This window comes from Mesorhizobium sp. M0991 (assembly GCF_040318915.1).
Taxonomy (GTDB): Bacteria; Pseudomonadota; Alphaproteobacteria; order Rhizobiales; family Rhizobiaceae; genus Mesorhizobium.
The window spans coordinates 228,951-335,886 of record NZ_JAMYNE010000005.1 but is presented as its reverse complement, the minus strand read 5'-3'; the positions used below and the strand labels follow the sequence as shown (position 1 = coordinate 335,886).

Genomic DNA, 106,936 nt, shown 5'->3' with positions numbered 1-106,936 from the left:
GAGCGAAGCCGCCCGAGCGCCTCCGCCGGATGCGCTCGACCGCCAGCGGCCCGAGCTCGTGGCCGAGATCGAAAAGCTGCGGCAGGACGCGACCGCCGACCGTGCGGCCGTGGCGCAGCTGCGGACGCAGGTAAGAGAAGCCGCCCGGGCACCGCCACCGGATGCGGTTACGCTCGATCGCCAGCGGGCAGAGCTCGTGGCTCAGATCGAGAAGCTGCGGCAGGCGGCGACCGCCGACCGCACGGAGCTGGCGCAGTTGCGAGCGCAGGTGAGCGACATCGCTCGGGCACCGTCACCGGATGCGGCCGCACTCGATCGCCAGCGGTCCGAGCTCGTGGCTCAGATCGAAAAGCTGCGGCAGGCGGCGACCGCCGACCGTGCGGCCCTGGCGCAGCTGCGGACACAGGTGAGAGAAGCCGCCCGGGCACCGTCACCGGATGCGGTTACGCTCGATCGCCAGCGGGCAGAGCTCGTGGCCGAGATCGAAAAGCTGCGGCAGGACGCGACCGCCGATCGCACGGAGCTGGCGCAGTTGCGAGCGCAGGTGAGCGACGTCGCCCGGGCGCCGTCGCCGGATGCGGCCGCACTCGATCGCCAGCGGTCCGAGCTCGTGGCTCAGATCGAGAAATTGCGGCGGCAGGCGACGGACAATCATGCCGGCATGGATCGCCTTGAAAAGCAGATGGATCGCCTTGAAAAGCAGTTTGCTGAAGCATTTCAGCCTCAAGAGTCGTCTCAGCCTCAGTCTACCGCAACCATCGGCACATCGCCTGATATCGTTCTGCCCCCAGATACAACTCCACGAGTCATTCTGCGCTTTGCGCGTAACCGCGATTCCGCGCGGACACGAGCGGCGACCCTTGAGCGGAGTCTGCGAGCCCAGGGGCTCGACGTCGTAAAATCTGGCAATTCACCCACAAGCTCTCGGGCAAACGAAGTCATGTACTTTTATAATGAAGATCGACCAAGCGCAGAGCGTATAGCGGCTGGGCTTGTGGAAGCTGCACTCATCCAGCGCGCATTTGCGGACGATGGTTCACTCCCCCGCCCCGGAACTATCGAAGTGGCAATTGGGCGGTAACTAGTAAGGTAGCGCAAAACAGGAGTCTGATATGAACCTCAGTTGCTTTGTTCGCCATCTCGCCTTTATTGTCCTGTTGGGAAGCACATCTGCTTTCGCGCAAACAGATCCGCCTTCGCCCGCGACGCCGGAAAGCGCGAAACCACAAAGTGGACCGGCCCCATTGGTCATCCATTTCGGCACCGGCAGCAGCACAATTCTTCCCAAGGACAGAGAAGTCCTCGATCAAGCGTCTCGCGCCTTCAACGAGGGCAAGCCGCAAGTCATGATCGTTACTGGCAGTGCCGATCGTGTCGGAACACCAGCGCGGAACCTCTTGCTTTCTCAGCGCAGGGCGACAGCGGTGCTGAAAGCTTTGCTCGATCGCGGACTTCCGGTCGACCGGTTCCAGGTCCTGGCGAAAGGCGAAACAGAACTCGCGGTTCCGACCGAAGAGGGTATTGCCGAACCTGAAAACCGTCGTGTCGAGATCACCTGGCGCTAACGCCGTGCGCCGCTTCGTGACCGCGGCCAGTCTATTGCTCGCGTTCGCACAGTCGGTGACGCCGGCTAGCGCCGAGGATCCGAGTGCTTTGTTTCGCGAGGCATTGCGACAAGACTTGATGGGCGGGCCGACAGGTGCTCGGCTCGCCTTCGACATGTACCGCCGTGCTGCAGAAGCGGGTCTGCCCGAAGCACAATTCAATGTTGCCATCATGCTTGACAGCGGCCGCGGCGTGTCCCCGGATATGGCGCAAGCCGCCACATGGTACGCGCGTGCGGCCTCTCATGGCATTCGAAGAGCGGCATATAATCTCGGCCAGCTTTACGAGGCAGGGCAAGGCGTTCCGCAAAACGTCGATCTCGCCCGTGCGTGGTTCAAAGCATCCGGTCTCCCGGCTGCTCGCGCGCGCCTGACTGCCATTCGCTCTGATGGCGCAAAGGCCGCGACGCTTTCCGCTCCAATACTCATCGCGCCTACATATGGCGAGTTGATTGGCTCCAGCGCAAATAGTGTCGAGCTCGTGTGGACGGCACGCCAGCAACCAGAGGGAGTGCGCTTCTTCGTGGAGTTGCTCGCACTTGTGCCATCTGGTTCAAGTGAGATCTATTCCGGCTTTGTCGATATTTCGAGCCTGAACGTGGCTCTCTCAAGTCATAAGGGAGCCTTCGCATGGCGCGTGCTCGCCGTGGCACGAAGGGGTGGCCGCTACGCTGCCAGCGATTGGTCTTATATGCGCACCGCTGCCAACTGATGGTGTGATTGGTGGCGATCGCATCAATCAAGGCCACGGGTGGTCCGAAGCTAGCTGCTTCTGGCCTTTCCGGCCCGGACCACCCGCCTCCTTGCGCCTTCCCAAGACAGCGGACACTGTAAGCGCATCGATGCGGCGCACTTTGACCTGGATTCAAATGGCCGGTCAGCTATCGGCTGTGGAAACCCAACCGGCGCGCTATATGGGATATGGCGGCTTGGACTGCGACACCGACCCCGGAGAACCTCAGATGACATTGACAAAGCGCAAACTCGGCAGCCAGGGGCTGCAAGTCTCGGCAATTGGTCTCGGCTGCATGGGCATGAGCCAGTCATACGGTCCGGCCGACGAGGCGGAGTCGATCGCCACGCTGCACCGCGCCATCGAGCTCGGCTGCACGTTTTTCGACACGGCGGAGGTCTATGGGCCGTTCGCCAACGAGGAACTGCTCGGCCGCGCGCTGAAGGGCCGGCGCGACGCGGTGACGATCGCCACAAAGTTCGGCTTCCGCATCGAAAACGGCAAGCAGATCGGCACCGAGCGCGACAGCCGGCCAGAGCATATCCGCGAGGCTGTCGAGGGCTCGCTCAGCCGGCTCGCCACCGACCATATCGACCTTTTGTACCAACACCGCGTCGATCCGGCCGTGCCGATCGAAGACGTCGCCGGTGTGGTCGGCCGACTGATCGCTGAGGGCAAGGTCCGCTTCTTCGGCCTGTCGGAAGCCGGTGCCACCAATATCCGCCTGGCACATGCGGCGCATCCGGTATCGGCGGTGCAGAGCGAATATTCGCTTTGGGAGCGTAATCTGGAGCCGGAAATCATTCCCCTGCTGAAGCAGCTCGGCATCGGCCTGGTGCCGTTCTCGCCGCTCGGCCGCGGCTTTCTCACGGGCGATGTCAGGCGTGCAGAAGACTATTCGGAGGGCGATTACCGGCGCGGCGACCCGCGCTACCAGGGTGCCAACTATGACGCCAACATGCAGGCGGCGGCCACTGTCCTTGAATTTGCCGCGGCGAAGCGCGTCAAGCCAGGTCAGATCGCGCTGGCCTGGCTGCTCCACAAGGGGAGCGGCTTCGGCGTCGACATCGTGCCGATCCCCGGCACCAAGCGCAGAAAATACCTCGAGGAGAACGTCGCCGCGGCTTCGATCAGGCTCGACGCCGCCGAGATGCAGGTGCTCGACGACGCGCTGGCGCCCGGCAAGGTCGCCGGTCCGCGCTACGGCGAGCGCACCATGGTGATGATCGATCGGTAGGTCTTGCCTTCTCCCGTTCTTGCGCAAAGCTCCGGCCTTGGCTAGCATCCGCGTGCCGGCGCCGAGCGGAGGAGAAAACGTCGCGGTGGACCGGGTGGAGCGCCGTTGCGTCCCCTCATTCAAAGCGAGTTGGGCGCTCAAAGGACACTCCATATTTTGGATCGACGCAGGAACTTGCCGGAAACCCATTCCGGTTTTGGGGCTCGTGCGCTTATGTGGAGGAGACTACATTGATCAACAGACGTGAATTCCTGCTGTCGTCCGCGGCGATGGGCGCCTTGGCGCTGGCCGCTCCGCAATTGGCTTTTGCCCAGGACAAGCTGACCATCCTTGGTTCGGTGCCGAGCCTCGGCTTTCCGTTCTTCGTGCACATGCTGAACCAGATCAAGGCTGAGGCGCAGGCGCAAGGCGTCAACCTGGTCGAGAGCGACGGCCAGAATTCGGCGCCCAAGCAGACCGCCGATATCGAAGCGGCACTCGTGCAGAAGGTCAACGCCATCGTCATCTCGCCGCTCGACGTCAACGCGCTGGCCCCAGCTATCGAGGAAGCGGTCAAGGCCGGCGTTCCCGTCGTCACCATCGACCGCCGCGTCGAGGGCGTCGAAGGCATCCTCGCCCATGTCGGCGCCGACAATGTCAAGGGCGGCGAGGCCGAAGCGCAGGCCATGGTGGCGGCGTTCCCGAACGGCGCCAAGATCTTCCATCTGCAGGGTCAGCCCGGCGCCGGCCCGGCGATCGACCGTAACAAGGGTGTCCACAACGTCCTGGATCCCATGAAGGACAAGTACCAGATCATCTTCGAGCAGACCGCAAACTTCGCCCGCGCCGAGGCGCTGTCCGTCACCGAGGCAGGCCTTGCCGCCAACGGCAAGCCCGACGCGATCATCTGCGCCAATGACGACATGGCGCTTGGCGCGGTTGAAGCCTGCGCGGCGCGCAACTTCACCGACGTCAAGATCTATGGCTTCGACGCGCTTCCCGAAGCGCTGGTCGCCGTGCGCGACGGCAAACTGGCCGGCACGGTCGAGCAATTCCCCGGCGAACAATCGCGCACCGCCGTGCAGATCGCGGTCGCGTACGCCAGGGACAAGACCGAGCCGAAGGAAAAGCTCGTGCTTTTGACGCCGATCGTCATCGGCAAGGACAATCTCGACAAGGCGGAAAGGCTGGGCGAGACGAAGTAGGCAAAGCCGGCGGGACAGCACCCCCCTCTGGCCTGCCGGCCATCTCCCCCTCAACGGGGGAGATTGGATGTCACGCCGGCTCTCGCTAATTTTCGATCTTGCAGAAGAAGCGAGGCCAACGAGGCTGCCAATCTCCCCACTTGAGGGGGAGATGGCCGGCAGGCCAGAGGGGGTGCTGTCCCGCCAGCCTTGCGTGACAACCGAATGATCGAGGAGCAAACTTTGCCCAAGGCAGCCGCTATTGCGCCCTCTCCCGCCCTGCTCACCGTCGAGGGTGTGACCAAGCGCTTTGCCGGCGTCACCGCGCTGAACGACGTTTCGCTCGAAGTCCGCCCCGGCGAGATACTCGGCCTGCTCGGCGAGAACGGCGCCGGCAAATCGACGCTGCTCAAGATCCTGTCCGGCGTGATGCCGCCGTCCAGCGGCCGCATCGTTTTCGACGGGGTCGAATTCAGCCCGCACAATCCGCAGGATGCCAAGCGCCACGGCATCGTTACCATCTACCAGGAACTGAGCCTGATCCCGACGCTGACCGTGGCGGAGAATATCTTCATCGGCCGCGCACCGCTCGGCCGGTTCGGGCTGGTCAGCTGGCGGAAGATGGAGGAAGATTCGCGCGCGATCATCGCTCGCGTCGGCCTCGACCTCGACCCGGCGACGCCGGTGTCGGCGCTGTCGGTGGCCGAGCAGCAGCTGGTCGAGATCGCCCGGGCGCTGTCGCTGAAGAGCCGCTTGATCATCATGGACGAGCCGACCTCGGCGCTGACCGAAACCGAAGTGCACAGGCTGATGTCGATCATGGGCCGGCTGCGCAAGGACGGCGTCGCCATCATGTTCGTCACCCACCGGCTGGAAGAGGCATCGGCGATCTGCGACCGCATGACGGTGCTGCGCGACGGCAGGCTGGCCGGCCATCTCGACCGCGAAGGTGGGCCGATCAGACTGCCGAAGATCATCGAGAAGATGGTCGGCCGTGCCGCTTCCGAGCTCTATGCCAGGCCGACCCAGCGCGATGTCGCCGGCGACGTCCGGCTCTCGGTGCGCGGCCTGCGCACGGTGCGCGATCCGCAGGCGCCGCACGCCATCGTGCTCGAAGGCGTCGATCTCGACCTCAAGGCCGGCGAAATCCTCGGCGTCGCCGGGCTCGTCGGCTCCGGCCGCACCGAGCTCGCCCGTGCCATCTTCGGTGCCGACCGCATTGCCGCCGGCACCATCAGGCTCGACGGCAGGCCGATCGCGCCGGCCTCACCCGCCGATGCCATCGAGCTCGGCATCGGCCTGGTGCCGGAGGACCGCAAGCACCAGGCAATCTTCGCCGCACTCGCCATCCTCACCAATTTCTCGATCGCCGCGCTCGACCGCTACTCCAATGTCGGCTTCATGGCCGAGCGGCGCGAGCGCGAGGCGTTGGCGAACTACAGGAAGACGCTGTCGATCCGCATGGCCTCGCCCGAGCAGGCGATCGAGGGACTGTCGGGAGGCAACCAGCAGAAGGTCATCCTTGCCCGCTGGCTGGCACGCGATCCCAAGGTGCTGATCGTCGATGAACCGACGCGTGGTGTCGATGTCGGCGCCAAGGCGGAGGTGCACCAGATCCTGGTGGAGCTCGCGGCGCGCGGCATCGCCATCATGATGATCTCGTCGGAGCTGCCCGAGGTGCTTGCGGTGTCGGACAGGATCGTCACCATGCGGCGCGGGCGCATTACCGGCGAGATGCCCGGCATCGAGGCGACCGAGGAGAAACTGATGGAACTGATGGCGCTCGACCAGAAGCAGGAAGCAACGCAATGACCAGCACGACCGAACGGAGCCAGCGCGGCGGCGTCAATATTGCGCGCCTGCTGATGAGCTTCGGCCCACTGATGTTCCTGGCGTTGCTGATCGTCGTCTTCACCGTGCTGAAGCCGAGCTTCATCGACCCGATCAACCTGTTCAACATCATGCGCCAGATCTCGATCACCGGGCTGATCGCGCTCGGCATGACCTTCGTCATCCTGACCGCCGGTATCGACCTGTCGGTCGGCTCGCTGCTCGCCTTTTGTGGCATGGTCGCGGCCGTGGTAGCCAAAGGCGGCACCGCCAACACGCTGTCGCTGTCGACAACGGGCACGCAAGGCTATGGCTGGTTCGCCGCCCTTCTCGCCGCCGTCGTCGTCGGCGCCGTGGCCGGCGGCGCCCAGGGCTTTGCCATCACCAGGCTGAAAGTGCCGCCCTTCGTCGTCACGCTCGGCGGCCTCACCGTGTTTCGCGGCCTGACGCTGACAATCTCCAATGGCGGTCCGATCTCCGGCTTCGACGCCTCGATGCGCTGGTTCGGTACCGGCCTGATCGGCCCGGTGCCGGTGCCGGCGATCATCTTCGCGATTGCCGCAATCCTGTGCCACATCGTGCTGCGCTACACGCGCTACGGTCGCGCCGTCTACGCCGTCGGCGGCAATGCCGAGGCCGCGCGGCTCTCCGGCCTGCGGGTCGACCGCATCCTGATCTCGGTCTACATCATCGTCGGCTTCTTCGCCGGCCTTGCCGCCTTCGTTTTGTCGGCGCGGCTCAACTCCTCCGAAGCCGTGGCCGGCATCGGCTACGAGCTGACGGTGATCTCGGCGGTCGTCATCGGCGGCACCTCGCTGTTCGGCGGCATCGGCAGCGTCGGCGGCACTGTAGTGGGCGCAGGGCTGATCGGTGTGCTGCAGAACGGCCTGCAGTTCAACAACGTCTCGTCCTACACGCAAAGCATCGTCATCGGCCTGATCCTCATCCTCGCCGTGGCCTTCGACCGCTGGCTGAAATCGCGGGTGAGGCGGTGATGGTGGAGGAGCGGTAGCTATCCAGGTCGGCAGGACAGAGGGGGGTGTTCAAGCGCAGCGTAGAGGGATAGGCAAGTTTCGCGCGAAGGGAATAGAAGTAGTGAACCACTATCCCGTACCTCCCAGTAACCGCGGCAATGCGCGCAAAATGCGCAAGTCGATGACTGATGCCGAGCTGAAGCTCTGGAACGAGGTCCGGGCCCATCGTCTCATGGGACTGCCATTTCGCCGCCAGATGCCCATCGCCGGCTTTATCGTCGATTTTGCCTGTCCGGACAAAAAGCTCATTGTCGAGTTGGACGGCTCTCAGCATGCCGAGGCCGAAGCTTCGGCATCGGATGCTGCAAGAAGCTCGCGCCTTGAAGCGCTCGGCTGGACTATCCTGCGCTTCTGGAACGACGACGTCATTCGCGATATCGATAATGTCTGTCAGCACATCGTAATCGTGGCCGGCGCGGATGTGCGCTGAACTCGGCCGTGCAGGGTCGGTGGGACAGCACCTCTCTGTCCTGCCGAACATCTCCGCTCAAAGGGCAGGTTTCTGAGGCGAGGTGCCAATGACCCAGATAAGGACCATGACCGAACAGGACGTGCCGGCGGTGTCTCGGCTACTTGGAGAGTCCTGGCGATACACCTATTCGCCGATCCTGGGTGCCGAGACTACGGCACGGCTGTCGGATGAGAAGCACGCGCCGGAGCGGCTGGCGGCCGAGCTCAGGGACGACAGCAAGATGTCCTTCGTCACCGAGCGGGCTGACGGCTCGCTCGCCGGCTACGCGATGGCGGCGATGGACGACAAGGGCGAGGTCATGCTCGAGCGGCTCCATATCGACAAAAGCGACTACGGCACCGGCTTTGCCGCCGACCTGCTGCACGCCGTTCTTGCCGCGCATGCGGGTATTCCCAGCATCGCACTGGAAGTGATCGAGGGCAACGACCGCGCAATCGCCTTCTATCGCAAGCACGGCTTCGAGGTCGTCGAGCGCCGGCCGGCTGCACACGGGGTGGGCGGCCACGCCTCGCTGATCATGCGCCGGCTGCTGCCACGGGCTTAAAGCGCTGTCGGTGAAGCTGCCAATCTCCCCACTAGAGCAGGCATTCGCGCATCCGCGCCGCAATCATTGGCGCTCCTCCTTGCCGGCCCCCACGCGTTGAGCCGCCAGAAACATCAGCGTGTAGGCCGCCTTGCGGCGATCCCAGCCGGCCGACTCAGCCATATCCAGCAACCCGTCGACCAAAGGCGCCAGCGCCGCCCTGCAATCGGTTTCATAGTTGAAATCGTTCTTCGGGCGGGTCGGCGCGGCGATCTTTCCAAGACTGTCCGTCATATCCATGGCAACACCTGCTCAGCATCAGTTCCCGGACCGGCAAGACCGTGCCCGCCTTTGGCGGACACGGTCCATCTGCCGTTTCGAAATCGCGCTTGGAAGCCTGACCTTAGAAGTCCATGCCGCCACCGCCGGGCATCGGAGGCATGGGCGTTTCCTTCTTCGGCTTCTCGGCCACCATCGCCTCGGTCGTCACCAGCAGCCCGGCAACAGAGGCCGCACCCTGCAGCGCAGTGCGCACGACCTTAGCCGGATCGATGACGCCCTGCCCGTACAGGTCGCCGAACTCGTTGGTCTGGGCGTTCCAGCCATAGCCGAAGTCGGTCGTCTCGCGCAGCTTGCCGACGATGATCGAACCTTCCGCACCGGCGTTCTCGGCGATCTGGCGCACCGGCGCTTCGATGGCGCGACGCACGATGTCGACACCGGTCTTCTGATCGGGATTGTCGACGACGACGTTATCGAGCGCCTTCGCCGCCCTCAGCAGCGCCACGCCGCCGCCGGGCAGGATACCCTCCTCGACCGCCGCGCGTGTGGCGTGCATGGCGTCGTCGACGCGATCCTTGCGCTCCCTGACCTCGATCTCGGTCGAGCCGCCGACGCGGATGACTGCGACGCCGCCAGCGAGCTTGGCCAACCGCTCCTGCAGCTTCTCGCGGTCGTAGTCGGAGGTGGTTTCCTCGACCTGAGCCTTGATCTGGCTGATGCGCGCCTGGATTTCATCCTTGCGGCCGGCACCGTCGACGATGGTGGTATTCTCCTTCTCGATCAGCACCTTCTTGGCGCGGCCGAGCATCTCCAGTGTGACGTTCTCGAGCTTGATACCGAGGTCTTCCGAGATCGCCCTGCCGCCGGTCAGGATGGCGATGTCTTCGAGCATGGCCTTGCGGCGATCACCGAAGCCCGGCGCCTTGACGGCCGCAACCTTCAGGCCGCCGCGCAGCTTGTTGACGACCAGCGTCGCCAGCGCCTCGCCTTCGACGTCCTCGGCGATGATCAACAGCGGCTTGCCCGATTGCACGGCGGCTTCGAGCACAGGAAGCATGGCCTGCAGGTTGGACAGCTTCTTCTCGTGGATCAGCACATAAGGTTCTTCGGGTTCGACGCGCATCTTATCCTGGTTGGTGATGAAATAGGGCGAGAGGTAGCCACGGTCGAACTGCATGCCTTCGACCACTTCCAACTCAGTCTCAGCGGTCTTGGCTTCCTCGACAGTGATGACACCCTCATTGCCAACCCTTTCCATCGCCTCTGCGAGGAAGCGGCCGATCTCGGCATCGCCATTGGCAGAGATGGCGCCGACCTGAGCGATTTCGTCGTTCCTGGTCACCTTGCGGGCATTGGATTTCAGGTCGGCGACGACGGCGTCGACCGCCTTGTCGATGCCGCGCTTCAAATCCATCGGGTTCATGCCGGCAGCGACCGCCTTGGCCCCTTCCCTGACAATGGCCTGAGCAAGAATCGTCGCGGTCGTGGTGCCATCGCCTGCGGTGTCGCTGGTCTTCGAGGCGACCTCGCGCACCATCTGCGCGCCCATATTCTCGAACTTGTCCTCCAGCTCGATTTCTTTGGCGACAGTCACGCCGTCCTTGGTGATGCGCGGGGCGCCGAACGACCTATCGAAGACGACATTGCGGCCCTTGGGACCGAGCGTTACCTTCACCGCATTGGCGAGAATATCGACGCCGCGCAGCATTTTCTCGCGGGCTTCGGTATGAAATTTCACATCTTTGGCAGCCATTGGATCACTCCTTCGAATAGGCAGCTTTTCGTTGACTGGAATGCTTGTTGAGGCCCCGCTCAGGCGGCCCTCTTCATCTCGCCGGCGCCCTCGATAACGCCCAGCACGTCGCTCTCTTTCATGATGAGCAGATCCTCGCCATTGAGCTTGATCTCGGTGCCGGACCATTTGCCGAACAGGATGCGGTCGCCGACCTTGACGTCGAGCGGCTGCAACTGGCCGCTGTCGTCGCGCGCGCCCGGACCGGCGGCAATGACCTCGCCCTCCTGCGGCTTCTCCTTGGCGGTGTCGGGGATGATGATGCCGCCGGCGGTCTTCTCTTCGACCTCGATACGGCGGACCAGGATGCGGTCGTGCAATGGACGGAACGTCATGTCGTTCTCCTCTCGGGACAAACAGATTTTCGAAGATCCTCCTGACCGGACCGGCAATAATCGGCCCGGCACGGGGTGCACGACCCTTCGTCAGGCATCGCGCGCATACGAACTAGTCGCGCTTTTTTCAGCTTTCAAGAGGATCCCGCAAAAATTTTAGCACTCGACACCTGAGAGTGCCAATACCCTGTAATCGTTCGCACATTAGTCGCCTCAGGTAAAATGCGCCTGAAATTTGGCAGGATTTTTCAAAATCCCGTCCGCCGGGAGCCGCTCGCGGCGGCTGGAACCTATGTGGAAGGCGAGGCGTTTTGCAGGCCGAGATTTCAACAGACCGAGATTTCAACGGAAAGGACGATCGCATGACCAGCAGGGACTTTCAGCTCCAGATGCAAGGGTTTGGCCTCACCACGGCGGAGATCCACTACCGCCTGCCCGATCATCGCAGCCTGCTGCAGCTCTACATCTGGCAGGAGTACGATATTGCCCCCGATTTCCCGACGCTGAAGCATTTCCTCGATTTCTGGGAGCGCGAGATCGAAGGCCCGCTGCATTCGGTGCGCGTCGCCCATCATCACCTGATCCAGCCCTCCGAATGGCGGGCCGTAAACGGCATTATCACCGTCCACTGAGGAGCAAGCCGATCAGCCGCTAGACAGCTGACAAAGTCTCCGAGGTGGGGGAAAGGCAGCTGCCTCTCCCCACTTGTCTTGGATCTCACATTATCGGCGGGGGGGCCGGGCTAGCCGGCGTGGTCGACAGGCTTGCGGGCCGATGCGAGCAATCCGGCCTTGCGCGCCGCCCTGACGAAGGCCTTGCGCGCATCACGCGCGGTACGCCAACCGTCGAGCGCGTCGCGGCAGGTCCGATAGGCGGCGCGCCAACTCCGGCCGCGTGCACGGTCCGCCCACTGCTGGCGCATGCATTCGATGGCTTCCCAACTGCTGGCGACCTTGCGCTCGCTGGATTGGAATTTCAACGTGATCGGCTCGGCAAAGCGGACGTCGTCCATCACTTCCTCCTTGTTTTCTGATCGTCTTCTTGTTTGAGCAAGCAACGTTATGCTGGCAGGCACCGACGGCCGGCCGGCGCCGCCGAAGGTGGTCTTCTCTTTGCGCGGTTCAAGAGCATCGCGGCAACAGCCGGTTATTCCTCCTCGTCCGGCCCTTGCAGCAGTTCGATCAGCATCGCTACTCTTGCCGTCGGCAGCGGTCGGCCCTCGTTCACCAGCGCCTCGTCGGCGGCGATCCAGGCCAGGGCCTCACGCAATTCCTGGACCGTCCCGTCCGTCGCCGCAATGTCGGCGATAACGGCGTCGTCGACCGGGCCCAGCACAGAAATGATCTCGTCGCGTGTCATGGTCAGCTCCATCTGCGAGTGCCGGGAATGGGCCCGGCAACACAAGAATCTGGGTCTTGACCTGCGGCAGACAATAACCGGCCGGGGAAGTCAGCGTTGGCGATTGAAGCCAAACAGGCAATCTCCTGCCGGACATCTCGCCGCAAGCGGGGAAATTGGCAGCCTCGCCGAACCGACCGAAAAACCGGCCCGAAAAACCGGCAACGCGAAAGCCACCGGGTCTTGACTTGCGGCGGACAGTAACCAGATCGAAGGCACCGGTCGCCGAAATGGGGCCGGCGAAACCAGGGAGCGCCAGCTCTTTGGCGCTCCTCGTATCTATGTTGCTCGATGGAGGATGTAGCTATGAGAACCGCATTCGATTTTTCCCCGCTCTATCGGTCGAGCATCGGCTTCGACCGCGTTTTCAACCTGCTGGAAAATGCTCCGCAGGCTTTCGACGCCTGGCCGCCCTATGACATCGCGCGCAGGGGCGAGAACAACTACCGCGTCACCATCGCCGTCGCTGGCTTTTCCGAGGACGACCTCGAGATAACCCACGAGCCGAACCTCCTGATCGTCTCGGGCCGGTACAAGGATCCGGACAACGCGGAATATCTGCATCGTGGCCTCGCCGCGCGGCCCTTCACCCGCCGTTTCGAGCTTGCCGATCACGTCAAGGTCGCAGGCGCCTCGCTCGACAACGGCCTGCTCAGCATCGATCTGGTACGTGAGGTGCCCGAGGAGATGAAGCCTCGGCACATCGCCATCGGGACCGATGTCGCCTCGCCGAAGACCGGGCCGAAGGTCACGCAGGTCGAAGCAAACAAGCAGGCTGCCTGAACGCACCAGTCGAGAAAGGAGACTATGCAATGGCTATTCGTGATCTCATTCCCTGGGGCCGGGAGAACAATCAGGCCCCCAGCCTGTTCCGCCACGGCGATCGCGATCCCTTCCTGACGCTGCATCGCGAAATGAACCGCCTGTTCGACGAGGCGTTCCGCGACCTCGACACGCGGCTGCCGTCGCTCGGTAGCTTCTCCGCTGCCCGCACCAGCTGGCCGAGTGTCGAAATCTCCGATGGCGAAAAGGAGATCCGCGTCACCGCTGAGATTCCCGGCATGGACGAGAAGGACGTCGAGCTACTGCTCGACGATGGCGTGCTGACGCTGCGCGGCGAGAAGCGCGAAGAGACCGAGGACAAGGACAGGCAGTTCTCCGAACGCTTCTATGGCCGTTTCGAGCGGCGGATCCCGCTCGGCTACGAAGTCGACGAAGACAAGGTGAACGCGGCGTTCCGGAACGGCGTGCTCAGCGTGACGCTGCCGAAGCCGGAGCGCGCCCAGGCCAAGGCCAACGGTATCGCCATCAACGACGGCAACGGCAAGTCCTGATGGCTCGCAGCAGGACGACGCCCCTTCTGCCCTGCCGGTTCCGGCGGGCAGAGGGGGGCAAATGTCGATGACCCGTTCTCCCGACACTCCGGTTCCGCCTGACCAGGCGCAGCACGCCCTGCAGTGCCTGACGACCGAGCATTTCGTGCTGCAAAACGCTCGCGCCGCGACCATTCAGGAAGCGAACCAGCGAGCCGATCTGTTCCTGACCTCGGTCTCGAGCGCAACGATTGCCTTGTCCTTCGTCGCGCAGGTCACGGAGATGGGCAGGCCGTTCGTGTTGTTCAGCCTTATCTTGCTGCCTTGCCTTTTCTTCATCGGCCTGGTCACCTTCGTGCGCGCTGTGCAGGTTGCCATCGAGGACATGGTGCATGCCCGCGGCATGGCCAGGATCCGCCACTATTTCGTCGAACTGGCGCCCGTCCTGCAAAGATACCTTGTCAATTCCACGCATGACGACCCCTCGGCGGTGCTGGTCGACAAAGGTCTCAGGCCCTCGCCGCTGCAATATTTCATGACCACCGCGGGGATGGTGGGCACGATCAACGGCGCCATCGCCGGCGTCTTCGCCGGCATCGTTGTTAAGTCCGCTTTCGGCGGAGGCATGTCGCCCGGCGTGATTTGCGGGCTGGCGGCCTTCGCGACATGCATTCTCATCCTGCGGCGCTATCATAGTCGCGCCTGGGCGGCGGCCGAAGAAAGCTTGCCCGCACGGTTCCCAGGCGACAATGGCGACAGCGAAAGCTAGCGCCGACGCAACCGGATGTCGAAAAGTGGCAGGGCGCCGCCCTTGCGTCTTGCGCGCCAATTGACCATCCTCGCCAACATCACTTTGCACCGCGGCCGCGGGGTTCGCATATGCCGACGCTTTATGCGCTGAAACCGGCCTTCCAGGCCAGGCTGCGGCCGCTTGCCGACGGCCTGGCCAGGGCGGGCATCACCGCCAACCAGATCACGCTGCTGGCCTCGGCCCTCTCGCTCGCCACCGGCCTTGTGGTGGCAGCCCTTGCCGGCCACCGCGTGGTCATTCTGCTGATGCCGCTCGTGCTGTTTATGCGAATGGCGCTGAATGCGATCGACGGTATGCTCGCAAGGGAACATGGCCAGGCCTCGAAGCTCGGCATGTATCTCAACGAGCTCTGCGATGTTGTCTCCGATCTCGCTTTGATCCTGGCCTTTGCCGTCATTTTTCCTGCCTGGGGCGTCGTTGCATTTGCTATCGCGGCGATGATCACGGAGTTCGCCGGCGTGCTCGGCATCGCCGCAGGAACCGGGCGCAACTATGCCGGCCCGTTCGGCAAAAGCGACCGGGCGCTGGCGCTTGGCATCCTCGCCGTGCTTATCGCGTCCGGCCTGTGGGTCCCGGCGCTCACGCCGCTCGTGTTTCCGGCCATGGCTACACTCTCGCTGGCGACCGCCATCAACCGGATACGCAGCGGCCTTAACGGGAGCGGCAGCTGAATTCCGGTCTCGCCAGGGAGAACAACATGCTTCACCAAGAGACGGTTGCCGCCGTGGCTCCAGCCAACATCGAGCGGGTGGCGCAGGAGCGCAGCTTCAAGAGCCATGACGGCACTGAGATCTTCTATCGCTATTGGCCGGCACTGTCGGAAAACCGCAAGGGCGCCATCCTGCTGTTCCACCGCGGCCACGAGCATGGCGGCCGCATGGCGCATCTGGTCGACGAGCTCCAGATGCCCGACCACGCCTTCTATGCCTGGGATGCGCGCGGCAATGGCCGCTCCGCCGGCGAGCGCGGCTATGCGCCGTCGTTTGCCGCGCTGGTGCGCGACATCGATTGTTTCGTGCGCGAGATCGGCAGCGACGGCTTTGCCCGGCGCGACATCGCGCTGATCGCGCAATCCTTCGGCGCCGTGCTTGCCGCCGCCTGGGTGCATGACTATGCGCCCGACATTCGCGCCCTGGTGCTGGCCTCGCCGGCCTTCTCGGTCAAGCTCTACGTGCCCTTCGCCAAGCAAGGCATTGCGTTGTGGCAGAAGCTGAAGGGCCGCTTCTTCGTCAATTCCTACGTCAAGGCGAAATTCCTGACGCATGACCCCGAGCGTATCGCCTCCTTCGACGCCGACTCGCTGATCACCCGGCCGATCGCCTCCAACATCCTGGTCGAGCTCTACGACCATGCCGCGCGCATGGTCGCCGACGCCCGCGCCATCACCGTGCCGACACAGCTTCTGATCTCCGGCAGCGACTGGGTGGTGCGGCATGGACCGCAGCACGAGTTTTTCGTCAATCTGGCGAGCCCGGCCAAGGAGCGGCATGTGTTGCCCGGCTTCTTCCACGACACGCTTGGCGAGCGCGACCGCCACAAGGCACTCGACCTGATCACGCCTTTCCTTGAAAAGCAATTCGCGGCGCCGGAAAAGCCGGTCGACCTGACCGAGGCCGACCGCGCCGGCTACACACGCGACGAGGCCGACCGGCTGGCCTCGCCGCTGCCGCTGCTGTCGCTAAGGGGCCTCTACTGGGCGATGAGCCGCGCCTCGATCCGCATGGGCGCCTGGCTGTCGTCGGGCATGAAGACGGGGATTGCCACCGGCTTCGATTCCGGCTCGACGCTCGACTATGTCTACGAGAACGAGGCGCGCGGCATCAGCCCCATCGGCCGCATGATCGACCGCACCTTTCTAGATGCCATCGGCTGGCGCGGCATCCGCCAGCGCAAGCTGCATCTGGAAGAGCTGATCGGCAGCGCCGCCGAGACGCTGAAGGCCGCCGACCGGCCGGTCCATATCGTCGATATCGCCGCTGGCCATGGCCGCTACGTGCTCGATGCCGTGCAGAAATGCGCCGAGCCGCCGGCAAGCGTACGGCTGCAGGATTTCTCCGAGCTCAACGTCTCGCTCGGCCGCAAGCTGATCGCCGAGCGCAGGCTGCCGGCGACTATCTCGTTCCATCAAGGTGACGCATTCGACGCCACCACGCTGACCGGGCTCGACCCGGCGCCGGATCTCGCCGTCGTCTCGGGGCTCTACGAATTGTTTTCCGACAATGCCATGATTGCCCGCTCGCTCGGTGGACTGGCCGGCGCCATGCAGCCCGGAAGCCTGCTCGTCTACACCAATCAGCCTTGGCATCCGCAGCTCGAGATGATCGCGCGCAGCCTGACCTCGCACCGCGGCGGCCAGGCCTGGGTGATGCGCCGCCGCACGCAGGCCGAGATGGACCAGTTGGTGGCGGCCGCCGGCTTCGAGAAGCTCGACCAGCGCATCGACCAGTGGGGCATCTTCACCGTTTCGGTCGCGCGGCGCGTCTGAGCATGAACTTGCCTGCCTCTGCCTTTCCTCACGATGCCCCTGCCCTTCCGGCCTTGCCGCGCGAGCCATATCCCGGGATAGTCCTGCGCGCCGCCCTGTGGCTTGCATTTCTGGCGCCGTTCTTCTACGCCACCTACGGCTTCGCCAATTGGCTGGCGTCGCGGCGCGACGACGTCGGCAGCATCGTCTTCGGCTGGGAGCATGGCGTCCCGTTCCTTGCCTGGACGATCGTGCCCTACTGGTCGATCAACCTGTTCTATGGCTTGTCGCTGCTGTTGAACAATTCGAAGAGCGGCGTCGACCGCCTTGCCGGCCGCTATCTGACGGCGCAGCTCGTCGCCGTCGCCTGCTTCATCCTGTTCCCGCTGACGGCGACCTTCGCGCGCCCGCAGACGAGCGGCCTGCCCGGTTTCATGTTCGCCGTACTCGGCGGCTTCGACAAACCCTTCAACCAGGCGCCGTCGCTGCATATCGCGCTGCTGGTCATCATCTGGGACCATTGGCGTCACAGATTGACCGGCATTGCCGGCGTCGCCTGGCATTTCTGGTGTTTCCTGATCGGCGCCTCGGTGCTGACGACGTGGCAGCACCATTTCATCGACATTCCGACTGGCGCGCTGCTCGGCCTTTTCGCGCTGTGGCTGTTTCCGCGCGACGGCGAGCTGCCGTTCGCCGGCTTCCGCCTGAGCGCTGACCCGAAGGCGCGGCGGCTGGCGCTGTTCTATTCGCTCGGCGCAACCCTTGCGCTGGCCGGCGCGGCTGCCGGCGCGTTGGTCTCGGCGCTGTGGCTCATCCTGTTGTGGCCGGCACTGGCGCTGGCCATAGTCGCTTTCGCCTATGCCGGCGCCGGCGCCAAACTGTTCCAGAAAACAGCCGATGGCCGCGTGTCGCTGGCCAGCCGTCTTCTGCTTTGGCCCTACCGCCTTGGCGCCAAGGCCAATGTGTGGGCGTGGACGCGAAAGTTTCCGGCGCAGATCGTCATCGCCGACGGTGTTTTCCTTGGCCGTTTTCCGACCGCCGCCGAGGCCGACCCCTTCGGCACGGTGGTCGACCTTGCCGGCGAATTGGAAAGACCGCGCGGCGCCTCCGGCCGCTGGGTGAGCGTGGCCATGGTCGATCTATTGCCGCCATCGCCGGAGGCGCGTGCGCAAGCGGTGGCGACGATCGAGGCGGCGCAGAGCCAGGGCACGGTGCTGGTCTGCTGTGCGCTCGGCTTCCAACGCAGCGCCGCCGTCGTCGGCGAATGGCTGGTCGCCAGCGGCCGGGCCGCCACGCCGGATCAGGCGCGAGGCAAGCTCGCCGCCGCGGGCCGGCCGGTGCATCTTGGCGTGGACGCGGCGAACATGACCGCCTATCGTGACAGGGCCGAAGCGTTCGCCGCCGGGCTGATGGTGCAGGTGGCATGGCCGCTGCTGTTGATTGCTGCTGCCTTGCTGGCGGCGCCGGTCATCGGCCTGGCGGCTGCGCCGCAAACATCGTCGCTATCCGCGGCGGCCTGGCTGATCGCCGCCGCGGGTGCCATAGCCACAATTATTCTCTCGGCCCTGCTTTTATTCGACGCGCTGCTGTTCCGGCTGATGGCCAGCCACGCCAGCGAGGCAGGCGGCGGTGCGGCGATCGACGACGTGCTGGCGCGCATGCGGCTGAAACCCACGGCGGCCGGCGGCCGCTCGCTCGACCAGCGGATGGCCGGCACGCGCCGTCTGCTCGCCAAGCAGCGTATCGCCTTCAGCCTGTTCGCGGCGGCCTCGGTCGTCGCGGCATTCTTTTGAGCCCGTCCATGACAAAGCTTCGCGTCAGCACCTATACCCTGCTGCAGACGGTGACCTCGGTCGGCCTGTCGGCACTGGCCTGGGTGGTCACCGGCGTGCGGCCGATCTGGAACGGCAGCCAGCCATCGGACCGGCAGCGTATCTACTTCGCCAACCATGCCAGCCACGGCGATTTCATCCTGCTGTCGGCCTGCCTCAGCGAGAAGGAACGCGCCCGTACCCATGCGGTGGCGGCCGCCGATTATTGGGGCAAGACGCGGCTGCGCCGTTTCATCGCCGAGGACATGCTGTCTTCCGTGCTGATCCACCGGCAATGGACGGATGAAACGCAGCACCCGATCTCGATCATGCTGTCGGTGCTCGACCAAGGCCATTCGCTGATCCTGTTTCCCGAAGGCACGCGCAACATGACCGACGAACCGCTGCTGCCGTTCCGCTCAGGCCTCTACAATCTGTCGATGGCGCGGCCCGATGTCGAGCTTATCCCGTGCTGGATCGAGAACATGTCGCGGGTGCTGCCCAAGGGGCAATTCGTGCCGGTGCCGCTGCTTTGCCGCGTCGTCTTCGGCGCGCCGATCGCCATTCAACCGGGTGAGGAACGCCGCGCCTTTCTCGACCGCGCCCGCGAAACGCTGCTGGCGCTGAACCCCCGGCCGCAGCGAGACGATTGAGGACCAAGGCAAAATGCTGCCGATGATGCACGAAACCCTCATTCTGATTGTCGGCCTCCTGGCGGTGCTGATCAGCGCCAGCGTCGTCGCCGGCGTCTTGTCATGGCGCGCGCCAAAGCCGTTGTCGCCGACGCTGGTCAACCTCACCCAGCGCATCAATGCCTGGTGGGTGATGGTGGTGGCGATCACCGTCGCCTTCTTCTTCGGCCGCCCCGGCATGACCATTCTGTTCGCGCTGATTTCGTTCGCCGCGCTGCGCGAATTCGTGACGCTGACACACAGCCGCCGCAGCGACCACTGGGTGCTGCTCGGCATGTTCGGCATCGTTATCCCGTTCCAGTACTGGCTGGTGTGGACCGCCTGGTACGGGCTCTTCACCATCTTCATCCCGGTCTACTGCTTCCTGCTGATGCCGGCGATCACCGCGCTGCACGGCGACACCGAGCGCTTTCTCGAGCGCGTCTCGGCGCAGCAATGGGCGGTCATGATTTCGGTCTACTGCGTCAGCCACGTGCCGGCGCTGCTGACGCTCGAGGTGCCAGGCTTCGAAGGCCGCAACCTGTTGCTGATCGCTTTCCTGATCATCACCGTGCAAGGCAGCGACGTGCTGCAATATATCTTCGGCAAGCTGTTCGGCCGGCATCTCCTGGCGCCGACGGTCTCGCCGTCGAAGACCTGGGAGGGGCTGGTCGGCGGGCTGGCAGCATCGAGCCTGCTCGGCGCGCTGCTGTCGTTCCTGACGCCGTTTTCGCCGCTGCAGGCAGCCGGCGTCGCCTTCATCGCCTGTCTGATGGGCTTCCTTGGTGGGCTGGTCGCCTCCGCCATCAAGCGCGATCAAGGCGTCAAGGACTGGGGCCATCTGATCGAAGGCCATGGCGGCATGATGGACCGTGCCGACAGCCTGGTCTTCGCCGCCCCGGTCTTCTTCCATACGGTGCGTTATTTCTGGACTGTGTGAAGACTGGCGCCGTTCGTCGCGGTAGCATCCGAACGGTTCAGCGCGACGCTTGCGAAGACACCTGATCCGTTTCGTTATTGCCGTTTTCGCGAAAGCGGTAATAACCCGACCTGCCGCGGTCTTCGCCGCGCTCATTTTGCCGCGGCGAGCGACTCTTTCTTGCGCGCCGGCGCCAGGCGGCGCACGCGGCGTTTGGCGGTGGTCTTCAGCGCCACCGGCGGAGCGCTGGACAACGCACCGAGCACCGCACCGACCATGCCGTGTGCGACGAAATCGGCGTTGATCTCATTGGCCAATCTGGCGTCTGCCTCCTGGTTGTCGCTGTCGGCTTCCGACCACAATACGATGCCCACCCGCAACCTTGGTTTGGCGCGTTTCAGCCGACGGACCAGGAACCGGCCGTGCTTGACGGAATCCCGGTTTAAAAATCCGACGACGACGGTATCGACAGCGTCGAGCTCAAGACGGCGAATGCTCCCCGGTTCCATATCGGCGAAGCTCGCTCTCAACACCGTGGCGCCCTGGATTTCGAGCACCTGCGCCAGCATGGCGGCAGCGGCATCGTCGAGTTCGCCGCGCCCTCCGCCGCACAGCACCGACATGCCCGTGCCATCCGGCAGTTCAGTTTCGTCCTCGCCCTGAACCTCCCCCTGAACCTGCTTGTCCTCGCGTGAGCCGTTGTCCTCGGCCGCGGCCGTATCGTCCTCTTCCGCCTCCTCCTGCGCGCTGTCGTCGAGGTTCGCCACCATCGTCAGCGCGCTGCCCGCGACCTGCTGTCTTTGCTCATCGCTCAACACACCACGCACCCGGTCCTGCTCGCCGAGCAGAAGTGCGGGAATCGCGACCTCGTCATAGAACTCGACCAGATATTTTTCCTCCAGCATCTCCTCGGCATGGTCCGTCGCTTCCTCGGGATCGCCGGCCAGCAGCCGCTGGTAAAGCCGGGCGTGCGGTTCGAGCACGGGTTCGTTGCCGAACAGAACGTCGAGGAATTCGAACTGCGGCACATGGCGGCCGAGCACGACGAGGCAGACCGTGAGCGGCGTCGACAGAACCAGGCCCAATGGCCCCCAGAGCCAGGTCCAGAAGATCGCCGCAACGATGATAGCCAATGGCGACAGCCCGGTGCGCGAGCCGTAGAGCCAGGGTTCGATCACGTTGCCGGTGATCAGTTCCACCACGACGAAAAGCCCGGCGGTCCATAGCACGAGCGACCAGCCGGGCGCCACGGCAAGCGCCAGGAACAGAGGCAACAGCGTCGCTATGACCGGGCCGATATAGGGGACGAAGCGCAGCGCCAGCGCCAGCAAGCCCCACAGCAATGGATTGGGTATGCCCAGCAGCCAAAGTCCGATTGCAATCGGGACGGCATAGACGATGTTCACGACCAATTGCATCAGCAGATACCGGCCGACGCGCTTGCCGGCATCCTGCAACGCCTCGGTGGTTCGATGCAGATCGCCGTAGCCGACGAGGCGTATGAAGCGATCGCGCAGATCCTCCCGCTCGAGCAGCATGAATATGACGACCACAACGATCAGTCCGGCCGATGCCAGCGGGCTCAGCAGCGGGCCGATCAGATTCTGGAGAACCTCGAGCGGTCGTTCGCGCGCGACGATTTCGACCGGGATCGGCTCCCGCGGAGGCTGATCGGCGGCGGGTTGTGCGGGCTCCGGTCTGTCGAGCTCCTGGCCGACGCGTTCGATCACCCGGCTCAATCTGGAAACGATGCCTCCGCCGACGCCGGTTTCCTTGAGCGACCGGACCTTGGTCAGGATATTCGCCTGGTAAAGCGGGATGTTCTGCGCCAGTTCACTGACCTGCGTGGCGACGATGAAGGAGAACAGAGCCAGCACCGTGAATGCGCCGAGCACGCTGGCGATTACGGCAGGAAGACGCGGAATGCCGGCTCGCTTGAGTGCCGATACCATGGGCACGAGCGCAAAGGTAAGCAGCAGCGCGATTGCGATCGGCAGAAAGACCTCGCGCCCGAAATAGAGCGCCGCGACGGCCGTCACGACCGACGCTACGCTGGGCAAGGATGTGCGCGGAAGCGCCCTGGCCGCGGAAACAATGCCCGCCCGCCGGGGCTCCGACAGGTGCGCGCCGTTTCGACGATTTGCCGCCACTTGATACCTCCACCCCGCCACCGCCATGATCGGGCATATTGAGCCGGCGTGCAACTTCGTAGCGTCTCACCCAGCTGGACGCCGATTGCGCTCGTCTGCAGCGCCGCAAATTCAGTCGTGGTAGAATTTTCTGCATTAATGGCGTCACGGGCAATCCTGTTCCATGCCTGCGCCAGAACGTGGAACTTTCGGGTCAAAACGCCGTTCCTTCGTAGATCGCTGATGGACAACCTCAAAGCAGCAGCTCTGGAGGAATGATCATGAACATCAAGATGCTTTGCATGGGCGCGATGGCGCTTTCGATGATGACCGGCGCAGCGCTTGCCGCCGGTGCCACTGGCACTTCGGCGCTCGACGATCCGCAGAAAATGACGCCCTTCTTCACCGACGCCGGCATGAAGAGCATGAAGTCGGAAGCCGAATTCAAGGCGGCATGGATGGCCATGTCCACGAGCGACCGGGCCATGATGTTGAAGGAATGCAGCGACGCAGGCATTGCCAAGATGCATGCCGACTTCTGCAAGATGGCCAACCAGCTCGGTGGCGCCAACAAGTGACCGCCGGCTTCTTGCCGATTGCAATAACGGACCAAGCGAAAGGGCGGGCAGCTCCGCCATTGTGCGACCTTCCTGTCCACACCGGCGGGCGCTCAGCTATTTGAACTCGTGCCGGAATATCTGCGTAATGAAGGCCACGGCTTTTGTTCGATTGCCGTGGCGCCATCGCATGGATGACGGCCTGGTCGGAGCGCATGTCGCGGAGCGGCAATGCCACTATGGGCCCAGGGGGGGTCCCGTCTGCTCGCAACCCGGGTTTTCCGATCGGCCGTCCGCATGGCATTGACAGCCGGCACGCTTGACCCAGTGGGCTTGACCCCCAGCACGCTTGACCTCGCCGCCAACTGTGGAATAGGCCGGGTAATGACCCAACCACCTCCGCACCGGAGCCCCACGAAAGACCCGACATGACTGACGCGATCGTAAGAGACAGCAATGGCACGGCGCTGCACGAGGGCGATTCCGTGACCCTGATCAAGGATCTCAAGGTCAAAGGCACCTCGGAGACGATCAAGCGCGGCACGCTGGTGAAGAATATTCGCCTCACCGGCAATCCCGGCGAGATCGAATGCAGCACCAGGCAGGTGAAGGGCCTGGTGCTGAAGACCGAGTTTTTGAAAAAGGCGTGATCGCCTCGGCACCTTCGCTTCCATATCAATCGCCCTCATGACTGAATCGCTCATGTGAGTGAATCGCCCGCGCGAGGAGCTGGAGGAGCTGCGCCCTCCCCCTATGTTGCACTGCGTTAGATTTGTTGCATTGCAATATCGGCGCATCGGGTCGAGCCTCTGCGAGGTGGGCATTCCTTGCATGAGGTGATTGTGTCGGCATCATTTCGGCCTGACATCGAAGGGCTGCGCGCACTGGCGGTGGCCGGTGTCATCGCCTTCCATTTTGGTCTCTCCGGCCTGCCCGGCGGCTTTGCCGGCGTCGACATCTTCTTCGTCATCTCGGGCTATCTGATCACCCGCCACCTGGTTACGGAAATCACCGAGACCGGGCGGCTGAACCTCTGGCGCTTCTATGCCCGGCGCGCCCGGCGCCTGTTGCCGGCGGCACTGTTCGTCATCCTCGCCACGCTGCTTGCGGGTTATTTCATCCTGTCGCCGGAGGAACAGGCGCTTTATTCGAAAGGCGCTATGTTCGCCTCCGCCTACATGATCAACCTTTGGCTGATCCGGTGGTCGTTCGACTATTTCGCCGCCGACGCCACCAACAACCCTTTCATCCACTTCTGGTCGCTCTCGGTCGAAGAACAGTTCTATTTGGCATGGCCGGCGCTGCTGCTTGCCGCCGCATTGCTGCGCCCCGGCAACCGCACCGCTATCGTCGTCATCGGCGTCGCCGGTGCGGCCTCCTTCGCCGCCTGCGCCTGGCTGACGGAAGTGTCGCAGCCCTGGGCCTTCTATTTCTCGCCGCTCAGGGCCTGGGAATTCGCCGCCGGCGGCCTCGCGACCATGGCACCGGCAAAGATCTGGCGCGACCGGCCGCTGCTGGCCACCCTCCAGGCATGTCTCGGGCTAGCGCTGATCGCGTGGGCCTATCTGATGCTGGACGAAGACTCGCCTTTTCCCGGGGTGAATGCGCTGGCGCCTGTCGCCGGCACCGTGCTGCTGCTGCTCAGCGGCAGCGGCGGCCGCAACCTGCCGAGCGCCGCGCTGGCGCTGCCGCCCTTGCAATGGTTGGGCCGGCTCTCCTATTCGCTCTATCTCTGGCACTGGCCGGTCATCGTCTATGCGGCAATGGTGGTTCCCAACCTGTCCATCCTGGACCGCTTTGCCTGCGCGGCGCTGACGCTGGTTCTGTCGATGTTCACCTATCATTTCATCGAGAACCCGATCCGCCGCAACGGCTGGCTGATGGCCGGAGCAGCGCGGGCGCTGGTGCCCGCCGTCGCGCTGACCGGCGCCGGCGTGGTCGCGGCCTACGGCAATGCGCGCTTTGCCGAGCACAATCTCAGCCCCGAACAGCACGTCATCGCCGACAGCGCTGCCCAGCTCTCCACCGTGCGCGCGACCAATGGCGGCTGCGTGCTCGATTTCGAGACCGTCAAGCCGAAGCCCTGCATGTTCGGCCGCAAGGATGCCCAGCGCTCGGTCGTGCTGTTCGGCGACTCGCATGCCGACCATTGGTCGACGCCGCTGATCAAGGCGGCCGAGAAGAACAACTTTCGCGTCGTCACCTTTCTCAAATCCTCCTGCCGGGCTTCGCGGGTGACGACCTGGAACTGGCGGCTGAAGCGCGACTACACCGAATGCGACCAGTGGCGCGAGCAGTCGGTCAAGGACATCATCGCGCTCCATCCGCAACTGGTGGTGATTTCGGAATTCTCGATCGGCAATGTGATGAAGGAATCGCCCGAGGAGTTGAAGCACGCCGATTGGCAAGCGCAGTGGCGAACGGGCCTCACCTGGACGCTTCAAGCCTTCAGCCAGGCCGGCATCAAGGTCGCGGTCATCAGGGACGTTCCCTACAATGCAAGCTACGCCGACAAATGCGTGGCGCGGGCGCTGTGGCGGGGCCAGACGCCCGCGACATGCGACACGCCGAGGATCATGGCGGCAAACGACGACATCGCCACCATAGAGCGCGACATCGTACGCTCGACACCGAACGCTGCTTACATCGACATGACCGACCGCTTTTGCGACCAGACCACGTGCCATGTCTTCATCGACGGCAAACTAGCCTTCCGCGACCGCCACCACCTGGCGACGCCCTTCGCCGAAACGCTGGAACCGGCGGTGGAACGGGCGCTGTTTTCGGATGTGATGGCGGCGGCTGTAAAGTAACAGTGCCGGATCTTGTCGGATCACGACCCAGCCCCCTCGGCAAGCAACCATACGGGCGTCAGCTGAGGATGAGACCCGCCAGGAAAACCGTAAGGATAAGCGACAGCGGAACTGCAAGAAGGCAGCACAGCTCGAAAGTATTGGCTCGCCAAGAAGTCATTGGTCGCTTTTCCATGTTGGCCTCCTCCCTCAACGGCCAGACCGAGACGGCAGTTCCGCTTAAACGGTGCTCATCCCCACCACTCAATATGCAATTGGCGCAGCTCGTTCCGCTTCCTGGTCATCCATCGTGCACGCGCCAGATGTGTCGCCCACGCCCGGAAAGCCCTCTCCGGCTCCTGCTCCGGATCAATGTGCAGAACGATGCGGGCGACCTCGCGCCAATCGGTCCCTTCCGCCGAAGCGTCGAGCAGCCGGACATAAGTAAGCATGCGATCTTCGTCATAACCGGTCAGCACCGAAGACGTCGGCGCTGCGTTCGCGATATGAAGGTTTGGCGGCTTTTGCATTGCGACCTACCAGCACTGGCGCATCGTAGCAGCCTATGAAGAAGCCCGCGCCCTTTGATCGGAGGATGCGGATTGAGATTCGGCTCGACAGTCGACAAATGCGGGCCTCGGGCGGGGGTTCCCCGCCCAGCTGGTCTCACGCCTCACCCATCGCGATCGGGTGGACGCAATCTATGTATTTTACTATGTATTTCAGTGGAACCTAATTTAGTCGACGCAATTGTGCGTGCGTGAGAAAGCGTGAAATCCAGACCGTCACTGAAGGCCGGCTATCGCGGGATCAGTTGGCCGATGACCCAGTGATTGCAGTCGATTTGACTGAACGGATATTACAGGCGGCCGAAAACGACAGGATTGTCTGCCTCGTCGTGGCAACGGAGCAGCTGGAAACCGACCGCATCGAGAAAGCGGAGCCTAAGGAGACCAGGATTGCCGCAAGCTTCGTCCGGGACTTTGAGGTGATGCTGCTTGTTCTTTATGCGGCCTACGCCCTCGCTGTGCTGGGTGCGACCGCTTTCATTTTGCTGGAACTGGGCCATATTCTGTAGGTCGGCAAGGTGACGGGACTGGCACCGCCCGATTGTCGCTGTTTGACGGGATACATAGGGCGCGGACCACAATCCGCTCGAGGCTTGGAAAGCAGCCAGCCACGTTGCGTCGGCGGCCCCACCCTGGCGTACAGCAAGAGGCGTTTTCGCCCCCGCTGGCGCTAATTTGGGCTCTCGCTTCGTGGCATCTTGCCAATCTATGGAACGAGGCTGCCCCTCAAGGGTTTTTCTATTAGAGGGACGTTAAAGAAGGAGGTAGCTATGAAGAAGCTCCTGCTTGCCTCGGTGATCGCCATCGCCTCGGCGGCTTCCGTGATTGGCCCGGCGAATGCTGGCGGCAGCGTCACGATCGGCATCGGCAACGGCTATGACGACGACTATTATTATCGCCACCATCGGTATTCCGATTACGACGATGAGTACGTCCCCCGTTACCGCTATGATGTCTACGACGAGGACTACAGGCCGCGCTACCGGTACCGGTACCACCGGCGCTGCCACACCGAAGTCATCAGGCACTGGCGTCATCACCACCGGATCATCGAAAGAATCCGTGTCTGCCGTCGTTGACGGATCGATCCGGCCGGTAGTGCCGGCCGGATCGGCGGGGCTTCTCACCTCGGCTTGCGCATCAGCATCATGCCGTAATGCACGGCCAATATGTCGAGCCCGATCTTGAGCAGTTTCACCACCACGTCGCGCGGCTCGCCGGCTTGGTCGGCCAGGCTTTTCACCGTTGCGTCGGCACAGCAGACCTTTTGCACGACGCCGGCGATCTCCCAATGGGCAAGCGCCCTGGTGGCCTCGGCATGGTCGCGGCCAGCGGACAGAATGTGTTCGGCGACGCCGCTGCCGGTGCGGCCGCCGTCGACGCGCTCGGCCCAGGCCATCGGCTTGGCGCTTGCCTCGGACGAGTCGCGAAAATCCTGGCGGTAGCGCATGCCTGCCTCGCGCTGCTGGCGCGACAACGAGGTGAGGCCGCTCAGCGGGTCGACGTTGCGCACCCGCACGATGCCGCCGGTCGCTGTGTGGCCATCATTGGAAACCTCGTAGAGGCGCGCGCCCTCCTGCGTCCCCTTGGCCAGCCGCTTGCGGCCGAACTGGTCGTCCTTCAGCGCGAAATCATGACCGATCTCCTTGCGGATGCGCACCTGCTCGGCCTCGCCTTTCGGCAATCTCGGTGGCCTGGCTTTGGCCTTTTGGGCGGTTTTGTTGCTCATCGGATCAGTCCTCCTGGGTTTTGGTCGTCGGGCTCTGGCGAACTTCCAGCCTCATGGAAGCGGGCTCAAATTGCTTCGGCCGGCAGCGTGCGCAGGAAGCGCGCCGCGTGATAGGCGCAGTAGCTTTTCGATGGCTTGGTGCGCAGTCCGCAGCACAGCATGTCCAAACCGGGCCGGCTGCCGGGGGCGTCGTTTTCCGCATCCTCCTGCAGCGTCGTGTCGAGCGGCGCGCGGCAGCGCTCGAACAGGCAATCGATGAAGCGCATGGCGGCGAAATGCGGCTGGCGGCCGCCGGCAGCGATCGGGCGCGGCGCCGGCATTTCAAGCGGCGCGCCATCGGTCCCGGTGATCCGAGCCGGACCCGGCTGCCAGGCCGGCGGCGCCAGCCTGGCCGACAGCCTGGCGGGGCGGCAGCGTGGCTCGGCCTTCGGAGCCGCCTCCGCTTGACCTGCGGCATTTGATGGCTCAGGCGCCGAATTTCCGAGCCGTCCGCCCGACCGTCCGCCACACCGGCCCTTGGATCTGGCAAGGCCGATGGTGCGCAAACGGGCGGTGCGGTGGACGATGCCGATGATGGCCGCGCGTGAGAGCGGGCTACCACGCTGCGCACCGAGCCTGGTGGCGATCTTCGCGGCCGACAGTCCGCTCATCAGCCAGTTCTCGATTTGTTCCAGTTCCGAGGCGGAATAGCGGGCGGCCATGATGTTTTTTCCCTGCAAAGATGGTTGTGTGCGGCGCCGGCTTCGCCGGCCTCAGGCCCGAAAGCCGGTCAGCCTTCGCGTTGTCTGCTGCGATCGAGCTTCATCTCGGCCGCCTGCCTTGTTGCGCCGGACACTGCCTTGCCCGTCCGCTTGTCGAAGGCGATGACCGTGCCGTCTTCGGTGCGGATGCAGGAAACCGTGGCATCCGCATTGCCGGCCGGCAGGGAATTCGTGGCCGGAGCCGTGAGGGGAACGGCTCCGGCCGTTCCGGCCGCTTGCGCTGCCGGATCCGAGGCGCGAGCCTCGGGCATCGTCCCGGCCGGGGAGGAGGACAGCCGCGACGAAGGGGAAAGGGTTGGCACATGCATGGCCTTGGCGATCGTTTGCGGTACCGCCTCCAGGCCAGCGCTGCCGGCGCGCTGAACGGCGGATTCAAGGACCGAAAGCTGGTGAAGCGACTTGTGCATGCCCATATAAGAGCATAACTCAAATCATAATGCAAGCGATTCTTGCATAGACGAAACCGAATCTTATGCCTCAGATGGAGCCATGGCGAAAACTGCACTGTCGATCAAGGTCGGAGCGGCGATCCGCCGGGCGCGCAAGCAGCGCGGCCTGGTGATGCGCCACATTGCCGAGCACAACGACACCGACGTCGCTGCCGTCGGCAACTGGGAGACCGGGCGCAACCTGCCCAAGACCGAGAACCTTTTGAAGACCGCCGCTTTCCTGCGCGTCGACCCGGTGGCGCTCGGCAAGGGCGAGGTCGTTTTCCTCGAAGATGCCGGACCGGTCGCCGATGCCGAGATCGTCACCGATCCCGGCCCCCTGCCCGCCGGGCCGATGGACATCCAGCTTCTCGGCACCGCCGTCGGCGGCGACGATGGCGACTTCACCTTCAATGGCCAGCCGGCCGGCTATGTCCAGCGGCCGCCGGGGATCCGGCATCTGCGCAATGTGTTTGCGCTGCACGTGCTGAGCGATTCGATGGTGCCGCGCTACGAGCCCGGCGAGATGATCTATTGCGGCGGCCGCGAAGCGCTGCCCGGCGACCATGTGGTGATCGAGACGCTGCCCGAGGAGAACGAGCAAAACGGCAAGGCCTTCATCAAGAAGCTGGTCAAGCGCACCGCTGCCGAGTTGATCGTCGAACAGTACAACCCGCCGAAGACGCTGACCTTCAACCGCTACGCCATCAAGAACGTCTTCCGCGTCATCCCGCTCAAGGAATTGCTGGGGTATTGAGGAGGCGCTTGTTGCCTTCTCCCGAGAGAAGCAGGGCAATCGCAAGTAGGCAAGCGCCCCCCTCACCCGGAATGCCAACCGAATTGCGAAGGGCAATTCGGGCAATCCGACCTCTCCCCGAGGGGAGAGGAGGTCGCCAGCGTTGATGCCAGGCTCTTCTCCCAGCGGGGAGAAGGTGGCCGCCCGCGGGTCTTGCCTCCGGCAAGCCCGAGGCCAGGCTCCGCGGCCGGATGAGGGGGACCCCATATGCGATAGCCCGCCCTGAGGAGGGACCGGCGCCCTCCCCTCAAGCCCGCCTCGACTGCTCCAGCTCTCGACCGTTGAGCAGGCGCGCCTCGGCGCGGGTCCGTTGCCGGTCGTCGATGAAGGCGGCCTGGATCGAGACCGCGGCGCCCGGCAGGCCGTCGGCCCGGCAGGCCTTGCAGATCAGGCGCCCCGAAAGTGCGGCCAGCGGTGTCTCCGGCATCACCCCATGCCGCTTGAGCTCGGCCGGCTTCCACCACCTGTTGCGTCCGCAGTCGATGCACTCGACGGCAATCGAGACAACATCGGCGATCGTCGCTTCCTTGCCTGCCAATGCCATGGCCATCCCCATCGTTGTTCCTGCTTTGTTCGCATCATTATCGGTTTTCCAAGCGGAGTCGAGTCGGTTCCGCTTACACCAACATGAAAGTTTCGCTTGTTCGATTATTTGAGTTATGCTTATACCTGGTGCGGACTGGAATCGGCGCGAGCAACAGAACCGCAGCCGGCCGGCAGCAAGGGAATGACGATGGACCCAGCCCAGTTCGCCCATGCCTGCGGCTATAGCGGCGACAGCCCGGCTATGCTTGCCGCTTTCGCGGCCATCCGCCAGCACGGCATCCGCAAGGCACGCCAGGGTCATCGCCAGCGCAAGGCGGCGATTGATCAGATGAAGCCGAGCCGCGCTCTGTTCCTGGCGGCGATCCGCCCGGCACAGTCAGCCGAGGAAGCACTCGATGACGCCGCCCGCTTCCTGTCGATGTTCCGCAACATGCCGCGCTGGCGGCAGGAAAGGCGCGCCGCCGACCTCGCCCGCGCCAGGCAACAACGCCTCTTCGCCCGCTTCTTCCGCCGCTACGGCCATTGTCTCTGGGCGCTCGAGGCCGCCTGAAGACGCGCGCCTCCCTTGCAAGTCAAAACGGATATTGCGATCGCCAACACTGCGCCGTATGTCTCCGCGCGATGAGCGAGATCGAATTCCGTCGTGCCCAGGCGCCTGACCTGCCGGCGATCGTTGCAATGCTTGCCGACGATGTGCTCGGCGCAGACCGGGAAGACCCGTCCACGCCGCTTGCGCCATGCTATCTCGATGCTTTCAGCGCAATCGATGCCGATCCCAACCAGTTGCTGGCCGTCGCCGTCGACGCCGGGCAAGTGGTCGGAACGCTGCAGCTCAGCTTCCTTCCAGGCATTTCGAGGAAAGGCACCTGGCGCGGCCAGATCGAAGGCGTTCGCATCGCCCGGCAAAGGCGGTCCCGCGGGGTCGGCAAGCTGATGATCGAATGGGCGATTGAAACGTGCCGTTCGCGCAATTGCAGCTTCGTCCAGCTCACCACGGACAAAGGTCGACGGGAGGCGCACGCTTTTTACGAGCGCCTCGGTTTCACCGCCAGTCATCTCGGCTACAAGATGGCGCTGTAGATCAGCATTTCATCGAATTCAGCGCCGACCGCTCATCTTCGCTACCCCACTCTGGATGGAGCATTGACAAGCCGACCTTTCGCCCTGCTCCATCCGCTCGATGATTTACGACCGAACCTGGCTTGAAAAAACCTTTCGCGCAAAGCCCCGGCAGAAGTTCCTGTTCTTCTGGGGCCATCAGCCGTCCAAGGACGGCCGCATAACCACGTCGTGCTTCAGCCAGTGGTGGCATGCGCCCTTTACCGTCGATGGTCTGAGCTATCCGACTGCCGAACACTGGATGATGGCCGAGAAGGCACGCCTGTTCGGTGATGCTCAGACGGCAACACAAATCCTCGAGGCGGCGAGCCCCAAGCAGGCAAAGCAACTTGGCCGCCAGGTGAGCGGCTTCGATGGCACCAAATGGGATGCCGACAAATATCGCATCGTCACCGAAGGGAGCTTTTCAGAAGTTCCGCCAGAACGCGGCGCTGCGCGAATATCTGCTGTCGACGCATGACCGGGTGCTGGTCGAGGCGAGCCCCGTCGACCGGGTGTGGGGCATCGGCCTTGCGGCGGATGACGAGAGGGCGGTGAACCCGCTGCTGTGGCGCGGCGAGAACCTGTTGGGATTCGCGCTGATGCAGGCCCGCGATCGGCTGCGCGGCTGAACATTGCCGCCCTCTCGTCATCTGCGGCAGCCTCCGCGCTGCTTGACAATCCGCCGGCGATGTTCTCTTTATGTTCTCATCACAACTCGAGACAATGCGGCGTTCGAACCGCCGCGGGCGAACGGGCCGGATGGAAGCCAACATCCTCCACGCGGATCTGGATGCCTTCTATGCCTCGGTCGAACAATTGCTCGACCCGGCCTTGCGCGGCAAGCCGATTGCCGTCGGCGGCGGGGTAGTGCTTGCCGCATCCTATGAAGCCAAGGCGTTCGGCGTGCGCGGCGGCATGCCGGGACGGCGAGCGCGGGAACTCTGCCCGCAACTCATTTTCGTCGGCGGCCATTTCAAGGACTATCAGCGGCTGGGCGATGCGGCCATCAAGGTGCTCGGCGATTTCACGCCGGTGGTCGAGCGGATTTCCATTGACGAGGCCTTTGCCGACGTCGCCGGCTGCACCCATCTGTTCGGCTCGCCGGCCGAGATCGCCAGCAAGATCCGCCGCCGCGTGCGGGCCGAGCTCGGCTTGCCGATCTCGGTCGGCGTAGCCCGCACCAAGCATCTGGCCAAGATCGCCTCACAGGTCGCAAAGCCCGACGGGCTGGTGGTGGTCGATCCGCGCCACGAGCTGGAGTTCCTGCACCACCTGCCGGTCGAGCTGATGTGGGGCGTCGGCCCGGTCACCAGGGAGCGGCTGGCCGGCATCGGCGTCAACACCATCGGCGAGCTGGCCAAGACCAACAGTGGCGCGCTGGAGCGCCTGCTCGGGCCGGCGGCCGGAGAAAAACTCAACGCGCTGGCGTGGAACCGCGATCCGCGCAAGCTCGAGACGCAGCGCCGCGCGCGATCGGCCGGCGCGCAATCGGCGCTTGGCCGAAAACCGGCCGACGAGGACGTCTTCGTACCCGCTTTGCTGCATCTGGCCGACAGGGTCGCCACGAGGTTGCGGGCGAAATCCCGGCCCGGCCGCACCGTCACGGTTCGCGTCCGCTTTGCCGATTTGCGATCGGTGACGCGCTCGATCACGCTCGACCAGCCGATATCGGCAACCGCCATGCTGGCCGAGATCGCCGAGGCGCTGGTGCGCAAGGTGCTTATCGATCATCCGCATGAAAAGACCATCTCGCTGCTGGCGATCGCCGTATCGCATCTGGAGCAGCATGCCGGCCTGCAACTGGAACTGCCGCTCGGGCTCGACGACGACCGCCGCCGCCCCGGCACCAGGAAGGGCGCGGCGCGCTGGACCGCAGATCGCGCCGTCGACAAGATCCGGGACCGCTTCGGCTGGGAGGCAGTCGGCTACGCCTCGGTCGCGCTCGGACTACGGCGGTCGGTTCCCGACGCGTTTCGGGAGCTGGCCGAGAAGGAGCTGTGAGTTGTGCGGCCGGGGCGAAAGAAGACTATCCGACAGGAGCCAGGGGCGATACGGCCGGCCCGTTCAAGGCCGTGCCGTCGACGGCAAAATGCGAGCCGTGGCAGGGACAGTCCCAGCAGCGTTCCAACGAGTTCCAATGGACATGGCAGCCGGCATGGGTGCATGAGGCCGAGCGCTTGTGGAGCGTGCCGTCCTCATCGCGGAAAGCCGCCACTTTGGTAAGTCCCTCGCGGACGATGGCGCCCTCTCCCGGCCGCAGCTTATCGGCGGAATCGATTTCGCCAGGAGCGACATACTCGGCAAAACTCCTGATCGTTGTCGCATTCTCCGCCAGATAGTCGCCAATCGCGCGTGCCGTCTTGCGGGAGGGTTCGTAAAGTTCCCGCCAAGGGCTTTCCCCCTTCAGGATCAGGTCGGAAATCAGTTGGCCGGCAACAACTCCATGGGTGATGCCCTGACCGGAATCGCCGGTAGCCACGAAGACACGCCGGTCGCCGGGATTGCGGCCGATGAAGCCGGCATAGTCGACGGTCTCCATTACCTGCCCGGACCATCGATTGGCCTCGGTGCCGATATCGGGCACCAACCCTTTGATCCAGTCCGCCAAGGCCGCGAAGCGGTCGTCGGCATCGTCGGCCTGCCCTGTCTTGTGGTCCTCACCACCGACGATCAGAAAGTCGGTTTTGCCTTCACCAGGCTGCAGGCGAACGTAGTGATAGGGATCCAGCGTGTCCCAATAGAGTGCATCCGGCAAAACGTTGCGCGCGATCTCGAACGACATCGCGTAGGTCCGATATGGCGCTTGCTTGGTGTGGAGCGCGACCCGATCGTTGATCGGCGAATTGGTGGCGACAACGGCCGATCTGGCAGACACGGTAAAGCCCGAGACCGTGCTTACGCGGACGCCGCCGTCGGTCTCCTCGACCTTGTCGACGATGGTCTCCGCATAAAGCGCGCCGCCGCGCGCGCGAATGCCAGCAGCGAGCCCGCGGAGATATTTGAGCGGGTGAAATGTCGCCTGATTGGCGTAGCGAAGGACGGGCGCATCCGAAAAGCCTGCAAACGGCACGCCTGCGGTTTTCTCGACGTCGACACCGATTTTCCGGGCGGCGTCCAGTTCCCGCTCGATGACGGATTCCTTTCTGCCTGACGCCGGAAACAGGAAGCCGTCGAGGCGGCGGAAATCACATGTGATGCCCTCCACCTCCTGGATCGATTGGATACGGTCGATAGCGGCCGACTGGCTTCGGTAGTAAATTCGCGCCAGTTCCTCGCCGCGCAATTTGATCAGTTCCGAAAAGTAGTCGTCGCAGATCGATGACAGATGCGCGGTGGTGCGGGCCGTCATGCCGCTTCCGATCCGGCCGCGATCGAGCACCGCCACCTTTTGCCCGGCGATGGCCAGTTCGTAGGCGACCGACAGTCCGGCAATGCCAGATCCGACGACCACGACATCGACCTGTTCACTCCGCTCGAGCGGAACCGCCTCAGGCGCGACTTCGGTTGCCGCCCAAAGCGATACAGTCCTTTCATCGCTGACATTCATGGCGGAACTTCCAGACGCGATAGCCGGTAAACGGACGCGAGGGTTCAAAGTTCCTCGGGACCTTTGACGCCATGGTGCTCAGTGTCGTCCGGGACGGCCGAGGGGAAAACCCAGAGCGGAGCTCGGATATGTTTCCGGCCCCTCAGCCCTCCACCACCTGGAAATGCAGCCGGGCCTGCATCTGGAATTGCCGCTCGGGCTCGACGACGACCGCCGCGGCCCCGGCACCAGGAATGGCGCGGCGCGCTGGACCGCAGATCGCGCCGTCGACAAGATCCGCGACCGCTTCGGCTGGGAGGCGGTCGGCTACGCCTCGGTCGCGCTCGGACTACGGCGGTCGGTTCCCGACGCCTTTCGCGAACTGGCCGAAAAGGAGTTGTGAGCCGGCCTGGCCGGGGCAGTGCGATACACTTTGCGTCAGGAGGGATCGTTTCCTGCAAACGCGACATTCGAGGCGGCCCTGGTCGTCAGACCAAAAGCGTTGCGCTGCCCCAGGCGATCAGGGCGATGCCGGCCGCCCGGCCAACCCACTGGCCGACAGGAAACACCTTTTCGACCAGCACCCGCGAAGGTCCCGAAATGACCCAGAAGCGGGCGTTCGGCAGCGATCCGAGCAGCAACGATTTGGCAGGACCGGAAATCGGCATGGAATGCTGCAATCATCATCATGTCCCGTCCAAGTTGTGGACACTTCCTTCTCAAAGGCGCACTCTTGGCATGCGAAACGCGAGCCAGAGTTTCGTCCAACGCTTCACATGCCTGACTTGCGTCGGTGATTGTCTGACCTATGCGGATACTTCCGGATGGGCAGACCTCACATTGTGTCGCCTATCCGTGATCAGGCTACGGCCTAAGGCACGTTGCAGCCTGTTCCGGATCAACTGGGAGGTAAACAACATGCCTGATTTTCAGCGCAGAGAACTTCTTGTTCAAGGAAGCGCGGCTCTTGCCGCAATTGCTGCTCTCTATACCTCGCGTCGGGCTTACGCTTTTCCAACACGGCCGAGCGAGGAAGTTATTCCGTGGCTGGATCAGCCGACCAAAAATCCCGATCCGGTGGGTATCCAGAAGCAGCTTGTCTGGGAGGATTTGGACAGCTGGATAACGCCAAACGACAAGTTCTTCAGCATCTCGCATTTCAACCGACCAACGATCGACGAGAAGACATGGTCGATGGAGATCGGAGGCCTGGTCAAGAAGCCCTTGGAGTTAACGCTCGCCGACATCAAGGCGCGACCGCGGCAGGAGGTCGTTTTCACAGTGGAATGCTCGGGCAACCACGGATTTCCCTTTTTCACCGGCGGCATCGGCAATGCCCGTTGGGCAGGTACGCCGCTCGCCCCGATCCTCGAGGAAGCCGGTGTTCTGGAGAAGGGCATCGAGGTCGTCTTTTTCGGTACCGACACAGGCGAGATCCCGATACGCGACGTAAAGATGAAGCAGAACTTCGCTCGTAGCTTGTCGCTCGCCGACGCGATGACCCCCGACAATCTCCTCTGCTATGAAATGAATGGAGCCGCCTTGCCGGCGGCCAATGGCTTCCCGGTACGGCTCATTGCTCCAGGCTGGTACGGGATCGCCAACGTCAAGTGGCTAAAACGCATCGAGGTTCGCGATACGCGGTTCATGAGCCTTCTGATGGCCCGTGACTATGTCACCATCCGGGAGGAGGACCACAACGGCGAGACCGTATGGGCCGAGACTTCAGTCGGGCGAGCGCTGATAAAGTCCGCGCCTGCGAAGGTTACCCGGAAAGACTCAGATTACCGCATCGTTGGGGCAGCCTGGGGGGCGCCGATCGACCGGGTCGAAGTGCAAATCGATCAGGGGCCTTGGGCACCAGCGACCATTGACCACAGTGAGGAGGCAGAACACGCCTGGAAAATCTGGTCCCTGGCTTGGGCAAATCCCTCTCCTGGAGAACACACGGTGACCTCGCGCGCGGTCAGCACCACGGGACAAATTCAACCGGCGATGGACGATCCCTTGATTGCCAAGAAACACACATACTGGGAAAGCAATGGCCAGGTGACGCGCCGCGTGCGTATCGGCTAGAGCATTTTGCAGCCAAATGGAATCATTTGGCGTCCGCATAAATGCGGCAAAACAGATAGTTAGAGCGGGTTGCCGGTTCCAAGAGAACCGGATCCGCTCTAAGAACTTGCTGCCATATGGCAATTGCGTTTGGGTCACCCAGGAGGAGGCTGCCTGATCCGAAAGCTCGCACCGCTCTATATCGAGCATGACGGGTGTAGGCCGTAGATCCTCTTCGCGACGATACCGCTCCCCGAAATCGGAAGCGGAGCCCTTCACCTCTCGACGGCCCTGATCTCCGCGTCGACCAGGCACCAGGGCGCATAGCGGAAGTCGCGGATCTGGATGACCTCCTCGCCCGCCCATTCGACCAGCATGAAGCCGCGCACGGCGCCGTCGGCCGCTTGCGGCTCGCGGATGAGGATCGCCGGCCTGCCGTCGACGAAGCCGAGCGACAATGTCCAGTCGCTGATACGGTCGTAATTGCCGAAATAGGTCGACGCCTGGGCCTTGCCGCGCAGGCGGACGCGGTTGACGACATCGAGCCGGACGTCCTCGGCGATCAGTGCCCTGACCGCGTCGAAGTCGCGCGCGTTGAACAGGTCGACATAGCGCCGCAGCCGGCGCTCGTCGTCGGCGTCGAGCCTCGGGGCGAGCGCCTGCTCGGGCTGCAGCGCCAGCAGCTTGAGCTGCGCCCGCCCGCGATGCAGTGCCGCCTTGGTGGCGGCGAGCGTCGCGCCGGTCACTTCGCAGGTCTCGTGCAGGCTGAGGCCGAGCACGTCGACCAGGATCACGGCGCTGCGCTGCGGCACCGAAAGCTGCATGAAGGAGCGCAGGCCGGTCTGGGCGGCGAGCCGGCTGTCGGCGCTGCCGGAAGGATCCTCGATCACGCTCATGTCGGCCTCGGTCATGCGCGACCTTTCCCGATTGCGCCGCCGCAGGTGATCCTGCGCGGCATTGTGGGCGATACGAAACAGCCATTGCTCCGGCCGTTCGACCATGGCGCCCCCGTCGATCGCCTGCAGCGCCTTGATCAGCACCTCCTGGACGATGTCCTCGCCGTCGATCACCGAGCCGGCCATGCGCGCGCAGTAGCGATGCAGCCTTGGCCGCAACCCGACGAGCATCGCCTCCAAAGTCGCCCTGTTCATTTTCGGCGTAGCATCCCGTTTCTGCGCGAGCGGCATGGCAGGCGCTATCCCGCCTTGTGATCCGCCAGCATACGGTAATTGCCGACGACTTTGACAGGCGATCGCATTGCCGGGGTCGAACGGCGTTCGGCATGGTTTTCCGCAAATGCCTTGAAGGCGGCAAGCCCGGTCAGCGCCGACGAATCGCCGTCCTGGCCGACGATGTGGACGAACGAGCCGTCGTCCAGCTCGAGCACGAGATAGCGCACCGTCGGCGGTGCAGCCTCGCCCAGCGCTTCGAACACTTTTTCGACCAGCGCGCGATTATCTTCCAGGTCGGCTTGGTTCACACCGTATCGAATGAGCGCGTAGTCCATTGTCGTCTCCTGATTGGTTGGTATGAACGAAGGACGACCGGCTGCGCTGAAAAGATTCTCCTTGCCGAAGAATCTTTTCGGTTGCCCGCATCGTCTTTCCCGCGTGGGCGGCTGCGCGGCAGCCATCAAGCAGGAGAGACGAATCATGCATATCCAGTTTGCCGAGCTTCCGGTATTCGACCAGGATCGAGCCAAGGCGTTCTACACCAGGCATCTCGCCTGTCAGGTGCTGGCCGACCAGAAGATGGGTGATGGCGGCTGGCGCTGGATCGAGCTGGCATTTCCGCATGCCGTGACGAACCTGCATTTCATCAGCCGCGCCGACGACGCCCCCGGCGCGGAGCCCGTATTGGTGCTGGTCGACGAAAATGTCGGAGCAATGATCGCGGCGTTGAAGGCGGGCGGCGTCGAGATCATCACCGAACCGCATGAGGCGTCGTGGCAGCCGGGACGCACGGTGGCGGAGTTTCGCGACAGCGAAGGCAACCGCATGGTCCTCGCCAGCCGATAAGCCACCGGAGCCCTCTGTCCGGCGGGGCGTCGTACCTAAGTCCTACCTCCGGCCGGACCATTGGCCCTGCTTCCTTCGTGTTATTATTTCGTGACCTCTGCGCGCCGGAACCTTCCCTTGCATCGGGCGTTCGGGCGCTGTATTCGCGATGCCTCATATTTAGGCAGGCGGAGGAAATGCGAATAAGGGTGGGTGGCGAAACAAACATGGGCCGGGGAGGAGCATCTTACCATGTCGAACCGAAAAATCGGAATGTCCCACAGTTTGGGGCTGCGCGTTGCTGACCTCAAATCCAGAATGCAAAGTGCCCAGATTACCGAGCACGAGATCAAGACGTTTCAAAAGGTTGCCGCCATCATGGGCGGCGCCGAAGGCTCACTGCGCCTCGACGCGGACGATCTGATTGCCGCGTCCTTCCTTGTCGATCCCTTGGACGATCTCCCGCTCTCCAGTTGAAAGCACTGACCGCAGGTCGAAATCCTATCGGGTTTGAACCTGCGATTGCTGGCGGCGGAGCATCCGCCAGCCCAAGCCGCATGCGAGGATGACGTTGGCCAGCGCCAGACCGGAAAGCGCGGCCAACGTCCCGTGCGGGCCGAAGCGCTCCAGCAGCAATGCGCCGGCCGAGGGTGCCGCTGCCTGGGCAATCAGGCTCGGCATGGCGAGGCGGCCCATCAGCTTCGCATAGCCGTTCGAGCCGAACAGCGCGAGCGGCAGCGTTCCCCGCGCGATGGATTCGAGGCCGATGCCCGCGCCGTAGAAGCCGAGCGCCAACGGGATGACTGGCATGCCGGCCCAGAGCGCCGAAACGCCGATCGCGACGAAGGTAACCGAGGCAAACTTGGTCAGGATCGGATGGTGGTAGCGCGCGATGGTCATCTCGATCGCACGCGCCGCCACTTGGGACGGGCCGACCAGCGCGCCGAGCCCGACGGCAGCGGCCAGCGCCATGCCGCTGCCTTGCAGGATGGTGAGCAGATGCACCGACAGCGTCGAGGAGATCACCGCCGCAAGCGTAAGTGTCGCGGCCAGAACGATCATGATCGACAGATCGGGATTGCCATCGAGAGCCGGCGTCGCCTGGTTCAATCCCGGTTTGACTGGCGGTTTCGGCGCCTCGCGGGGCAGGATCACCAGATAGAGCGGAAGGGCAATCACCAACTGAACAGCCGCGTACACCAGGCAGGTACCGCGCCAGCCGACTTCCTCCAGCAGAAAGGCCGAGATCGGCCAGCAGATTGTGCTGGCAAAACCGCCGAACAGCGTCAGCGTGGTGATGGCGGAGCGCGCACCATGGCCGTAGTGGCGGCCAAGCGTTGCGAAAGCGGCATCGTAGAGCCCCGCCCCCATGCCCAGGCCGATGATCAGCCAGGCAGCGATGTACGCCGCAAGGTTGGGGGCAACGGCCAGCCCAACCTGGCCGACTCCGATGCATCCAGCGCTGAACGCCAGGACGTTGCGGCCGCCATGCCGCTCGATCGACGACCCGACGCGCGGAGAGATCAATCCCGCCACAAGCAAGCCAAGAGACAGGCCGCCGACAACCCATGCCAGCGGCCAGCCGGTATCGGAAGAGACCGCCGGCGCAATGACCGCTGGAAGATAGTAGGAAGACCCCCACGCCATGATCTGCGTCAGGCCAAGCGCGGTGATGATCGCGCCGCGGCTGCGCAAAATGGCCGGCGAAGGCGGCGAAAGGCTCATGCCGCGACGCCGCAGCCACAGCCGCCTTTGCCGACCGCCTTAGCCTCGACGTCGGCGACACAGCAGGCATCCACCGCTACCGGCGCCGGACCGCCGCAGCATCCCTTGTCGGCAATGCCGATCCGCGGCACGGTGCAGACGCCAGTCTCCGGCAGCACGAGCTGGACATTGTCGGCCGCAACCATGTCGCCGGCGATCGCCGCGGCGACCGAGCGCACCTGCTCATACCCGGTCAGCAGCAGGAAGGTCGGTGCGCGGCCATAGCTCTTGATGCCGACCGTGTAGAACCCGTGCTCGGGATGGCTGAGCTCGCGGTGGCCGTGCGGCGGCACGTCGCCGCAGGAGTGCTCGTTGGGATCGATCAACGGCGCCAGTGCCTTGACGCTTTCCAGCCACGGATCGAGCTCGAGCCGAAGCTCGCGGGTCAGCGACAGATCGGGGCGCTGTCCGGTCGCGGCGATGATGCTGTCGACCGGGCCAAGCGCCTGCAAGCCGTCCTTGGTCTGGCCTTCGACGACCAGCCGGCCGTTGGCATCGCGGATCGAGACAGCCGCAAAGCCCGTCACCAGCCTGACGCCGCCGCTCTCGGCGAGTTCGCGCACTTCGGCGCCGAGTTCGCCGCGTGCCGGCAATTGGTCTGCATCGCCGCCGCCATAGATGCGCACCAGGTCGGTGCCACGCGTTGTCCACATGAAAGCCGTGCCGGGCTCCACGTCCGCCAGGCTGGCGAGATCCAGCAAGGCATTGGCGGCCGAATAGCCGGAGCCGGCAACCAGCGTCGTCTTGCCGGCATAAAGGCTGCGATCGCGGCCGAGAATATCGGGTATGCCGTAGGCGATGCGGTCGGCAAACTCGGCTTCGCCTTCTGCAGGAATTCCGCCGGCGCCGAGCGGGTTCGGCATTTGCCAGGTTCCCGAAGCATCGATGACGGCACGGGCGCTGTCGCGTCTTGTACCATCGGCAGTCTCGACTGCCAGCATGAACGGCCGGTTTTCGCGTTCCTTGCTCAGCACTTTGTCGGCGCCCCAGCGCGAGATGCCGACGACCCGAGCGCCGGTTTCGATCGACGGTGACAATTGCGGAAGCTTTGCAAGCGGCTCGAGATAATCCGCGACGAGGTCGTTCGCGGTCGGGAATGCCTCGGGCTCCGGCATCCGCCAGTCATGCGCCTCGAGCAGGTTTCTAGCCGCCTGATCGACGCAATAGCGCCAAGGCGTGAACACCCGGACATGGCCCCAATCCCTGAGGTTGGATGCAACCGTATTGCCGGCTTCGTAGACTTTGACAGGAATACCCTGCGCGATGAGGTGGACCGCTGCCGCCAGGCCGACCGGCCCGGCGCCGATCACCGCGATGGGGAGTTTTTCGATCATCTCCATACCTTCCATCCTTCCGGTAATTTCGAATTATACTGCCAAAAAAATCACGCCGGCGTCTTGGCCGTCGCTTCCGCCGATGCCGGCGCACAGGTGGCGTCGGCGCAGCATTCGTCTGCGAGGTATCCGATGAGCCCGTTCATGGCGGGATAGTTGGCCCGGCAGATCAGCGTGGTCGCCTGGCGCTCCTGTGACACCAGGCCGGTGTCGACCAGCCGCTTGAGGTGATGCGACAGCGTCGAGGCAGCGATGCCCAATCTGTCCTGGATGCGCCCGACCGGCAGCCCCTCATCGCCCGCCCGCACCAGCGTCCGATAGAGCTGCAACCGCGTCGGGCTGCCGAGGGCTTCAAGTTGCGAGGCTGCTTTTTCGAGTTTCATGGAAATACGCTATTTCCAGAATCGCTGCACGTCAAGAGAATTTCGACAAAGATCGAAATAAGCTGATCTCTAGGCGACGCGCTTGCCGCTGGCGTCGATGACGACCTCGCCGTCCTCCTTGGTGAACGGGCCGATATCCGGATTGGGCAGGATATCGAGCACGGCTTCGGAGGGTCGGGCAAGCATGGTGCCGAGCGGCGTCACCACGATCGGCCGGTTTGACCAGGATCGGATGCGCCAGCATGAAATCGAGGATCTCGTCGTCGCTCCAGTTAGGGTCGCCCAGGCCAAGTTCGGCATAGGGCGTGCCCTTTTCGCGCAGCAATTGGCGCGGCGTCATGCCCATCGCTGCGATCAGCTCGACGAGCTTTTCGCGCGACGGCGGGTTTTTCAGATATTCGATCACCTCAGGCTCCTCGCCGGACCGCCTGATGATGGCAAGCGTGTTGCGCGAGGTGCCGCAATCGGGGTTGTGGTAGATGGTGATGGTCATCGCGCAGCTTTCATCTGTCCGGCTGGTTTCGGTTGGGCGAGCAGCCACCCTGCCAATGCCATGGCGAGCAACGCGCCCAAAAGTTCGGCGGCGATGAAGCCCGGCAGATCGGCGGGGCGGATGCCGGCAAAAGTATTGGAGAACGCTCGGGCGATGGCCACGGCCGGATTGGCGAAGGATGTCGATGCGGTGAACCAGTAGGCGGCGGTGATATAAAGCCCGACCAGCCAGGGGATCGAATCCGGGCGGGAACGCAGGCCGGCGAGGATGGTGAAGACCAGCCAGAAGGCGGCAACCAGTTCCGCAATCCATTGCCCGCTTCCGGTCCGCACCGTCGCCGACACTTGCAGGATCGGCAGTTCGAACATTGCATGCGCGAGCAACGTTCCAGCGATGCCGCCGGCAATCTGGGCGGCGACGTAAGCCAGCGCTGCCTTCGTTTCGATCTCACGTCGAAGCGCGAACACCAGCGTCACCGCCGGGTTGAAGTGCGCTCCGGAGATCGGCCCGAATATGGTGATGAGCACGACCAGGATCGCCCCGGTCGGCAAGGTGTTGCCGAGCAGGGAGACGGCGACATCGTTGCTCAGCCTGTCAGCCATGATGCCGGAACCGACAACGGTGGCGACCAACAGAGCCGTGCCGAGGGCCTCGGCAACAAGGCGGCGTGACAGATTGACCAAGACGAACCTTCTAGCAGTTGCAGGTCACAGCCTGGATCACAGGCTGGCAAAGTTCCGGCGCGCCATTGCAGCAGTCCTCCATGAGGTAGGCCAGCAGATCGCGAAAGCCGGTCATATCGGCAAAGTAGCGCACGCTGCGGCCCTCCCGTTCGGTCCGCACCAGGCCGGCATGCGACAGGATCTTGAGATGGGCGGATATGGTGTTCGGAAATGCGGCGAGCCGCGAGGCGATCTCGCCCGCAGCCACGCCCTCGGCGCCGGCCCGCACCAAAAGGCGAAAAACGTCCAGCCGGGTTTCCTGGCCGAGCGCGGCAAGCGCCGAAAGGGCGAGTGTCTTATCCATATTTCCAGGATTCCAGAAATGGGGAATAGAGTCAACGCGCCTCTGCCAGCGACCCAAGGCAATCGCTTCAGTTTTGAATTCGCCCTTTAAGCGTTTGCGTTGCCCCTCACCTGCCTGCCGGCATCCTCTCCCCGTATAGTGACGGGGAGAGGGGCCTCGTCATCGGTGATTTCGCCAAACATCAGCGGTGCAGAAACGACGCCAACGCTGCGGCCAGCCCCTTCTCCCCGTCACTATACGGGGAGAAGTGCCCGGCAGGGCGATGAGGGGCGGCGCCGACTTCGGCGAAGCTATCGCCTGTCCAAAGCGAGCGCCCGCTGCCCCTCGCCGGCTCGCCCGGCCAAATCAGCCAGGCACCGCGGCGGCGACCGCATCAGCGCGGCCAAGACCGGCAACCGCTTTCCTGACCCGCTCCAAATGCGCCTGGCGTCCGGCGGCCGAGACGCTGTCCATCCGGTAGAGCGCCAGGAATTTGGTTCGGCACAGCGGATGGCAGACGGAGCGGAAGCCGCGCAGCAGGGTCCGCCGGCCCGGTTGTCCCATGATCCACGACATCAGCGGCGTGGCGCCGCATGTGGTCATTGCCAACACCCGGCGTATTTGCCGCAATTTGGGCCGCGGACCGCGTCGAGCGGTCGGCATCTCGAAAGCGAAGCCCGGCACCAGCACGCGCTCCAGCCAGCCTTTCAGCATCGCCGGCAGGCCATACCACCAGGTCGGATAGATGAAGACGACCGCCTCCGCCCAGAGTAGTTCCTGCGCGTGTTCGTGCACCGGTTGCAGGTTCGCCGCCTTGTCGTGGTAACCGCGCCATTCCTGCGTGCGCATGACCGGATCGAAGCCGGTCGCATAGAGGTCGAGCAGGTGGACCTGATGGCCGCTTTCGGCAAGCGTCTCCAGCACCGTATCTCGCACCGCGCCGTTGAAGCTGTCGGTGCAGGGATGGCAATAGACGACGAGGACCTTCATCTGGCGCTCAGACCGGTCGGTCGCGAGAGGATCGCGGCGGTGCATGCAAGGGCATCACATGCAAACAAGCCACCCGCAGACGTAGTCGATCAGCTGTTTTCATGCGAAGCCCCGCAGCCCCCATATCAAGACGCAACACCTCCAGTCGCGTCAAGCCCCGCTCGTTCGCTCAAGGAAAATTGCGCAGACATGGGCTTGCTGCAGGGCGCTGTCCCGCATGCCTTGCGGTACTCTGCGGGATGCAGCGCTGCGGCGTATCATGCCCAAGAACTCCCAGCATTGTTCCCAGAATGTCTGCGCCCTAGCTTCGTGGCGTATCCAAAGCGTCAGGAGAAAAAGATGCAGACAGGAAAACTGGGCGGCAAGATCGCCTTGGTGACGGGTGCCTCCTCAGGCATCGGCGAGGCCACCGCCTTGGCATTGGCGGCCGAGGGCGCCACGCTGGCGATTGCCGCGCGGCGCGCCGAGCGCCTGGACGATCTGGCGAGGCGGATCCGTGAGACCGGCAGCGCGGCGCTGCCGATTGCCGTCGACGTCACCGACGACACGCAAGCCACGGCCATGGTCGAGCGGGTCCAGCAGGAGTACGGCCGGCTCGACATTCTGCTTGCGGTTGCCGGCGTCGGCGTCGCCGCGCCGTTCCGCAACACGACGCCGGAAGAATACCGCCGGATGGTCGACGTCAACATTCTCGGCCTGCTTTATCCGATCCATGCGGCACTGCCGTCGATGCAGCGGCAAGGCGCCGGCCACATCGTCGTCGTCTCGTCCGGCACCGGCCGTTATATCCACCCTTCGGTGGTTTATTCCGGCACCAAGCACGCCGTGAGCGCGATGGCGGAATCGCTGCGCCGCGAGATCGGCAAGGACGGCATCCGCGTCACCTGCATCGAGCCCGGCGCCGTCAAGACCGAGTTCACCCAGAATATGCGCGCCGATGTGCGCCAGGCGGTCGAGCAAAGGCTGGGCGATATGGAGCAGCTGGAAAGCGAGGACATCGCCGCCGCCATCCTGTACGCGGTAACGCAGCCGCCACGGGTCAACGTCAACATCCTGACGCTCTATCCGACGGAGCAGGCGTGAGGTCAGCCTGCAGACGTCGATGCGCTGCGCCACCCCCCCTCTGTCCTGCCGGACATCTCCCCTTCAAGGGGGGAGATCGGCAGCTTCGTCGGCAGCACTCTTTTTGCAACGTTCGCGATTGGCGAAATCAGGGGTGATATCCAATCTCCCCACCTGAGGGGGAGATGTCCGGCAGGACAGAGGGGGGTGCTGTCCCGCCAACCTTGCCCTGCTTCGACTATCCCCCGGTCATCAGCGTGAACACAAGCTGCCGCAACTTGCCGCCCGGGCCGAATTCGACCCGGTCGAAATCGAGGCTCGCCTGCCGCTGTGCCTGAGAGATTCCGGCGAGCCGTCTCGTCAATTCGGTCCTGATCTTGCTGCAGCCGCGGTCATCGGCGACGGTCAGGCCGATGGTGGCCGCCTCGATCTTGTGCACCATGTCGACGATGCTGGCGCCGTGCACCTTCTCGTGGGCGGCGAGGCCGGCTGCGAAAACCTCCCAGTTCTTCTGGATCGCGCCCGGCAGCCGCGCGGCCGGCTTCGGCAAGGTATAGGTGATGATCAGCTTCGGCCGCGCCGACACCAGCACGCAGGCGTCGCCTTGCGGCTGGTAGTCCCTCACCCAGGTCAGCTTGAAATTGGTATGCGCGATGACGCGGCGCTCGCCGAGCAGCGGCCCACGCCCGCCGATCGAGGCATAGAGCTCCGGACCGGATTGCCCTGAGATGGCATAGGTCTCGACCTTCTCGACCGCCTGCCAGCCGGCATGCGCCGGCGATGTCGGCAGGAAGGCGAGCAGCAGGCAAAGGCGAACGGCTGTTTTCATGCAAGTCCTCGCAGCCGCTGCGCACGACGCAAACGACATGCAGTTCCCTTCCGTGGACATAGCCCGCGGCCGGCTATAGTGGGATGCTCGTATACAAGAATCCACAGGCAACGCCATGTCGCCGCGACCGAACATTGCCCGGCAACGCCCTGCCCCCGGGACCCAGTCTCCCGGCGTCAGCCTCTGCCGCGCGCTGTCGAAGCTTGGCCTGTGCTCGCGCAAGCAGGCCGAGCTTCTGGTTGCCGAGGGGCGCGTGCGGGTCGCCGGCAAGATCGTGCGCAACGGCTCGATGCGCGTCGATCCAGGCCGCGACCGCATCGAGGTCGACGGCCGCCGCGTCGCCGCCGAGCGCAAGGTCTATCTGATGCTCAACAAGCCGCGTGGCCTGGTCACCACTCGCGACGACCCGCAGGACCGCGGCACCGTCTATGATTGCCTGGCAGGCCTCGACCTGCCCTTCGTCTCGCCGGTCGGCCGCCTCGACAAGGCCAGCGAAGGCCTGCTGTTGATGACCAACGACACGCGCTTTGCGCAGCGCCTGCTCGATCCCGCCTCGCATGTCGCCAAGACCTATCACGTGCAGATCGGCGCGCTGCCCGACGAGGCCATGCTGGCGCGGTTGCGCGCCGGCGCGACAGTCGACGGCGAATTGCTGACGGCCCGGTCCATCGAGCTGCTGCGCGGCGGCACCAGCACCGCCTGGCTGGAAATCGTGCTCGACGAGGGCCGCAACCGCCATGTTCGCCGGCTGCTCGCCGCCCACGATATCGAGGTGCTGCGCCTGGTCCGGATCGCGATCGGCCCATTGCAGCTCGGCGACCTTGCCAAGGGCAAGACACGCCATCTGACTGCCGAAGAGCTGGCGCTGCTTCAGGCCTGAGCTGCTGGCGGCGACTCGATAGTCAGCCAGTCGAAGCCCAAGTGACGCAAGCAAGCAGCGCGGGGCGGACAGGGGTCGCCTTCGACTCCTGGCGGATGTTCCCGAACAGATCGCCCACACCGGTTCGAACGATACCAATCTCCATCGGTATTACATTCCGTCAGCACACAACAGATCGCAGCCGGCCGCTTTGATTTTCTGCATAAAGATCTTGAGCGATTCTTGGGCAGGCATGGGAAGCTGGCCAACCGACGGGACAAACAAATCGATCAGGGCCTGGCGATGGTCTGGAGAGATGCTCTGCGCGAGATAGGGACCATCTGCTCTTAGCGATTCAATAAGAACTATCTTGTTCCCCTGCTTCAGCGCCGGGTCAGCCAGAAAAATTGAGGCGCCACGAAACATTTTCTCTATGCCTCCTCGAGCTTTGGCACCGTTGGCTCGCAACATTTCGGCAGCGTTGGGTTGGTGCGCCAGGAAATCATTGAAAGCTAGCTGGGAAGCGGCAGCAGCCCGAAACACAAGTGCAAACGACTGCGTGGCTTCATCCTGCAAAGGCAGCGGGTTAGCCTGGCCATAGAGCGCGAGTAGCGACCCACTTCTGTCCATTACGAAAGACAGTGCTTCCAGGTCGCTCTCATCGTATGGCGGCGAACCTATCAAAGCCTCGCCGTCCCAAATCTTGTGCAGTAGATCCCGGTCCGTTGGATCTTCAAGATTTGGCAATTTGCCTTCAATCCGGCGCTGCTGCAAAAGTTCATCGAACTTGGCGAACAAATCCTTCGCATAAGCGCGGCCTGTTGGCGGAACATGGGCGTGCGCCCATGTGGAAAATAGGATTGCAAAAATCGACAACACCAAACATTTCATGGCCGTTCCTTTACTTGACTACCTTCAGTAGCGCGACAGCGTTGTCCAAATAATGCAAGGGATAGTCGATATTGTCGATCAACCGGCCGAGATTATTGAAGATATCATCGGATGTCAGCCCGAGTAACGGGCTTGTTCGGAGCGGCGTTCATGGCATTCACCGCCATGCATCCCCGGTCACGTCGACCGATCGCTTCGCATGATGGAAGATGATGCCGACGGCGTGGGCGTATGCCGGAGCGAAGCCGGCTGACGCCGTGCCTGAGATTGCAAACCGCCCGCTTCCAGCCAACGAAGTTATGCACAGAGCGAAGCATCGCTCCGTGCCCGGGCCGGTTTGATGAGCGTTCTCATGGATTTCGGCAAAATCCAGCCCATATTCCTAGATGTGGAGCTTTGAGCGTGAAACTCGCGCGTGCGGTCCTGCTTGCCGCGGCCTTCGTGGCTGTTGCGGCCGTTTGTCCCTCTTCCGCAACCGGAGAGGCGAACGGCCGGGAGAAAATTGTGTTGCGCGTCGAGATAGACGGCGCCATCGGTCCGGCGAGTGCCAGGCAGCTTGAGGAAGCGCTGGCGGTGGCCGCGGACCGAAACGCCCAGGCTCTCATCCTGCAGATGGACACGCCCGGCGGGCTGGTCACCAGCATGCGCGAAATGATCGCCGGCATCCTCGCCTCGCCGGTTCCCGTCATCGGCTATGTCGCGCCCGCCGGCGGGCACGCGGCGAGCGCCGGAACCTACATCCTCTACGCCACCCATCTAGCGGCGATGGCGCCCGGCACCAATCTGGGCGCGGCAACGCCGATCGAGATGGGCGGGCCGCTGCCATCGTTTCCCGGCGGCAAGAACGATGGCCCGGAGGCGGACAAGGACAAGAAGAACGCACCGGCGGGCGACGCGATGATCGCCAAGGCGACGAACGATGCCGTTGCCCTGATCCGCAGCCTGGCTGAATTGCGCGGGCGCAATGCCGAATGGGGTGAAAAGGCCGTGCGCGAGGCGGCCAGCCTATCGGCCGGCGCGGCGCTGCAGGAGCATGTCATCGACTTCGTCGCCCGCGACACCACCGAACTGCTTCAACTGGCCGACGGCCGGACCGTCGAGATCGCCGGCAAAAAAGAGGCATTGGCGACGAAAGGGCTGCCGGTTGAAACGCTTGAGCCAGGCTGGCTCATCCGGCTTCTCGCCGTCATCACGGACCCGAACATCGCCGTCATCCTGATGCTGGTCGGCGTCTATGGCCTCGTCTTCGAATTCACGAGCCCGGGCGCGGTCGCGCCCGGCGTGATCGGCACGATTTGCCTTCTGCTCGGGCTCTATGCGCTCAATCTCCTGCCGATCAGCTATGCCGGCCTTGCCTTGATGCTGCTTGGCATCATCTTCCTGGTCGTCGAAGCCTTGAACCCGACAGTGGTCCTTGGGCTGGGAGGCGTGGCTGCGTTTCTGCTGGGCGCTGCCATGCTGCTCAAGATCGAGGGGCCCGGCTTCGAGATGTCATGGGCCGTTATCGGCACCGCCGCCGTCCTGACGCTCGGCCTGGCGCTGTTGACCGGCAGCTATCTGTGGGCGGCCCGCAAGAACGTTCCGCGTGTTGGCGCACAGGCCATGCAGGGGCTGCCGGCGGAGGTCCTCGACTGGCAGGGCAGCGAGGGCCACGTGCTCGCCCGGGGCGAGCGCTGGCGGGCAAAAGCCGACGAACCGCTTGCGGTGGGCGACAGCGTCGAGGTGGCTGATGTCAGGGGTCTTGTGCTGACGATACGGCGCCGCAATGTGAGAAGCGATGGAGCAAGGCGATGATCATCGGTTATGTGGCCTATCTGGCAGCAGCGCTCGTCGTGGTCATGTTCCTATCCGCGGCCATTCGCATCCTGCGGGAATATCAGCGCGGCGTGGTCTTCACGCTCGGCCGCTTCACCGGGGTCAAGGGCCCCGGCCTTATCATCCTCATCCCCTTCGTGCAGCAGATGGTGAAGGTCGACCTGCGAGTGGTGGTCCAGGACGTCCCGCCGCAGGACGTGATCTCGCGCGACAACGTCTCGGTCAAGGTCAACGCGGTGCTGTATTTTCGTATCGTCGACGCCGAGCGGGCGGTGATCCAGGTCGAAGACTTCATGACCGCCACCAACCAGCTGGCACAGACCACGCTGCGCTCGGTGCTCGGCAAGCATGAGCTCGATGAAATGCTGGCCGAGCGAGACAAGCTCAACAGCGATGTCCAGGAGATTCTCGACCAGCGCACCGATGCCTGGGGCATCAAGGTCTCCAATGTCGAGATCAAGCATGTCGACCTCAACGAGAACATGATCCGTGCCATCGCCAAGCAGGCAGAGGCTGAACGGCTGCGGCGCGCCAAGGTGATCAACGCCGACGGCGAACAGCAGGCGGCGGCAAAACTCGTCGAGGCCGGCAAGATGCTGGCCGAGGAGCCGCAAGCCATGCAGCTGCGCTATTTCGAGGCCCTGCATGACATCGCCGGCGAACGCTCGTCGACGGTCGTGTTCCCGCTGCCGATGGATCTGCTCGGTCATTTCATCAAGCGGGGTGGTGGAGGCGGAGGCGCAGGCGGCGCGACCTAACAAGGCTTGGGTTCCTCGCCCCCGCAGAGCGGGGGAGAGGTGGCCGCGAAGCGGTCGGAGAGGGGGCCTACCGCACTCCTCCCTTTGAATTCATTGACGGCAGGGCGTCCCCCCTCTCCGTCTCGGCTTCGCCGAGCCACCTCTCCTCCACTATCGTGGGCGCGAGGAACCCAAGCTGGAATGAAAGCCGCGACTCCCTCTGTCGCCTTCGGCGACATCTCCCCTCAAGGCGGGAGATCAGCACCCTCACCTCCGCCACGGCGGGACCGGCGCAAAGCGTTTGCCGATCCAGTCGGCGAAGGCGCGTGTCTTGGCGGCTTGCCCCTTGGCCGAAGGCATGACGACATAGACGGCGCCCTCGTCGGCGAGCGTCCAGTCTTCCAGCACTGGCACCAGCCGGCCGTCTGCGAGCTCGCGTCCGACCAGCCAATCTGTGCTCATCATCAGCCCGACGCCTTGCACGGCGGCTTCGACCAGCACCTCGGCGTCGTCGGTGACCAGCGGGCCGGAAACCTCGATACTGACGCGGCGGCCCGTGCTGTCGGTCATCTCCCAGGCCGGAAAGGTCTGGAAGCCCGAGAAGCCGAGGCAGCTGTGTTCCAGCAGCGCCTCCGGCGCAGTCGGCGTGCCCCGGCGGGCGAGGTAGGACGGCGCGGCGCACAGCAGCCGCCGCCGTGTCGCGACCTTGCGCGCCACCAGCCGCGAATCCTGCAGCGCGCCGAGACGGACGGCGACATCGAAATTCTCGGCGACGAGATCGACGAAACGGTTGGAGAACTCGGCCTCGATACGGACGTCGGGGAATGCGGCGAGAAACTGTGGCAGCAGCGGGCCGATCCACATGCGCCCGAACGAGCCGGGCAGCGCCAGCCGCAGCACGCCGCGCGGCCCGCCGCCGGCATGCGCCGACGCGACAGCCTCGGCCTCGTCGACCGCGGCCAGGATGGCGCGGACCCGGGCGAGGAACTCCGAACCCGCCTCGGTCAGCGACACGCTTCGCGTCGTCCGATGCAGCAGGCGCACGCCCAACCGCTCTTCCAGCGAGGTAAGGCGCCGCGACAGGATCGTGGCGTCGCGGCCGATGCGAGCCGCCGCCTTGGTGAAGGAGCGTGCTTCGGCGATTGCCGCGAAGGCGGCCATTTCGGCCAATGCTGCCGGTTCGTACGATTGCTGCATCAGGCGCAGAGCTCAAATGTAGAAAGCGAGAATTATATACCAATAGCGCAGCAGCTAGTTTCACTCAATCCCGGCCCGTCAATCGGCCCATCAACCGGAGTGAGACATGAAAGCGATCGAACTGACTGCCCCGAGACTGGACGCGTTTCGCGCGGCCACCGTTGCCACACCTGAACCGCAGCGCGGCGAAGTGCTGATCCGGCTGCGCGCCGCAAGCCTCAACTTTGTCGACGTCGCGATAGCGAGCGGCAACTATCCAGGTCCGAGCTTTCCGCTCATTCCCGTCGTCGACGGCGCCGGCGAGATCGTCGGCATCGGCGAGGGCGTGTCGAGGCTCGCCGTCAACGACCGCGTCATCGCCCATGCAAAACCGCGCTGGGTCGGCGGCCGTCCGCGGCCTTATGAGACCAGAGAGATGCGCGGGCTGACACTGCCCGGCTCGCTCGCCGAATATGTGGCGCTGCCGGCCAATGCCGTCGTGCCGATGCCGGCGCATTTGTCCTTCGAAGCGGCAGCGACGCTGCCGATCGCCGGCACCACCGCGTGGAATGCGCTTCGCGCCGCCGATGCCGGGCCGGGGTCGGTCGTCGTCCTGCTCGGCACTGGTGGTGTCTCGATCTTGACCCTGCAGCTGGCCAAGGCTGCCGGCGCCACGGTCATCATCACCTCGTCGTCGGACGAAAAGCTGGCCCGCGCCAAGGCCTTGGGTGCGGATCATCTCATCAATTATCGTGAGACACCGGACTGGGACGCCAAGGTGCTCGAATTGACCGGCGGCCTCGGCGCCGACCTGATCGTCGAAACCGGCGGCGCGGCCACATTTGCCCGCTCCATCAATGCCACGGCGCCGGGCGGCACGGTGTTTACCATCGGCTTCGTCACCGGCGCCGAGGCCACCACGAACCTGCTGCCGATCATCATCAAGGCGCTCAAGGTAGTGGGCAACAACACCGGTTCGGTATCCGACCTGCGCGACGCGGCGCGCGCCATCGGCTCCGCCCATATCGATCCGGTCATCGACACGGTCTACAGCCAGCACCAGGCGACCGAGGCCTACGCCCACATGGCGGCAGGCGGCCGGCATTTCGGCAAGCTCGCGTTCAGCCTGTCGTGGTGAGCCTGAAAAGGAGCGCGGCTTTATTCCAGCTTGGGTTCCTCGCCCCACGAAAGTGGGGAGAGGTGGCTCGGCGAAGCCGAGACGGAGAGGGGACTGCGCCCTACGAAGGCCCCCTCTCCGGCCGCTTCGCGGCCACCTCTCCCCCGCATCGCGGTGGGCGAGGAACCCAGGTCTTGAGAGGAGATCGGCAGCCTCACCGCCTCCGCCTAAATCAGCTTCTCCAGCGTGATCGGCAGGTCCCGCACCCTTTTCCCCGTGGCGTGGAATACCGCGTTGGCGATCGCCGGCGCCACGCCGACGATGCCCAGTTCGCCGACCCCCTTGCCGCCGAGTACCGAGGAATGCGGATCGGGAATACCGACCGAGATAACCTCGATGTCTGGAATGTCGGCATTGGTGGCGATGAGATAGTCGGCGAGGTTGTTGTTGACGATGCGCCCATGCCGGCGGTCGACGACGCCTTCCTCTAGCAGCGCCTGGCCGATGCCCATGATGATGCCGCCCTTCCACTGGCTTTCGGCGAGCTTGGGGTTGTAGAGCCGGCCCGAATCCAGCGCCGACACCACGCGCGACACACGAACCGTGCCAAAATCCTCGTCGACGCGCACTTCGATGAAATGCGCGCACCAGCTGTGGCGGGAATAGTCGCCCTCGGTGTGCGGCAGCGCCATGGCTATGGTGGTGTAGTTCTTGTAGCGGTCCTCGACCGTCGAATTGGCCGGCATGGTGTCGCCCTTCGCCTCGATATGCTCGCGCCCGACGCTCCTGAGCAGTTCGGCGATCGAAACTTCAGGCCCGTTGCCGCGCGGCGAGGCGATGCGGCCATTGGCGACGACGAGCGTGTTGGCCTGCAGTTCGTGGAACGGCGAAGCCGGATCGCTGATGGCGAGCCCGATCAGTTGGTCGAGCGCGGCACTCGCCGCCTTGTGCACGGCACCCGTCATCACCCCGGCCAGCCGCGAACCGCCGGTGACGCCGGCGCGGGCATAGCGAGAATCGCCGAGCTTGACGACGACGTTTTCCGCCGGCACGCCCACCACCTCGGCGGCGGTCTGCGCCAGGATAGTATAGGTACCCTGTCCCATGTCGATCGACGAGCTTTCGACCTCGACCGAGCCGTCGGCGAGAATCCGCACGACCGCCTCGCCATAGGCGCGACGCACCGGATAGGTGCCGGCCGCGACACCCCAGCCGATCAGCTGGTTACCGTCGCGCATCGAGCGCGGCCGGGGGCTGCGCTTCGACCAGCCAAAGGCTTCGGCGCCGGCCGCGAAGGCCTCGCGCAGCTGCCGTGTCGACCACGGCTTCTTCGCATGCGGATCCTGCTCGGCATAGTTCCCGAGCCGGATTTCCAGCGGATCGATGCCGACCTCATAGGCGAGCTCGTCGATGGCGCTTTCGATGCCGAAAGCGCTCGGGTTCTCGCCCGGCGCGCGCAATGCCCCCGGCACCACCGTGTTGACCCGCACGACGTTCTGCCGCGACGAGAAATTCGGCGTCGCGTACATGACCGAGGTGACCGAGCCGAGCGGCTCGACCCACATGCCGTCGACCGAGGTCTCGTTGACGCCACGATGCACGATCGACTGGATCTGACCCTCTGCGTTGGCGCCGAGCGCCACCGTCTGGCGCGTCGCCGCCCGTCCGCCATAGGCGGTGAAGGTCTGCGGCCTTGTGACCGCCAGCTTCACCGGCCGTCCCAGCATTTTCGCGGCCGCCGCCGCCACCGCGCCGTAGCCATAGGCGAACGCCTTGGAGCCGAAGCCGCCGCCAATATAGGGCGAGACAAGGCGCACATTCTCGAACGGCACGCCGAACCATTCGGCATAGGTTCGCGCCATGCCATCGAGCCATTGGCTCGGCTCCCAGACCGTCAGCTGGTCGCCCTGCCACTTTGCGATCAGGCCATGCGGCTCCATCGGCGCCTGGTATTCGCGCGGCGTGTTGTAGGCGTTGCAGATCCTGACCGGAGCCGAGGCGAACGCTGTCTCTGCCTCGCCCCATTCCTTGGTCATCGCGTCGACCGGGATACCGTCGCCGGCCTTTGGATCGCTGAGGTCGACGATCGCCGGCGCCTCGTCATAGGCGATCTTGACCAGTGCTGCGGCCGCGACCGCCTGCTCGAAACTCTCGGCCACCACCGCCGCGACATGCTGGCCGCTGAAGGTGATGTCGCGCGCCAGCGGGCAATAGGTAACGGCCGGCGGCGGCGTGCCCAGCCAGTCCGTCGCGGTTCTCAGCGGCAGCATATTGTCGGGCGTCAGCACCAGCAGCACGCCGGGTGACGCCTCGGCCGCCGTCGTGTCGATGGAACGCACCCGGCCGGCGGCAATGGTGCTCTCGACCAGTACCGCGTGGGTCAACCCCTCGAGCTGATGCTCGACGGCGTATTTGGCAGCACCGGTGATCTTGGCCGGGCCGTCGACGCGCGACAGCCGGCCGCCGACCTGATCCGCGAGGACGGCACCGTCCGAAGCGTCGCCGCGTTTGGCATCGCCGGGTCTTGTTCTCAACTCGTGAACGGTCATGCCGTTTCTCCCATTTTTAGGATGGCGCGGGCGACGACGCGCGGCGCCAGTTCGATCTTGTAGTGGTTGGCGCCATGGTCGACGGCGCCCTCGACGGCGAGCAGGCTGGCTTGCCTGACGACCTCCGGCTCGAGCACTTTGCCTTTCAGCGCCTCTTCGGCGGCGTGGGCGCGCCATGGCTTGGTGGCGACGCCGCCAAGTGCGACGCGCAGATCGCGGATCGTCCTACCGTCGGCCTCGAATTCGATGCCGACCGCGGCACTTGCCGCGGCGAATTCATAGGACTGGCGGTCGCGGACCTTGAGATAAGTCGAGCGGCGGGCGGCGGCCGAAGCGGGAATGCTGATCGCGGTGATCATCTCGCCGGGCTCGATCGCATGTTCCCGTTCGGGCGTACTGCCAGGCAGCAGGAAAAAATCATCGACGGCGACCTGGCGGTCGCCGAGATGGACGATCGCGTCAAAGGCGACGAGTGCAACGGCCAGGTCGCCGGGATAGGTGGCGATGCAGGCCTCGCTGGTGCCGAGCACGGCATGGCCGCGGGTGACGCCGCCGATCGCCGAGCAGCCGCTGCCGGGCGAGCGCTTGTTACAGGCGGGGAAATTCGCCGGATCGCGGAAATAGGGGCAGCGCGTACGCTGCATCAGATTGCCGCCGATCGTCGCCATGTTGCGCAGCTGCGCCGACGCCGCCTGCCACAATGCTTCCGAGACGGCGGGGAACCTGCTCTTGATATCGGCATGATCGGCGACGCTGCTCATCCTGGCCAGCGCGCCGATCGTCGCGCCCCGGTCATCGACGGCAATCGTGTCCAGTCCCTTGAGATGGGTGATGTCGACCACGGTCTCGGGTTCGGCAACGCCGCATTTCGCGAGATCGACAAGCGTCGTGCCGCCGGCCAAAAGCATGGCGCCCGGCAGTGCTGCTGCCTCACGGGCTGCGTTGACGGAGCCGGCGCGGAGATAGGAAAAATCCCTCATGATGTGGCCTCCACGGCCGCCTGGCGCACGGCGGCAACGATATGCGGATAGGCGCCGCAGCGGCAGAGATTGCCGGCCATGTATTCGCGGATCTCCTCATCGGAGCCGGCATGGCCCTCGCGGATGCAGGCGACTGCCGACATGATCTGGCCCGGCGTGCAATAGCCGCACTGGAAGGCGTCCTGTTCGAGGAAGGCGGCCTGCACCGCATGCAGCGTGCCATCCTCCCCGGCAAGCCCTTCGATGGTGGTGATGTCCCTGCCTTCAGCCTGAGTGGCGAGCGTCAGGCAGGCCAGCACGCGCTGGCCGTCGATATGCACGGTGCAGGCGCCGCACTGGCCCTGGTCGCAGCCCTTCTTGGTGCCGGTCAGGCCGAGATGGTCGCGCAAGGCGTCGAGTAGCGTAACGCGCGGCTCGATCTCCAGCTCACGTCGATCTCCGTTGATTTGAAGTTGGATTGGAGTTCGGGTTTTGCTTGTCATGGGGCGTCTGGCTCCAGTTGCTTGACGCGGGAGGGGTTGATCTGGCGCTCGGCCGGCGAGCGGCAAGGTCAGCTTATGGCTAGGTAAAGGCTAATCTCCCCCTTGCGGGGGAGATGCCCGGCAGGGCAGGTCCGCTTGACTTGGTGCGACCTCCGGGAGGGCCGCGGCTTGCGAGGTCGAAAGACGTGACATACCCGATCCCGTGATTACATGATAAAGGCGCTCCACAAATCGGAGGCGCCTCCGCTTATTACCTAAGGGCCTGCTCCGCCCTGTTCAAGCCCCGGATCGAAATTGGAGAAATTGGAGAAATTGGCAGGGCAGCCAGCCGTCATGCCTGGAGACAAAAAAGCACCACCGGCCCAAGCCGGTGGTGCTCTCTGGACTGTCTGTAGGGGCAGGACAGTCCAATGATCCTGAGGGGATCGTGCTCAACGTGGGCTCATTTTTGCCCCACGGCATCGGCCGAACAGATGAGGAGTGCCGGCCGCGAGGAAATATCCTCCGTCGTCATCCACCGGCCGTGCACCGGAGGCGGGCAAGATGCCTCGCCTGCCGGAACGCCGGCCCAGACTCGATCCTGTGATTATATTTACTTGCGATTATATTTGTCGGAGACGTAACGAAGGTGGAAGCGTCTCCGTTCTTGAAACGGGACCTGCCTATTCGGTTATGCTTCGGATCAACACTGGAGAAAAAATTGGCCGCGGAGCCGCCCGTCATACCTGGAGACAAAACCGAAGCCGCCGTTGCAAAACCGCTGCGCGCCGATGCGCAGCGCAACCGTGACGCGCTGGTCGAGGTCGCGGCAAAAGCCTTTGCCGCGCATGGGGTCGATGCCTCGCTGGAGGAGATTGCGCGCCAGGCCGGCGTCGGCATCGGCACGCTCTACCGGCATTTTCCAACCCGCGAGCACCTGGTCGAGGTGGTCTACCGGCGCGAAGTGGAAGGACTGTGCCAGGCGGCCGACGAGCTCGCTCGCGATCATCCGCCCGACATGGCGCTCGAACAATGGATGCAGCGCTTCGTCGACTACATCGCCACCAAGCGCGGGCTGTCGACAAGCCTGCGCATCCTGCTCACGACCAACTCAACCCTGTTCTCCGACGTTTCGGGCAGGGTCACGCTCGCTTTGCGGCGGCTGATCGATGCCGCGGTCGCCCACGGCTCGATCCGCGGCGACGTCGATGCCTCCGACGTGCTGCATGCGCTGGGCGGCATCTATTCGGCCCCCGACACCAAGGACTGGCGCCACCGCTCGCGCCGATTGGTGTCGCTGCTGATGGATGGGCTGCGGTTTGGAGCGGCCAAATCCGGCCCATCCAAGGAATGACGAATGCAGTGACTGTCCTTATTTCAGCGAGATGCTCATACCGCTGAGATCGGCATTGACTTGCAGGCCTACCTGCCTGCCCGTGAGTTCGAGTTGGGCACCCTTGTCATTGGTCATGACGATCACCTGGGCCCCTTTGCCGAGCGCGCCGCCACCGCCCGCTGCACCGTACACCCCCGTCACATCCCGGGCGCGGCGTATGTGGCGCACGGTACCTTTGAAATAGGTCTTGGAGGCGCCGAAGGCGAGGCCGCCCGAGATGCCGCCGACCGAGATGGGATATCGGCGACCATGGAAGGTCAGTGTGCCCTCGCCTCCGGAGCCGCCGATGAAAAAGGCCGCCTTGTAGATGGCGAAGCGGATCGTACCGCTGTCGGCATGCGCGACGCTGGCAAAGCTAAGTGCCGCCGCAGCGATGACCGCAACCGCGACTGAACGAAATCTGGACGAAATCTTCATGATGAGAACTCCTCAAGATCGCAGCATGCCCAGCCGGCCGGGCACGTCGGCGTCGTATCAAAGTCATAGCTGAACAGTCTCGCCCGTCATTGGTTCCAAGCACCCGGCCTGAATCCGGCTGCGAGAAGACCGCTACGAAACGAGGCGGATGGCGAGCATAGTCCTGGCTGTAAGAACAGTGGCCGAATGGTGGGGATCCGTCGCCGGCGCCCTACGAAGACGTAGGTGTTGAAGCGGAATGGTATTAGTCTGCGCTGTCTGGGGTTTCGGGGAGCGCGGCAAAAGAATGGATTTGAACTCGGGCTATGGCTACCTGCTGATCGGCGGCCTGATCCTGGTCGGTGCCGGGCTCCTGGTCCTTTCGCTGATCGTCAATCTTCGCGTGGCGCAAAGTGTGCGTGACGACGTACGCCATCGTGAAAAGCTGCTGGAATATTATCGCAATATCTTTTCGCAGCTGGGCGTGATCCTGATCGGGATTGGCGTGTCGCTTTTCATCTTCTTTTTCCAGCAGAATTATCAGGACCAGCGCAAACGCGAAACGGAGCTCCAGCAGGTTCTCGCCAAACTGGCGGCGCGTATTGCCCGCGGCAGCGCTGTCGTGGAGGCCCTCGGCGAATTCGATGCGCTGCTGGATGATGGCGGCGCCTATGTCAGTCCGGAACTCGGCGGCAACAATGCCGCCGTCAGCGCCCACGGGACGGCGCTCGCCAAGCAGGTTTCCCAGATCCTTCTGGTCGAGCGCGACGTCGATGTTCAGGGATTCGATATTCTCAATCTGTCACGCGATTTCGAAGCATCGTTCGTCGTCAACGAGCTCAACCCCACGCTATGGTTCAACATCGTCCGGGACGAGAGCGACATCAAATATGCCACCACCCAGATCGCCTTGGATTACAAGGACCTGCAGGATGCGATCGGCGGCGAGCCGATCGAGGTTGCGATCGCCAATCCCGAAAAGGAGCGGAAGATCAAGCAGGAGGTGCTCGACGTCTTTTATGATGCCGACCTCCTGCGCCAGCGCAGCAGGCGGTTTCTCGGCCGCGCGTGCTGGCTTTTCAGCAAGGGGCGCGGCTTCGTCAAGCTTGCACCGGCCAATGAGATCGAAGCCGATGCCAGATCGCACCAGGAATGGATCGACCGGTCGAAACCCTTCCTGACGCAGGCGGCATCGGGCAGCGGCGATTGCTTCAAATTGCTCCGGTTCGGCCCGGCATCCTGAACCGGCAAAGGCTCCCTGATCGCCGGTGGCTAATCCCCCACGCGCTGCAGCGTGCCGAGATGATTGTCGTTGAGAAAATCAATGGTCACGGCCGACGCCTTGCCGTCGGGGCCGACGGCAAAGCTGACGGCCGAGGGCCTGTCCGGCATCTCGGCATCGGGGAAGGTCACGAAGAGGTCGCGGTCGAAATGCTTCAGTGGATAGGACCGCGCACCGGCGGGCCCGACCTGGAGGACGAGAGCCTCTCCTTCGCCCGACACAATAGCATCGCCGATGAAGTCGTTGAAGTAACGGCCGGCATAGGCGCTGGCCGGCCCGGCCGGACTTGCCGGAGAGGGCGGCGCGGCATAGGTGGCCTTGGCCGCCGCAATCGCAGGGCCGAACATGCCTGCATAGATATCATCCCATGCCTTTACCTTGTCCTTCCCCAGCGTTCCGTCGAAGACGAGATCGGCGAAGCTGTCGGACAGTCCCTCCGGCACGCCTGTCGGAAAGGCGTTGGCGATGACGACGATGCCAAGCTTCTCCTCGGGAAAGAGCATCACCAGACTGCGTGCGCCGGCGCTGAAGGCGCCCGCATGACCCCAGATCGGCCCGTGCCGGCCGAATTCGACATTCCAGCCGAGGCCATAGAATGCCTCACCTCCGGAGACGGGGTTCTTGCCGCGAACCATCAAGGGAATATGTGTCTGGTCCAGCGCATCCGCGGTAATGAGTCTCTTGCCGGCATAGACCCCGTTGCCGAGCACAAGGCGCATCCATTGCGAGAGATCGCGTGCGGTGGAACTGACGCCGCCTGCTGGCGCCTGCGCATCCGGATAGCGCTGGACCTTCGCTGCCCAGGCGCCATCGATTTTGACGTGGAGTTCGGCACGATTGGCGTGCTTGATGAAGTCCGAATGACGCGAAGTGGTCGAGGCCATTCCAAGCGGGCGGTAGAGCTTCTCTTCGGCGACCTCTTCCCATGATTTGCCTGTCGGCTTCGCGGCCGCGACGGCACCCTCGGTCAGTCCGAAATTACTGTAGGAATAGCCGGCACGAAAGCTCGATGACGGCGACACGAACCGCAGGCGGCGCAGGATCTCCGCGCGGTCATAGCCGATGTCCTCGAGGTCGTCGCCGGCGGTGCCGGGAAGCCCGCTGCGGTGCGCAAACAGGTCGCGGACCGTGAGTTCGCTGGTCGGATAGGGCTGTGCGAGCCGGAAAGCCGGATCGAGGTCGGCGATCTTGGAATCCCACGAAGCAATCCCGTCGCTGACCAGCGCCGCCACGACGGTGGCGGAGACCGGTTTGGAGAGCGAGGCTATCTGGAAGACCGTGTCCGCATCGACGATCTCTGGTTTTCCGGCTTCGCGATGGCCGAACCCCCTGAGGAAGATCACCTCGTCGCCATGCACGACGCCGATGGCCAGACCGGGCACGCTACCATCCGCGACGACGCCTTCGGCGAGTAACTTGAGCTTCGCAAGGGCCGCGGCGATCCTGTCGGGTGGGATGGTATCGGCCGACGCCGCTTTCGGCAAAAGCACCATGATTGCGATGAAGGCCAACATCCTCCAACGGAGGTGGTTCCGGTTTGTGAATACCCGCATGCTCGGCCCCCTCCGCTTCACCGGCGTGCACTATCGCAGGCCGACGCAGGGAAGGCCAGCCTCACGCTCGACCCGCAATCCATTGACGGATGTCCGCTTCACACCAGTCGAAATTCAGACAGCCGCGCCTGAGCTAGGATGCAGCGCGCAGGCGGAGGCGCCGCCTGCTGACGCGGGCCTTCTCCGCCACCGCGGCGGTGATCTCGACCACGCCGTCTTCACGCGGTCTGGCGTTGGTGACCTTGTGGAGCCGCTCGTAGGGCAACAGTTCCTTGACCCGGGCTTGAAGCGACGCGACTTCGGCTCGCAGATCCTCGCATTCCTGCCTCTGGACGTCGAACTGTATCTGTTCGGAAGCCTGCTGCAGGGAAAGCTGCGAAAAATTCGCGCTGACCGCGGAAAGGTTCATCTTGTCGTTTTCGCTCTCCTTCATGAGAGCGGACAATTTTTGCTCGACAATTTGCTTTTCCGCCACCGCGTCGCTCGCTTGAGCCTTGAGCCTGGCGATCTCGCTGGCGGCTTCGCTGCTCTGGTTGGAGGCGGCCTCCAGTCGCGATCGGAGATCCTCGATTTCAGAGCGCAAGCCGGTCATCTCCGCGACACCGCGTGCAAGCTCAGCTTGCCTGTCACCGTCCCTGATGCGGGCCGCTTCCGTCATTTCCGATAGCTTCGCCTGCGCCATATCGAGCGATTTCTGCAGCCGCATCTCCTCTTTCTCGCTCTTGCCAAGCGCGGCCAGCAGTTCCGAAACCTGGGCGGCGTCATTGGCATGGACAGTCGAGAGTTCGTCCAGCCTGTGCCGGGCCTCGGCCTCCCGTTTCAGCGCCTTATCGAGGTCGATTGACAGGCTGACATGTTTCTCCCGCAGCGTCTCGTTCTCGCGCGAGCGTCTGTTGGCCTCGACGGCTCTGGCCGAGAGCGTTTTGACAAGCTCGCCGAACTCGGCCTCGCGTTTTGCGCTCGCATTGCCTGCCACGACGAGTTCCAGCCTTGCCGCAGCCAGCGCGCCGCGAAGTGCTTCCTTGTCCTCGACCAGGCTCGCCTCGTGCTGCTGCAGGGCCTCGATAGCGCTGTCGCGCTCGCGCTGCTTTCTGGTTGCTTCGTGGAGCTGTTCGGACAGCACTCTTTGTTGCGCGGTCAGGCCGGTATTTGCCAGCTCCAATTCGTTGGCGCGAAGAATGTCGCCGTGGAGGAGTTTCAGGAATTCGCCCGTCAGATGATGCGAGGTCGCGATCTCCGACAGTTTCGCGTTGATTTCCCCCAGATACTCCTGCGCGTCGTGAAAAAGCCCATCGACCGCACTTAAGGCAGCCAGCCGGGTTTGCGTATGGGGGGTCAGCCGTCGTGCGGTCTCGAAGGCATCCGCATTGGCCTCAAGTTGCGAGCTGTCATCCGTTGCCGCGAGATTCTCATCCGACACCGTCTCATCCGGCACGGTGACGTCGTTCAACGGCGACTGATCGTCCACGTTGAGACATTCGCTAAACGCATCCGCCAAATCGGTTTCGAGCTCCTTGAACGCCCTCTCCACAGTCTCGGCACGCTTGATCAAACCTTTGAAATTCATGACCGAATATCCCTCTCGTGCAGCGCCGTTACGGAGCGGACTTTCAACACTTGACCCTCGCCTCCCCCGGATGCGGGTTCATCTCCTGACATGCGCTCTGGCCGACGCACGCTAGGGACAGGCTTGGCCACTGTCCTCGTGTGTTTGAATGACGCAAAGCCGTGTTCTGCCGCGCACCATACCCGAGCCGTTGGCGCCGCTCGCAAAATGCCCACTCATTTCACCCGAAACGGATATGAAGCGGCGCAAGCATGAGGATCGCCTGGTGACTGTTGTAAGGATCGGGCGAGCGCCTCGGTGCTCTGCAGCAGCTACAAGTCACACTCGGACGAGGCGCGTTACGGCCGGGAGGCCTGACCTAATAAATGATTGTGTTGAATACGTTTCGCTGATTAGCTGCTGTGCATTGACCAGGGACAAGACCGATAAATGTTGTCCCGGGAGGACCGCGATGCCGGTGCTTGAGGTTCGCCACGTCTCCAAGAATTTCGGGGCTATCCAGGCCCTGACTGACGTCAGCTTCCAGGTGGAGCGAGGCGAAGTCGTTGGTCTGATGGGGGACAACGGGGCCGGCAAATCGACGATAGTCAAGACCGTGGCCGGGAATTTTCCTCCGAGCGACGGCGAAATTGTAGTCGAGGGCGAGGTTTGCCACTTCCACCAACCCATCCAGGCCCGCGCCAAGGGGATCGAAGTCGTTTATCAGGACCTGGCGCTCGCCGATAATTTGACAGCCGCGCAGAACGTCTTTCTGGGCCGCGAGATCAAGAAAGGCTTCTGGCCGATCAGGATTCTTGACAAGCAGGCAATGATCGACCGCTCGGCAGCGCTGTTCAAGGAACTCAAATCGGAAACCCGGCCGCGCGACCTTGTCAGGAAGATGTCGGGTGGGCAGCGCCAAGCGGTCGCCATCGCGCGGACCCGGCTTTCGAACGCCAAGCTGGTGTTGATGGATGAACCGACGGCCGCCATTTCCGTACGCCAGGTGGCGGAAGTGCTTGAATTGATCCGACGCCTCAAAGCGCAAGGGGTAGGCGTCATGTTGATCAGCCACCGCATGCCTGACGTTTTCGCTGTCGCAGATCGAATCATCGTGCTCAGGCGAGGCTCGAAGGTTGCTGACAAGGACGCCGGCAACACCTCGCCCGAGGAAATCACCGGACTGATAACGGGGGCCATCCGTGGCGAATAGTGCTCGGGAGTCAGTTAGTGTTAGGGAGTCAGTCGGGGAAACCGGCCGGCCGGCCATGTCGGACTTCGTCTCGACCAACGAAAAAACGGCTCTCCAACGTGTGCTTTCGAGTCAGCCCTTCTGGGTGATGATCGCGCTCATCGCTCTCGTCATTTTGATGACAGCCATGGAACCGAGCTTCGGCACCTCCGAAAACGTCGCCAATGTGACGCGCAACTTCGCACCTTTCGGCATCATGGCCCTCGGCATGACGATCGTGATCATCACCGGTGGCATCGATCTGTCGGTCGGCTCGATCATGGGCCTCGTGGTCATCGTCGCCGGTCTGTTCCTCACTTGGCATTATCCCTGGTACGTCGCCTTCGCCATGGGCCTTTTCTCCGGTCTAGCCTGCGGCGCGGTCAACGGATTCTTTGTCGCCTATGTCGGGATGCCGTCCTTTGTGGTCACCCTCGGCATGCTGTCCGTCGCGCGCTCGCTGGCGGTCGTATTCTCGGCCAACCAGATGTTCTACCAGTTCGGGCCCGATGCTCCGATCGTGAAGGCGATCGGTCAGGCGAAATGGCCGCGGCATGGACCCGAGGATTGGGCACCGCACTGGATACCAGAACTGTCATCGCAGTTCTGGACCATGGTGATCCTGGCCCTGATTGTCGGATTCGTGTTCAATTTTACTGCCTGGGCGCGGCATCTCTTCGCCATCGGCGGAAATGAGGAGGCGGCACGGCTCACCGGCGTTCCGGTCAATTGGATTAAATTCCAGGCCTATCTTTTCTCGGCTTTCACTGCCTCGCTCGCCTCGCTCCTGCTCCTCGGCTACAACGGCTCGGCCATCAATGCCATGGGCCAAGGCTATGAGCTGCGCGTTATCGCTGCGACAGTCATTGGCGGCGCCAGCCTCATGGGCGGCGCCGGCACGGCCTTCGGTGCGATCATCGGTTCGGCCTTTCTCGAGGTGATCAGGAATGCGCTGCTGATGGCCGGCATCGATTCAAACTGGCAGGGTGCCTTCGTCGGCGCCTTCATCGTTCTTGCGGTTCTCTTGGGCATGCAAACCGGCGGCAAATCGATTCTCGCCGCGTCGCTGGCAGTCTTGATGCCCAAAAAACGCCGCTAGAAACCCGCCGGCGGGAGGCCCGCGGGATCACACCAAGGAGGAGAACGTCACATGAAAAAACATCTGCTCACGGCCGCCGTCGCGCTTGGCGCAATGGTGCTCGCCGTTTCCGGCGCCCAGGCGAAATACACCTTCGCCCTCGTGCCGAAGAACATGAACAATCCTTTCTTCGACCAGGCACGCGACGGCTGCAAGAAGGCCGAAGCCGAATCCAATGGCGCTGTGGAGTGCATGTATATCGGTCCCGGCGAACATGGCGGTGGCGACGAGCAGGTGCAGATCGTGCAGGACCTCGTGGCCAAGAAGGTGGACGGCATCGCCGTGTCGCCATCGAACGCCGCGGCGATGGCGGTTGCGCTGCAGGCCGCCAAGGAAGCCGGCATCCCGGTCCTCACCTGGGACTCCGATCTCCTGCCCGAAAACAAGGATCTGCGCGTTGCCTATATCGGCACGCACAATTATGAGATCGGCGAGAACCTCGCCAAGCTTGTCATGCAGATCAAGCCTAAAGGCGGCACGATCTGCATCCAGTCCGGCGGCGCCGCGGCGGCCAACCACAACGAGCGCATGCAAGGCATTCGCGATACGCTTTCGGGCACCAAATCGGCGGCCTCGCCCGGGGATCGGCTGACGGGCCAGAACGGCTGGACCGAAATCGAAGGCTGTCCGCTCTACACCAACGATGATTTCCCGCTTTCGGTGCAACAGTTCGAGGATATCATGGCGAAAAACCCGAACCTCGACGCATTCGTCCCAACCGGTGGCTTCCCGCAGTTCATCCCTGATGCCAACCGCGCCGCGGTCGGACCGTACAAGGACAAGATCGCCTCGAAGGCCCTGGCCCTTGTCGTTGCCGACACGCTTCCGGTACAGATCGACCAGATGAAGGAAGGTTTCTCCCTTGGCCAGGTCGGCCAGCGGCCGTTCGAGATGGGCTACAAGACGATGATGGCGCTGAAGGACATGAAGGAAGGCAAGGCTCCGCCGGCCGACCCGACCTACACGGGCCTCGATGTCTGCACTCCGGAGACAGCCGACACCTGCGTCGCCAAATAGTGCTTTTGGGCGGGAGGAAACTCCCGCCCTTTTCATAGGGGATCTCAATGCCGGAATTGTTCTCGCTCAAGGGCCGTGTCGCGTTGGTCACGGGTGCCTCGCGTGGTCTTGGTTTTGCCATGGCCAAGGCACTTGCGGAAAACGGCGCGACGGTGATCGTCAATGCCCGCGACATGGCCGCCCTTTCCGTAGCGGCCGAAAGGATCGGTGCAGAAGCCCTGCCGTTCGACGTCACCGACGCGGCGATCTCAAGGGCGTCGCTCGAAGGAATCGTCGAACGCCACGGCCGCCTCGACATTCTGGTCAACAACGCCGGCATCCAGCATCGTAAACCGCTGGTCGAATGGGAGGACGAGGATTTCGACCATGTGGTTGCCGTCAATCTGTCGGCTTGCTTCCGCATGATGCGCGACGCGGTGCGCCTGATGCTGCCAAACAAGTTCGGGCGCATAATAAACACCGGATCGGTCGCAGCGATCCTTGGCCGTCCCACCATTCACGCCTATGTGGCGGCAAAGGCGGGCCTGCACGGGCTGACACGCTCCACTGCTGCTGAGCTGGGCCGTCACGGCATCACCGTCAACGCGATCGCCCCCGGCTATTTCGCCACCGAGCTCAACACCGCACTTATGCGCGACGAGGCCTTCACCAAATGGGTCGAGGCACGAACCCCCGCGGGCCGCTGGGCCCAGCCTGAGGAGCTCGGCGGAGCCGTGGTGTTTCTCGCCTCCGACGCTGCCGGTTACGTCAACGGGCACGTGCTGGCGGTTGACGGCGGGCTATCGGTTTCCCTGTAACCGGCAAACTGCGTTGAGGAATTTCAACCGGGCGACACTGTGCCGGCAGGGTGTGTCTGCTAGCTAGCCGCTTGAAATGACGAGTTGCTGCATCTGCTGCTGGCCCGGGTCCTCTACGCGGACGCCCACGCCAGACGATTGGATGACGCGCCGTATTGCAGCCGCCGACTTTCGATTCGCAACGGGTTATTTCGACGTCTGGCGGCATCGGTGCTTGATGCCGCCAATATTTCATTCCACACACCGGTCACGATGACGGACGAGATACGGGATCAGCGCCAGGTATTCAGGTGGGCCTTGCCTGCCTCCGCGGTCCTGCATTTGCTCGCCGCCGCGCTTCTTTTGTCCGCACTGCCGGTGTCGCCCCCGCAACCGCAGAAGGAGCAGGCCATCGGGGTGGATCTGGTGCCACCGCCCAAACCATCGGAGAAAGCCAAACCTCCGCCTCCCGCGAAACCGGCCAAGCCCGAAAAGCCGCCGGAAGCAAAGATCGAGACGCCGGCGCATCCGGAAGCCGACCCTCAGAGGCCCGTCTTCCAATTCGGCGAGAAGGACGCTGGTCCTCGCAAGTCTCTGGACGGCAACAGTGCGGAGGATGGTTCGCAGTCACCGGCGGCGCCGCAAGATCCGGATAAACAGGAGCTTGCGCAGCCAACTGCCGTGACAGCGGCCGAAGGGAAGGACCAGGCTGCGCAGCCGGCCGCGGCCCAGCCGCCGAACCCAAACTCGACCGGTGTCGCCAAAGCCCAAAGGCCCTTGAAGCTTCAGGAAGCGAAGAGATTGTTCTCGAAAACAGCAACCGGTGATCCGGTAGCGACAACCGCCATGAGAAATGTGCCGCGCGCCGTGCGGATCGGTCAGCTCTGCAACACGGAGCTCGCACAGCAATTGGTGCACGCGTCGCCCCCCTATTTCCCAGACAGCTTGCTTGAGTATCGACTGAAGGCCGGCACGGTCATGAACGTCGCCAGTGCGCCGTTCCCTGCAAACGGGCAGTGGTACGATCTGAGTTTTCGCTGCGAGGTCGATCCGGACGCGACGAAAGTCGTGTCGTTTGCCTTTCGTGTTGGAAATCCGGTGCCGCGCAGCGAATGGAAGCGCCGCGGGTTGCCCGCCGAATAGGGGGTCGAGGCCACGGAGGCTGGCTGTCCGGCGCCATCAAATCCGGCCGGCGATGTCTTCGCGCGCCCCGGGTGACCGAACCAACACACGCCAAAAGTGGCTTTCGTCAGCGGCCGCCGAAGTCTAGCATACGGCTTTGGGAGGAGGGTTCGATGACTTCAAGTTTCAACGTTCACCATGCTGCCGGCTATGAGCAGCTCATGGGCCGCTGGAGCCAAAGGCTCGCGCCGCTGTTCATCGGCTTCGCGGGCCTTAAGGACGGCGAAACGATCCTCGACGTCGGTTGCGGCACCGGCAGCCTGACCTTCGCGCTCGTCAAGGCCGCTGACCTCAGTGAGGTGGCCGCGATCGACTTTTCGGCCGTTTTCGTCGAGGAGGCAATCCGGCGCAACACCGATCCGCGGATAAAAATCCGCCAGGCGGATGCCTGTGCCCTGCCTCTTGAGGACGGCGCGTTCGACCGTGCCTTGGCGCTGCTCGTGCTCCATTTCGTGCCCGAAGCCGGCAAGGCAGTCGCCGAGATGCGTCGCGTCGTGCGGCCGGGCGGTGTGGTCGCGGCGACGGTATGGGACCATCTCGGCGGCATGCCGGGGATGCGCATGATGATCGACACGGTGGCGGTGCTCAGCGAAGGCGGACGCCAGCTGCGCGCCCGCTATTGCACCCAGCCGATGATGCAGCCGGGTGAAATGAAACGGACCTTTGTCGAGCAGGGTCTCCGCGACGTTACGGAGACCGAGTTGATGATCCGCATGGACTATCAAAACTTCGACGATTACTGGGCGCCGATAGCCGCCGGCGAAGGGCCGCTCGGCAAGTATGTAGCCACGCTCGACGCGGAAGAGCGGGCGCGCACCGACGCCGCCATGCGCGACGCCTACGAGGCCGGCCGGCCCGACGGCCCGAGGTCCTTTGCCAATGTCGCCTGGGCCTGCCGCGGCGTCGTTGCCTGACATTGGCGCTAATGCATGCCGCGCAAAAGTGGGCAGCGGTTTTGCGGTAACGACATGCATAACAAAGAACCTAAAGCGCGTCGCATGAGGCCGATCGAACGCGATGCGCTTTAGCCGATCCCGTAGACCAGCCCGACGCGGCCGTCCGACAGCTGTTCGACCTTGCGCAGTTCGAGCCCACGACGATTTTTCGCCGTCCCAAACAGCGGCTTTCCTTCACCGGCGAGCAGGGGATAGACGATCAGCCTGAGTTCATCGACCAGCCCGGCATCGATAAGGCTCGCGGTAATTCGGGCGCCGCCCATAAGGTAGATGTCCTTGCCGGGCTGCTGCTTGAGGGCAGCAATGTCCTCAAAATTCCGTACGAAGCGCGTCTTTGGCCAGGCCGCCGAAGTCATTGTGTTCGACAGCACATAATGCGGGGTCTGCGCGGCGAAACGGGCCCATTCGAGCTCGGCCGGCTTCGGCAATTTGCCGGTCATCGGCAGCGGCTTGTCGGGCTCGTTCTGGATGGCGCTCCAGTAGCGCTCGTAGCCGGCATACATGACGCTGCCAAGCAGGCAGGCGTCGATTTGCGGCGTCAGGCCGTATTCGTCCGACCACGCGTCGACCCAATCGGCGTAACCCTCTGGGCCCTCCATTTTGCCGTCGACGGAAATTTTCATTCCAGTGATCAATTTACGCATGACTTCCTCCATCAGGCTTGCGGGATGCAAGCACGTTTCATCAGTTCATCGTTGCTTCGTGTGACTGGCGGCGACCTCAGGGATGGCCGCCGCGAGTTACATCAGGCCGGCAGGCGGCGGTCGTATTCTTCCCGCAGGCGGCTCCAGCCGTCCCAGAACGAGGTCGGTGTCTTGCCCGCCAGGCGGGCGGCCAGCAGGTCGAGGTGTATGTGCCAGCCGGCAGTGATGTTGAGCTGGATTGCACGTTCCGGCAGGCGCCGATGGACGACGGTGAGCAGCACATCGCTACCCTTCGCCTCCAGCAGGAAGGAGACGCCGCCGGTATTTCCCCAGGTGATGGAAAGCTTGCGCGGCGGATCGAGTTCGGTGATCCGGCCCTCCATCCGGTGCTCTTCGGGAAAGCCCGCGGGGCGCTGGCCAGGCGGGTCGGTCAGCTCGTCGTTACGCCAGACGAACTCGAACGAGCTGCCCGCCTTCATTTCCATCTGGCCCGCGGCCATCCATTGCCGGCGCAGGTCACTCTCGGTGAGATAGGCCCAGATGCGCTCGATGGGGCCGGGCAAAAGGCGCTGGATGGTGAACGTGGCGGGCTCGCTCAGCTCGCCATAGGCATCGATGGTTCTCATCTGATTCATTGCTCGTCTCCTTCTTTCGGGTTGGGCGATTTCCTGGGCTCATTCTGGGCTTTGCGTGCGTCCTCTTCGCGAAGAAGGCGTTCGAGAACATCGAGACGCCCCGTCCAGAAGCGCTCGTAGAAGCTGAGCCACTGATGGGCGCTGGCCAGCGGTCCGGGGGCTAGTCGGCACAGATGCGTGCGGCCCCTCACCTCTCGACGAATAAGTCCTGCATTCTCCAGCGCCTTGATGTGCTTGGAGGCGGCCGCGAGCGACATCGCGAAGGGTTCCGCCAGCTGGCTGACCGTTTTCTCGCCATCGGCGAGATCGCGAAGCATGTGCCGCCGGGTGGCGTCACCAAGGGCGTGAAAAACCGCGTCCATCTGGGGTGTCTCTAATTCAACCATGTAGTTGAATATAGACGCACGCTTTGAGATAGTCAACCGTTCGGTTGAATAATTGGGGGAAAACCCTGCTATGGCAGATTCAGCAGAATTTCAGAAATCTTCCGGTACGCGCCCGTTCTTTGGCTTCATTGTTCTCAAGAAAGAACCGGATGAGGTCGACCATGTCACTGAATGAGAACACGCGCCAAGCCGCCCGGCAAGAACTCCTGGAATTTGCATCCACCGTCATGGCTGCGTCGCCTTGTGCGCCATGCCTGGAACAATGTTCGAAATGCTGGAGATCATGGCCATGGAGAGGCGGATGACTTCCAGCCAAAGTAAAGGCGAACCAAATTCTTCTGATCCCTTGACGTCCGCGCCGATTGAGACCCCAATCAGGCTGCGTTTGGTCGAGCTGGTCAGATCGGCATTCAATGTCGCGAGAAAACCCAGGGAACGTACCACTGGCACTTGGCAGTTGCGAGCTTGATCTTGCCCGCGGGCTGCTGCTGCGCGACGGGAAACCTGTTGCACTGCGTTCCAAGGCGTTTGATCTGTTGACCTATCTCAGCAGGAATGTCGGGCGTGTCGCGACCAAGTCGGAACTGATGTCCGCGGTGTGGCCCGATGTCTTCGTAACCGAGGACTCACTGACGCAGGCGGTCAGGGAGTTGCGAAAGGCGCTGAACGACGAAAGCCAAACCATTATCCGCACGGTCGCCAAACGCGGCTACATCCTCTCTCGTCTCGAAGCGCCAAAGCAAGAGCGCGCTGGACAGCCGAGCGTTGCGGTGCTGCGTTTCACCAATGAAGGTGCGCCGGAAGACACCCCTCTGGTGGACGGCTTTGCCGAAGACATCGTCAACGCGTTGGCTCGCTTCGGAACGGTCGTCGTGCTGGCGCGCAATTCCGGCTTTGCATTCGTCTCGGATTCGGCTTCCGATTGGCGTGCCGTTGGCGCCAGCCTTGGCGCAACCTATCTGGTCCGCGGCAGGGCGACTACTCGCGCAGACGGGATGCGGGTCACTGTCAGTCTCACTGCCGCCTCGACGGGTGGAGTCTTGTGGAGCGATACCTTTTCTGCGTCTGGCGGCCAGATCTTCGACATGCAGGAAGAAATCGCTCGCCGTGTGGTGAACCGGCTGGTCGCTCGGCTCGACGACGCAGGTGTCAAGCAGGCAACCCCAAAGCCTCCCGACAGTTTGGCTGCATACGAGCTTCTGCTGCGCGGACTGGCCCGTCTGCGCGGTTATAATGATGATGACAACGAGGCTGCGCGCGGTCTTTTCCAGGCTGCGGTCGACAAAGACCCGGCCTATGCACTGGCGCATTCCTACGTCGCGCTCGCCGATCTCATTATCGGTGGCTATGCCGAGGCATCCCCGGCATTGCTTGGTTCGGTGATCCACCGCGCGGAGTGTGCGGCGACCTTGGCGCCGGAAGAGCCACGCTGCCATCGCGTACTCGCCCAGGCTTTCATCTCGGCCCGTCAGTTCGATGCGGCTGAACATCACCTTCAACGCGCGCTCGACCTCAATCCATATGACGCCGATACGATTGCGCAAATGGGGTTCTTGCTGACGATGAGAGGCAGGCCTCTTGAAGCACTCGCGGCGGTTGACAATGCGATACGGATCAACCCGATCCATCCAGACTGGTACCACTACGATCGCGCCATCGCGCTATACTCAGTCGGAGATTACAAGGCCGCGATTGTCAGCATGTCCAAGGTCCCCTCGAAGACGCCCTGGCGACTTACAAGGCTGGCGGGGTGCCACGCGCAACTCGGCGACCTGGAGGAAGCTCAGCGCATCATGGCAGAGGTCAAGCGGATAGCGCCTGACTATTCGCCACTGGAGTTTGCGCAAACCGGGATTGCCTTCGAACATGCGAGCGACGTTGAACACCTCGTTGCCGGCGTCGCCAAAGCACTTGCGGCTTATGAGGCCGGCCTGGTCGGCGGCCTGCCCGGACATCGTGAGTAGCACCGCACTTATCGCGAAGGGCTGACGAGCCTTCCGGATTGGAGGATTACCTGCTTCTCGTCAGGTAACCACAAATGGCAACTGCAACCGGGAAGCGGAAGCTTCACTTGCCTTCGAAGAAAGTATGAATCGAGACTTCCAGCTTTTCGATAAGCTGAGGGTTGTGGCAACTGCCAGCCCAGATCAGGGCGTTTAGCCTCATCTCTTTGTTGATAAAGCTCACTTTCCCAGAATCCAGCAGGTATTCCGCGATCTCGTAGTGCCGCCCCTTGATAGCCTCGATGAGCGCGTTGTTTCTCCCCGTCTTGTCGGTCAGTTTTATTTCCGCGCCATTCTCCACGAGCAACTTGACGACTTCGAGATGCCCGTTCTTCGCCGCCTCGATAAGAGCCGTTCTGCCGTAGTAGTCAGCTCGCACGTTGATCTCTATTTGGGGGTGTCTCACGAGGACTGAGATACACGCGTAATGTCCCTTGGCGGACGCAAGGCTCAAGGGCGTGCTCTTCCACTTGTTTCTGGAATTCACGTCGATTTCCGGGTCTTCGATCAGCACCTCGACCACCGCTGTGCGGTCATTGAGGGCTGAAAGGTGAAGTGCAGACCAGCCGCCGTCGTCCGACTGATTGATGTCGGCGCCAGCCGCCAATTCCGATCGAACCGCCTCCGCATCGCCTTTTTCTGCCGCGACCAGCAGGGGAGACCAGTCTCTTGCCCCTTCGGCTTCCAAGCTGTTGGTCAACGCAGTCGCCTCCTCGGATAGTCGGCAGAATACCACAGAATCCGCGATAGTGGGGTCGTCCTGTGTAGGGTTCTCTGGCGCCCGTGGGGAGCGCTGTCGGCCCGAAACGGAGGATCAGCGCTTCACGTCCGTCTCCTCACATTCTCCTGATATCGACTGGCTTTCGCGGCCATCCAGACTAGATAGAGCCTGCGCCGGGCGGAACGATGCAGAAGGACCTGAACATGCCTGAACAGATTACCCTGAATAGACCTGAACAAATCAGATTGAACGACGGCTCCGCCATTCCGCAAATCGGCCTCGGCGTGTGGCAGGTCGATCCAGCCATCACCGCCAAGGTGGTGCGCTGCGGAATCGAGGCCGGCTACAGACTGATCGATACCGCCGAAGGCTATCGGAACGAAGAAGGTGTCGGGCAGGCAATCCGCTCGGCCGGCGTGCCGAGAAGCGAGTTGTTCATCACCTCGAAACTGCGCAACGGCGCGCATCAGCGCGACGCCGCCTTGCGCGCCTTCGACGAGACGATGAGCAAGCTCGGCATCGAGCAGATCGACCTGTTCCTGATCCATTGGCCGGTGCCCAGCCAGGACAGATATGTCGAGGCCTGGAAGACGCTTATCGAACTCAGGCAATCAGGCCGGATCAAGTCGATCGGCGTTTCGAACTTCAACCACGACCATCTCGAACGGATCATCGGCGAGACCGGCGTCACGCCGACCGTCAACCAGATCGAGCTCCACCCCCGCTTCCAGCAGCGTGACAGACGCGAATTCCATGACAGGCACAACATCCGCATCGAGAGCTGGAGCCCGCTGGGCAGCGGCCGGCTGTTGAGCGATCCGACGCTTGAAGGCATTGCCAGGAAACACGGCAAGTCGGTGGCGCAGACGATCGTCAGGTGGCACCTTCAGGAAGGGCTGATTGTCATTCCAAAGTCGATCCACCAGGATCGGATCGCCGCCAATTTCGATGTCTTCGATTTCGAGTTGGAAGCGAAGGACCTCGAGCTTATCCGGTGCATGGATTCGCCCGACGGCCGCACCGGCCCGAACCCCGCCACGGCCGCATTCCTGTTCTGAGGGCCGACCGGGACGTTGGCATTCCTTCACACCCCCCTCTGTCCTGCCGGACATCTCCCCCTCAAGGGGGGAGATCGGCAGCTTCAATAGCCGCGCCCTTCTTGCAGCGTCGGAGATTAGCGAAGGCCGCGATGCGGGCCAATTTCCCCCCTTGAGGGGGAGATGTCCGGCAGGACAGAGGGGGGAGATGTCCGGCAGGACAGAGGGGGTGCTGTCCCGCCAGCGATCAAGACTACCCTTCTCGCTAGCCTCATATCCCCGAGCCATCCACCAGCGGCACATCTTCCCCTTCCCAGGGGCTCGGCATCGATCCCTTGCTGAGATTGGCCGACGGCAGCGGCATCCAGCACTTCAGTTCGGGTTCGGCATATTCGACGATGCGTCCTGGCGACGAATCGGAAGCGCGCCAGCCTTCGCTGCCGAACTGATCGGCGCGGGCCCAGTAAGCCATGTCGACCTCGGCCGGCCCCTGCTCGGATGGCCGAACCGTGACAAGGATTCTGCTGCCGTCCCTTGGCGCGCTCGACATGTGGCGCCACTGAGCGGGCTCGTCCATTGCATTTCCTCCTGCGATCTTCGCCTCGCACGGATAGTCGCTTCGCGTTCGGAAGCGGTCAACCCGAACTTTTTTGCCTGAGACAAAACCCCTGCCCCGTCGTCGCGGAACAAGTCATGGCGCGCCGGGTTTGGGCAAGTTGTTGAAGGAAGCAAAATGAGACCAGCGCCGCGACCGATCCTTATCATTGTTGCATGGCAGCCCGCGCCTTTCGTTCGCAACCCGGTCCGGTCGCAATGAGGCAGGCCGGTTCCGATCGTTCCATCCCACCTGAGGAGAGGAAAGGCGGCATAGGCCGAGCGCTCGGCCTCGGCCTGATAACAGGGGCGGCCGACGACGATTGCTCCGCGATAGGCACCTACGCCAGTGCCGGCGCCCGCTTCGGACCCGACCTGCTTTGGACGGCTCCGGTGACGTTGCCGATGATGTATGTGGTCGTCTACCTGTCGTCGAAGCTCGGCCAGGTATCCGGGCGCGGATTGTTCCACGTCATCAAGGACTTCTATCCACGGTGGCTGCTTTGGTCCGTGCTTTTGGGGGTGCTCATTGGAAACACCATTGAGGCCGCGGCGGATCTTGGTGGAATGGCGGCCGCGATCAACATGTTCGTACCGCTTCCCATTCCGCTGATCGTGCTGTTCGTCGCCGCCCTCATCTTCGCCCTCCAAGTCTTCGGCTCCTATACTTTGATCCGTAACATCTTTCGCTGGCTGGCGCTGGCGCTGCTCGCTTATGTCGGTGCCGCCATTCTGGCCAAGCCGGACGCCGCGGCGGTGCTGCGCGGAACGCTGCTTCCCAAGATCGAATTCAACCGTGAGTTCCTGTCGATCCTGGTCGCCATCATCGGCACTACGCTGTCCGCCTATCTCTACACGTGGCAGTCCAATGAGGAGGTCGAGGAGGAGATTGCCCAGGGGCGAACGACGCTCAGCCAAAGGAAGGGCGCCACCGACAGCGAACTCCGTCGCTCTCGCCGGGACATCCTCATCGGCATGATGTTTTCAAATCTCATCATGTATTTCATCATCCTGTCGACGGGTGCTACGCTCTACAAGGCGGGCCACCACGATATCGACACGGCTGCACAAGCCGCGGAGGCGCTGCGCCCGCTCGCTGGCCAGGCCGCAAGCGTTCTGTTCGCCGCAGGCGTGATCGGCGTCGGTTTCCTCGCGGTTCCTGTCATGACCACCGGCGCTGCCTATGATGTTGCACAAGCCATCGGCTGGAAAAACAGCCTGCACGCCCGGGCTCGAGAGGCACCCAAATTTTATCTCGCCATCGGCTTTTTTACGGCGATCGCCGCTGGCCTTAACTTCCTCGGCTTCAATCCGATGAAGGCGCTGGTCTGGTCCGGCATTGTTCAGGGCTTCTCGACGCCGCCTTTGCTGCTGCTCATCATGCTGATGACGAACAGCCGCAGGATCATGGGCGACCAGGTGAACAGCCGGAGCACCAACATACTCGGTTGGACAACGACCGCCGCCATCTTCTCGGCGACGATCGGCCTGGTTGCAACCTGGTTCATGTGATCGGGCGGAAGCAAAGGGACGCCGCCGGTTGGATTACCCGTTCCCGCTTACGGACTGTCCCAGCTTTGCCGATCTTGGAAACTCCACAACGTCTCCGCGTGGCCGCTTGTATTGCGCTGCGACAATTGCATCGATCAAGAGATCCAGAGCCGCACGAGCCGTGCGGCTCGTCTCGTCGTCGCCGCTCAAATAATGGCAGGCTCGTTCAAGATGGAGGTGTGCGGCGGCAAAGTCGCTTGTCATCGGCTTCTCCCTGTTGTCCGCCGGCAGGCAAGATGACCGCCCCGATTTACCCAAAAGCAAATATCCACAGCCGGATTTGAATCAAATTGGACTGACTCGCTGCATGCCCGCGGGACAAGGTGCTGGCAGGCCTTTGCATCGCTGGTCGATGCGCTGCGCCGGTGCAGTACGCCGCGTTGAATGAACCAATTGCGGGCGATGTGCCGCAAACTCAGTTCGCTCATCGCCCTGCTTTTGAAATTTTCTCGCTCTTTTAATTCTACAAACTCTCTAGACTTGAAGTAGATCGCTAGACCCAAGATCTTAAAACAGAGCGCTTGAGAGGGAGCCAGGAATGTCGAAGAAGCTCGTTGTGGGGCTGTCGGGCAACTTGACCCGGCCATCGAAGACCAAGGCGTTCGTCGGCCACATTGTCGGGCAGGCCGCCGAAAGCATCGGCGCGGCCTCGGCCGTCTTCGACATCGAGGATCTTGGCGCGTCCCTGCCGCGGGCAAGGCGCCTCGGCGACCTCGACCCGGCGGCGCGCAATATCGTCGAACGGCTGCTGGGCGCCGATATCCTGGTGGCCGGCTCGCCGACTTTCAAAGGCAGCTATACCGGGCTTTTCAAGCATTTCTTCGACCTGCTCGATCCGTCATCGCTGAGGGGCAAGCCCGTCATCCTCGCCGCGACCGGCGGCGGCGAGCGCCATTCGCTGATCGTCGAGCACCAGCTGCGGCCGCTGTTCGGCTTCTTCGAGGCGCTGACCGTGCCGACCGCGATCTACGCCTCCGACAAGGATTTTGCCAATGGCGTGCTGGTATCGGAAGCCATCCACGCCCGCGCCCGGCAAGCGGTCGCCGAGGCATGCCGGGTAACCGGAGTGCCCTACGGCGTCGGCCTTGCCGCCTGAACGCACCACTGACCCGAGATCCCCTTTCCGATCCATCCAGGAGCACGCCGCGATGACAAGATCCACCAAATCCAGGCAAATCAAACTGGGCGCTTTCCTGCCCGGCGGCGGACAGCATATCGCCGCCTGGCGTCACCCCGAGGCGCCGGTCGATGGCGCCACCAATTTCGAGTTCCACAAGCAGCTTGCCCTGACCGCCGAACGCGGCCTGTTCGACGCCTATTTCCTCGCCGACAATCTGACGGTCGGGCTCGGCGCCCGCGAAGGCGGCAATGCCAAGATCGCCGGCTTCGAGCCGGTGACGCTGTTTGCAGCGCTGGCGCCGCTCACCACGCATCTCGGTTTCATCGCCACCGCCTCGACCACCTATGAGGAGCCCTATACGCTCGCCCGCAAGTTCGCCTCGCTCGACCTTCTGTCGAATGGCCGCGCCGGCTGGAACGTCGTCACCTCGGCCGGCGACGAAACCGCGCGCAATTTCAATCGTGAGACGCAGCCTGCCCACGCCGAGCGCTATGCCCGAGCGCATGAGCATGTCGAGACGGTCAAGGCGCTGTGGGACAGCTGGGAGGACGATGCCTTCGTCCGCGACAAGAAATCGGGGCGCTTCTACGATAAGGACAAGCTCCACGACATCGACCACAAGGGCGCGCATTTCAGCGTCAAAGGGCCGCTCAACGTGCCGCGCCCGGTGCAGGGGCACCCGGTGGTGGTGCAGGCGGGGCAATCGGAGGACGGCCGCAAGCTCGCCGCCCACTCGGCGGAAGTCATCTTCACCGCCCATCAGAACCTGGCGTCGGCGCAGGAATTCTATCGCGATATCAAGGCCCGCGTGACGGCCGTCGGCCGCGATCCCGAGCAGGTGCTGATCATGCCGGGCGTAGCACCCTTCGTCGGCCGCACCGAAGAAGAAGCGCGCGCCAAATACCAGCAGCTGAACGATCTCATCTTGCCGGAGGACGGCGTCGCCCTGCTCAACGGGCTGGCCGGCCAGACGCTCGACATCAGGGGCTATCCGGTCGACGGACCGCTACCGCCGAGCAAGGAAACCGAAGGCATGAAGAGCCGCCAGGCGCTGATCCGCCAGATTGCCGACGAGCACAACTTTACCATCCGCCAGCTCTATCGATGGGTGGCGACGGCGCGCGGCCATTACACCGTCATCGGCAGTGCAGTGCAGGTCGCCGACCAGCTGGAGGAATGGTTCGGCAACGAAGCCGCCGACGGCTTCAACATCCTGCCGCCCTGGCTGCCCGGCGGGCTCGACGACTTCGTCGAGCTGGTTATCCCCGAACTGCAGCGCCGCGGCCTTTTCCGCACGGCCTATGAAGGCAGGACGCTGCGCGAGAACCTCGGCCTCAGGCGGCCTGAAAACCCGTGGACCGCCGCTCGCTCGGCCGTGCTGGCTGCCGAATAGTCCCGAGAAGCCCGATACTTTCCAAGCAAGAGGCAAGACGATGACTTTGCAGCACATCGAACAGGCCGCCAGCCTCGGCACGCGTGACAGCACGACAAGCCTCGGCTCGGACTTCCTGCGCCTCGGCGGCCGGGCGGGAATTCGCTTCCTGTCGCGCTACGGCGTCCTCATTGCTTTCCTCGCAATCTGGCAAGTGTCGAGCAGCGCCGGCTGGGTCAACACGGCCGTGCTGCCGCCGATCGACATGATTGTCGCGGCACTTTGGAAGGGGCTGGCCGGCGGCACTCTGCTCGGCGACATCGCCATCAGCCTGCAGCGCGCCGGTCTCGCCTTCGCGGCCGCCGTGCTGGTCGCCATCCCGCTTGGCCTGTTCATGGGCCAGGTGCGCGCCGTCGAAACCGCCCTCGATCCGATCCTGCAGGTTTTCCGCCAGACCTCGGCGCTGGCGCTCTATCCGGTGTTCATCCTGCTGCTTGGGCTCGGCGAAGCCTCCAAGGTGTTCGTCATCTTCTGGGCGACGCTGTTCCCGCTGCTGCTCAACACCATCGGCGGCGTCAAGCAAGTCGATCCGAAACTGCTGGAGATGGCCCGCGTCTATGGTGCCAGGCAGCTCACCGTGTTCCGCCGCGTTGTGCTGCCCGGCGCCGTGCCCTCGATCTTCGTTGGGCTGAGGCTCAGCGCCACCACGGCGCTGCTGCTTTTGATCGCCTCCGAAATGATCGGCGCCAACAAGGGCATCGGCTTTCAGGTGATGAACGCGCAGTACAACTTCCAGATTCCGCTGATGTTTGCCGCAATCGTCATCCTCGCCGGCCTCGGCCTGATCGCCAACCAGGCGCTCGTCAGCCTGCAGCGGCGACTCTGCCGCTGGAGCAATGCCGTCGACTGACCTCCCCTTTCGCCATCGACCAGACCCAAGCCAACCAGGAAAGACCCGCACCATGAAAATCACCCGCCGTTCCCTGCTTGCCGGCGCGCCGTTCGCCGCCGGCCTTCTCGCCGCCGGCCTGCCGCGCTTCGCTTTTGCCGAAGCGGCACCCGTCAAGTTCCGCTCCCTCGCCAGCCGTGGCAGCATCTCTCCGCATGAGCTGGCCGGCGAGCTCGGCTATTTCAAAGGCCTCGGTATCGAGGTCGAGAATGTCGGCTACTCCGGCGGCGGCCCGGAATCATTGTTTGCGCTCGCCTCCGGCAGCGTCGATATTGGCTCGGCTGCAACCGCCGCCGTGATCAACTCGATCTCCGGCGGCAACGACTTCGTCGCCGTCTATCCGAGCAACGGCATCAACAGCAAGGTGCGAAGCGTCTTCTACGTGCTGGACGACAGCCCGATCAAATCGATCGCCGACATCGCCGGCAAGACCATCGCCGTCAACACGCTCGGGGCCCATCTCGACTACACCGTGCGCGAGGCGCTGCACAGCGTCGGCCTGTCGCCGGATGCCGCCAATCTCGTCGTCGTGCCCGGACCGCAGCTCGAGCAGACCTTGCGCTCCCGCCAGGTCGACATCGCGGCGCTGGGCTACTGGCAGGCGACGTTTGCCGGCGCGCTGGTCGACAATGGCGGCGTGCGTGGCGTGTTCAACGACACGGACGTGCTGGGCGAGCTGGCCGGCGGCTTCGTCGTGCTCAGGCGCGACTTCATCGCCGCCCATCCCGACGCCGCCCGCAATTTCGTCGAGCAATCGGCGCGCGCCTCCGACTGGTCGCTGCAGAACCCCGACGAAGCGCGCAAGGTGCTGGCAAACATCCTCGACAAGCGCGGCGAAAACGGCGAGCTGGCGCGCTACTGGACCGGCTTCGGGCTGCGCCAGGGGGCCAAGGCGACGGACCGCGACATCGACTTCTGGGTCAGCGTGCTCGAGCGCGACGGCCGGCTGCCAAAGGGTAAGCTGAAGGCAGCGGACATCCTCTACCGGCCCGGCGAAACCAAGACCAACTGACAAGGCCAACCGGCAAGGCAATCAGCTGGGAGACGAGCCCGATGAGCAGCACAAGCGGCGGTGAGGTCAGCATACGCGACCTGTCCAAATCGTTCAGCATCGGCGGGCGATCGCTTGCAGTGCTGAGGACCCTCAATCTCGACATCCGCTCGGGCGAATACCTGGTCATCGTCGGCGCCAGCGGATCGGGCAAGACTACGCTGCTGCGCATCCTGGCCGGACTGGAGGCGGCCGACACCGGCGGCGTCGCCATCGACGGCAAGCCGGTGCACGGCGTCGGTGCCGAGCGCGCGGTGATCTTCCAGGAACCGCGCCTGCTGCCCTGGCTGACGGTGCTCGGCAATGTCGCCTTCGGCCTCGAAGTGCGCGGCATGCCGAAGGCCGAGGCCGAGGAACGGGCGCGCTTCTATATCGCGCTCGTCGGCCTCGCCGAATTCAGTGATGCTTACCCAAGGCAGCTGTCGGGCGGCATGGCGCAGCGCGTCGGCATCGCCCGCGCCTTGACCGTGCAGCCCGAAATCCTGCTGCTCGACGAGCCGCTGGGCGCGCTCGACGCGATGACCAAGATCGGCATGCAGGAGGAACTGGCGCGCATCTGGAGCGAGGAGAACGTCACCATGGTGATGGTGACCCACGACCTCGAGGAAGCGATCTACCTCGCCGACAGGGTGCTGATCCTGCCCAAGGAGAAAGGCGGCGCGGCGCGGCTGATCGACATCGACCTGCCCCGCCCGCGCGAGCGCAGCGAAAGCCGCTTCGTGCGCTACCGCGAAGAACTGCTGCGCGAATTCGGCCTGCACTGAAAGCCTAAAAGGCCTTAGGTTCCTCGCCCCGCAAAGCGGGGAGAGGTGTCTCGGCGAAGCCGAGACGGAGAGGGGCCTTCCTTTTTGAAAGCCCCTGCCCCGCGCTCCTTCCTGGAACCGGATTCCCCGCCCTGCATTTCCTTAACCGGGAGGCGAAGGAGCGCGGCATGAAAGCTTTGTTCGCAATCTTTGGCGGCTTCGTCCTGACGCTCGCCGTATTCGCCAGCGGTCTCGCCTTCGCCACCTGGCTATTGATAGCCAAGCCGGTACGGCCGGCCGTCCCCGTCTCCAGCGTCGAACTGTGGACCAAGGACCCGCGCCCGGTAAACCAGGCCTCGCAACGCCTCGAGCGCCTTCCCGCTCGCGCGGTCCCCGTTCGCACCTCGGAAGTTGATCGCAGCTCGAAACCCGCCGACACCGCCGCAGCTTCGATCCCCGACACCACCGCCACCGGCTCTATCCAGCCACCAGCGGAAGAGCAGCAAGCGCTGCCCGCCGCTCATGTCGAATGGTGCGCCAGCCGCTATCGCTCCTACCGGCCGGACGACAACCGCTACACATCCTACAGCGGACAACAGCGCCCCTGCATCTCGCCCTATCTCAACGCCGGCGATGACGGCAGCTATGTCGAGGCGAGCGATACGTCGTCGGTGGAGGGCTACGCGCCATCGGATGAACCCGGCGCCGCCGAGCTCTCATCCGACCACGTGCAATACTGCTTCAGCCGCTACCGGTCATATCGACCGGAAGACAATAGCTATCAGCCGTATTCCGGCGGGCCGCGTCGGCAGTGCCAGTAGCAGGGCGCTGGGCGGCGGGCTAGCGGACCGAAGGGCATGGTGTCTTGTGCGATCCCACGCTCGAGCGGCTAACCAACGATCACGCAAATTTTTTTGGATCGTTCGGATCGGCGCGGCGTTCATCCGACAGGCAAAGGAGGAATCAAGATGGGCGACCAACGGGACGACAAGATTCGTGAGCGCGCATACCAGATCTGGGAACGCGAAGGCGGGATCCATGGCGATCCCGAGCGGCACTGGCACCGGGCCGAGGCCGAGATCGACAGGGAGGCAGCCCTGCCGTTGACGGCAGGCGATGCCCTGCCGGAAACCCGCGAGGTCGCGAGCTCCGACGTCTTGACGGTGGAGGCCCTCGCGGTTCGCACCGGCATATCGGGCGAACAGGCGCAGGAGCTGATCGACAGGCTGGGCAACGACAGGGCGGCGATCGAGCAAGCCGCGCGCAACCTCAAGGGGACGCGGCGGCCCTAGCCAAGGAGAGACAGATGATCAGAAAACTCAAAGACGGAAAATACCGCCTCTATTCGCGCAAGAAGGATGAAAAGACCGGCAAGCGCCGCAATCTCGGGACGTTTGACAGCCGCGAGGCTGCGGAAAAGCACGAACGCGAGGTGCAGTATTTCAAGAGGCATTGAGGGGCGTGCCGTCGCTTGCCAGGCAGCCGCGCCGGACGCCTGGCGGAACCTGAATTCCAGCCCTCACAAGCCGTCGCGAAGCCGCTACCGCTCCTACAGGCCAAGCGACGACCACTACACATCCTACAGCGGACAACAGCGCCCCTGCATCTCGCCCTATCTCGATGCCGGCGGTGCCCCGCAAAGGAAACGTTCGCCAATTGGGTCACGAATGCCAGCTTGCGCTCAGAATGATTGTCGTATGGTGCAGCATTGCCTGATCCTGAAAGCGGATCATCGCAGTACAATCGCTTCAAATCGGATAGCTGCTATTTGATCGCCGCGAGTGACTTCCCTCGACGCTGATAAGTTGGCAAGGTCATGATCTCGCCGCGCGAGATAATGGTTCGGGGCACTTATTGGGGGAAGATATGGCCACAAACTCTGAAGCTGCCGAGCCGCCATTTGAAACTGCGGTGCCGCTGACCAACGGGTCTTCATTGCAGCTCCCGGTTTCAACTGCTGCCCCGCTTTTCGTCGTCGGCCCCAATGGCGCCGGTAAGTCTGGTTTAATGCTTTCGCTCTATCGGAAGAATTTTGCGAGAGCTGTCCGCGTCGCCGCACATCGGCAGACTTGGATGGAAACCAACTCGGTGCCGTTTTCACCGCAAAGCAAGATCCAGACCGAGACTAACACGAAGAATCAGGATGCTCAGCCTGAAGCTCGCTGGCGCGAATACGATCCGGCCTCACGGAGTGGCTTGATTATCGCTGACCTTATCGATGCGGATAACAACCTCTCTCGGAACATCCGAGCGGCCGTCAAATCTGGTAAGAGCGCCGAAGCAGCTCAGTTGGCGGACGAATTACCTCCACTTGAGACAATCAACGAGCTTTTGGTCGGATCGGGCATTCCAATCGCCATGACGATCGAACCGAATAGCACGATCGTCGCCAGAAAACGTGAGGGCCCGCCTTATAGCATCGCGGCCCTATCTGATGGCGAACGGGCCGCGCTGCTGATCGCGGGCGTGGTACTAACGGCCAAGAAAGGCTCGCTGATCCTTGTCGACGAGCCCGAGAGGCACTTGCACGCATCAATCGTCACACCATTGCTTCTACAGCTCTTCGCAAAGCGTCCGGATTGCACGTTTGTAGTGTCTACTCATGAGTTGAGTTTGCCCGTCAGTTGCCGCACCGCCAGAACCGTGTTGGTGCGCGACTCCAAGACCGTCAATGACGATGTTGGAAATTGGGACTTGGATGTTCTTGAGCCGGGCATTGGGATCGATGATCCGACCAAAGAGGCTATCATTGGCTCACGCCGCAAGATGCTCTTCATTGAAGGAAGCGCGGACAGCTTAGACAAACCGCTTTACGAAATCCTGTTTCCCGGTGTGTCGATCTTTCCAAGAGCGACTTGCAGCGACGTTGAGCACGCCGTTACCAGTGTTCGTGACACCAGTGCAATTGCGTGGATTCAAGCTTACGGAATAGTCGATCAGGACCAGCTCACTTCAGATAAGAAAATAGCCCTTGAGGCAAAGGGCGTCTTCGCACTTGCCGTCTATTCAGTTGAAGCTCTCTACTACAACCCGACTATCGTGGAGTTGATCGCGAAGCGACAGTGCACGGTCATAGAAGGCGATCCTAGTCAGATGATCGTCAAGGCGTGGACCGATCTTCTTGCCGCGATAGCGTCCAACGCGGATCGCCTTGCTGCTCGCATGACAGAGCAAGCCGTCAAGGACCAAATTAGTCTTGAGATGCCCGACTGGAAGAAAATTCAGGCAGGACAGAACGTCAGTATCGCTGTGGATTCGCAGGCCCATTACCAAGCAGAGAAGGCGCGTTTGCAGGGCTGGATCATCTCTAAGGACGTTGACAAGATTATCGCTCGCTATCCAATCCGAGAGACGCCTGCCTTAACTGTGATCGTGAGTGCTCTGCAGTTCAAAAGCCGTAGCCAATATGAGGCGGCTGTTCGCAAGCTGGTTATAGACGATGTTGTGATAAGGAGCATGTTGGCCGAGCATTTCGGTGGGCTTCCCGCTGCTATGACGTAACTAGTCGGCAAGTCTTCTTGAGGATCGGCTCGGGCAAGATAGGGTGAAGGTCGATGCCCTCGGACTTTTTGATCGGCCGAGGAGCGGCGGCTGTCCAATCTCTCCTGAGAGCTGCCGATCCGCTTCAACCAAAATGCGATATATGGCATTTGCTCGGAAAGGTAGGCTCTTGGCGCTAAGCCGACCTTCGAACGGCACGATTGAACACGCGTCCTGCTACCGTCATCTCTGAGCGCTTAGCGCGTCGCTCGGCGTGGTGACGACAGGGCATCCAGCCGCTCCTGCAAGTGCCCGTTGAGCACGATCAGGTGGCGCCTTGCCCCAAACTCATCGACGCTACTCATTGCCGTAGTCTGGCTCATCGAGCGTGCCGACCTCGATCCCGAAGAAGTCGGCCGGATCACTGTCATCGGTCTCGACTACCTGATCAGCCAAATCCGCGAACCCCAGTTCCTTAGTTCCGTCCAAATCGAGGCCGCAGACCTTGCAGCTAAACTTTCGCGGCGACCAGATTCCATCGACGAAAATGGTATTCTCAACTATCTCAGCGGGCCGGTCAGCAATGTGCCTAAGATGGAGCAGACCTTGGCTTTCACACGCGGGGCACCCAGTCGCCTTTACTGCAGTTCCATTGGTGTAGCGTGCCCATGTCACGCCAGATTCGTCGGCCTTTCGACGATCAGACAGTTCCTCAATACGAAGTCCGGCTATAGATTTCTTGCAAGCCTGTATCCGATCAAGAACCTCCTTTCTAACTTTGGCAGACTGTTCAGCTGTAACTTCATTGGCATCTTTCGCGTGCTCCTTGCCTAATAATTCGTCCAAATCTCGACCCATAAACTCTGTCAGGATCTTCGTAACGCGGTAGAAATCGGGTACCCATTTACCCGATTTGAAATCTTGGAAAGCGTCTTCGCCGGTGTGAAGTTCCCGATTTCTCTGTTCCGCAAGGATGAGGCAAGTACGCACGTCCTCCTCTGTAAAGCCCGGCACTAACTTGCCGAGCCGCTTGAAGACGGTATTCGACATGATGGTTTTCGGATCGCTCGTGGGAACTCCGAACGCGTAGAGGATCGCTTCGCCTTCGCTGCGAGGGTCGGCTATCAGGACGGGATGGATCTGGGAAAGCGCTGCCTTTCCTAACAGTTCTAGCGCGAAAGACGCCAAGAGTGGAAATAGTGGACTCTTGCGGTCGGACTCCATTGCCTGCCTGCCATAAACTCCCGCCTTTGCCCACAACGTGTCAGTGGTCCACTCCTGCATGATGCCAAGCCTCCAATCGAACCAGCTCGCGGTTTTCACCCCCGCCTTTGGCGTATCCCCGCGAGTGCGTACAATTCCAGTTGTCAATCAATAGCGCAGATTTTGGCTTCCATTTATGTGGTGACTCGACCCTTGGAACGAGCTTCTTGATGATCTGTAGGCATGCCCATGCTTCTCCGTTTTCGGGCTCCAAGAAATCCGTATCCCACCGGTGAATGAGATGTTTTCCAACTGCAGTCATCCCGCCAACGACAAAGGCCATGCCTCTGACCCTCAGATGCCACTGGCTGCGAGCGTGTATGTCTTGCATCTTCTTTGGCAGATCGATGATTCGAGTAACGTTGGTAGGCGTCTCGTAGGATTGCTGGGTTTCGTTGATCAGAATGATTAGCCGAGGTGGAAATGGTCTAAAGGCGAAGTCACTGTGATGTGGAAAGCTGTTTACACCATGTCGCGCGGATAGTGTGTTGGCTCTTGCTTCCTCGGCGTTTTTCATGGCGAGGTCCGTGGAGGTCACTAGCCCGATACGCTGACGTAGTGCACGTTCTAATAGCGGCTTAGAACCGTCCGGAAAATCGACCGCTACGAAGCCGCCTCTAAGCGCTGCTTCTATGGCGTCCCGAAAACTTTTGACTGCGTCACTCTCAGCCATTTCAACCTATGAGATAAGTGCACTTTGGAGCCAAGAAATGCCCGCTGTTCGTGCCTTGTTATGTAGCGTACACGAAGTTGCTCGACATCTGGGCCACAGGGATTTGGGTCAGAGTGGATTCTGGAGAATTGTCCTGGTCGCAACCAGAAACCACTGTCAACGATGAAAAGTAAAGTGGTTTTCAAATTAGGTCGATTGGCAGCACTGGTCTTATTGGAACCATCAAACGACAAAAAAAGAGAGGGCGAAACGGCTTGCGCCAAGACCAGAGACGCTTCGCCAGCTGTTCCTGCATTCAGGAAATCTTTGCGCCTTTCCTGGGTGCAATCGGCTAATGATGAACGAGGTTGGCAAGTTTGTTGGCCAAGTCTGTCATATCGAGGGAGCTGAAGAGGGAGGCGAACGCTTTCGGGAGGACATGAGCAACGAGGAACGGCGTTCTGCGGCCAATCTCCTGCTGCTTTGCTATGATCACCATGTCGAGACCGACGATGTCATCGCTTATCCTGCAAAGCGGATGCGGCAGATCAAGATCGACCACGAAAAGCGCTTCGCTTCACCCGACAGGGCAATGCTGGCAGAGATGACCGATTGGACTCGCGCTGACGCCGCGACCTTCCCGGTGAATCTTCTTGCGCTTAATCGCGCCTGTGGATGGAATTTCAACCCACCGCATCCAGCCGCTCCTGCAGATACCCGTTCAGCACGATCATCTCCTTGAGCGCCTTCACCGCATCGCCCTTGTGCTGGGCAATGAACTGGTCGGCGACGGCCTGAAGGGCGGCCTCCTGGCGGCTGTCCAGTGTCACGATGTGGTCCACGGTGGGGCCTCCGAGCGTTCCTGTTGAAATTGAACAAAACGGGAACAAAAATGTCAAGAGCGAATTGACTTGGCGAGGAATGCCTTCCTATTTGTCAGTAGGCGGGGCGGTTGCTCACAAATCGAGGAGAGCCGCGATGGGCAGACGAAAAAGCCGGTTCGACAGGCTGTCGGCGAGGGATGCGGAGGCGATCATCAGGGACGCTTTGAGCCTGCGCCGGACGGTGCTGTCGTCGCAGCTGCATCTCAAGGCGCATGGCGAGCTGTTCTGGCAGCTTTGCGGGCTTGTCGAGAAATTGCACGAGGTGCTGGCCAGCGTCGCGGAGAAGGAGCCCGATTACCGGATGGCGGAGCTTGGCCTGCTTCCCCTCCCCGAGGATTACTCGACCCGGAAATGAGCCATGGCCGGGCCGATGGACAGCGTTGGACGTGCCGCCAAGGCCAACATGCTGCTTATCGTGGAGTGCGGCCACTGCTACCACGTCGGGCGCTTCAGGGCGAATGACGTGGCCCAGGTGGTGGGCTGGAACAAGCCGCTGGAAGCGATCAGGTTCAGGTGCAAGCGATGCAGCCGCAAGGACACGACGGTGAAGACGCAGTTCATCGACCAGGATCATCCGCCCAAGGGCTACATCTGGGTGCTGCAGAAATTCAAGCGCTAAAACAAGGAGCCTTGCGCCGGCGCCTGCTGCGGAAATTTGATCTGTGTCGCCGGTTTTTCGACGATCACCAGCGCGTCATCGGGCGCCGTGCGCTGCAGGTGTCTTGTCTCCGACCATGGCGCCGTCAGCCAGGTCTCGGTTTCTTCCGGCGTGGTCAGGATCACCGGCATTGCCTTGTGGTGGATCGGCGCGATCAGCGCGTTGGGCCTGGTCGTCATGAAGCCATAGACCTGGTGCTCGGCGGGGCCGTCCTTGACCTTGCGAATGCCCTGCCAGCGCGTCCACAGGCCGGCAAAGAAGAACAGCGGGCGGTCCTCGCCGAGTGCAAACCAGAAGTTGCGCTGAATGCCGGTCTCGGGGTCTTTGTCGCCGGGCGTCGGGCTGGGCTCGGCGAAGCTGGTGACGGGCACCACGCAGCGGTTCTCGATGCCGAGATATTGCTGCCAATGGCCGTATTGCGGATTGCGGATATTGGTGGTGCCGTAGTCGGCCTTGCCCTTGACCCGCTCCAGTGGCGTCGGCATGCCCCACAGCAGATTGGCCAATTCGCGTTCGCCGTCCGGCGCGTTGCGCACCACCGGGCCGGGCTGGTTGGGATAGATGTCGATGGAGGGTTCGAGATTGCCGAGGATGTCACGCAGGGCGCGGGTCCACTGGCGGATGGCCTGCTGGCTGGTCGTGATATTGTAAAGATTGCACATTTCAGGCCGTTCCCGGATGCTCAGGCATCTTGTTGGAAACGGCCCGGAATTTCCAGCGCTGTCCGTTGGGTTGCTGACACGGCAGGCCGTGTCAGCAATGGTTTTGTGAGACCTACCGCGCCGATTGTCTCATAGCTTGTGCGGCGACTGCCGCCAGAAAAGCCCTCGCCGCGGCATCGCAGGCCGCTCGAGACGGGCCTTTGGCGAAAAGAAGAAGCTCGGCGGCTCGAATGTTGAGCCCGTGCTTCCTTGCGAATGTGGCTAGATCGTAAGGCTTGTTGTCGTAAGGCTGGTCGTCATAGTCGATCGTCAGATCGTAGTTTTCTTTCATTTTCTTCCTCCCGTTAGCGATCTCCCCCTCCAGTCGCTAACGCAAAATTAACGTCGATGGCGGCGGGCGAGTCCACCAATCAGAGATTGTGTAAAAAACGTACGAGCTCGGATGCTCGCCCTCGCAACGGGGCCGCGAGCAATCGCCGCGGACCGGACCGGTCGAAAGAGCCGATTATGATGGCAACGTTGGAAAAGGCTGCCACGGCCTGGTGCCACGGGGTGTCCGCGACGCCTACCGTGCCTAATGGCAGTCATTTTCATCTTCCAGGCCCGGTCCGCAAAGCCGGCCTCGTCGGGTTCGGCTAGAGAATAAATCCGGCTAATAACACCGTAAGGAGCAGTGACAGCGGAACGGCCGCAAGACACCAGATCTCCAACGTGTTGTTTTGCAGCGGGTCCATCGTCAGCCTCACTTTTTGGTTCGTCATTGTGACACTAACGGTTGGTCGGAGGTAGGGGTTCCAAGCGACGCCGTTCATAGAGCGCTGCCTGTGCTGTATATTAGCAACAGCTTGACGACCGCTGAGCCCCTAACGCTTGGGACAGCTTCATTTGGCGCCGGATTGGATGCGTATTCCGCAGGAATGCAAGCGCCCCTCCGCAGCAGCCGTGCGGCGATCGATCGCCGCCCTTGATCAGCGCCGAGCCGATCATGCCCCGGAACCCAATGCCTGCGTCGACCTCCGGCCGAAGTTTCGCTACCACCGAGCCGATCCGATGTTCACTCACAGCCAGCGATGCCCGTTAATAGGACCTAAGTCTGACCTGCCTGCGCAATGGTCTCGTGTACAGCCGGCGCCGGGAACAACTGCGGCCGTCTTCAGTTGATGGCGTCATCTCCTCGAGGAGAAATCGGCGCAGAATCAGTCCCTTCATGCGCTGATTAGGGTCTGCCTGCCATTGCTGGATTTGGCGGGCGGACCCTTGGTTCTGTACGCTCCAGATCGAAAGCGGGTAAGCTCGGGATCACTCATCATCCCAGAAATCCTTTAGTGAGGGCGGAGGTCTTCCTTGCCCCTGAGATGCTTGACCTGGCTTGACATCCGAAAAGGACGACCTCCCAGCGGCCGCACGCAGCGGGGTCGCCCTCAGCCCTCCAGCGCCTCGTGCTGGTAAAGCTCGTCCATGCTGAGCGTCGCAAGCGCGGCGAAAGGTGCCTGCTTCTTCACGCGGCCGTTGCTCAGGATCACCACGTCGTCGCAGAACGAGATGGTGCTGCGATGATGGCTGATGACGATGGTGGTGCGGCGGCCGGCCCGCGACTTGAGCGTCTCGACGATCGCCGCTTCCGACAGCCCGTCCACTGCATTGGTGGCTTCGTCGAGGATGAGGATATCGGGATCGCGCACCAGGGCCCTGGCCAGCGCGATCCGCTGCCGCTGGCCCGCCGAGAGATTGACGCCCCGGTAGCCGACGACGGTCCTGTAGCCCTGCGGCAGCTGCTCGATGAAATCATGCGCTTCGGCCAGTTTTGCCGCGCGCTCGGCGTCGTCGGCCGAGGCCGCGTCCTGGCCGTAGATGATGTTGTCGAAAATGGTGCCGTCGACCAGCTCCAACTCCTGGCTGGCGAGCGCGATGTGCTTTCGCCATTGGCTGGGGTCGATACGGTCGAGCGGCAATCCATCGACGAGGATCCTGCCGCTGTCCGGTTCGACGAAGCGGCACAGGAGATTGACGATCGTTGTCTTACCGGCGCCCGAGCGGCCGATCAGCGCCGTCGAGCGGCCGCTGCGGAGGTCGAAACTCGCCGCATGCAGCACCACCGCGCGCTGTTCCGAACCGGAATAGGTAAAGGTGACGTCCTCGAACTTGATGCCCTGGCTGAGCCCGGGGAACGCCGCGTCACCTTGCGGCGGCGCGGGCTTGTCGGACGGGTCCAGCATCCACGTCACCTCTTCCAGCGACCCGCTCAGGCCTTGCAGCTGGCTCCAGGCCATTTGCAACGACCGCATATAGGGCTGCAGCCGGTAGAGCAGGATGACGAAGGCGACGATCAGCGGGAAGCTGACATCGGCGAACCAGGCGCCGATCACCACCGCCAGGAACAGCATGGCGTGCAGAACTTCGGTCAGCGGCGGCAATGCTCCCTGACGCGTCAAAAGCACGAACGCCGCCCGGCGCACTGCATCCGATGCACGGTCGAATGCCGCCTTCTCGCGTTGCTCCTGGCCAAAAATGCGGATCAGCCGCCCGGCATGCACCAGATGCAGCATCTGCGATGCGAGCTGGCTGTTGCGGGAGGCGACGCTGCGGCTCGGCGCCTTCAGATTTGCCGACAGCATGGCGTGCGCGACCTGCACCAGCGCCAGCCCCAGCGTGACCAGCAACGTCATCTGCCACGATAGAAGCAGCAGGAAGGTCAGGAGGATGATTGCGGCCGACGCGTTAACGATTGCCCCAAGCGTGATCTGGATGGCATCCGAGGCCCGCCAGGATTCGTTGGAGATGATGTTGAGCAGCCGTCCAGGGCTTTGCTGCAGGAAGAACGGGTAGCCTACCCTAAGCAACTGCTCCGACAGCGCGCTGCGGATCGAATGGCTGGCCTTGCCATAGATGAAGGTGGTCAGCAGCGTGTTGGCGAAGGCGAACAGATTCTTCAGAACGATCGAGCCGAGGATGGCGACCGATATGACGATCAGCCGGTCGCGCTCGCTCAGGCTCGCTCCGACATGCTGGAAGACGGCGGAAAAGCCGGCCATGCCGGTCTGCCCCTGCCCCATGATTATGTTCAGCAACGGGATGATCAGGCCGATACCAAAACCTTCGAGCGCGGCGCTGAGCAGCCCGAGCACCACCACGGCCGGAAGCAGGCGCAACTGCTTTTGCCCGAGCGCGCGGCGCAGCATCGGCAGGCTGGGCGGCATCAGTCGCATGATAGCGGATCACCTCGCCTCGGCATTTGCCTGTTGCTCCTGTCGCACTTCCGTTGTCTTTGGCGATTTCGCCAGCAAAAGCACCGCGAACTTGGCCGCGCCGAGCAGATTCATGCCGATGATCGGCCAGTGCGACAGCTTGAGTTCGCGGTCGAACAGCGGGCCTTTCCTCAGTTCGCGTAAGGCCGCCCTCATAGACCAGTAGAAATGGCGAAGCAGCCACGGCGCGTACCGGATATGTTTCAGGCAAAGCCCGCCATTGCCCATGCTGTAGTCGCGATGCAGCTTTTCGATGGCTTTGCGGTCGCGCCGGCCGTGATGGTGATAGATGGTCATGTCGGGCACATATTCGACCGGAATCCCAAGCAGCACCGCCCGCACCAGATAGTCCGTATCCTCCGCCGAGCGCAGCGGGCCGCCGGCGCCGAAGCGTTCGTCGAAACGGCCGATGCGGGCGGCAACATCGCGGTGCATCGTCATGTTGCAGCCGAGTACGAAGCCGCCGGGATGGACATCCGGCGTAAGCCGCGCGCGCACCGGCGACCGCTTGATCGTGAACGGCAGGTCGCGGAGATCGCCGATCTCTACGCGGCCGCCACGGATGACCCGTTCGCCGGCCGCATAGTGCCGCTGCAGATCGCGCAGATAATCCTTGTGGACCGCACAATCATCGTCGACGAAGACCAGCACGCGGCCCCGCGCCCGCTCCAGCCCGGCATTGCGGGCGGCCGCCAGTCCAGGTCGTGGTTCGCGAATAGCCGTGAACGGAATGTCCGAAAGTTCGGCGATGCTGGCCAGCCGTTTGGCCGTGCTGTCGGTCGAGCCGTTGTCGACAACCACCAGTTCGGCAGAGAAGGCAGGGTAGGCGCGGCACGCGGCCTGGATCGACTTTATGCAAGGCTCGAGCACGCTGACACGGTCGCGTGTGCAGACGATGAAGCTGACCGCCGGCGCCGGTCCTTGCTGCGGCTGCGGCGACATGGCCGCCGGCACCGTCGAGCGGCCGCGCTGCTGGAGCTGGTGCGATTTGACGAACATGCGTTGCTAGCTCAACTCAGGGGAAGGCAAAACCGCCGCGGCCGGCACGGACTGCAGATACCGCGACAGGGCATCCACCTGCCTGGTGACCGACATCGAGGCGAGACTGAAGCGCGGCGCGAAGGCACCGGTGCGAAACACGTACTGCTCGCGGCGCCGGATGAGCTTCCATTTCGCCGTCCGTGTCAGGAATTCGTGCATCAGCAGCGGCTGTCTTTCCCCCGATATCAACTGATAGAGGAAATAGAACAGGTTCAGCGTGCCAGCCTGGTAGCTCGGCCTCGTCTCGGCCGGCAGCCCGGCAATCCTTTCTTCCAGCGCAAGGATCCATTCGGCGGCACGGCGAACCGTGCCCATCGACAGGACCTCACCGATGTCGCGGAGGCCTTGCGTCCCTTGTGCGAGCCCTTCGCGCTCTAGGTTCTCGGCGACGATCTTCAAATGCGTCCTGCGCATTTCGCGCTTGTGCCTGTTGGTCACGCTGTCGTCATGGATACGATAGGCGATCAGACTTTCGGGGATCATGGCCGCCGGGTAGCGGTCGGTCAGCCGCCTGAACAGGTCGAAATCCTCGGCATGCTTGTAGCTCGTGTCATAATATAGAACGTCTTCTTCTATGACATTCCTGTTGTATACCACCGTGGAATGCATGAAGATCGTGAAGAACATCGACAATATCCGCAGGCTATTGTCCTGGAATATCGGATCGGGCGACCCCCTGACGACGCGGTTGCCGAGCAAGGTGTCGAAGCCTGCACCGCACAGCGCAAGGTCAGGCTGCTGGTTAAACAGCGCGACCTGTCGCGACAGGCGCCGGGGATAGGCGATGTCGTCGGCATCCATCCTGGCGACCAGATCGCCGCGGGCCACCGCCAAGCCTTCATTGAGCGTTGCGATCAGGCCACGGTTTTCGCGTGAGATGATCGAGATGCGGCTGTCGGCCTGGCGATATTTCTGCAGGATCTGCAGCGAGTTGTCCGTCGAGCCGTCATTGATGGCGATGACCTCCACACGCTCGTAATCCTGCCGCAGGACGCTGCCCAGCGCGGCGGCGAGGTAAGGTCCCGCATTGTAGATCGGCAGCAGAACTGACACCAAGGGAGCAGCCATGATCAGCTCCGATCGGTTCGTTGCAGCTTGCGTGGCAAGCGTGATGCGCCATCAAGCGGCTTGCCCAGATACGCTCCAGCCGCGAGCCATCCGGCATTGGTCGTGTCGATGCCTGCCGGGAAGCCGGCGCGGTCTCTCCGGGCAACATAGGGGAAGTGGCGTTTGAGGCTGTTGAGCGGCATCTCGAAAAGCAGCCACGAGACCGAGGCCAGCATGAGCGTCGCCGTTCCCGCCACCAGGAACTGTCCCGGCCCTTGTTCCGAGACGTTGAGCGGGATCCAGGGCTGCGACTTGACGACCAACGCCAGCACTATCGGATGGTAGAGATAGACGCCGTAGCTGATGCGGCCAAGGCCAAGCAGCGGCGGCAGTTCGAGACCTTTTCCGATATAGCCGCCAACGCCTGTCGAACAGCTTGCAACGATGACCACCAGCGGTACGAGAGGCAGGATCTGCAACAGCAGCCAGAGGCCCCATTCCTGCACCGGATTTGCCGGCGCCGGCGCAAACCACTGCAGAACGAAAAACGCCACCGCGAGCCCCGGCCAGCCAGCTCGAAGCCATTGCGGCAAGCCGGCAGCTCTTGACCGATAGGCGGCAAGCAGCGCACCGGACGCCAATGCGTCCATTGACGCCGGCGGCAGCAGGTCGCGTGCCAAACCGGGCGTTCCAGCGATCGGCCAATAAAACCGATAGGCCAGCGACAGCACGATAACGCCAATGCAGATCGATTCCAGGCGCCGGCGCGGCGCCAGCAGGACGATCAGCGGCCAGGCGATGTAGAACTGCTCCTCGATGCTCAGGCTCCAGAAATGGCAGAGCAGCCAGGGCGTCCATTCATTCTGCGCTGCGTACCAGAAATTCGACAGATAGAGCGCATGCCAGACCAGCGATCCTCTGGACTGCTCCAGGTCCACCAGCCAGACAAAACCCAGCACGGCGAAATAGGGCGGGAATATCCGCAGCGCTCGCCTGATATAGAAGGATTTCAGCGCCGGTCCGGTTTCGAATTCGGCGGCCGCTCTGGCTTCCAGCAGCAGTCGCGTGATCAGAAAGCCGCTCAGCACGAAGAACAGACGCACGCCGATATGGCCCCAGAACGAGGACCCGCCGACCGCGAAGAAGTGGGCGTACAGCACCATCGTCACGGCGATGGCCCTCAGCGCGTCCAATTGGGTGTCGCGCGCATTTCCCATTAGCGGCGTACGCCGGCGGGACGGCGAAACTGCCAATCGGTCAACATGGCGGCGTCGTTCACGGCGCATTTCCAATCGGAAGCGCCCCCCTCACGCAGAATAGGGCCACCATTGTGCAACGCAACACAAAAAGTTGACACATTTGAAACAGGAACGTGAGGCGCGGCTAATAGAGGCTCAAAAACTGCAGGAAACAGCCTGAATTGTCCATTTCTGACGGTTTTTGGCGCCCTACCTTGGCCTGCCGATATCAGTGTCGAATGTGCTGCGATGCAGCAAGCTTGCCGTCATCACGGAACGCGTGAAGCTCATCCGTTCGATCGCCGCCAGCGGCACCGGCGTCATCCTCGTCACACACGATCTCTCCACGGTGCGGGCGCTGGCCGACAGGATCGTGGTTCTCAGCCTTGGACGCGTGGCCTATGACGGATCCGCCAGGCACCTTAGCGCCGACCAGCTGTGGAGCCTCATGGCGAGCGGCGCCCTCGCGTCCGCCGGGCAGTAGAAGGCGTGGACCCGCTTCGCGGCACCCACTCACACGCAAGCTTCCCGCCTCTGAGCTACGCCTCCTTGCTGGCATTCGCGAGCCCCACTGTGCGACGCTCCGGGAGCCCCATTCCGACGAGTGCACCGGCGAGCGAGAACAGGGCGGAGACGTCGATTGCCGAGGTGAAACCATCGCTGAAGGCATGTGTAGACGCGAAGCTTCCGGTCCCGGCGAACACCGCACCGGCGATCGCGATCCCCGACACACCGCCCAGAAAGCGGAATGTGTTGAATGTGCCGGCAGCCTTACCGACTTCCGGCCGCGCGACCGCATTGAGAACCGCATTCTGCGCGGCAGGCATGGCCATCGATACGCCGGCACCGGTAATGATCAGCGGGGCGACTAGCTGGATATAGGGCAGATCAGGTGCTGCGATCTGCGCCAGCCAAGCCATTCCGGCTGCCTGCAGGATCAATCCGGCCACGACAAGCCAGCGCTCGCCGACGCGATTGATCAGGCTGCCGGCGATCGGTGCAACTACAAAAAGCGTGGCGGTCCAGGGCAGCAATCCCATGCCGGCGCCGAGCGGCCCACGGCTCTGGGAAAACTGCAGAAACTGCGGCAACAGGAATACGAGGCCGTACATGGCGGCGCAGAGCAGGAAGTTCGCACCTACGCCCGAGGAGAATGCGCGCGCCCGAAAGAACCGCAAAGGCAGCATGGGCTCACGGGTACGCAACTGCCAAAGGACGAATGCGATGGCGAGAAGCAGCCCGGCCGCCAGCGCCGTCAGCACTTCAGAGCTGCTCCAGCCCACGATGTTGCCGCGCATCAGACCCCAGACCACTCCAAATGCCGCCGCAGTTACCAGCACGACGCCGAGGACATCGATTGCCGTGCCCGGCCCGTGGCTCTCCGGAATCCGACGCATCACCAGCGGGATGAGAACGATGCCGACCGGAACATTGAGCCAGAAGATCCAGTGCCAGGAGAGGCCTTCGGAGATCGCACCGCCCGCCATCGGACCGATGATCAGGGCCAGGCCGGTGATGCTGCTGAATATCCCCAGCGCCTTGCCTCGTTCCTCCGGAGGAAAGGCGACGCTCAGAAGCGCCATTGCCAACGGCATGACCATTGCGGCACCCGCGCCCTGAACCGCGCGGGCGGCGATCAGCAATCCGGCATTTCCAGCGAGCGCGCAGGCAACGGACGCTGCGACGAACAGCGCCAATCCGGCGATGAAGATGCGGCGTCGGCCAAACCTGTCACCGAGCGCCGCCCCGGTCATGAGCAGGACGGCAAAGCTCAAATTATAGGCGTTCATCGTCCATTGCAGCGTCTCCAGCGAGGCATCGAGTTCGACCCGCATCGTACTCAATGCGGTCGCGACGACCATCGCGTCGAGAACGACCATCAAGGAGCCTATCGACGTGAGGGCGAGAACCCAGACCTTCGTTGATGCCGCACTTTGCTTGCTCATGATTATGGCGCCTCCGGCTCGAACAGAGAGCCCGCCAGGTTCGCGGGCCCACGCTGCAGAGACGCGGAGGCATCACCAAAGGATTCCAGCCAAAGAAAGTTTTTTCGACCGAATCCTTTTGCCATCGTCGAGCGTCTATAGGACGCTGCGCCCGATGGCGGGCGCCTCTGCCTGGGAGATATGCATGAAATCGACCCTTGTGCGATGACCGGATCCGCACCCGGCACGCCAGAAGGACGGGAGCCATTTGACCGGCTGCTCGGCGAATTGCGGCCGAAACTGCACCGTTATTGCGCCCGCATGACCGGTTCGGTGATCGATGCCGAGGATGTCGTCCAAGAAGCTACGGTCAAGGCGCTCGAGGCGTTCCCCGGGACCGGGCCGATAGCCAATGTCGAGGGCTGGCTGTTCCGCATCGCGCACAATGCAGCGCTCGACCACCTACGCCGTCGCGCCAGGGTGGATGCCGCGCATGCCATCGAGGATATCAACATGATACCTGACCCCGGCATGTCGGCCGAGGGTCGACACACTGCAGCCGCAAGCCTGCAGACCTTCATGCGCCTGCCCGCGGCGCAGCGTAGCAGCGTCATCCTCATGGATGTGCTCGGCTATACGATCGAAGAAATCGGCAACATTATCGACAGCAGCGTTCCGGCGGTGAAAGCCGCACTGCATCGCGGCCGTCTGCGCCTGCGCGAGGTCGCCGGCGAGCCTGACGATAGGCCAGTGCCGTTGTTGGCCGAGCCCGAGCGGGCGCGTCTGGCAGCCTATGTAGAGCGGTTCAACGCCCGCGACTTCGATGCGATCCGCGACATGCTGGCCGAGGACGTGCGGCTTGACCTCGTCAACCGGCTCCGGGCGAGCGGCCGCACGAAAGTGGGCCGGTACTTCCACAATTACGCGGGTATCCACGATTGGCGGCTGCTTCCAGGCGTGGTCGATCGGCGCCCAGCCATTCTGGTGATCGACCCGGACGACTCGGCCGGAGGGCCAAAATACTTTATCCTGCTGGAATGGGCGGGCGACAGATTGGCGAGAATTCGCGATTTCCGCTATGCGCGCTACACGCTTGATGGCGCCGAGGTGGTGGCCCTGCAAGCATAGCAATTCTCTTTCAGAATATCGAACCGAGCACGGGCCAGCCCGCTTCCTTGGAAACGCACCAGCTATTTTGGATCGCGGCCGCTTGTCATCCAAGCGGCCGCCCTTTTCCGCCGATCCAGCTTTAAGCCGGTTGCAACTCCCTGCGCGGCAGCGGCGGGAAGGCGATCGCAATCGCCATCGCGCCAAGCCCGACAAGAGCCGAGCCGATGAACAGCCAGGAATAGCTGGCATAGGCATCGAACACCATGCCGCCGGCGAGCGGGCCGAAAGCCATGCCGAGGCTGGACAGCATGGTTACGGCACCGAACACCGTGCCGAGGATGCGCTGGCCGAAATATTCGCGCGCCAGCACCGCATAGAGCGGCATGACACCGCCATAGGTGGCGCCGAAGATGACGGCGAGTGTGTAGAATTGACCAAGCTCACTAACCGCCAGATAGGCGGCGATGACCACGGCCTGTATGGCCAGCCCGGTGATCAGCACCGGCTTGACGCCCAGCCGATCGGCAAGCACGCCGTAAAGCAGCCGGCCACCCAGCCCTGCCAGGCCCTCGATGCTGTAGATGCTGACCGCCGCCATCGGCGCTATGCCGCACAGCATTGCATAGCTCACCATGTGGAAGATCGGCCCGGAATGCGCTGCGCAGCAGGCAAAGAAGGTCAGTCCCAACACGATGAATTGCGGCGAGCGCAGCGCCTGCGGAACCGTCATGCCGGCACCCCCGGCGGCAACGCTTGGGGCAGCGCCGTCGGCAGCGGGCTTGGGCGGCTGGCGCACCAGAAGCGCGGCCGGCAGTAGCAGCACCCACGCCGTGATGCCGATGTCGAACATTGCGGTGCGCCAGTCGTAGGCCGAAATCAGCCAGCGGGCGAAGGGCGAGATGGTCATTGGCGCCACGCCCATGCCGGCCGAGACCAGCGAGACCGCAAGGCTGCGGTTCGTGTCGAACCAGGCGGAGGTCAGCGCGATCATCGGCGCGAAGAAGGCGCTTGCCGCGAGGCCGACGAGCACGCCGTAGGCCAACTGGAAAACGAGCAGCGAACCGGTGCGGCTGGCCAGGACCAGCGCCAGGCCGAGCAGCACGGCGCCGGTCAGGACGACGATGCGGGCGCCGAAGCGGTCGTAAATGGCGCCCCAGGCGAAGCCGCCGAGGCCCATCACCAGGAAGTTCAGCGTCATCGCGCTCGATATGCCGGCGCGCGACCATTGTGTGTCGAGCGCCATCGGTTCGAGGAAGATCGCCAGCGAGAACATCGCCCCGAGGGCGACACAGGTCATCAGCGCGCCAGCCGCGACGATAACCCAACGATAGGGAAGGCTCATTTCAATTTTCTCCCATGCCGGAAGCGTTGATACGGCACGACCTTTTCGAGCTTCGCCGAGCCGCTTGCGTCCGAAGGACGTTGGACAACTTTTGAATCCGACAATCCGGTTGCATTTTTTATCCAGTCAGGAAATTGCGCCGCTCAATTGTTCCATTCCATTGACCGTGCATCGTCCTGAGCTAGATTTCCAGCCTGGCGATCAGGAGCTATCGGGCATGGAACTTCATCGCGGCCGTCTCATCGACCACATCCAGTTGGTGGTCAGGGATCTTTCGGCCAGCCGGCGCTTTTACGAGGCGGTTCTCAACGTGCTCGGCGTACCGATCGGTGGCGCCGGCAATTATTATTTCTGGGCCGACGAGCTGTTCATCTCCAGCCCCGACAGCCCGGCAGCCCAGGGAAAGCTGACCGGCCGCCATCACCTTGCCTTCCAGGCAAAGGACCGTGCGATGGTCGATGCCTTCTACAAGGCCGGGCTTGAGGCCGGCGGCACCGACAATGGTGCGCCGGGCGAGCGGCAGCACTATCACCCTGGTTACTATGCCGCCTTCCTGCTCGACCCCGACGGCAACAACATCGAGGCCGTCCATCACGGCCCGGCCAACCGCAGCGCCGAGTCAGTGAAGATCACGTTCTGATGATCGGGTGATGGGGGCAAGAATCTTGCTTGCGACGGCGTCGGATCGGGTGCGGAGGTCATTCCGCCCCGCCCTATCGCGTCAGTGCCGCCATTTGGCCCGCCAGGAAGTCGACGAACAGCCGCGCCCGGACCGGCAACTGCCGCCCGTAGGCATGGACGATGTGCACCGGCATGGTCGGCATCGCCACCTCGGGCAGGATGCGGACCAGGCGGCCCCAGTCGAGATCGTCCTGCACCGCAAACCGCATCAGATGCGCGATGCCGGCGCCGGCAAGTGCCGCATTGCGGATGGCACCGCCGTCGTCGGTATCTAACCGCCCAACCGGCACGATCACCGTACCGTCGGCAAAGGCGATGGGATAGGGCCGGCCAGCCATCTGGTAACGGATGAAGTCATGGTTCGCCAGATCCTCGACCGATGCCGGACGGCCGCGCCGCTCGACATAGGCCGGCGAGGCCACCAGCACGATCGGCAGATTGGCGATCTTGCGCGCGACGAGCCCGGTGTCTGAGAGCGGCCCCATGCGCACAGCAACGTCATAGCCTTCGCGGATCAGGTCGGCGTGGCGGTCGGTGACGCTGAGCTCGAGTTTTACTTCGCCATGCTGCGCAAGGAACGCCTGCGCCCATGCGGCGATCAGGCCGCGCCCAAGTTCGACCGGCGCTGTTACGCGCAGCAGGCCGCGCGCCGTATCGGCCATCTGGACAATGTCCTCGGCATCATCCAGTGCCCTGAGCAGCGGCGCCACCCGCTCGTAATAGGCGAGGCCTTCGCTGGTCAGCCCGAGCCGACGCGTCGAGCGCTGGATCAGCCTGACGCCGAGCCGGCGCTCGAGCCGCGCCACGCTTTTCGACACCGCCGACGGGCTGGAGCCGACCAGCTGGCTGGCGGCATGGAACGAGCCGGCATCGACGGTTCGGACGAAGGCGACGAGACCGGCGGTCTTTTCGAGGATGGTGGTCATTCCGGAATTCCAGGCACGAAAGAACGGAGCGTAGGCATCCTAATACGCTTTTTGATCACCATTAGATACCGCTCATCGTCGACAAAGGAGAGATTGATGAGCAAGCTGAACGGCAAGGTCGCCATCGTCACCGGCGCATCCAAGGGTATCGGCGCCGCCATTGCCAAGAGATTTGCCACGGCCGGCGCCGCAGTGATCGTCAACTACGCCTCGTCGCGAGAAGGCGCCGAGCGGATCGTCGCCGAGATCGAGGACCGTGGCGGCCGCGCCCTCGCCGTCCGAGGCGACGTGTCGCAAGCGGCCGACGTGTGTCGTCTTTTCGAAGTGGCAAAATCGGAGTTTGGCGGGCTCGATATACTGGTCAACAATGCCGGCGTCTTCGCATTCGAGCCGCTGGAAGCGGTGACCGAGGCCGAGTTTCACCGTGAGTTCGACACCAATGTGTTGGGCATCATTCTGACCACGCAAGAAGCAGTGAAGCATTTTGGCCCGGGCGGCGGCAGCATCATCAACATAAGCTCGGTCGCCAGCCGCAATCCGCAGCCGAATTCGCTCGTCTACGCCGCCACCAAGGGTGCGGTGGACACGATCACGCTGTCGATGTCGCGGGAGCTCGGCGCCCGCAATATCCGCGTCAACGCCATCGCGCCCGGCGGCGTCGATACCGAAGGCCTCGCACGCATCGGCATTGTCGGCAGCGAATTCGAAAAACAGATCGTCGCCATGACCCCGCTCGGCCGCTTCGGCCTGCCCGACGACGTCGCCCGCGTCGCGGTGTTCCTCGCTTCCGACGAGGCGTCATGGCTGACCGGCGAGCGCATCACCGCCTCGGGCGGCTGGCGATAGGCATGGAGGCCGCGGACCTGCTGTTTCACGGACCATGCCCCACGCCGCGCGACGTCGAGGAACACCGCAATCGATGACGACAGCGATCTAAGCCCTATGTTTCGGCGAGGGAGGAGCGCCGTGCGCCATCGATGATGGCGCAATGCCAGGGAGGTAACGGATGACGGACGACGAAAAAGCAATCCGAAAGCTGGTCGGGACGTGGATGGATGCAAGCAAGCGTGGAGACATCGCGACCGTCCTCAGTTTAATGACGGACGACGCGATCTTCATGGTTCCCGGCAGGGAACCCTTTGACAAGGAGATCTTCGCGGCGGCCGCGCAGGAGACGGCCGGCGTTCATATCGACGGCACGAGCGATATCGTGGAACTACAGCTTCTCGGCAATTGGGCTTTCATCCGCAGCCGCATCGACATGACCGCGACCCCGCCGAATGGGGAGCCGGTCCATCGATCGGGATATGCGCTGACGCTCCTGCGCAAGGAGGCCGATGGTGCGTGGCGGCTCGCGCGCGACGCAAACTTGCTGACCGCGCAAGGCTAGAGCCGGTCTCCGGCATCTCTGCACCGGAAGGCGCGCCAGGGGGAGCGATAAGGTGGCGAAGATGCGTTCAAGGTCGCCCTGAACAGCATTCTCCTCCTCCATCTGATCACACCGGCAAGAGGGCATTCGGTTTGACATCGGCGATGGAGGCGAAAGTGTGTGTTTCGCGCACGCCGGGCAGAGGCAGAATAACCCGCTGCAGGAAATCCTGGAACACCGCCATTTCAGCGATCCGCGCCTTGACCAGATAATCGAAACCGCCAACCACCATATGGCACTCCAGAACCTCCGGGGCTTTCGCCACGGCTTCGGCGAAGCGGTCAAAGACATGCGGCGCCGTGTGGTCAAGCCGGACCTCGATGAACACCAGCGTTCCCCTGCCGACCTTGCGCGGATCGAGCATAGCCCTGACCGCTGTGATGAACCCGTCGCGGAACAGGCGCTTCACCCGCTGGCTGGTTCCGGTCGGCGACAGCCCGACACGCCCGGCAAGATCAAGCGTCGTCCGGCGCCCATCCTCCTGCAGCAGCCGGAGCAGGCTGCGGTCTATCTGGTCGAGGTCGTCCATTTCACAATCCACTCTATCTCAGGGATTTATGTGCTGATTTCACGCAGAGATGCCAAAATCAACGTATTTCATCATATAAAACCTCGCAATAGCCTGCGTTTCCGGCACCCACTCAAAGCAGATGTGGTGAGCCGATTTCGACGAACACAGGAGTGCAGGATGACCAAGGAAGCGTTCAACCCAGCCGGCAAGAGTGCGGCGGAAATCAGCAAGGGAGCGACCGAAATCCTGGTGCTGAGCGAAGCCGACGTGATGGCGTGCATCGACCTCAGCCAGCTTCTCGATGTCCTGGAAGACGGCTTCAAGGCGCTGTCACAAGGCAAGGTCGTCAATCCACCCCGACCACAGCTCGACATCCCCGGAGCCGGCTACAGTCTCACCATGCCGGCCTGGATGGAGGGCATGAACCTGACCGTCAAGATCGTCAATGTCTTCGAAGCCAACCTGGCCAAGAACCTGCCCAGCCATCTCGCCACCATCAGCCTGTTCGATCCGCTGTCCGGCCTGCCGGTCTGCATCATGGATGGCACCTTCATAACCGCGGTGCGAACCTCCGGCTCCGCCGTGCTGTCGGTGCGCGCGCTTGCCCGCCGGGATGCCAGGATAGCGACAGTGATCGGCGCCGGCGTGCAGGCCAACCAACACCTGCATCTGTTGCCGCTGGTGCGCGACTTTGCCGAAATCCGGGTCGCTTCGAAGAGCTTCGACGATGCGGCAGCACTTGCCCGGCTGCATCCGTCGGTGGTGGCGGTCGCCGACCTCGAGGCGGCGGTGCGCAGTTCCGACGTGGTGTGCCTGGCGACCCACTCCTACCAGCCGGTGATCGACGCAGGCTGGGTCCAGCCGGGCACGCATGTCTCGTCGGTCGGGGTGGCGCCGCCCGGCGGAGAAATGCCGATCGAGCTCATCGGCAAATCCAGTCTTTTTGTCGAAACCAAGGATGCGTTCAAACCGACCCCGGTCGGTTCTTGCGAGCTTGCCGGCTTCGACCCGGATTTCGGCACCGAGCTTGGCGCCATGCTGCTCGACCGCGCGCCGGGTCGCGTTTCCAATCAACAAATCACCACCTACAAGGCGATGGGCATTGCGATGGAAGATATGGTCGCCGCCGATCTCGCCTATCGTTGCGCCAAGCGCCTGCGCAAGGGAAAGCTCATCGTGCTGTAGGCGCGTGCCGCGAGCCAGGCGGGATCGACCTTCCTGACAATGGCCCCTTCGCGGAAGCGGCCGGGCTAAAGGCGGCCTCTCAGGCCGGCTCGCGTTTCAATGCCTGCGCCATGCAGTGGATGCCGCCGCCGGTCTTCGAGATCTCGCTCATGTCGATGGCCGCGACCTCGAAGCCGCGCGCCTTGAGCTGGCCGATCAGCGTCTGGCTCGAGGTTGGCGCGATCACCCTGTCCTTGCCGAGCGACATGAAGTTGCAGCCGAGCGCCATCGTGTCCTGGAACGGCACGTCGATGATCTCGTGGCCCTTGCCCTTCAGCCAGTCGACGATGCCCGGCTCCGTACAAGCAAGGCAGACGGCGGTCAACTTTTCCGCAATCGGCACCACCATCAGGTCGATATGGACGTAATATTCGTCGATGAAGGCGATGCGGGTCTCCCAGCCCTCCTTGTCGAACCAGGCCTGCACCTGGCGCGCGCCCTCCTCCTGCGTGCGGGCGCCGCCGCAGCCGATCAGCACCACGCCATCCTCGATGACATTGAAGTCGCCGCCTTCGA

General features: G+C 63.0%; 117 protein-coding genes and 2 pseudogenes (1 of these 119 running past the window's edge). 67 read left to right on the top strand and 52 right to left on the bottom strand.

The window, feature by feature from the left end; translation table 11 throughout:
- The 9 genes from NKH70_RS11005 to NKH70_RS10965 all read left to right on the top strand — a co-directional run.
- Positions 1-1,081 (top strand): hypothetical protein (locus NKH70_RS11005; protein ID WP_353025243.1); only part of this gene is annotated, 1,081 nt, incomplete at its 5' end.
- Positions 1,082-1,112: 31 nt separating this feature from the next.
- Positions 1,113-1,565, top strand: a complete 453-nt coding sequence (locus NKH70_RS11000; RefSeq protein ID WP_352915702.1) for an OmpA family protein — start codon at positions 1,113-1,115, stop codon at positions 1,563-1,565.
- The gene (locus NKH70_RS10995; protein ID WP_352915699.1) at positions 1,522-2,316 is read left to right on the top strand and encodes a tetratricopeptide repeat protein; all 795 of its coding nucleotides are present in this window, start codon (positions 1,522-1,524) and stop codon (positions 2,314-2,316) included. Before NKH70_RS11000 ends, NKH70_RS10995 begins: the two co-directional genes overlap by 44 nt.
- Positions 2,317-2,566: 250 nt before the next feature.
- Positions 2,567-3,574 (top strand): aldo/keto reductase, encoded by a 1,008-nt coding sequence (locus NKH70_RS10990; protein WP_352915698.1) that lies wholly within the window; start codon positions 2,567-2,569, stop codon positions 3,572-3,574.
- Between the two features lie 233 nt (positions 3,575-3,807).
- Positions 3,808-4,758: a substrate-binding domain-containing protein gene (locus NKH70_RS10985; protein ID WP_352915710.1), complete on the top strand. Its 951-nt coding sequence runs from the start codon at positions 3,808-3,810 to the stop codon at positions 4,756-4,758.
- A gap of 222 nt (positions 4,759-4,980) precedes the next feature.
- Positions 4,981-6,549, top strand: coding sequence for a sugar ABC transporter ATP-binding protein (locus NKH70_RS10980; RefSeq protein ID WP_502908343.1), 1,569 nt, complete (start codon positions 4,981-4,983; stop codon positions 6,547-6,549).
- Positions 6,546-7,562, top strand: coding sequence for an ABC transporter permease (locus NKH70_RS10975; protein WP_352467912.1), 1,017 nt, complete (start codon positions 6,546-6,548; stop codon positions 7,560-7,562). The genes NKH70_RS10980 and NKH70_RS10975 overlap by 4 nt, the downstream gene beginning before the upstream one ends.
- A 100-nt stretch (positions 7,563-7,662) precedes the next feature.
- Positions 7,663-8,031 (top strand): endonuclease domain-containing protein, encoded by a 369-nt coding sequence (locus NKH70_RS10970; protein WP_352721187.1) that lies wholly within the window; start codon positions 7,663-7,665, stop codon positions 8,029-8,031.
- Positions 8,032-8,119: 88 nt separating this feature from the next.
- The gene (locus NKH70_RS10965) at positions 8,120-8,617 is read left to right on the top strand and encodes a GNAT family N-acetyltransferase (protein ID WP_352721186.1); all 498 of its coding nucleotides are present in this window, start codon (positions 8,120-8,122) and stop codon (positions 8,615-8,617) included.
- 63 nt (positions 8,618-8,680) lie between these two features.
- Here NKH70_RS10965 and NKH70_RS10960 read toward each other — a convergent pair whose 3' ends face one another.
- From NKH70_RS10960 to NKH70_RS10950, 3 genes are all read right to left on the bottom strand, one after another.
- Positions 8,681-8,896: a hypothetical protein gene (locus NKH70_RS10960; RefSeq protein WP_352915695.1), complete on the bottom strand. Its 216-nt coding sequence runs from the start codon at positions 8,894-8,896 to the stop codon at positions 8,681-8,683.
- A gap of 103 nt (positions 8,897-8,999) precedes the next feature.
- Positions 9,000-10,631 (bottom strand): chaperonin GroEL, encoded by a 1,632-nt coding sequence (groL, locus tag NKH70_RS10955; RefSeq protein ID WP_353025241.1) that lies wholly within the window; start codon positions 10,629-10,631, stop codon positions 9,000-9,002.
- A 59-nt stretch (positions 10,632-10,690) separates the two neighbouring features.
- Entirely contained in the window at positions 10,691-11,005 is a 315-nt protein-coding gene (locus NKH70_RS10950; RefSeq protein ID WP_352721181.1) for a co-chaperone GroES, read from the bottom strand.
- 362 nt (positions 11,006-11,367) lie between these two features.
- Between NKH70_RS10950 and NKH70_RS10945 the strand changes: the two genes are divergently transcribed.
- Positions 11,368-11,637: an usg protein gene (locus NKH70_RS10945; protein WP_023718102.1), complete on the top strand. Its 270-nt coding sequence runs from the start codon at positions 11,368-11,370 to the stop codon at positions 11,635-11,637.
- 110 nt (positions 11,638-11,747) lie between these two features.
- Here NKH70_RS10945 and NKH70_RS10940 read toward each other — a convergent pair whose 3' ends face one another.
- Together NKH70_RS10940 and NKH70_RS10935 are read right to left on the bottom strand one after the other, a co-directional pair.
- On the bottom strand, positions 11,748-12,017 hold the full coding sequence (locus NKH70_RS10940; RefSeq protein ID WP_352721179.1) for a DUF982 domain-containing protein: 270 nt from the start codon (positions 12,015-12,017) through the stop codon (positions 11,748-11,750).
- A 134-nt stretch (positions 12,018-12,151) separates the two neighbouring features.
- Entirely contained in the window at positions 12,152-12,364 is a 213-nt protein-coding gene (locus NKH70_RS10935; protein WP_292664633.1) for a hypothetical protein, read from the bottom strand.
- Positions 12,365-12,709: 345 nt separating this feature from the next.
- Between NKH70_RS10935 and NKH70_RS10930 the strand changes: the two genes are divergently transcribed.
- The 8 genes and pseudogenes from NKH70_RS10930 to NKH70_RS10895 all read left to right on the top strand — a co-directional run bounded on the left by NKH70_RS10930 (position 12,710) and on the right by NKH70_RS10895 (position 20,413).
- Positions 12,710-13,186 carry an Hsp20 family protein gene (locus NKH70_RS10930; protein ID WP_352915691.1) on the top strand — a complete coding sequence of 159 codons (477 nt, stop codon included), beginning with the start codon at positions 12,710-12,712 and terminating at the stop codon, positions 13,184-13,186.
- 29 nt (positions 13,187-13,215) lie between these two features.
- Positions 13,216-13,737 (top strand): Hsp20/alpha crystallin family protein, encoded by a 522-nt coding sequence (locus NKH70_RS10925; protein WP_353025240.1) that lies wholly within the window; start codon positions 13,216-13,218, stop codon positions 13,735-13,737.
- A gap of 67 nt (positions 13,738-13,804) precedes the next feature.
- Positions 13,805-14,485: a hypothetical protein gene (locus NKH70_RS10920; protein WP_352915686.1), complete on the top strand. Its 681-nt coding sequence runs from the start codon at positions 13,805-13,807 to the stop codon at positions 14,483-14,485.
- Positions 14,486-14,595: 110 nt separating this feature from the next.
- On the top strand, positions 14,596-15,198 hold the full coding sequence (locus tag NKH70_RS10915) for a CDP-alcohol phosphatidyltransferase family protein (protein ID WP_352915684.1): 603 nt from the start codon (positions 14,596-14,598) through the stop codon (positions 15,196-15,198).
- 26 nt (positions 15,199-15,224) lie between these two features.
- The gene (locus NKH70_RS10910) at positions 15,225-17,012 is read left to right on the top strand and encodes a bifunctional alpha/beta hydrolase/class I SAM-dependent methyltransferase (protein WP_352915682.1); all 1,788 of its coding nucleotides are present in this window, start codon (positions 15,225-15,227) and stop codon (positions 17,010-17,012) included.
- 2 nt (positions 17,013-17,014) lie between these two features.
- A pseudogene (locus tag NKH70_RS10905) lies at positions 17,015-18,346 on the top strand (phosphatase PAP2/dual specificity phosphatase family protein); the annotation flags it as partial.
- A 446-nt stretch (positions 18,347-18,792) separates the two neighbouring features.
- Positions 18,793-19,455 carry a lysophospholipid acyltransferase family protein gene (locus NKH70_RS10900; RefSeq protein ID WP_292664595.1) on the top strand — a complete coding sequence of 221 codons (663 nt, stop codon included), beginning with the start codon at positions 18,793-18,795 and terminating at the stop codon, positions 19,453-19,455.
- Positions 19,456-19,477: 22 nt separating this feature from the next.
- Complete coding sequence (locus tag NKH70_RS10895; RefSeq protein ID WP_023675663.1) at positions 19,478-20,413, top strand: phosphatidate cytidylyltransferase; 936 nt, start codon at positions 19,478-19,480, stop codon at positions 20,411-20,413.
- Between the two features lie 131 nt (positions 20,414-20,544).
- Here the strand turns inward: NKH70_RS10895 and NKH70_RS10890 are convergent, their stop codons facing one another.
- Entirely contained in the window at positions 20,545-22,542 is a 1,998-nt protein-coding gene (locus tag NKH70_RS10890) for an AI-2E family transporter (RefSeq protein WP_352979392.1), read from the bottom strand.
- A 260-nt stretch (positions 22,543-22,802) separates the two neighbouring features.
- Between NKH70_RS10890 and NKH70_RS10885 the strand changes: the two genes are divergently transcribed.
- The 3 genes from NKH70_RS10885 to NKH70_RS10875 all read left to right on the top strand — a co-directional run bounded on the left by NKH70_RS10885 (position 22,803) and on the right by NKH70_RS10875 (position 25,891).
- Entirely contained in the window at positions 22,803-23,099 is a 297-nt protein-coding gene (locus NKH70_RS10885) for a hypothetical protein (RefSeq protein ID WP_352915676.1), read from the top strand.
- Positions 23,100-23,506: 407 nt separating this feature from the next.
- Complete coding sequence (locus NKH70_RS10880; protein ID WP_352481647.1) at positions 23,507-23,728, top strand: alkylphosphonate utilization protein; 222 nt, start codon at positions 23,507-23,509, stop codon at positions 23,726-23,728.
- 192 nt (positions 23,729-23,920) lie between these two features.
- Complete coding sequence (locus NKH70_RS10875) at positions 23,921-25,891, top strand: acyltransferase family protein (protein ID WP_352915673.1); 1,971 nt, start codon at positions 23,921-23,923, stop codon at positions 25,889-25,891.
- Positions 25,892-26,121: 230 nt separating this feature from the next.
- Here the strand turns inward: NKH70_RS10875 and NKH70_RS10870 are convergent, their stop codons facing one another.
- Positions 26,122-26,400 (bottom strand): DUF2285 domain-containing protein, encoded by a 279-nt coding sequence (locus tag NKH70_RS10870; protein ID WP_352915671.1) that lies wholly within the window; start codon positions 26,398-26,400, stop codon positions 26,122-26,124.
- Between the two features lie 230 nt (positions 26,401-26,630).
- Here NKH70_RS10870 and NKH70_RS10865 point away from each other — a divergent pair, with 230 nt between their 5' ends.
- Entirely contained in the window at positions 26,631-26,948 is a 318-nt protein-coding gene (locus tag NKH70_RS10865; protein ID WP_352915668.1) for a hypothetical protein, read from the top strand.
- A 261-nt stretch (positions 26,949-27,209) separates the two neighbouring features.
- Positions 27,210-27,518, top strand: a complete 309-nt coding sequence (locus tag NKH70_RS10860; protein ID WP_352979394.1) for a hypothetical protein — start codon at positions 27,210-27,212, stop codon at positions 27,516-27,518.
- 44 nt (positions 27,519-27,562) lie between these two features.
- On the opposite strand, the gene NKH70_RS10855 is transcribed toward NKH70_RS10860, so the two are convergent.
- The 3 genes from NKH70_RS10855 to NKH70_RS10845 form a co-directional block, all read right to left on the bottom strand.
- Positions 27,563-28,168 carry a DUF6456 domain-containing protein gene (locus NKH70_RS10855; RefSeq protein WP_352721161.1) on the bottom strand — a complete coding sequence of 202 codons (606 nt, stop codon included), beginning with the start codon at positions 28,166-28,168 and terminating at the stop codon, positions 27,563-27,565.
- A 65-nt stretch (positions 28,169-28,233) separates the two neighbouring features.
- Entirely contained in the window at positions 28,234-28,869 is a 636-nt protein-coding gene (locus tag NKH70_RS10850) for a GcrA cell cycle regulator (protein WP_352721159.1), read from the bottom strand.
- A 68-nt stretch (positions 28,870-28,937) separates the two neighbouring features.
- A complete protein-coding gene (locus NKH70_RS10845; protein WP_352915661.1) occupies positions 28,938-29,342 on the bottom strand; it encodes a hypothetical protein in 405 nt (134 codons plus the stop codon).
- Positions 29,343-29,418: 76 nt separating this feature from the next.
- On the opposite strand from NKH70_RS10845, the gene NKH70_RS10840 reads away from it, so the two are divergent.
- A complete protein-coding gene (locus NKH70_RS10840; protein ID WP_352915658.1) occupies positions 29,419-30,114 on the top strand; it encodes an XRE family transcriptional regulator in 696 nt (231 codons plus the stop codon).
- 286 nt (positions 30,115-30,400) lie between these two features.
- Here NKH70_RS10840 and NKH70_RS10835 read toward each other — a convergent pair whose 3' ends face one another.
- The gene (locus tag NKH70_RS10835; protein ID WP_292663304.1) at positions 30,401-30,697 is read right to left on the bottom strand and encodes a hypothetical protein; all 297 of its coding nucleotides are present in this window, start codon (positions 30,695-30,697) and stop codon (positions 30,401-30,403) included.
- 189 nt (positions 30,698-30,886) lie between these two features.
- Between NKH70_RS10835 and NKH70_RS10830 the strand changes: the two genes are divergently transcribed.
- From NKH70_RS10830 to dinB, 5 genes are all read left to right on the top strand, one after another.
- Positions 30,887-31,249 (top strand): hypothetical protein, encoded by a 363-nt coding sequence (locus NKH70_RS10830; RefSeq protein ID WP_353025235.1) that lies wholly within the window; start codon positions 30,887-30,889, stop codon positions 31,247-31,249.
- A gap of 71 nt (positions 31,250-31,320) precedes the next feature.
- A complete protein-coding gene (locus NKH70_RS10825; protein WP_352915652.1) occupies positions 31,321-31,779 on the top strand; it encodes a GNAT family N-acetyltransferase in 459 nt (152 codons plus the stop codon).
- A 100-nt stretch (positions 31,780-31,879) separates the two neighbouring features.
- Positions 31,880-32,278 (top strand): riboflavin biosynthesis intermediates N-glycosidase, encoded by a 399-nt coding sequence (gene ybiA, locus NKH70_RS10820; protein ID WP_353025234.1) that lies wholly within the window; start codon positions 31,880-31,882, stop codon positions 32,276-32,278.
- Positions 32,187-32,429, top strand: coding sequence for a riboflavin biosynthesis intermediates N-glycosidase (ybiA, locus tag NKH70_RS10815; protein ID WP_353025233.1), 243 nt, complete (start codon positions 32,187-32,189; stop codon positions 32,427-32,429). Before ybiA (NKH70_RS10820) ends, ybiA (NKH70_RS10815) begins: the two co-directional genes overlap by 92 nt.
- Before the next feature lie 130 nt (positions 32,430-32,559).
- Complete coding sequence (gene dinB, locus NKH70_RS10810; protein ID WP_352915645.1) at positions 32,560-33,801, top strand: DNA polymerase IV; 1,242 nt, start codon at positions 32,560-32,562, stop codon at positions 33,799-33,801.
- Between the two features lie 25 nt (positions 33,802-33,826).
- Here dinB and NKH70_RS10805 read toward each other — a convergent pair whose 3' ends face one another.
- Complete coding sequence (locus NKH70_RS10805) at positions 33,827-35,347, bottom strand: FAD-dependent oxidoreductase (RefSeq protein WP_352915642.1); 1,521 nt, start codon at positions 35,345-35,347, stop codon at positions 33,827-33,829.
- A gap of 163 nt (positions 35,348-35,510) precedes the next feature.
- On the opposite strand from NKH70_RS10805, the gene NKH70_RS10800 reads away from it, so the two are divergent.
- A complete protein-coding gene (locus NKH70_RS10800; protein WP_352915639.1) occupies positions 35,511-35,729 on the top strand; it encodes a hypothetical protein in 219 nt (72 codons plus the stop codon).
- A gap of 85 nt (positions 35,730-35,814) precedes the next feature.
- Here NKH70_RS10800 and NKH70_RS10795 read toward each other — a convergent pair whose 3' ends face one another.
- Positions 35,815-35,994, bottom strand: coding sequence for a hypothetical protein (locus NKH70_RS10795; RefSeq protein WP_352915636.1), 180 nt, complete (start codon positions 35,992-35,994; stop codon positions 35,815-35,817).
- A gap of 250 nt (positions 35,995-36,244) precedes the next feature.
- On the opposite strand from NKH70_RS10795, the gene NKH70_RS10790 reads away from it, so the two are divergent.
- Entirely contained in the window at positions 36,245-37,402 is a 1,158-nt protein-coding gene (locus NKH70_RS10790) for a sulfite oxidase (RefSeq protein ID WP_352915634.1), read from the top strand.
- A gap of 254 nt (positions 37,403-37,656) precedes the next feature.
- Here NKH70_RS10790 and NKH70_RS10785 read toward each other — a convergent pair whose 3' ends face one another.
- On the bottom strand, positions 37,657-38,532 hold the full coding sequence (locus NKH70_RS10785) for a sigma-70 family RNA polymerase sigma factor (protein ID WP_352915631.1): 876 nt from the start codon (positions 38,530-38,532) through the stop codon (positions 37,657-37,659).
- Positions 38,533-38,576: 44 nt separating this feature from the next.
- Positions 38,577-39,035: a hypothetical protein gene (locus NKH70_RS10780; RefSeq protein ID WP_352721144.1), complete on the bottom strand. Its 459-nt coding sequence runs from the start codon at positions 39,033-39,035 to the stop codon at positions 38,577-38,579.
- On the opposite strand from NKH70_RS10780, the gene NKH70_RS10775 reads away from it, so the two are divergent.
- Both NKH70_RS10775 and NKH70_RS10770 read left to right on the top strand, forming a co-directional pair.
- Entirely contained in the window at positions 39,034-39,399 is a 366-nt protein-coding gene (locus NKH70_RS10775; protein ID WP_352915628.1) for a VOC family protein, read from the top strand. The two genes, NKH70_RS10780 and NKH70_RS10775, sit on opposite strands and share 2 nt — an antisense overlap.
- A 231-nt stretch (positions 39,400-39,630) precedes the next feature.
- Complete coding sequence (locus NKH70_RS10770) at positions 39,631-39,855, top strand: hypothetical protein (RefSeq protein ID WP_352915707.1); 225 nt, start codon at positions 39,631-39,633, stop codon at positions 39,853-39,855.
- Positions 39,856-39,879: 24 nt separating this feature from the next.
- Here NKH70_RS10770 and NKH70_RS10765 read toward each other — a convergent pair whose 3' ends face one another.
- From NKH70_RS10765 to NKH70_RS10735, 7 genes and pseudogenes are all read right to left on the bottom strand, one after another.
- Entirely contained in the window at positions 39,880-41,103 is a 1,224-nt protein-coding gene (locus NKH70_RS10765; protein ID WP_352915625.1) for an MFS transporter, read from the bottom strand.
- Positions 41,100-42,476, bottom strand: coding sequence for an FAD-dependent oxidoreductase (locus tag NKH70_RS10760; protein ID WP_353025232.1), 1,377 nt, complete (start codon positions 42,474-42,476; stop codon positions 41,100-41,102). Before NKH70_RS10760 ends, NKH70_RS10765 begins: the two co-directional genes overlap by 4 nt.
- A 50-nt stretch (positions 42,477-42,526) precedes the next feature.
- Positions 42,527-42,859, bottom strand: coding sequence for an ArsR/SmtB family transcription factor (locus NKH70_RS10755; RefSeq protein ID WP_352721136.1), 333 nt, complete (start codon positions 42,857-42,859; stop codon positions 42,527-42,529).
- 69 nt (positions 42,860-42,928) lie between these two features.
- Positions 42,929-43,352: pseudogene (gene arsC, locus NKH70_RS10750) on the bottom strand (arsenate reductase (glutaredoxin)).
- Positions 43,349-44,035, bottom strand: coding sequence for an aquaporin (locus NKH70_RS10745; protein ID WP_352915616.1), 687 nt, complete (start codon positions 44,033-44,035; stop codon positions 43,349-43,351). Before NKH70_RS10745 ends, arsC begins: the two are co-directional and overlap by 4 nt.
- Before the next feature lie 10 nt (positions 44,036-44,045).
- Positions 44,046-44,378: an ArsR/SmtB family transcription factor gene (locus NKH70_RS10740; RefSeq protein ID WP_352915613.1), complete on the bottom strand. Its 333-nt coding sequence runs from the start codon at positions 44,376-44,378 to the stop codon at positions 44,046-44,048.
- Between the two features lie 345 nt (positions 44,379-44,723).
- The gene (locus tag NKH70_RS10735; protein WP_352915610.1) at positions 44,724-45,347 is read right to left on the bottom strand and encodes an NAD(P)H-dependent oxidoreductase; all 624 of its coding nucleotides are present in this window, start codon (positions 45,345-45,347) and stop codon (positions 44,724-44,726) included.
- 339 nt (positions 45,348-45,686) lie between these two features.
- On the opposite strand from NKH70_RS10735, the gene NKH70_RS10730 reads away from it, so the two are divergent.
- On the top strand, positions 45,687-46,430 hold the full coding sequence (locus tag NKH70_RS10730; RefSeq protein WP_352977355.1) for an SDR family oxidoreductase: 744 nt from the start codon (positions 45,687-45,689) through the stop codon (positions 46,428-46,430).
- Positions 46,431-46,647: 217 nt separating this feature from the next.
- Here the strand turns inward: NKH70_RS10730 and NKH70_RS10725 are convergent, their stop codons facing one another.
- Positions 46,648-47,238, bottom strand: coding sequence for a DUF922 domain-containing Zn-dependent protease (locus tag NKH70_RS10725; protein WP_352977354.1), 591 nt, complete (start codon positions 47,236-47,238; stop codon positions 46,648-46,650).
- A 115-nt stretch (positions 47,239-47,353) separates the two neighbouring features.
- Between NKH70_RS10725 and NKH70_RS10720 the strand changes: the two genes are divergently transcribed.
- The gene (locus NKH70_RS10720) at positions 47,354-48,118 is read left to right on the top strand and encodes a pseudouridine synthase (RefSeq protein WP_353025231.1); all 765 of its coding nucleotides are present in this window, start codon (positions 47,354-47,356) and stop codon (positions 48,116-48,118) included.
- A gap of 150 nt (positions 48,119-48,268) precedes the next feature.
- On the opposite strand, the gene NKH70_RS10715 is transcribed toward NKH70_RS10720, so the two are convergent.
- Positions 48,269-48,988, bottom strand: coding sequence for a cytochrome P450 family protein (locus NKH70_RS10715; protein ID WP_292664853.1), 720 nt, complete (start codon positions 48,986-48,988; stop codon positions 48,269-48,271).
- 402 nt (positions 48,989-49,390) lie between these two features.
- On the opposite strand from NKH70_RS10715, the gene NKH70_RS10710 reads away from it, so the two are divergent.
- Both NKH70_RS10710 and NKH70_RS10705 read left to right on the top strand, forming a co-directional pair.
- Complete coding sequence (locus NKH70_RS10710) at positions 49,391-50,782, top strand: NfeD family protein (protein WP_352915599.1); 1,392 nt, start codon at positions 49,391-49,393, stop codon at positions 50,780-50,782.
- A complete protein-coding gene (locus tag NKH70_RS10705; protein ID WP_352721120.1) occupies positions 50,779-51,561 on the top strand; it encodes a slipin family protein in 783 nt (260 codons plus the stop codon). The genes NKH70_RS10710 and NKH70_RS10705 overlap by 4 nt, the downstream gene beginning before the upstream one ends.
- A 246-nt stretch (positions 51,562-51,807) precedes the next feature.
- Here NKH70_RS10705 and NKH70_RS10700 read toward each other — a convergent pair whose 3' ends face one another.
- Complete coding sequence (locus tag NKH70_RS10700; protein ID WP_352915597.1) at positions 51,808-52,737, bottom strand: LysR family transcriptional regulator; 930 nt, start codon at positions 52,735-52,737, stop codon at positions 51,808-51,810.
- Between the two features lie 106 nt (positions 52,738-52,843).
- On the opposite strand from NKH70_RS10700, the gene NKH70_RS10695 reads away from it, so the two are divergent.
- Entirely contained in the window at positions 52,844-53,854 is a 1,011-nt protein-coding gene (locus NKH70_RS10695) for a zinc-dependent alcohol dehydrogenase family protein (protein ID WP_352977353.1), read from the top strand.
- Between the two features lie 206 nt (positions 53,855-54,060).
- Here the strand turns inward: NKH70_RS10695 and NKH70_RS10690 are convergent, their stop codons facing one another.
- The 3 genes from NKH70_RS10690 to NKH70_RS10680 are packed head-to-tail and all read right to left on the bottom strand — an operon-like array spanning position 54,061 to position 57,844.
- On the bottom strand, positions 54,061-56,382 hold the full coding sequence (locus NKH70_RS10690; RefSeq protein ID WP_352915593.1) for a xanthine dehydrogenase family protein molybdopterin-binding subunit: 2,322 nt from the start codon (positions 56,380-56,382) through the stop codon (positions 54,061-54,063).
- On the bottom strand, positions 56,379-57,362 hold the full coding sequence (locus NKH70_RS10685; protein ID WP_352915590.1) for an FAD binding domain-containing protein: 984 nt from the start codon (positions 57,360-57,362) through the stop codon (positions 56,379-56,381). Before NKH70_RS10685 ends, NKH70_RS10690 begins: the two co-directional genes overlap by 4 nt.
- Complete coding sequence (locus NKH70_RS10680; RefSeq protein WP_352915588.1) at positions 57,359-57,844, bottom strand: (2Fe-2S)-binding protein; 486 nt, start codon at positions 57,842-57,844, stop codon at positions 57,359-57,361. Before NKH70_RS10680 ends, NKH70_RS10685 begins: the two co-directional genes overlap by 4 nt.
- A gap of 700 nt (positions 57,845-58,544) precedes the next feature.
- On the opposite strand from NKH70_RS10680, the gene NKH70_RS10675 reads away from it, so the two are divergent.
- Positions 58,545-59,177 (top strand): TetR/AcrR family transcriptional regulator, encoded by a 633-nt coding sequence (locus tag NKH70_RS10675; RefSeq protein ID WP_352915585.1) that lies wholly within the window; start codon positions 58,545-58,547, stop codon positions 59,175-59,177.
- Between the two features lie 18 nt (positions 59,178-59,195).
- Here NKH70_RS10675 and NKH70_RS10670 read toward each other — a convergent pair whose 3' ends face one another.
- Positions 59,196-59,636 carry a lipid-binding SYLF domain-containing protein gene (locus NKH70_RS10670; RefSeq protein ID WP_353025227.1) on the bottom strand — a complete coding sequence of 147 codons (441 nt, stop codon included), beginning with the start codon at positions 59,634-59,636 and terminating at the stop codon, positions 59,196-59,198.
- Between the two features lie 286 nt (positions 59,637-59,922).
- On the opposite strand from NKH70_RS10670, the gene NKH70_RS10665 reads away from it, so the two are divergent.
- Positions 59,923-60,858 carry a hypothetical protein gene (locus NKH70_RS10665; protein WP_353025226.1) on the top strand — a complete coding sequence of 312 codons (936 nt, stop codon included), beginning with the start codon at positions 59,923-59,925 and terminating at the stop codon, positions 60,856-60,858.
- Positions 60,859-60,887: 29 nt separating this feature from the next.
- Here NKH70_RS10665 and NKH70_RS10660 read toward each other — a convergent pair whose 3' ends face one another.
- Positions 60,888-62,411, bottom strand: a complete 1,524-nt coding sequence (locus tag NKH70_RS10660; RefSeq protein WP_502908342.1) for a serine hydrolase — start codon at positions 62,409-62,411, stop codon at positions 60,888-60,890.
- A gap of 172 nt (positions 62,412-62,583) precedes the next feature.
- On the bottom strand, positions 62,584-64,017 hold the full coding sequence (locus tag NKH70_RS10655; protein WP_352915577.1) for a coiled-coil domain-containing protein: 1,434 nt from the start codon (positions 64,015-64,017) through the stop codon (positions 62,584-62,586).
- 451 nt (positions 64,018-64,468) lie between these two features.
- On the opposite strand from NKH70_RS10655, the gene NKH70_RS10650 reads away from it, so the two are divergent.
- From NKH70_RS10650 to NKH70_RS10625, 6 genes are all read left to right on the top strand, one after another.
- On the top strand, positions 64,469-65,209 hold the full coding sequence (locus tag NKH70_RS10650) for an ATP-binding cassette domain-containing protein (RefSeq protein WP_352915575.1): 741 nt from the start codon (positions 64,469-64,471) through the stop codon (positions 65,207-65,209).
- A gap of 55 nt (positions 65,210-65,264) precedes the next feature.
- A complete protein-coding gene (locus tag NKH70_RS10645) occupies positions 65,265-66,326 on the top strand; it encodes an ABC transporter permease (protein ID WP_352915572.1) in 1,062 nt (353 codons plus the stop codon).
- A gap of 51 nt (positions 66,327-66,377) precedes the next feature.
- Positions 66,378-67,382, top strand: coding sequence for a sugar-binding protein (locus NKH70_RS10640; protein ID WP_352915570.1), 1,005 nt, complete (start codon positions 66,378-66,380; stop codon positions 67,380-67,382).
- 47 nt (positions 67,383-67,429) lie between these two features.
- Complete coding sequence (locus NKH70_RS10635) at positions 67,430-68,179, top strand: glucose 1-dehydrogenase (RefSeq protein ID WP_352721107.1); 750 nt, start codon at positions 67,430-67,432, stop codon at positions 68,177-68,179.
- An 84-nt stretch (positions 68,180-68,263) separates the two neighbouring features.
- Complete coding sequence (locus NKH70_RS10630; RefSeq protein ID WP_352721105.1) at positions 68,264-69,301, top strand: DUF930 domain-containing protein; 1,038 nt, start codon at positions 68,264-68,266, stop codon at positions 69,299-69,301.
- A 152-nt stretch (positions 69,302-69,453) separates the two neighbouring features.
- Positions 69,454-70,254 carry a class I SAM-dependent methyltransferase gene (locus NKH70_RS10625; RefSeq protein ID WP_352721104.1) on the top strand — a complete coding sequence of 267 codons (801 nt, stop codon included), beginning with the start codon at positions 69,454-69,456 and terminating at the stop codon, positions 70,252-70,254.
- Positions 70,255-70,364: 110 nt separating this feature from the next.
- Here the strand turns inward: NKH70_RS10625 and NKH70_RS10620 are convergent, their stop codons facing one another.
- The 4 genes from NKH70_RS10620 to NKH70_RS10605 all read right to left on the bottom strand — a co-directional run bounded on the left by NKH70_RS10620 (position 70,365) and on the right by NKH70_RS10605 (position 72,375).
- The gene (locus NKH70_RS10620) at positions 70,365-70,940 is read right to left on the bottom strand and encodes a dihydrofolate reductase family protein (RefSeq protein WP_352721102.1); all 576 of its coding nucleotides are present in this window, start codon (positions 70,938-70,940) and stop codon (positions 70,365-70,367) included.
- A gap of 101 nt (positions 70,941-71,041) precedes the next feature.
- Positions 71,042-71,575: an SRPBCC family protein gene (locus NKH70_RS10615; protein WP_352721100.1), complete on the bottom strand. Its 534-nt coding sequence runs from the start codon at positions 71,573-71,575 to the stop codon at positions 71,042-71,044.
- Positions 71,572-71,961: an ArsR/SmtB family transcription factor gene (locus NKH70_RS10610; protein WP_352721098.1), complete on the bottom strand. Its 390-nt coding sequence runs from the start codon at positions 71,959-71,961 to the stop codon at positions 71,572-71,574. Before NKH70_RS10610 ends, NKH70_RS10615 begins: the two co-directional genes overlap by 4 nt.
- A gap of 225 nt (positions 71,962-72,186) precedes the next feature.
- A complete protein-coding gene (locus tag NKH70_RS10605) occupies positions 72,187-72,375 on the bottom strand; it encodes a hypothetical protein (RefSeq protein WP_353025224.1) in 189 nt (62 codons plus the stop codon).
- Here NKH70_RS10605 and NKH70_RS10600 point away from each other — a divergent pair.
- Complete coding sequence (locus NKH70_RS10600; RefSeq protein WP_352721096.1) at positions 72,375-73,925, top strand: winged helix-turn-helix domain-containing tetratricopeptide repeat protein; 1,551 nt, start codon at positions 72,375-72,377, stop codon at positions 73,923-73,925. The two genes, NKH70_RS10605 and NKH70_RS10600, sit on opposite strands and share 1 nt — an antisense overlap.
- Positions 73,926-74,028: 103 nt before the next feature.
- Here the strand turns inward: NKH70_RS10600 and NKH70_RS10595 are convergent, their stop codons facing one another.
- Positions 74,029-74,664, bottom strand: coding sequence for an ankyrin repeat domain-containing protein (locus NKH70_RS10595; RefSeq protein WP_353025222.1), 636 nt, complete (start codon positions 74,662-74,664; stop codon positions 74,029-74,031).
- Between the two features lie 224 nt (positions 74,665-74,888).
- Between NKH70_RS10595 and NKH70_RS10590 the strand changes: the two genes are divergently transcribed.
- Positions 74,889-75,743, top strand: a complete 855-nt coding sequence (locus NKH70_RS10590) for an aldo/keto reductase (protein ID WP_352721094.1) — start codon at positions 74,889-74,891, stop codon at positions 75,741-75,743.
- A gap of 250 nt (positions 75,744-75,993) precedes the next feature.
- On the opposite strand, the gene NKH70_RS10585 is transcribed toward NKH70_RS10590, so the two are convergent.
- Positions 75,994-76,299, bottom strand: a complete 306-nt coding sequence (locus NKH70_RS10585) for a hypothetical protein (protein ID WP_352718268.1) — start codon at positions 76,297-76,299, stop codon at positions 75,994-75,996.
- A gap of 236 nt (positions 76,300-76,535) precedes the next feature.
- Here NKH70_RS10585 and NKH70_RS10580 point away from each other — a divergent pair, with 236 nt between their 5' ends.
- The 11 genes from NKH70_RS10580 to NKH70_RS10525 all read left to right on the top strand — a co-directional run bounded on the left by NKH70_RS10580 (position 76,536) and on the right by NKH70_RS10525 (position 86,603).
- Positions 76,536-77,828 (top strand): Nramp family divalent metal transporter, encoded by a 1,293-nt coding sequence (locus NKH70_RS10580; RefSeq protein WP_353015641.1) that lies wholly within the window; start codon positions 76,536-76,538, stop codon positions 77,826-77,828.
- 577 nt (positions 77,829-78,405) lie between these two features.
- Complete coding sequence (msuE, locus tag NKH70_RS10570; protein WP_352915554.1) at positions 78,406-78,963, top strand: FMN reductase; 558 nt, start codon at positions 78,406-78,408, stop codon at positions 78,961-78,963.
- A 52-nt stretch (positions 78,964-79,015) separates the two neighbouring features.
- Complete coding sequence (locus tag NKH70_RS10565) at positions 79,016-80,380, top strand: LLM class flavin-dependent oxidoreductase (protein ID WP_353025219.1); 1,365 nt, start codon at positions 79,016-79,018, stop codon at positions 80,378-80,380.
- Positions 80,381-80,420: 40 nt separating this feature from the next.
- On the top strand, positions 80,421-81,269 hold the full coding sequence (locus NKH70_RS10560) for an ABC transporter permease (protein ID WP_352718260.1): 849 nt from the start codon (positions 80,421-80,423) through the stop codon (positions 81,267-81,269).
- Between the two features lie 52 nt (positions 81,270-81,321).
- Positions 81,322-82,320, top strand: a complete 999-nt coding sequence (locus NKH70_RS10555; RefSeq protein WP_352915549.1) for an ABC transporter substrate-binding protein — start codon at positions 81,322-81,324, stop codon at positions 82,318-82,320.
- A 41-nt stretch (positions 82,321-82,361) separates the two neighbouring features.
- Positions 82,362-83,123 carry an ABC transporter ATP-binding protein gene (locus tag NKH70_RS10550; protein ID WP_353025218.1) on the top strand — a complete coding sequence of 254 codons (762 nt, stop codon included), beginning with the start codon at positions 82,362-82,364 and terminating at the stop codon, positions 83,121-83,123.
- A 167-nt stretch (positions 83,124-83,290) separates the two neighbouring features.
- Entirely contained in the window at positions 83,291-83,923 is a 633-nt protein-coding gene (locus NKH70_RS10545; protein WP_352915544.1) for a BA14K family protein, read from the top strand.
- 147 nt (positions 83,924-84,070) lie between these two features.
- On the top strand, positions 84,071-84,394 hold the full coding sequence (locus NKH70_RS10540; protein ID WP_353015638.1) for a DUF2934 domain-containing protein: 324 nt from the start codon (positions 84,071-84,073) through the stop codon (positions 84,392-84,394).
- Positions 84,395-84,408: 14 nt separating this feature from the next.
- Positions 84,409-84,558, top strand: coding sequence for a hypothetical protein (locus tag NKH70_RS10535; RefSeq protein ID WP_127204769.1), 150 nt, complete (start codon positions 84,409-84,411; stop codon positions 84,556-84,558).
- A complete protein-coding gene (locus NKH70_RS10530) occupies positions 84,497-84,874 on the top strand; it encodes a BA14K family protein (protein WP_352915539.1) in 378 nt (125 codons plus the stop codon). The genes NKH70_RS10535 and NKH70_RS10530 overlap by 62 nt, the downstream gene beginning before the upstream one ends.
- A 94-nt stretch (positions 84,875-84,968) precedes the next feature.
- Complete coding sequence (locus NKH70_RS10525; RefSeq protein ID WP_352915536.1) at positions 84,969-86,603, top strand: AAA family ATPase; 1,635 nt, start codon at positions 84,969-84,971, stop codon at positions 86,601-86,603.
- A gap of 336 nt (positions 86,604-86,939) precedes the next feature.
- Here the strand turns inward: NKH70_RS10525 and NKH70_RS10520 are convergent, their stop codons facing one another.
- From NKH70_RS10520 to NKH70_RS10505, 4 genes are all read right to left on the bottom strand, one after another.
- Positions 86,940-87,866, bottom strand: a complete 927-nt coding sequence (locus tag NKH70_RS10520; protein ID WP_352915534.1) for a S1 domain-containing protein — start codon at positions 87,864-87,866, stop codon at positions 86,940-86,942.
- The gene (locus NKH70_RS10515) at positions 87,847-88,362 is read right to left on the bottom strand and encodes a hypothetical protein (RefSeq protein ID WP_352915531.1); all 516 of its coding nucleotides are present in this window, start codon (positions 88,360-88,362) and stop codon (positions 87,847-87,849) included. The genes NKH70_RS10520 and NKH70_RS10515 overlap by 20 nt, the downstream gene beginning before the upstream one ends.
- Positions 88,363-88,849: 487 nt before the next feature.
- Complete coding sequence (locus tag NKH70_RS10510; protein WP_353025215.1) at positions 88,850-89,059, bottom strand: hypothetical protein; 210 nt, start codon at positions 89,057-89,059, stop codon at positions 88,850-88,852.
- A gap of 121 nt (positions 89,060-89,180) precedes the next feature.
- Complete coding sequence (locus NKH70_RS10505; RefSeq protein ID WP_352915526.1) at positions 89,181-89,339, bottom strand: hypothetical protein; 159 nt, start codon at positions 89,337-89,339, stop codon at positions 89,181-89,183.
- Between the two features lie 136 nt (positions 89,340-89,475).
- Here NKH70_RS10505 and NKH70_RS10500 point away from each other — a divergent pair, with 136 nt between their 5' ends.
- Together NKH70_RS10500 and NKH70_RS10495 are read left to right on the top strand one after the other, a co-directional pair.
- Positions 89,476-89,736 (top strand): hypothetical protein, encoded by a 261-nt coding sequence (locus tag NKH70_RS10500; protein ID WP_254819421.1) that lies wholly within the window; start codon positions 89,476-89,478, stop codon positions 89,734-89,736.
- A 3-nt stretch (positions 89,737-89,739) separates the two neighbouring features.
- Positions 89,740-90,000, top strand: coding sequence for a hypothetical protein (locus NKH70_RS10495; protein WP_023677293.1), 261 nt, complete (start codon positions 89,740-89,742; stop codon positions 89,998-90,000).
- Here NKH70_RS10495 and NKH70_RS10490 read toward each other — a convergent pair.
- The 6 genes from NKH70_RS10490 to NKH70_RS10465 form a co-directional block, all read right to left on the bottom strand.
- A complete protein-coding gene (locus NKH70_RS10490; RefSeq protein WP_353025213.1) occupies positions 89,997-90,701 on the bottom strand; it encodes an SOS response-associated peptidase in 705 nt (234 codons plus the stop codon). The genes NKH70_RS10495 and NKH70_RS10490 overlap by 4 nt on opposite strands.
- A 112-nt stretch (positions 90,702-90,813) precedes the next feature.
- Positions 90,814-91,032, bottom strand: coding sequence for a hypothetical protein (locus NKH70_RS10485; protein ID WP_352718238.1), 219 nt, complete (start codon positions 91,030-91,032; stop codon positions 90,814-90,816).
- Between the two features lie 1,090 nt (positions 91,033-92,122).
- Positions 92,123-93,907: an ABC transporter ATP-binding protein gene (locus NKH70_RS10480; RefSeq protein WP_502908341.1), complete on the bottom strand. Its 1,785-nt coding sequence runs from the start codon at positions 93,905-93,907 to the stop codon at positions 92,123-92,125.
- Between the two features lie 9 nt (positions 93,908-93,916).
- Positions 93,917-94,945: a glycosyltransferase family 2 protein gene (locus NKH70_RS10475; RefSeq protein ID WP_502908340.1), complete on the bottom strand. Its 1,029-nt coding sequence runs from the start codon at positions 94,943-94,945 to the stop codon at positions 93,917-93,919.
- 6 nt (positions 94,946-94,951) lie between these two features.
- Complete coding sequence (locus tag NKH70_RS10470) at positions 94,952-96,055, bottom strand: glycosyltransferase family 2 protein (protein ID WP_352977339.1); 1,104 nt, start codon at positions 96,053-96,055, stop codon at positions 94,952-94,954.
- A 2-nt stretch (positions 96,056-96,057) separates the two neighbouring features.
- Positions 96,058-97,251 carry an acyltransferase family protein gene (locus tag NKH70_RS10465; protein ID WP_353025211.1) on the bottom strand — a complete coding sequence of 398 codons (1,194 nt, stop codon included), beginning with the start codon at positions 97,249-97,251 and terminating at the stop codon, positions 96,058-96,060.
- A 223-nt stretch (positions 97,252-97,474) separates the two neighbouring features.
- Between NKH70_RS10465 and NKH70_RS10460 the strand changes: the two genes are divergently transcribed.
- The gene (locus tag NKH70_RS10460) at positions 97,475-97,756 is read left to right on the top strand and encodes an ATP-binding cassette domain-containing protein (protein ID WP_352913956.1); all 282 of its coding nucleotides are present in this window, start codon (positions 97,475-97,477) and stop codon (positions 97,754-97,756) included.
- Between the two features lie 55 nt (positions 97,757-97,811).
- Here the strand turns inward: NKH70_RS10460 and NKH70_RS10455 are convergent, their stop codons facing one another.
- Complete coding sequence (locus NKH70_RS10455; protein WP_352718230.1) at positions 97,812-99,218, bottom strand: MFS transporter; 1,407 nt, start codon at positions 99,216-99,218, stop codon at positions 97,812-97,814.
- Between the two features lie 204 nt (positions 99,219-99,422).
- On the opposite strand from NKH70_RS10455, the gene NKH70_RS10450 reads away from it, so the two are divergent.
- Entirely contained in the window at positions 99,423-100,325 is a 903-nt protein-coding gene (locus tag NKH70_RS10450) for a sigma-70 family RNA polymerase sigma factor (RefSeq protein WP_352913954.1), read from the top strand.
- Positions 100,326-100,446: 121 nt separating this feature from the next.
- Here the strand turns inward: NKH70_RS10450 and NKH70_RS10445 are convergent, their stop codons facing one another.
- Positions 100,447-101,649: an MFS transporter gene (locus NKH70_RS10445; protein ID WP_352913951.1), complete on the bottom strand. Its 1,203-nt coding sequence runs from the start codon at positions 101,647-101,649 to the stop codon at positions 100,447-100,449.
- Between the two features lie 217 nt (positions 101,650-101,866).
- On the opposite strand from NKH70_RS10445, the gene NKH70_RS10440 reads away from it, so the two are divergent.
- Positions 101,867-102,289: a VOC family protein gene (locus NKH70_RS10440; protein ID WP_352977338.1), complete on the top strand. Its 423-nt coding sequence runs from the start codon at positions 101,867-101,869 to the stop codon at positions 102,287-102,289.
- A 73-nt stretch (positions 102,290-102,362) separates the two neighbouring features.
- On the opposite strand, the gene NKH70_RS10435 is transcribed toward NKH70_RS10440, so the two are convergent.
- Positions 102,363-103,256, bottom strand: a complete 894-nt coding sequence (locus NKH70_RS10435; protein WP_353025208.1) for a LysR family transcriptional regulator — start codon at positions 103,254-103,256, stop codon at positions 102,363-102,365.
- A 96-nt stretch (positions 103,257-103,352) separates the two neighbouring features.
- Between NKH70_RS10435 and NKH70_RS10430 the strand changes: the two genes are divergently transcribed.
- On the top strand, positions 103,353-104,102 hold the full coding sequence (locus NKH70_RS10430; RefSeq protein WP_352913943.1) for an SDR family NAD(P)-dependent oxidoreductase: 750 nt from the start codon (positions 103,353-103,355) through the stop codon (positions 104,100-104,102).
- 160 nt (positions 104,103-104,262) lie between these two features.
- Positions 104,263-104,646: a YybH family protein gene (locus NKH70_RS10425; RefSeq protein WP_352636015.1), complete on the top strand. Its 384-nt coding sequence runs from the start codon at positions 104,263-104,265 to the stop codon at positions 104,644-104,646.
- Between the two features lie 106 nt (positions 104,647-104,752).
- On the opposite strand, the gene NKH70_RS10420 is transcribed toward NKH70_RS10425, so the two are convergent.
- A complete protein-coding gene (locus NKH70_RS10420) occupies positions 104,753-105,214 on the bottom strand; it encodes an Lrp/AsnC family transcriptional regulator (protein ID WP_023720584.1) in 462 nt (153 codons plus the stop codon).
- Positions 105,215-105,373: 159 nt separating this feature from the next.
- Between NKH70_RS10420 and NKH70_RS10415 the strand changes: the two genes are divergently transcribed.
- Positions 105,374-106,381: an ornithine cyclodeaminase family protein gene (locus NKH70_RS10415; protein ID WP_352913940.1), complete on the top strand. Its 1,008-nt coding sequence runs from the start codon at positions 105,374-105,376 to the stop codon at positions 106,379-106,381.
- Positions 106,382-106,460: 79 nt separating this feature from the next.
- Here the strand turns inward: NKH70_RS10415 and NKH70_RS10410 are convergent, their stop codons facing one another.
- Positions 106,461-106,936 carry the 3' portion of a dimethylarginine dimethylaminohydrolase family protein gene (locus NKH70_RS10410; protein ID WP_353025206.1) on the bottom strand. 457 nt of this gene lie beyond the right edge of the window, so the window shows 476 of its 933 coding nt (coding positions 458-933); its start codon lies off the right edge, out of view; the stop codon is at positions 106,461-106,463.

Coding starts and splice junctions, on each gene's coding strand:
- NKH70_RS11000 (WP_352915702.1), top strand. CDS start 1,113: ATGAACCTCAGTTGCTTTGTTCGCCATCTCGCCTTTATTGTCCTGTTG.
- NKH70_RS10990 (WP_352915698.1), top strand. CDS start 2,567: ATGACATTGACAAAGCGCAAACTCGGCAGCCAGGGGCTGCAAGTCTCG.
- NKH70_RS10975 (WP_352467912.1), top strand. CDS start 6,546: ATGACCAGCACGACCGAACGGAGCCAGCGCGGCGGCGTCAATATTGCG.
- NKH70_RS10965 (WP_352721186.1), top strand. CDS start 8,120: ATGACCCAGATAAGGACCATGACCGAACAGGACGTGCCGGCGGTGTCT.
- NKH70_RS10960 (WP_352915695.1), bottom strand. CDS start 8,896: ATGGATATGACGGACAGTCTTGGAAAGATCGCCGCGCCGACCCGCCCG.
- groL (WP_353025241.1), bottom strand. CDS start 10,631: ATGGCTGCCAAAGATGTGAAATTTCATACCGAAGCCCGCGAGAAAATG.
- NKH70_RS10950 (WP_352721181.1), bottom strand. CDS start 11,005: ATGACGTTCCGTCCATTGCACGACCGCATCCTGGTCCGCCGTATCGAG.
- NKH70_RS10945 (WP_023718102.1), top strand. CDS start 11,368: ATGACCAGCAGGGACTTTCAGCTCCAGATGCAAGGGTTTGGCCTCACC.
- NKH70_RS10940 (WP_352721179.1), bottom strand. CDS start 12,017: ATGGACGACGTCCGCTTTGCCGAGCCGATCACGTTGAAATTCCAATCC.
- NKH70_RS10935 (WP_292664633.1), bottom strand. CDS start 12,364: ATGACACGCGACGAGATCATTTCTGTGCTGGGCCCGGTCGACGACGCC.
- NKH70_RS10930 (WP_352915691.1), top strand. CDS start 12,710: ATGAGAACCGCATTCGATTTTTCCCCGCTCTATCGGTCGAGCATCGGC.
- NKH70_RS10925 (WP_353025240.1), top strand. CDS start 13,216: ATGGCTATTCGTGATCTCATTCCCTGGGGCCGGGAGAACAATCAGGCC.
- NKH70_RS10920 (WP_352915686.1), top strand. CDS start 13,805: ATGACCCGTTCTCCCGACACTCCGGTTCCGCCTGACCAGGCGCAGCAC.
- NKH70_RS10915 (WP_352915684.1), top strand. CDS start 14,596: ATGCCGACGCTTTATGCGCTGAAACCGGCCTTCCAGGCCAGGCTGCGG.
- NKH70_RS10910 (WP_352915682.1), top strand. CDS start 15,225: ATGCTTCACCAAGAGACGGTTGCCGCCGTGGCTCCAGCCAACATCGAG.
- NKH70_RS10900 (WP_292664595.1), top strand. CDS start 18,793: ATGACAAAGCTTCGCGTCAGCACCTATACCCTGCTGCAGACGGTGACC.
- NKH70_RS10895 (WP_023675663.1), top strand. CDS start 19,478: ATGATGCACGAAACCCTCATTCTGATTGTCGGCCTCCTGGCGGTGCTG.
- NKH70_RS10885 (WP_352915676.1), top strand. CDS start 22,803: ATGAACATCAAGATGCTTTGCATGGGCGCGATGGCGCTTTCGATGATG.
- NKH70_RS10880 (WP_352481647.1), top strand. CDS start 23,507: ATGACTGACGCGATCGTAAGAGACAGCAATGGCACGGCGCTGCACGAG.
- NKH70_RS10870 (WP_352915671.1), bottom strand. CDS start 26,400: ATGCAAAAGCCGCCAAACCTTCATATCGCGAACGCAGCGCCGACGTCT.
- NKH70_RS10860 (WP_352979394.1), top strand. CDS start 27,210: ATGAAGAAGCTCCTGCTTGCCTCGGTGATCGCCATCGCCTCGGCGGCT.
- NKH70_RS10855 (WP_352721161.1), bottom strand. CDS start 28,168: ATGAGCAACAAAACCGCCCAAAAGGCCAAAGCCAGGCCACCGAGATTG.
- NKH70_RS10850 (WP_352721159.1), bottom strand. CDS start 28,869: ATGGCCGCCCGCTATTCCGCCTCGGAACTGGAACAAATCGAGAACTGG.
- NKH70_RS10845 (WP_352915661.1), bottom strand. CDS start 29,342: ATGGGCATGCACAAGTCGCTTCACCAGCTTTCGGTCCTTGAATCCGCC.
- NKH70_RS10840 (WP_352915658.1), top strand. CDS start 29,419: ATGGCGAAAACTGCACTGTCGATCAAGGTCGGAGCGGCGATCCGCCGG.
- NKH70_RS10835 (WP_292663304.1), bottom strand. CDS start 30,697: ATGGCATTGGCAGGCAAGGAAGCGACGATCGCCGATGTTGTCTCGATT.
- NKH70_RS10830 (WP_353025235.1), top strand. CDS start 30,887: ATGGACCCAGCCCAGTTCGCCCATGCCTGCGGCTATAGCGGCGACAGC.
- NKH70_RS10825 (WP_352915652.1), top strand. CDS start 31,321: ATGAGCGAGATCGAATTCCGTCGTGCCCAGGCGCCTGACCTGCCGGCG.
- ybiA (WP_353025234.1), top strand. CDS start 31,880: ATGATTTACGACCGAACCTGGCTTGAAAAAACCTTTCGCGCAAAGCCC.
- ybiA (WP_353025233.1), top strand. CDS start 32,187: ATGCCGACAAATATCGCATCGTCACCGAAGGGAGCTTTTCAGAAGTTC.
- dinB (WP_352915645.1), top strand. CDS start 32,560: ATGGAAGCCAACATCCTCCACGCGGATCTGGATGCCTTCTATGCCTCG.
- NKH70_RS10805 (WP_352915642.1), bottom strand. CDS start 35,347: ATGAATGTCAGCGATGAAAGGACTGTATCGCTTTGGGCGGCAACCGAA.
- NKH70_RS10800 (WP_352915639.1), top strand. CDS start 35,511: ATGCAGCCGGGCCTGCATCTGGAATTGCCGCTCGGGCTCGACGACGAC.
- NKH70_RS10795 (WP_352915636.1), bottom strand. CDS start 35,994: ATGCCGATTTCCGGTCCTGCCAAATCGTTGCTGCTCGGATCGCTGCCG.
- NKH70_RS10790 (WP_352915634.1), top strand. CDS start 36,245: ATGCCTGATTTTCAGCGCAGAGAACTTCTTGTTCAAGGAAGCGCGGCT.
- NKH70_RS10785 (WP_352915631.1), bottom strand. CDS start 38,532: ATGAACAGGGCGACTTTGGAGGCGATGCTCGTCGGGTTGCGGCCAAGG.
- NKH70_RS10775 (WP_352915628.1), top strand. CDS start 39,034: ATGCATATCCAGTTTGCCGAGCTTCCGGTATTCGACCAGGATCGAGCC.
- NKH70_RS10780 (WP_352721144.1), bottom strand. CDS start 39,035: ATGATTCGTCTCTCCTGCTTGATGGCTGCCGCGCAGCCGCCCACGCGG.
- NKH70_RS10770 (WP_352915707.1), top strand. CDS start 39,631: ATGTCGAACCGAAAAATCGGAATGTCCCACAGTTTGGGGCTGCGCGTT.
- NKH70_RS10765 (WP_352915625.1), bottom strand. CDS start 41,103: ATGAGCCTTTCGCCGCCTTCGCCGGCCATTTTGCGCAGCCGCGGCGCG.
- NKH70_RS10760 (WP_353025232.1), bottom strand. CDS start 42,476: ATGATCGAAAAACTCCCCATCGCGGTGATCGGCGCCGGGCCGGTCGGC.
- NKH70_RS10755 (WP_352721136.1), bottom strand. CDS start 42,859: ATGAAACTCGAAAAAGCAGCCTCGCAACTTGAAGCCCTCGGCAGCCCG.
- NKH70_RS10740 (WP_352915613.1), bottom strand. CDS start 44,378: ATGGATAAGACACTCGCCCTTTCGGCGCTTGCCGCGCTCGGCCAGGAA.
- NKH70_RS10735 (WP_352915610.1), bottom strand. CDS start 45,347: ATGAAGGTCCTCGTCGTCTATTGCCATCCCTGCACCGACAGCTTCAAC.
- NKH70_RS10730 (WP_352977355.1), top strand. CDS start 45,687: ATGCAGACAGGAAAACTGGGCGGCAAGATCGCCTTGGTGACGGGTGCC.
- NKH70_RS10725 (WP_352977354.1), bottom strand. CDS start 47,238: ATGAAAACAGCCGTTCGCCTTTGCCTGCTGCTCGCCTTCCTGCCGACA.
- NKH70_RS10720 (WP_353025231.1), top strand. CDS start 47,354: ATGTCGCCGCGACCGAACATTGCCCGGCAACGCCCTGCCCCCGGGACC.
- NKH70_RS10715 (WP_292664853.1), bottom strand. CDS start 48,988: ATGAAATGTTTGGTGTTGTCGATTTTTGCAATCCTATTTTCCACATGG.
- NKH70_RS10705 (WP_352721120.1), top strand. CDS start 50,779: ATGATCATCGGTTATGTGGCCTATCTGGCAGCAGCGCTCGTCGTGGTC.
- NKH70_RS10700 (WP_352915597.1), bottom strand. CDS start 52,737: ATGCAGCAATCGTACGAACCGGCAGCATTGGCCGAAATGGCCGCCTTC.
- NKH70_RS10695 (WP_352977353.1), top strand. CDS start 52,844: ATGAAAGCGATCGAACTGACTGCCCCGAGACTGGACGCGTTTCGCGCG.
- NKH70_RS10690 (WP_352915593.1), bottom strand. CDS start 56,382: ATGACCGTTCACGAGTTGAGAACAAGACCCGGCGATGCCAAACGCGGC.
- NKH70_RS10685 (WP_352915590.1), bottom strand. CDS start 57,362: ATGAGGGATTTTTCCTATCTCCGCGCCGGCTCCGTCAACGCAGCCCGT.
- NKH70_RS10680 (WP_352915588.1), bottom strand. CDS start 57,844: ATGACAAGCAAAACCCGAACTCCAATCCAACTTCAAATCAACGGAGAT.
- NKH70_RS10670 (WP_353025227.1), bottom strand. CDS start 59,636: ATGAAGATTTCGTCCAGATTTCGTTCAGTCGCGGTTGCGGTCATCGCT.
- NKH70_RS10665 (WP_353025226.1), top strand. CDS start 59,923: ATGGATTTGAACTCGGGCTATGGCTACCTGCTGATCGGCGGCCTGATC.
- NKH70_RS10660 (WP_502908342.1), bottom strand. CDS start 62,411: ATGTTGGCCTTCATCGCAATCATGGTGCTTTTGCCGAAAGCGGCGTCG.
- NKH70_RS10655 (WP_352915577.1), bottom strand. CDS start 64,017: ATGAATTTCAAAGGTTTGATCAAGCGTGCCGAGACTGTGGAGAGGGCG.
- NKH70_RS10650 (WP_352915575.1), top strand. CDS start 64,469: ATGCCGGTGCTTGAGGTTCGCCACGTCTCCAAGAATTTCGGGGCTATC.
- NKH70_RS10645 (WP_352915572.1), top strand. CDS start 65,265: ATGTCGGACTTCGTCTCGACCAACGAAAAAACGGCTCTCCAACGTGTG.
- NKH70_RS10640 (WP_352915570.1), top strand. CDS start 66,378: ATGAAAAAACATCTGCTCACGGCCGCCGTCGCGCTTGGCGCAATGGTG.
- NKH70_RS10635 (WP_352721107.1), top strand. CDS start 67,430: ATGCCGGAATTGTTCTCGCTCAAGGGCCGTGTCGCGTTGGTCACGGGT.
- NKH70_RS10625 (WP_352721104.1), top strand. CDS start 69,454: ATGACTTCAAGTTTCAACGTTCACCATGCTGCCGGCTATGAGCAGCTC.
- NKH70_RS10620 (WP_352721102.1), bottom strand. CDS start 70,940: ATGCGTAAATTGATCACTGGAATGAAAATTTCCGTCGACGGCAAAATG.
- NKH70_RS10615 (WP_352721100.1), bottom strand. CDS start 71,575: ATGAATCAGATGAGAACCATCGATGCCTATGGCGAGCTGAGCGAGCCC.
- NKH70_RS10610 (WP_352721098.1), bottom strand. CDS start 71,961: ATGGTTGAATTAGAGACACCCCAGATGGACGCGGTTTTTCACGCCCTT.
- NKH70_RS10600 (WP_352721096.1), top strand. CDS start 72,375: ATGTCGCGAGAAAACCCAGGGAACGTACCACTGGCACTTGGCAGTTGC.
- NKH70_RS10590 (WP_352721094.1), top strand. CDS start 74,889: ATGCCTGAACAGATTACCCTGAATAGACCTGAACAAATCAGATTGAAC.
- NKH70_RS10585 (WP_352718268.1), bottom strand. CDS start 76,299: ATGGACGAGCCCGCTCAGTGGCGCCACATGTCGAGCGCGCCAAGGGAC.
- NKH70_RS10580 (WP_353015641.1), top strand. CDS start 76,536: ATGAGGCAGGCCGGTTCCGATCGTTCCATCCCACCTGAGGAGAGGAAA.
- msuE (WP_352915554.1), top strand. CDS start 78,406: ATGTCGAAGAAGCTCGTTGTGGGGCTGTCGGGCAACTTGACCCGGCCA.
- NKH70_RS10565 (WP_353025219.1), top strand. CDS start 79,016: ATGACAAGATCCACCAAATCCAGGCAAATCAAACTGGGCGCTTTCCTG.
- NKH70_RS10560 (WP_352718260.1), top strand. CDS start 80,421: ATGACTTTGCAGCACATCGAACAGGCCGCCAGCCTCGGCACGCGTGAC.
- NKH70_RS10555 (WP_352915549.1), top strand. CDS start 81,322: ATGAAAATCACCCGCCGTTCCCTGCTTGCCGGCGCGCCGTTCGCCGCC.
- NKH70_RS10550 (WP_353025218.1), top strand. CDS start 82,362: ATGAGCAGCACAAGCGGCGGTGAGGTCAGCATACGCGACCTGTCCAAA.
- NKH70_RS10545 (WP_352915544.1), top strand. CDS start 83,291: ATGAAAGCTTTGTTCGCAATCTTTGGCGGCTTCGTCCTGACGCTCGCC.
- NKH70_RS10540 (WP_353015638.1), top strand. CDS start 84,071: ATGGGCGACCAACGGGACGACAAGATTCGTGAGCGCGCATACCAGATC.
- NKH70_RS10535 (WP_127204769.1), top strand. CDS start 84,409: ATGATCAGAAAACTCAAAGACGGAAAATACCGCCTCTATTCGCGCAAG.
- NKH70_RS10525 (WP_352915536.1), top strand. CDS start 84,969: ATGGCCACAAACTCTGAAGCTGCCGAGCCGCCATTTGAAACTGCGGTG.
- NKH70_RS10520 (WP_352915534.1), bottom strand. CDS start 87,866: ATGCAGGAGTGGACCACTGACACGTTGTGGGCAAAGGCGGGAGTTTAT.
- NKH70_RS10515 (WP_352915531.1), bottom strand. CDS start 88,362: ATGAAAAACGCCGAGGAAGCAAGAGCCAACACACTATCCGCGCGACAT.
- NKH70_RS10500 (WP_254819421.1), top strand. CDS start 89,476: ATGGGCAGACGAAAAAGCCGGTTCGACAGGCTGTCGGCGAGGGATGCG.
- NKH70_RS10495 (WP_023677293.1), top strand. CDS start 89,740: ATGGCCGGGCCGATGGACAGCGTTGGACGTGCCGCCAAGGCCAACATG.
- NKH70_RS10490 (WP_353025213.1), bottom strand. CDS start 90,701: ATGTGCAATCTTTACAATATCACGACCAGCCAGCAGGCCATCCGCCAG.
- NKH70_RS10485 (WP_352718238.1), bottom strand. CDS start 91,032: ATGAAAGAAAACTACGATCTGACGATCGACTATGACGACCAGCCTTAC.
- NKH70_RS10480 (WP_502908341.1), bottom strand. CDS start 93,907: ATGCGACTGATGCCGCCCAGCCTGCCGATGCTGCGCCGCGCGCTCGGG.
- NKH70_RS10475 (WP_502908340.1), bottom strand. CDS start 94,945: ATGTTCGTCAAATCGCACCAGCTCCAGCAGCGCGGCCGCTCGACGGTG.
- NKH70_RS10470 (WP_352977339.1), bottom strand. CDS start 96,055: ATGGCTGCTCCCTTGGTGTCAGTTCTGCTGCCGATCTACAATGCGGGA.
- NKH70_RS10465 (WP_353025211.1), bottom strand. CDS start 97,251: ATGGGAAATGCGCGCGACACCCAATTGGACGCGCTGAGGGCCATCGCC.
- NKH70_RS10455 (WP_352718230.1), bottom strand. CDS start 99,218: ATGAGCAAGCAAAGTGCGGCATCAACGAAGGTCTGGGTTCTCGCCCTC.
- NKH70_RS10450 (WP_352913954.1), top strand. CDS start 99,423: ATGACCGGATCCGCACCCGGCACGCCAGAAGGACGGGAGCCATTTGAC.
- NKH70_RS10445 (WP_352913951.1), bottom strand. CDS start 101,649: ATGAGCCTTCCCTATCGTTGGGTTATCGTCGCGGCTGGCGCGCTGATG.
- NKH70_RS10440 (WP_352977338.1), top strand. CDS start 101,867: ATGGAACTTCATCGCGGCCGTCTCATCGACCACATCCAGTTGGTGGTC.
- NKH70_RS10435 (WP_353025208.1), bottom strand. CDS start 103,256: ATGACCACCATCCTCGAAAAGACCGCCGGTCTCGTCGCCTTCGTCCGA.
- NKH70_RS10430 (WP_352913943.1), top strand. CDS start 103,353: ATGAGCAAGCTGAACGGCAAGGTCGCCATCGTCACCGGCGCATCCAAG.
- NKH70_RS10425 (WP_352636015.1), top strand. CDS start 104,263: ATGACGGACGACGAAAAAGCAATCCGAAAGCTGGTCGGGACGTGGATG.
- NKH70_RS10420 (WP_023720584.1), bottom strand. CDS start 105,214: ATGGACGACCTCGACCAGATAGACCGCAGCCTGCTCCGGCTGCTGCAG.
- NKH70_RS10415 (WP_352913940.1), top strand. CDS start 105,374: ATGACCAAGGAAGCGTTCAACCCAGCCGGCAAGAGTGCGGCGGAAATC.